At 41.7% G+C, this 81,321-nt stretch carries 76 protein-coding genes and 1 pseudogene; 15 read left to right on the top strand and 62 right to left on the bottom strand.

The genetic code is table 11. From position 1 onward, the window contains the following. The first annotated feature begins 41 nt into the window (after positions 1-41). From P1X15_RS29935 to P1X15_RS29920, 4 genes are read left to right on the top strand one after another with little or no spacing between them, the layout of a single operon-like run. Positions 42-3,422, top strand: a complete 3,381-nt coding sequence (locus tag P1X15_RS29935; RefSeq protein ID WP_277341808.1) for a hypothetical protein — start codon at positions 42-44, stop codon at positions 3,420-3,422. A gap of 4 nt (positions 3,423-3,426) precedes the next feature. After that, positions 3,427-4,947, top strand: a complete 1,521-nt coding sequence (locus tag P1X15_RS29930) for a leucine-rich repeat domain-containing protein (RefSeq protein ID WP_277341807.1) — start codon at positions 3,427-3,429, stop codon at positions 4,945-4,947. 29 nt (positions 4,948-4,976) lie between these two features. Next, on the top strand, positions 4,977-6,080 hold the full coding sequence (locus P1X15_RS29925) for a hypothetical protein (RefSeq protein ID WP_277341806.1): 1,104 nt from the start codon (positions 4,977-4,979) through the stop codon (positions 6,078-6,080). Between the two features lie 45 nt (positions 6,081-6,125). Next, positions 6,126-7,889 (top strand): hypothetical protein, encoded by a 1,764-nt coding sequence (locus P1X15_RS29920; protein ID WP_277341805.1) that lies wholly within the window; start codon positions 6,126-6,128, stop codon positions 7,887-7,889. Positions 7,890-8,008: 119 nt separating this feature from the next. Here the strand turns inward: P1X15_RS29920 and P1X15_RS29915 are convergent, their stop codons facing one another. From P1X15_RS29915 to P1X15_RS29845, 15 genes are all read right to left on the bottom strand, one after another. Then, positions 8,009-8,545, bottom strand: coding sequence for a recombinase family protein (locus P1X15_RS29915; protein WP_277341804.1), 537 nt, complete (start codon positions 8,543-8,545; stop codon positions 8,009-8,011). 144 nt (positions 8,546-8,689) lie between these two features. Next, positions 8,690-9,325, bottom strand: a complete 636-nt coding sequence (locus tag P1X15_RS29910; RefSeq protein ID WP_277341803.1) for a DUF3127 domain-containing protein — start codon at positions 9,323-9,325, stop codon at positions 8,690-8,692. Beyond that, the gene (locus P1X15_RS29905) at positions 9,282-9,815 is read right to left on the bottom strand and encodes a hypothetical protein (RefSeq protein ID WP_277341802.1); all 534 of its coding nucleotides are present in this window, start codon (positions 9,813-9,815) and stop codon (positions 9,282-9,284) included. The genes P1X15_RS29910 and P1X15_RS29905 overlap by 44 nt, the downstream gene beginning before the upstream one ends. Further along, positions 9,812-10,387 carry a conjugal transfer protein TraO gene (locus P1X15_RS29900; protein WP_277341801.1) on the bottom strand — a complete coding sequence of 192 codons (576 nt, stop codon included), beginning with the start codon at positions 10,385-10,387 and terminating at the stop codon, positions 9,812-9,814. Before P1X15_RS29900 ends, P1X15_RS29905 begins: the two co-directional genes overlap by 4 nt. Then, positions 10,384-11,307, bottom strand: a complete 924-nt coding sequence (traN, locus tag P1X15_RS29895) for a conjugative transposon protein TraN (RefSeq protein WP_277341800.1) — start codon at positions 11,305-11,307, stop codon at positions 10,384-10,386. The genes P1X15_RS29900 and traN overlap by 4 nt, the downstream gene beginning before the upstream one ends. After that, complete coding sequence (gene traM, locus P1X15_RS29890; protein ID WP_277341799.1) at positions 11,291-12,655, bottom strand: conjugative transposon protein TraM; 1,365 nt, start codon at positions 12,653-12,655, stop codon at positions 11,291-11,293. Before traM ends, traN begins: the two co-directional genes overlap by 17 nt. 169 nt (positions 12,656-12,824) lie before the next feature. Next, a complete protein-coding gene (traK, locus tag P1X15_RS29885; RefSeq protein ID WP_277341798.1) occupies positions 12,825-13,388 on the bottom strand; it encodes a conjugative transposon protein TraK in 564 nt (187 codons plus the stop codon). Positions 13,389-13,392: 4 nt separating this feature from the next. Next, a complete protein-coding gene (locus P1X15_RS29880) occupies positions 13,393-13,626 on the bottom strand; it encodes a hypothetical protein (protein ID WP_277341797.1) in 234 nt (77 codons plus the stop codon). After that, the gene (locus P1X15_RS29875; RefSeq protein ID WP_277341796.1) at positions 13,623-14,648 is read right to left on the bottom strand and encodes a type IV secretion system protein; all 1,026 of its coding nucleotides are present in this window, start codon (positions 14,646-14,648) and stop codon (positions 13,623-13,625) included. Before P1X15_RS29875 ends, P1X15_RS29880 begins: the two co-directional genes overlap by 4 nt. Before the next feature lie 4 nt (positions 14,649-14,652). After that, a complete protein-coding gene (locus tag P1X15_RS29870) occupies positions 14,653-15,771 on the bottom strand; it encodes a hypothetical protein (protein ID WP_277341795.1) in 1,119 nt (372 codons plus the stop codon). A 111-nt stretch (positions 15,772-15,882) separates the two neighbouring features. Beyond that, a complete protein-coding gene (locus P1X15_RS29865) occupies positions 15,883-18,378 on the bottom strand; it encodes a TraG family conjugative transposon ATPase (RefSeq protein WP_277341794.1) in 2,496 nt (831 codons plus the stop codon). Continuing rightward, on the bottom strand, positions 18,378-18,686 hold the full coding sequence (locus tag P1X15_RS29860) for a DUF4133 domain-containing protein (RefSeq protein ID WP_277341793.1): 309 nt from the start codon (positions 18,684-18,686) through the stop codon (positions 18,378-18,380). Before P1X15_RS29860 ends, P1X15_RS29865 begins: the two co-directional genes overlap by 1 nt. A gap of 5 nt (positions 18,687-18,691) precedes the next feature. Continuing rightward, positions 18,692-19,120, bottom strand: coding sequence for a DUF4134 family protein (locus tag P1X15_RS29855; protein WP_277341792.1), 429 nt, complete (start codon positions 19,118-19,120; stop codon positions 18,692-18,694). 4 nt (positions 19,121-19,124) lie between these two features. Next, positions 19,125-19,472: a DUF4134 family protein gene (locus P1X15_RS29850; RefSeq protein WP_277341791.1), complete on the bottom strand. Its 348-nt coding sequence runs from the start codon at positions 19,470-19,472 to the stop codon at positions 19,125-19,127. 55 nt (positions 19,473-19,527) lie between these two features. Then, positions 19,528-19,848: a DUF4134 family protein gene (locus P1X15_RS29845; protein ID WP_277341790.1), complete on the bottom strand. Its 321-nt coding sequence runs from the start codon at positions 19,846-19,848 to the stop codon at positions 19,528-19,530. Positions 19,849-19,961: 113 nt separating this feature from the next. On the opposite strand from P1X15_RS29845, the gene P1X15_RS29840 reads away from it, so the two are divergent. Genes P1X15_RS29840 through P1X15_RS29830 form a run of 3 tightly spaced genes read left to right on the top strand, consistent with a single transcriptional unit; the run spans position 19,962 to position 22,708 of the window. Then, positions 19,962-21,980, top strand: coding sequence for a type IV secretory system conjugative DNA transfer family protein (locus P1X15_RS29840; protein WP_277341789.1), 2,019 nt, complete (start codon positions 19,962-19,964; stop codon positions 21,978-21,980). Positions 21,981-22,039: 59 nt separating this feature from the next. Beyond that, positions 22,040-22,342: a type II toxin-antitoxin system HigB family toxin gene (locus tag P1X15_RS29835; protein WP_277341788.1), complete on the top strand. Its 303-nt coding sequence runs from the start codon at positions 22,040-22,042 to the stop codon at positions 22,340-22,342. A 9-nt stretch (positions 22,343-22,351) separates the two neighbouring features. Then, positions 22,352-22,708 carry a type II toxin-antitoxin system HigA family antitoxin gene (locus P1X15_RS29830; protein WP_277341787.1) on the top strand — a complete coding sequence of 119 codons (357 nt, stop codon included), beginning with the start codon at positions 22,352-22,354 and terminating at the stop codon, positions 22,706-22,708. A gap of 116 nt (positions 22,709-22,824) precedes the next feature. On the opposite strand, the gene P1X15_RS29825 is transcribed toward P1X15_RS29830, so the two are convergent. The 5 genes from P1X15_RS29825 to P1X15_RS29805 form a co-directional block, all read right to left on the bottom strand. Further along, entirely contained in the window at positions 22,825-23,121 is a 297-nt protein-coding gene (locus tag P1X15_RS29825; RefSeq protein WP_277341786.1) for a hypothetical protein, read from the bottom strand. A gap of 97 nt (positions 23,122-23,218) precedes the next feature. Beyond that, positions 23,219-23,761, bottom strand: a complete 543-nt coding sequence (locus P1X15_RS29820; RefSeq protein WP_277341785.1) for a M23 family metallopeptidase — start codon at positions 23,759-23,761, stop codon at positions 23,219-23,221. Continuing rightward, entirely contained in the window at positions 23,758-23,946 is a 189-nt protein-coding gene (locus P1X15_RS29815; protein WP_277341784.1) for a hypothetical protein, read from the bottom strand. Before P1X15_RS29815 ends, P1X15_RS29820 begins: the two co-directional genes overlap by 4 nt. Further along, complete coding sequence (locus P1X15_RS29810; RefSeq protein WP_277341783.1) at positions 23,943-24,959, bottom strand: relaxase/mobilization nuclease domain-containing protein; 1,017 nt, start codon at positions 24,957-24,959, stop codon at positions 23,943-23,945. Before P1X15_RS29810 ends, P1X15_RS29815 begins: the two co-directional genes overlap by 4 nt. Further along, positions 24,956-25,300, bottom strand: a complete 345-nt coding sequence (locus P1X15_RS29805) for a plasmid mobilization protein (protein ID WP_277341782.1) — start codon at positions 25,298-25,300, stop codon at positions 24,956-24,958. Before P1X15_RS29805 ends, P1X15_RS29810 begins: the two co-directional genes overlap by 4 nt. 319 nt (positions 25,301-25,619) lie before the next feature. Here P1X15_RS29805 and P1X15_RS29800 point away from each other — a divergent pair, with 319 nt between their 5' ends. The 3 genes from P1X15_RS29800 to P1X15_RS29790 all read left to right on the top strand — a co-directional run bounded on the left by P1X15_RS29800 (position 25,620) and on the right by P1X15_RS29790 (position 27,215). Next, positions 25,620-25,994 (top strand): hypothetical protein, encoded by a 375-nt coding sequence (locus P1X15_RS29800; protein WP_277341781.1) that lies wholly within the window; start codon positions 25,620-25,622, stop codon positions 25,992-25,994. A 92-nt stretch (positions 25,995-26,086) separates the two neighbouring features. Next, positions 26,087-26,818, top strand: a complete 732-nt coding sequence (locus P1X15_RS29795; RefSeq protein WP_277341780.1) for a hypothetical protein — start codon at positions 26,087-26,089, stop codon at positions 26,816-26,818. After that, a complete protein-coding gene (locus tag P1X15_RS29790; RefSeq protein ID WP_277341779.1) occupies positions 26,811-27,215 on the top strand; it encodes a hypothetical protein in 405 nt (134 codons plus the stop codon). Before P1X15_RS29795 ends, P1X15_RS29790 begins: the two co-directional genes overlap by 8 nt. A gap of 729 nt (positions 27,216-27,944) precedes the next feature. Here P1X15_RS29790 and P1X15_RS29785 read toward each other — a convergent pair. The 6 genes from P1X15_RS29785 to P1X15_RS29765 form a co-directional block, all read right to left on the bottom strand. Beyond that, a complete protein-coding gene (locus P1X15_RS29785) occupies positions 27,945-29,084 on the bottom strand; it encodes a hypothetical protein (protein ID WP_277341778.1) in 1,140 nt (379 codons plus the stop codon). A 14-nt stretch (positions 29,085-29,098) separates the two neighbouring features. Beyond that, the gene (locus tag P1X15_RS29780; RefSeq protein ID WP_277341777.1) at positions 29,099-30,283 is read right to left on the bottom strand and encodes a toprim domain-containing protein; all 1,185 of its coding nucleotides are present in this window, start codon (positions 30,281-30,283) and stop codon (positions 29,099-29,101) included. Between the two features lie 82 nt (positions 30,284-30,365). Next, positions 30,366-31,400, bottom strand: a complete 1,035-nt coding sequence (locus tag P1X15_RS29775) for a hypothetical protein (RefSeq protein ID WP_277341776.1) — start codon at positions 31,398-31,400, stop codon at positions 30,366-30,368. 15 nt (positions 31,401-31,415) lie between these two features. Next, the gene (locus P1X15_RS29770; RefSeq protein WP_277341775.1) at positions 31,416-32,360 is read right to left on the bottom strand and encodes a ParA family protein; all 945 of its coding nucleotides are present in this window, start codon (positions 32,358-32,360) and stop codon (positions 31,416-31,418) included. 474 nt (positions 32,361-32,834) lie between these two features. Beyond that, positions 32,835-32,984 (bottom strand): WG repeat-containing protein, encoded by a 150-nt coding sequence (locus P1X15_RS32660; RefSeq protein ID WP_409049718.1) that lies wholly within the window; start codon positions 32,982-32,984, stop codon positions 32,835-32,837. Between the two features lie 300 nt (positions 32,985-33,284). After that, a complete protein-coding gene (locus P1X15_RS29765; protein WP_277341774.1) occupies positions 33,285-34,568 on the bottom strand; it encodes a caspase family protein in 1,284 nt (427 codons plus the stop codon). A gap of 61 nt (positions 34,569-34,629) precedes the next feature. On the opposite strand from P1X15_RS29765, the gene P1X15_RS29760 reads away from it, so the two are divergent. Further along, complete coding sequence (locus P1X15_RS29760; protein ID WP_277341773.1) at positions 34,630-35,184, top strand: hypothetical protein; 555 nt, start codon at positions 34,630-34,632, stop codon at positions 35,182-35,184. Positions 35,185-35,205: 21 nt separating this feature from the next. Here the strand turns inward: P1X15_RS29760 and P1X15_RS29755 are convergent, their stop codons facing one another. From P1X15_RS29755 to P1X15_RS29735, 5 genes are all read right to left on the bottom strand, one after another. Further along, on the bottom strand, positions 35,206-35,784 hold the full coding sequence (locus P1X15_RS29755; RefSeq protein WP_277341772.1) for a hypothetical protein: 579 nt from the start codon (positions 35,782-35,784) through the stop codon (positions 35,206-35,208). A 23-nt stretch (positions 35,785-35,807) separates the two neighbouring features. Further along, positions 35,808-36,407, bottom strand: coding sequence for a caspase family protein (locus tag P1X15_RS29750; protein ID WP_277341771.1), 600 nt, complete (start codon positions 36,405-36,407; stop codon positions 35,808-35,810). Between the two features lie 137 nt (positions 36,408-36,544). Further along, positions 36,545-38,134 (bottom strand): SUMF1/EgtB/PvdO family nonheme iron enzyme, encoded by a 1,590-nt coding sequence (locus P1X15_RS29745; RefSeq protein WP_277341770.1) that lies wholly within the window; start codon positions 38,132-38,134, stop codon positions 36,545-36,547. A 128-nt stretch (positions 38,135-38,262) separates the two neighbouring features. Continuing rightward, on the bottom strand, positions 38,263-38,961 hold the full coding sequence (locus P1X15_RS29740; RefSeq protein WP_277341769.1) for an RDD family protein: 699 nt from the start codon (positions 38,959-38,961) through the stop codon (positions 38,263-38,265). Positions 38,962-38,966: 5 nt separating this feature from the next. After that, positions 38,967-39,734, bottom strand: a complete 768-nt coding sequence (locus P1X15_RS29735; protein WP_277341768.1) for a hypothetical protein — start codon at positions 39,732-39,734, stop codon at positions 38,967-38,969. Positions 39,735-39,986: 252 nt separating this feature from the next. On the opposite strand from P1X15_RS29735, the gene P1X15_RS29730 reads away from it, so the two are divergent. After that, on the top strand, positions 39,987-40,433 hold the full coding sequence (locus P1X15_RS29730) for a hypothetical protein (RefSeq protein WP_277341767.1): 447 nt from the start codon (positions 39,987-39,989) through the stop codon (positions 40,431-40,433). A 20-nt stretch (positions 40,434-40,453) separates the two neighbouring features. Here the strand turns inward: P1X15_RS29730 and P1X15_RS29725 are convergent, their stop codons facing one another. From P1X15_RS29725 to P1X15_RS29595, 26 genes and pseudogenes are all read right to left on the bottom strand, one after another. Then, on the bottom strand, positions 40,454-41,593 hold the full coding sequence (locus P1X15_RS29725) for an RtcB family protein (RefSeq protein WP_277341766.1): 1,140 nt from the start codon (positions 41,591-41,593) through the stop codon (positions 40,454-40,456). Between the two features lie 188 nt (positions 41,594-41,781). Then, positions 41,782-42,243, bottom strand: coding sequence for a hypothetical protein (locus tag P1X15_RS29720; protein ID WP_277341765.1), 462 nt, complete (start codon positions 42,241-42,243; stop codon positions 41,782-41,784). 185 nt (positions 42,244-42,428) lie between these two features. Next, entirely contained in the window at positions 42,429-44,087 is a 1,659-nt protein-coding gene (locus P1X15_RS29715; protein WP_277341764.1) for an SUMF1/EgtB/PvdO family nonheme iron enzyme, read from the bottom strand. Between the two features lie 254 nt (positions 44,088-44,341). Then, positions 44,342-45,916 (bottom strand): SUMF1/EgtB/PvdO family nonheme iron enzyme, encoded by a 1,575-nt coding sequence (locus P1X15_RS29710; protein WP_277341763.1) that lies wholly within the window; start codon positions 45,914-45,916, stop codon positions 44,342-44,344. A 210-nt stretch (positions 45,917-46,126) separates the two neighbouring features. After that, a complete protein-coding gene (locus P1X15_RS29705; protein WP_277341762.1) occupies positions 46,127-46,549 on the bottom strand; it encodes a hypothetical protein in 423 nt (140 codons plus the stop codon). Positions 46,550-46,814: 265 nt separating this feature from the next. After that, positions 46,815-47,411: an SUMF1/EgtB/PvdO family nonheme iron enzyme gene (locus P1X15_RS29700; RefSeq protein WP_277341761.1), complete on the bottom strand. Its 597-nt coding sequence runs from the start codon at positions 47,409-47,411 to the stop codon at positions 46,815-46,817. 193 nt (positions 47,412-47,604) lie between these two features. After that, positions 47,605-48,882 carry a caspase family protein gene (locus tag P1X15_RS32655; protein ID WP_409049717.1) on the bottom strand — a complete coding sequence of 426 codons (1,278 nt, stop codon included), beginning with the start codon at positions 48,880-48,882 and terminating at the stop codon, positions 47,605-47,607. 135 nt (positions 48,883-49,017) lie between these two features. Beyond that, positions 49,018-50,631 carry an SUMF1/EgtB/PvdO family nonheme iron enzyme gene (locus P1X15_RS29685; protein ID WP_277341760.1) on the bottom strand — a complete coding sequence of 538 codons (1,614 nt, stop codon included), beginning with the start codon at positions 50,629-50,631 and terminating at the stop codon, positions 49,018-49,020. 135 nt (positions 50,632-50,766) lie between these two features. Next, positions 50,767-51,507 (bottom strand): formylglycine-generating enzyme family protein, encoded by a 741-nt coding sequence (locus P1X15_RS29680; RefSeq protein WP_409049719.1) that lies wholly within the window; start codon positions 51,505-51,507, stop codon positions 50,767-50,769. Positions 51,508-51,600: 93 nt separating this feature from the next. Next, positions 51,601-52,344: pseudogene (locus P1X15_RS29675) on the bottom strand (caspase domain-containing protein); the annotation flags it as partial. 29 nt (positions 52,345-52,373) lie between these two features. Beyond that, positions 52,374-53,255: a hypothetical protein gene (locus P1X15_RS29670; protein ID WP_277341757.1), complete on the bottom strand. Its 882-nt coding sequence runs from the start codon at positions 53,253-53,255 to the stop codon at positions 52,374-52,376. A gap of 72 nt (positions 53,256-53,327) precedes the next feature. Next, positions 53,328-54,011, bottom strand: a complete 684-nt coding sequence (locus P1X15_RS29665) for an RNA polymerase sigma factor (protein WP_277341756.1) — start codon at positions 54,009-54,011, stop codon at positions 53,328-53,330. A 135-nt stretch (positions 54,012-54,146) separates the two neighbouring features. Further along, positions 54,147-55,736 (bottom strand): SUMF1/EgtB/PvdO family nonheme iron enzyme, encoded by a 1,590-nt coding sequence (locus P1X15_RS29660; RefSeq protein ID WP_277341755.1) that lies wholly within the window; start codon positions 55,734-55,736, stop codon positions 54,147-54,149. Between the two features lie 78 nt (positions 55,737-55,814). Beyond that, positions 55,815-57,302, bottom strand: a complete 1,488-nt coding sequence (locus P1X15_RS29655) for a tetratricopeptide repeat protein (protein ID WP_277341754.1) — start codon at positions 57,300-57,302, stop codon at positions 55,815-55,817. 122 nt (positions 57,303-57,424) lie between these two features. Then, complete coding sequence (locus tag P1X15_RS29650; RefSeq protein WP_277341753.1) at positions 57,425-58,930, bottom strand: DUF4384 domain-containing protein; 1,506 nt, start codon at positions 58,928-58,930, stop codon at positions 57,425-57,427. A 41-nt stretch (positions 58,931-58,971) separates the two neighbouring features. Beyond that, positions 58,972-60,099, bottom strand: a complete 1,128-nt coding sequence (locus tag P1X15_RS29645; protein ID WP_277341752.1) for a hypothetical protein — start codon at positions 60,097-60,099, stop codon at positions 58,972-58,974. Between the two features lie 161 nt (positions 60,100-60,260). After that, positions 60,261-61,085, bottom strand: coding sequence for a hypothetical protein (locus P1X15_RS29640; RefSeq protein ID WP_277341751.1), 825 nt, complete (start codon positions 61,083-61,085; stop codon positions 60,261-60,263). Between the two features lie 140 nt (positions 61,086-61,225). Then, on the bottom strand, positions 61,226-62,788 hold the full coding sequence (locus tag P1X15_RS29635; protein WP_277341750.1) for an SUMF1/EgtB/PvdO family nonheme iron enzyme: 1,563 nt from the start codon (positions 62,786-62,788) through the stop codon (positions 61,226-61,228). A 33-nt stretch (positions 62,789-62,821) separates the two neighbouring features. Continuing rightward, complete coding sequence (locus P1X15_RS29630; protein ID WP_277341749.1) at positions 62,822-64,354, bottom strand: caspase family protein; 1,533 nt, start codon at positions 64,352-64,354, stop codon at positions 62,822-62,824. Positions 64,355-64,392: 38 nt separating this feature from the next. After that, positions 64,393-65,865 carry a hypothetical protein gene (locus P1X15_RS29625; protein WP_277341748.1) on the bottom strand — a complete coding sequence of 491 codons (1,473 nt, stop codon included), beginning with the start codon at positions 65,863-65,865 and terminating at the stop codon, positions 64,393-64,395. Positions 65,866-65,911: 46 nt separating this feature from the next. Then, positions 65,912-66,487, bottom strand: a complete 576-nt coding sequence (locus P1X15_RS29620; protein ID WP_277341747.1) for a hypothetical protein — start codon at positions 66,485-66,487, stop codon at positions 65,912-65,914. 71 nt (positions 66,488-66,558) lie between these two features. Then, positions 66,559-67,716, bottom strand: coding sequence for a caspase family protein (locus P1X15_RS29615; protein WP_277341746.1), 1,158 nt, complete (start codon positions 67,714-67,716; stop codon positions 66,559-66,561). Positions 67,717-68,592: 876 nt separating this feature from the next. Beyond that, positions 68,593-70,629, bottom strand: coding sequence for a bifunctional serine/threonine-protein kinase/formylglycine-generating enzyme family protein (locus P1X15_RS29610; protein WP_277341745.1), 2,037 nt, complete (start codon positions 70,627-70,629; stop codon positions 68,593-68,595). 1,116 nt (positions 70,630-71,745) lie between these two features. Next, positions 71,746-72,063 carry a hypothetical protein gene (locus P1X15_RS29605; protein WP_277341744.1) on the bottom strand — a complete coding sequence of 106 codons (318 nt, stop codon included), beginning with the start codon at positions 72,061-72,063 and terminating at the stop codon, positions 71,746-71,748. Continuing rightward, a complete protein-coding gene (locus P1X15_RS29600; protein WP_277341743.1) occupies positions 72,006-72,311 on the bottom strand; it encodes a helix-turn-helix domain-containing protein in 306 nt (101 codons plus the stop codon). The genes P1X15_RS29605 and P1X15_RS29600 overlap by 58 nt, the downstream gene beginning before the upstream one ends. Before the next feature lie 313 nt (positions 72,312-72,624). Next, positions 72,625-72,918, bottom strand: a complete 294-nt coding sequence (locus P1X15_RS29595) for a hypothetical protein (RefSeq protein WP_277341742.1) — start codon at positions 72,916-72,918, stop codon at positions 72,625-72,627. Positions 72,919-73,115: 197 nt separating this feature from the next. Here P1X15_RS29595 and P1X15_RS29590 point away from each other — a divergent pair, with 197 nt between their 5' ends. The 3 genes from P1X15_RS29590 to P1X15_RS29580 are packed head-to-tail and all read left to right on the top strand — an operon-like array spanning position 73,116 to position 76,964. Continuing rightward, positions 73,116-75,113, top strand: a complete 1,998-nt coding sequence (locus P1X15_RS29590; RefSeq protein WP_277341741.1) for an SBBP repeat-containing protein — start codon at positions 73,116-73,118, stop codon at positions 75,111-75,113. 41 nt (positions 75,114-75,154) lie between these two features. Beyond that, the gene (locus P1X15_RS29585) at positions 75,155-75,889 is read left to right on the top strand and encodes a hypothetical protein (RefSeq protein ID WP_277341740.1); all 735 of its coding nucleotides are present in this window, start codon (positions 75,155-75,157) and stop codon (positions 75,887-75,889) included. A gap of 4 nt (positions 75,890-75,893) precedes the next feature. Continuing rightward, on the top strand, positions 75,894-76,964 hold the full coding sequence (locus P1X15_RS29580; protein WP_277341739.1) for a caspase family protein: 1,071 nt from the start codon (positions 75,894-75,896) through the stop codon (positions 76,962-76,964). A gap of 546 nt (positions 76,965-77,510) precedes the next feature. Here P1X15_RS29580 and P1X15_RS29575 read toward each other — a convergent pair. The 5 genes from P1X15_RS29575 to P1X15_RS29555 form a co-directional block, all read right to left on the bottom strand. Then, positions 77,511-77,738: a hypothetical protein gene (locus tag P1X15_RS29575; protein WP_277341738.1), complete on the bottom strand. Its 228-nt coding sequence runs from the start codon at positions 77,736-77,738 to the stop codon at positions 77,511-77,513. Further along, a complete protein-coding gene (locus P1X15_RS29570; RefSeq protein ID WP_277341737.1) occupies positions 77,735-78,361 on the bottom strand; it encodes a zeta toxin family protein in 627 nt (208 codons plus the stop codon). Before P1X15_RS29570 ends, P1X15_RS29575 begins: the two co-directional genes overlap by 4 nt. Continuing rightward, complete coding sequence (locus P1X15_RS29565) at positions 78,361-78,591, bottom strand: hypothetical protein (RefSeq protein WP_277341736.1); 231 nt, start codon at positions 78,589-78,591, stop codon at positions 78,361-78,363. Before P1X15_RS29565 ends, P1X15_RS29570 begins: the two co-directional genes overlap by 1 nt. A 449-nt stretch (positions 78,592-79,040) precedes the next feature. Further along, positions 79,041-79,949 carry an ArdC family protein gene (locus tag P1X15_RS29560; protein ID WP_277341735.1) on the bottom strand — a complete coding sequence of 303 codons (909 nt, stop codon included), beginning with the start codon at positions 79,947-79,949 and terminating at the stop codon, positions 79,041-79,043. Between the two features lie 104 nt (positions 79,950-80,053). Continuing rightward, on the bottom strand, positions 80,054-80,419 hold the full coding sequence (locus P1X15_RS29555) for a hypothetical protein (protein WP_277341734.1): 366 nt from the start codon (positions 80,417-80,419) through the stop codon (positions 80,054-80,056). Positions 80,420-81,321 lie beyond the last annotated feature (902 nt).

Below are 81,321 nucleotides of genomic sequence, written 5' to 3'. Positions count from 1 at the left end.
CACTATAGTTTATAAATAGACAAAAGTAAACAACAACTCTAATGATTAACAAATGGCTTTTTAGCTCCATACTCTGGTGGTGTGGAACAGGGGTACTTTGTGCCCAATCGGACTTCGTACCCAAGGTCATACCACAATCTCCCAACGCCGCTGCCATTGGTAAATACGGCGATGTACCTATCACTTTGAATACGGGTCAAATCAATCCTTCTATCCCTTTGTATGAAATCAAACTCAATGATTTCTCTTTCCCTATATCATTATCCTATGCTAGTTCGGGTCTCAAAACCAACGAAACCCCTAGCTGGACGGGCTTAGGTTGGACATTGTCGGCTACGGGAGTTATCAATCGACAGCTGCGAGGACTCCCGGACGAAACCACTCATGGATTCAATGGGCTACATCCTACGGCAAGTACGGTCAAATCAATCGCCAATGGAATGGGATATAACCCTACAGGAATGTACAGTGGACTAACATTTTTGCAGTTTCAAGCTAAGATTGCCGCTGATAATGAATATGATTCAGAGCCAGATATGTTTGTATTAAGTTGTGCTGGAATAGGTGGTAAGTTTTTCTTTGACCAGACCCAAGCTGGAACAAATCTCAAAAGTCCCGTCTGGATTCCGTATCAAGGTATAAAATTAGAAGCAGAATTTAATTTCAATGCCAGCGACCCTACCACGGTTTATAACTTAAACAATACCCAAGGTAGAATTGACACCATCAGAGTTGTAGATACCAAAGGCATCAAATATATCTTTGCCTACAAAGAACGTGGGTACGATGATGATGAAGCAAGTTTTGGCAAACGTCACGTAAATGCTTGGTATCTGACCAAAATCATAACCCCCAATGGTCATACTATAGATTTTACCTATAAAATAAGGCGCGTCGATATGCCTCCTACTCTTTCAGAGCAAAGATACAATATGCTTGCTGTCGCTACTGATGTAATTGTTTATAATCCTGGTCCTTCTTCGCCACAAGTATATAAAATCAACGAAGTGATTTTAGAAAAAATCACAATCAATAACGGAGAAGGTGGCGAGATTCTTTTTGTAGAAGAAACTAATGATAGGAGCGACTGGACGTTTGGGAGCGAAAAAGCCAAAGCTCTTTCAGAAGTAATTGTCAAAAACCAAAACGGCGATACTATCAAAAGTTTTAAATTTACCTACGCAGAGAGTGTAAATCGCTTGTTGCTACGTTCAGTACAAGAAAAAAACGGAACAGATGAACTTCCCCCTCATGAGTTTGAATATGTTCAAGAAGGCAGCATTCCTCCTTTACCCAATTTGAGTAGTAACTTGTCAGTATTATACAATCAAGACCATTGGGGGTATTACAATACTAACAATACCTCTTCTCTCTTGCCCACGGTCTCTTATATCAACAACTTGAGCGGAGGCACCGACATCGCAATCCTTGCCACCAATAGAGACCCCGATGCCTCAAAATCAGTAATAGGACAGCTTTCAAAAATTACGTATCCTACTCAAGGAATGGCTCAGTTTGAATGGGAGGGCAACACTTATCAAGAAGATGCCAATCTCCCTAAACGATACACTTCTTGTAGCGGTACCATGCAAGCTATTTCCACTCTTAGTTTAAGTGGTAGTGGAAGCAGTGTAGATCCTGTATCAGTAGCGGATACTTTTGTCGTAACTCAGTATAATTTCTGCTCTGAAATTTATCATTCGGTTCATTTCCAAAACAATGATGATGTTATCAATGCTGACATCATTTTGACAGATATATATGGAAATATTATGTATAAAAACACGTGGGAGCGAATCCGACCCACGACTTTACCAGAAGCGGGTGAAACCAAAACACAGACTAGCAAACTACTTTTACCAGCCGGAACCTATATTCTGAAAATAGTGATGACTGCCGAAGGTAGGTTCAACGCGGCAGGCCTCATAGCGGATGCAACGGTTGAATTTCGGAAAATTGTTCCCCCTTCAGGTAGTAATTTTATTACTAAAAATGCGGGAGGTGTGAGAATTGCGAAAATAAAAGATTGTGTCTCCTCATCGGGCTGCAACGTAAAAGAATACAAATACAATACACCTGACCAACCGACTCTTTCCAGCGGAGTGCTTGATACCTCTCCCATATACGATTATGCGATGCAAATATCACTTCCAATCACTGGGGGGGGCTGTGTTTTCAATATTCCTCATTTAGCCTTTACATCCCAAAGTCACTTACCTATATCGACCACTTTGGGTAACCACATGTCTTATCGGTATGTAAAAGTAATTGAAACGGACGAAACAAATCCGTCTTCTAACAACGGCTATACCATCAATACATACAATACAAGTAGCGAATTTTCTGACCTTGGAGATGAAGAATTTCCTTTTCCTCCTAAAACTTCATTAGAATGGAAAAGAGGTAATTTAGCCAAAAGTAAATCATATAATTCATCAAACTCTTCCGTCAAAGAAACCACCAACATATATGCCGCAGAGCTGGATTCATCTAATCATTATAGTGAATTTACAGGCCTCAAGTTTGGATTATCTCAATTGATTACTTGTTCTGTCAGTGGGAATACTAGAAGCTATTTATACGCTGCCTATGTGATGGCCTCAGGATTCAACTATTTAGCTTCTACAATCGATACGCTTAAATTTTCTGGAGGAGAGGTGGTAACCCGTACCAATTATGAGTATAGCAACTTGACTCATCTCCAACCCACCGCTACCGAAACGGTCGATAGTCAGCAAAAAACCATCAGAACCGAAATGAAGTATGCAGGAGACTTACTAACGGACTTAGATTTAGGAAGTTCGGCAACAGTTCTCAATGCAAAAAATATGATTTCAATTCCATTACATCAGACTACAAAAGTAGACAATTCCATTACCAAAATTCAAAAGACCTATTATTCGTCCTTTCCTTTAGTGAGTAAAATTGAGGTGTTTGAGGGGAACTCTACTAATCCTCAAACAATTTCATTGACAGATTATGACAACAGAGGTAACCTACTCTCTTTTAATCAGAATTTGGTGGGTCCTTATACTTCCTATCTTTGGGCTTATAAAAAGCTACTGCCAATTGCTGAAATAAAAAATGCTACTAAAAGTCAAGTGGAGTCCGCACTCTCAGCTATTTCAGTAGGCGGTGTAGCTATGGATTTTGATAAAGTAGGTGCCATTACAAACGAGGCTGACCTGTTGTATATTATTAATCAACTTAGGAGTCAGTTGCCCAACGCTCTTGTCACAGGTCTAACCTATACCCATCTAGTAGGGACAAAGAATTTGATTAGCCCAGCCAATCAAACCACTAAGTTTGAATATGATGCCTTGGGACGCCTCAAAACTACACATACCCAAAATGGTGCAAATGTTGTAACGGACATGCAACCTGTCCAACAATATCAATATCATTATAAAACCAATGAATAATCTTATGAAATTGTACATCACTAGTATTATTTTGGTACTGAGTTTTGGTGGTTTTCTAAAAGCCCAATTACCTCAGCAAGAAGGTCACTACACCGACCTCAAAACAGCCCTAAAACACCCCAAAGAAGTCAAAAAGTTGGTGTTGAATGAGGTAAAAGGGTTGGAGCGCAAACTCCATAAGTTCAAGAATTTGGAAGTGTTGCAAGTAGAAGGCACCTCCCTACAAAGCCTGCCCGCTAACATTGGCAAACTAAAAAAACTCAAGGAACTGCGCCTTGCCAATAATCAATTGACGGACTTACCGGCTACTTTGGCCAATCTTCCTCAATTGGAAGTACTAAACCTAGCCAATAACCGCCTCAAAGAAATTCCCCAAAATCTACAGCAACTTCCTACTCTCAAAAACCTCCAACTCAGGGGCAATGAGCTTAAAGGCATACTTTTACGACCAGAGGATTTGCAACATACCCCCCTCTATACTTCCCTTACGGAGGCATTGAAAGAACCCGAAAAAGTGTTGCGGTTATCGCTCAACAATCTTCAAGAACTCCCCGAATCAATCGGTCAATTCAAAAACTTGCAGTCTCTCAATCTCAACAATGGTTATTTGACCCAATTGCCCAAAAGCATCAATCAGCTAGGGCAGCTGCAAGAATTGAGTCTGGTCAACAATCGCCTCACGGAATTGCCATCATCACTGACCGATTTAAAAAACCTAAAATCCCTCAATCTCAGCGCCAATCCAATTGCCCAATTGCCTGAAAACCTAGGGAAGCTTACACAACTCAAACAACTGACCGCCCTGCAGTGTCGTCTCACGGATTTGCCGTCTTCTGTCGGGGATTTGAAAATGTTGGAGCAGTTGCATTTGTCTGGCAATCGCTTCCAATCCCTGCATGAATCGATTGGCTCTTTGTCAAACCTAAAATTGCTCGATTTATCCCAAAACCCGCTGCAATCTTTGCCCCAAACCTTGGGTAACTTAGGCAATCTCAAACAGCTCAATTTGTCCCAAAATCAGTTGCTGAAACTGCCCGAAAACATCGGTAGCTTGAAAGAATTAAAGCTGTTGAATCTTAATCAAAATCAGTTAGAGGCACTTCCAAAATCATTAGGGGATTTAAAATTATTAGAAAACTTGCAATTGAATGGCAACACACTCAAGACATTGCCTGAGTCGATTGGAAAATTAGCTAAACTCAAAAATCTAGACCTCAACTTTAACCACTTACAACAACTCCCCGCTGGCATTGGAGAATTGGGCAGCCTCAAAAACCTCCAGTTACTTGGCAATCAACTCAAAACGCTTCCTGCTCAAATCGGCCAATTAAAAAACCTTAGCTCGCTATCGCTAGACAAAAACCCCCTCCAATCGCTGCCAGATTTGTCTAATCTAAAGCAGTTAAGTCATCTCAGTTTTGATTTCAAACAATTGCCCGTAGCAGAAGTCGAAAAACTTAAAAATAGTCTATTACAAACCTCCGTTTCACCTTTACAGGTCAGACAATTGGATTTCCTTAAATGAAATGAAGGTATCAACTTAATGTAAGAATTATGAAAACCAGCATTTTACTTTTACTTTTAGGCTGCGGTTATTTATCGGCCATTGCCCAACGCTACCCCAGCGATTCCACGGTAGAAGTTCGGTTGTTGACCAGCGGAAGTGTTACTTTTGCGGGAGCCAATAGCGCCACCGCCGTCAAAGGAGCCCTCAGCAATCGCCAAAACAAAGCCGATTCACTCATCAAACGACGCAACGAAACGGCCAATAACAAGGTCACGGTCTTTACCAAAAAAGAAGATGAAGGCAAATCCCACGGCAATGTCACCTTGCCCGTTCCTCCCAATTACAAACTCAACTTCCTGACCTCAACCGGCGATGTTTCTTTGATTGATGTCAATGCCAACGTGATTGGAAGAGCCGAAAAAGGAAACCTCTCGGTCGTGCGTTCCTCAGGCAGAATGGAACTCAAAACCGACAATCACAACATCACCGTTACCGACTCGGAGGCCAGCGGTTTTGTGATGACCAAAACGGGCACCGTCACCCTGCAAGACGTGGGTGGAGGTTTGGTAGGGATCAGCCAAGAAGGCAAGGTCATTTACAAAACCACCACCAATTACTTCAAAACCCGCCGCTATGCCCCTTTTGACTTGAGTTTTGAGCAAGCTGAAGTAGAAGTAGCCAATGCCCCCGAGGGAGGTACCTTCACGGCTGTCAAAGGGAATATTGTCGTCAAAAATGCGGGAAAAAATGTGCACCTCAAAACCACTGAAGGAAGCCTCAACGTAGCTCCTGCTAGCATGGGCGTAAGGGCTCAAAATCGCCTAGGGGGTGTGGTGGTACAAATGGCCGTCAACTCCACCTCTCTCGAGCCCGTGGTGATTGAAGCCCAAGAAGGCAATGTCGATTTGTATGTACCGCTGAATTTTGCGGGGGATTTTGTGATTACTTTGGTTCAAAACAAAAACTTCAACATTCTCAATCGGGTCAATAGTTTTTTAGACCTTGGCTCCATAAAAGCCGAAGAAGTGGTCGATACCGAAAGCAAACGCCTCATGAGCCGCCACACGCAGATTTCAAGGGTGATTCGCAACGGCAAGCGTCCGGTCAGAATCAGGGTCGTCAATGGCAACGTCAATATCATTCGGATATAGATAAAGTATATACAGCATCGTTAGCTATTCAAAACTATTCAAATAATGAAAAAGATTATTTTTTACTTTCTTTTCCTGCTTCCTTTTCTGGGGTATTCCCAAACCTACTGGACGGGAGCCGTTGACACAGATTGGAACACGGCGGGCAATTGGAGTGCGGGCGTTCCCAACTCTTCTACGGCGGCCGTGGTAGCTAGTTGTAGTACCTGTCCTATCCTTACCTCCAATGTGGTCACGGGAGGTTTGACGGTGGAAGGAGGGGGCAATCTCGATATTGGGACTTATACCGTGACCGTTTACGGACTGTACTGGATGAACTGGGGCAATCTGACTTCCAACGGGGGGGTAATTGATGCGAGTCGCACGGGAAATGTGCAAAACAGTCAGTTTTATGGCAATCTCACCTTGCGTATCAATTCGGCGGGTACCAACAATTATCTCGGCGGTATGGGGGGCAACAATACCTACCACAACGATTTTACGCTAGAAGCCCACACCGGCGACTGGACTACTTTTGAGATAGGTCGGGGGTTTGTCGATACCTACAAAGGCAAAACAATCATCAGCAATGTAGGCAAAGGCTGGTTGGTAGTGGTCGATGCCAACAATTCCTACAATTCACCCACGGTTTTTGAGGATGATGTGGAGTTTCGCAATGTTCACGCCGACGAGGGGCACCTGCAAATCTGTCTCAATGGAGGCAAAATCCGGTGCCTTAAGAAGGCTCGTTTTTTTGACAACACCAACAGCTTCAATTCTTACATTTGGCTGGGCAATGCTCAATTTGATGACGAAACCGAAGTGGACACCCGCAAAGCACACATTTCGCTGGGAGGCTGTTTGTACAAAGAAGATTTTATTCTTAAAAACCGAGAGGGTGCTTTGGTAGAATTATCTTGGAGTAATTTTGAAGAAGCAGCCGATTTTGTCATTCCCCCATCGGTTCCTTTTTTATACGGGGATTTGCGGATGAGCTATTCATCGTTTTACGGCAGTGCCAGTACGGCTCCGCTCAATATTCAGCTAGGTTCAACTTCGAGCCCTACTTCTTATCGACCCAATACCTTGGTAAAACTAGCTTATATGTGGTCCATCAATCGAGAGCTTAACCTGCAAGCTGATTACATTCATTATCAAAATTCGACCTTCCATAAGGCCACGACCATGAAACGAATTGGTCTAACGGGCACCCCTCCGAGTGGTTATATTGGTGGAGGGGTATGTCCGGGTTTCTCTCGTTTTGAGGGAACAATCAAATTTCACAATGAATTTGGAGACCATTGGGTATTAGGAGGGTATGGGCCAGATGTTTTCAAATCAGATGCGGAGTTTATCCAAGGTAATAATCCATGGGGGGCGTTACGGGCTTCTTACTCTGGGTCGACTACTTACGAAGGCAACATCAGGATGTCGACGCATCCTGCTAGCTACAATGGGATTGTGTGGGGAGAAAATACGGGTTTTTCAACGCTGATATCGGGCAAAACAGTCTCAGTCGACCAATTTGGTTATGGTTTGTTGACCTTAGCGCGTTTCACGCAGCTAGGTGCCACGACTCCTCAGACAATCAATATGGGGACGGGGGCAGTACAGTTCTATGAATCTAACTTTGAAAGTCCGCTGCAAGTAACCACAAGTCGGATTGGAATCGGAAAATCTACTTTTTTTAATGCTAGTTTTACCAAAACAGGAAGTGGCGCGGATGGATGTGAGGGGCAAAATACTTTCAAAAAGAAAGTCCATATCAAAAATCAATCGACGGGTAGTATTGTTTTTTACAGTCAGAATAGCAAAGTAAACGCGCCTTAGATGGTGGTAAATGGGGGCTTTTTTTGAATATTTCTCTTTCTAATGTACGTCTCTGATGTGAATAACCTCAGAAACGTACATTTCCAATCACATAAAAAAACAGTCTTTCTCAAACAGCCTTACTGTGGTAGATTTTCAAACCGCTTGATAATCTTATACACGGTTCCTCTAGAGCCTATCCCAAAGTGGGTTCTTATCTCTTCAATTGTATGCTTTTTATCAAGATACATCTGGTATACCTGAGGAGCAATATCTTCATACTTATAGACTGCGCCTTTAGCGGGGCCAAACTTTGTACCTTTTTCTACTGCCTTTTTCCGACTTTTAGTGAGAGATTCTATTGTTTGTTCTGCTAAATGGGCAATTAATTCAACTTGCCGTTTACCCTCCACACTTGCAGAGTCTATCCCTTCTGCTAAACTTTTAAGGTGAATACCCTTCTCTATAATCAGTTGGACATTTTTATTGATTATAGCTATATTGTTCCCTAACTGAGATAGCTTGTAAACAACCAAACAGTCACCCACTTGCATAGTATGAAGAATACTTTCGAGGTCTTTGTATTCACCAATTAAAATATTTTCAGTTAGAGTTTTGATGGCACTCATTTCAGGTGATGACTCTCTAATTTCTTGGGTAAACCCTACTGTTTGCATGTAGTTTAGGGGTTGCAGAAAGAGAAAATTCTCTTTCTGCAAAAGAAGCAACTACAATTGACATACCCAAGACCCTCTTGAAAAATATACTAAATCAATAAAAAAAATACCTCTTCAATTATAGGCATTTTCTTGTTTAGCTTTTTACTTGTCACTTGCACCATATTTATGATAGATACGACCTAAAAGATATAATTTATCATCTGACACGTTACCTTTAATATCCATACCACCATGAATTACAATGTTACCAGATTCATCTAAACTAGTAGCATATTCTCTTTTAATAGCGGGATATTTCTCAACATCTTGGACAAGGTGTTGAGCGTGTAGCTGACCTTCATCTGTTTTAGTAAATACCCACTTATCCATAAATTTATGGGTATCTTTATTATACCATTCTCCTAAGAACAGTTCTTTATTTTTTGTCTGAGAACAACTAAAAAGTCCAAATAATAGTAGTAGACATAGGATTTTAAATTTCCACGCTTTTACATCGGTGTACCAGCGTCCATTGTTTTCTTGGCTTTCGAGGTTGATAGAGGCTTCTACCTCTTTTCCTATACAGGATTTTTCTTGGATAGCTAAATCTCCCCAAAGGGTTATACATACTTTGCGTGGGAACTTGTCACCATTTTCTATGATGACAAGTTGCTTTTTCCAAGTACCATTTTTGCCTTCTCCTTCTTGGGAAGGTAGTATATCAATGATTTTTCCAGCAAGTTCCATTTGATTATTAAAGTTTAAAGGTGATTGATGCTTTTTTTGAAAATTTTTCATCCCAAATCGTAAAGGTAAGCCCCTGATTCCCTTTTGTTTTGGTGATATACCGCCCTATTAAGCGGTAGTCTCTAAAAGTTTGGTAGGAGAAGAAAATCTTGTCTCCTGGCAATAACTGCTCAGTAGAGTTATCTCTCCTAAACTCAAAGTACCCAAACTGTTCTGATTCAAACTGTAGGTAGTACTTCGCTTGGCGATTGAAGTGAAGCTGACGCATGTACAGCTCTAGCGTGACGGACAGACTGCTATCTGGTAAAGTATCTAACTTAAAAGTAGTCGGAACAATGAGTAAATTAAACTCGGTGCTGCTTGTATCGGCCTTGACATATACTGTATCCGTGACTCTGATAGTGTCTTTTTTGATGACATATATAGTATCACGGGTAATGATTTTAACCGTGTCCGTTTTAGCTTTGGCGTCTACCTCAATAGGTGTATTACAAGAGCTAAGAGCGGCGATTAGAGCGAAAAAAACAAAGATGTATTTCATTGGAAAAAATGGATTTTAAGGCCCACATACGGATATGAGCCAAACTTTTGATAGTTACTAGTAAGGTGATAGGCTTGTCGATAACCGATAAAAAAGCTATGAATTTCAACCTCCAACCCTGCGGCAAGCCCTAACAATATATCAGAGCGTTTTTGCAGCGTATAAGAGCCATATTTGAGTTTATTGTTATTGAGACTTTCATAGCCTAGAAAGCCAGAAAAAGGAAGTTTCACCAAAAAGGTTTTTGTGGCGTTTTCAATGAGGTTAAGCTCATGCTGATACCCAACCGTGTACTGGTTAACCGGTATAAGCACCCCTATTTGATTGCCTTCATCATCGACAAGTGGCGTTGATTTGGTAGCATATCCTACAAAAAACATTCCGCCCCTTAGCTGTTTAGAGTAGGATCCTAGCCCTACTCTAAATTGGTAATTCATTTCCCCTTTTTGTAGGCTTGGTAAAACCTCGTCGTAGGCTCCTGCCTCTAGCTGAATGTAACGTTGCCCTCTCAGGTGGGTCTGGCCGTGAGCCAAACCCGAAAGAAGTAGTATAAAAAAAAGGATGATTCTCATAGCTGTTTTGCTTTTTGAATTAATTTATGGGAGATAGTAAAGCGTAAATGTCGCGCTCCTTTCTCTTCAAAGATTTCAAAATCCACCTGCTTAGAAGCAGATATAGCCTTGACTGGTACGACAAAAACATACATTTTATCCGTATTACTCGGAATGTTTTTATCCGTTGGCAGGTGGTATTTTACGGGTACTTCTTCCTCTTGCACCGCTACCCGTTTTATTTCCGAAATATCAGAGATAAAGACCTTGGCAAAATCGATTCGATAGTCAATTTCAGACCTGTTTTTGACCTCTACCTGATAATAGAGGTTATCGCCCTTGGTATAGATCCCCCTAAGAAGTGCCGTCACTTTCATGGTATATACACCTACGTTACTAATGTAGTTACGTTTGTCTAAGGCTCTTTCGCTGAGGTCTTGAATCTCGGTGAAACTTTCGTCGTTTTCATCTAATACCTTCTGATGATGAAAGTTGATACCAAGCTCCTTAGAAATACGTTCGTCGGCGGTTTGGTTATAGCCTATACTTAGGTTGATTACTTCGGGATTGTCTTGGTAATTGGCAAGGAAGCTGTAGAGTTTACCGTCCTTACAAATGACGGTTACGTTGGTTTCTTTGAAGGTTCCGCGCGCGTTGGCCTTCACCCGCAAAACGTTGTTAAAAGCCTCGGTGACTTGCACAATTACGTTTTGATTACCTACGTCAATCTCTTTTATTTCGGACGGGAATAAGACGTGTACGGTTTTTTGCTCGCTGACTCCTAAGGGATAGCTACCAATGACGGAGGCTTTATCAAGAGCCAAAAGGTATTGGTTGCGATTAGCAAATACTTCGTTAAACATTTGCTTGTTGGCATTTTCCACGGGTCTTTGTGCCTGTAAAAAAAAGGGCAATAAGAAAAGACTAATTAATTTCTTCATGGCTTGTGGGGGCATTGGAAGTGGTTGGGGTAAAATCAGATGATTTCAAAAGGATTTGGTAGTTAGGGCGAATGGTCACCTTGGGATTTTGGGCCTTGGTAGTGGCGTATTGACGGGCAGATTGCATCGTCTGTTGGGCAGCTTGCACGGCGACCTGCGTTCCTACTTGTTGCGCAATACCGCCTTGCCCCACAAAAAAACCTCCATTTAAAGGACCGGTAGCGGTTCGACTCAGGTTTTGAGCCAGCATATTTTTTTCCCGCAAATTGGGTACGTAGATGCCTAATTGCCCATCCATGTCAAAAGCCTGTACAGTCAGTGGGTAAATGGCATTTCCGATAACCATCGATGTAATGGAAATATAAACCCGTTCTTCTCCAATGCTGCATCGACCGTTTAGGATTGTTCCTTTTTCCAACAAAATAGGTTCACCTTTTACCCTAAAAATGATGTTCTGGAGGAGTCGAATTTTGGCCGTGGTTCCGTTTTGGATTTTGATGCCTCCGCTTCCGTTTCCATGTACGACCGCTAAAACAGCATCATTTGCCGAATAACTGTTTTTGTTTTTCATTGAAACATTATAGAAAAACCCAACCTTGGTAACGGGCATTCCTATGGTGTTTTTCTGAATTTCGGGCTGAATCTCAGTCAACGGGGATTCCTTTTTTTTAGGGGTTATATCCTTTTCTTCCTCGTCGTTTTTTTTCTTAACAGTGGTAGGAGCAGACTGAGGGGCTTGAACTTGGTTTTGATTTTTTTCTAAGTTGTCCAATACAAGTTGAGCCGTTCGTTGGTTGATTTCCCGGTCCTTGGCCTCTTGCCGCTCCTCTCTTAATTCTTCGGGAGATTTCTGATACAAAGCATAATTAGGATCCGCTAATCTAGCCTGTTCGCGTTGGATTGCTCGTTGCCTCGCAATGCTTTGTTGATAGATTTGCTGTTTTTTTCGGGTGGGGCTTTGCGGTTGGTAACTTTGTGCTCCTGCCGTTTCAACGGCCTGAAAGTCCTGTTCGGAAAGACCTTCATTGGTACTTGTTTGGTCGTTTTGCGGTGCTCCCACGACGTAACCAACCGCTAGGCTGTTATCAGACTTTGAAAAACGAGGGTCGTTTTTGTCTACGTGTTTGTATTTATCGTTTTCAAGCGGCTGATTTTTGGCCGCTGGTACACTAGCCAACGTTTCGGTCTTGTTTTCTTGGGTTGCAGGTGTTTCTTCAGATTTAAAAACGCCTAAACTCCAAAGCACCAAACCTAAACCAAAAATAGCACCGATGGCTAAAGCCACTAATTGATACTGTTTTTGGCTTAGTTTGCGGACGGTTTTTTGAGAATTATCTACTGTTTCCATGAGAGATAAATGGTTAAAAGACATGTAAGAAAAAGAATGATAAAGGCAACATTTCTAATCTTAGGATTCGCTCGTTGCCACGCTTTTATATCATCATCAAAGCGGTGTTGATAGACCGTCACCCGCTTGGAGAGATACAGGAGCAAAAGCTCCAAAAGGCTGTGATTCCTCATTTCCATATTTTTGAGTCCACAATCTTAAAGTGTCGGATAAATAGCCCGTTGGGGCTGCGGACGCTACGAGGGGTATCTTCCAATTGACAATGCGTAATTATCTTTTTCGTGGCGTTGGTAGTAGCTCTGGTCTGCTTAATAGTAGCGTAGGTAATGGCCTCATAGGGGTAGAGGGCTGAATTAATAGCTACGCTATCGATGTTGATTTTTTGAACCACGTTACCTTGAATAAGGTCAGAATAAAAATGCTGTTCTTTCAAATCATCGTAGAGTTTTTTGGCGGATTCATCCGCTAAAAAGAAGCTCTTTTTCGTGTTGCTTTCAATCTCTTCCGCGTCGGGAAGCAGGTTAAAAAACAGCTCATGAAACCTGCGGACGTGGTAACCGATTTCAACGGGTCTGTTCTCATTGACCGTTCCGGCAATGGCCTCAAACTGCGCATTTTTGTTGACGATATAGATGCGTTTTGAGAACTCTGCGGTGTTGCGGTAGGATAGAATCAACGAAACGATACAAACCAACGCCAAAGAAACAAGGGCTATGAGGGTTACAATTTTCACGCGATTAAAGTGTTTTTGCAGTTTTAGTAGTTCTTCCATTTTGTTGGGGGATAAAAACGTGAATGGATGCCCCGTTCGCGGAGAAGACGTAGGTATCACGGTTTGCTTTTTTGACTTTTTCATACGAGCTATTCACCACGTAAATCGTTACCAAAGTCATGAGAGCTACTGAGGCAATGCAGCCGCCGACGAATACTTTATAGTATTCAAGGAGGTTTTTTTGAAAGTATTGATTCATTTTTTGTTGCGGTTAAGCCTTTCGTTCATATAATTTTGAATGTTTCGGGAAGCGGTTTGGGTCGCATTACCCACCCCCGTAACCGCACGGTTAGGGGCTTGCAAAAGTTGCCCTACGCCGCCCACTGTAACCAGCATATTAGCCATTGAAGGGACCTGAATGTAGCCGATAAGGGAAAGGAATAGCAGGCTGATGAAGGCCATTCCTAAGTATTCAGGCTGTTGCATTTCGGCACCCATGCCTTGTACGGCCTCCTCTGGATTATAATAACTTAAGTAGGTTTCTACAAGTGCAAAACTGATGCGGCTGTACATCGCAGCGACGGCGGGAAGAATCGCAAAGTTCACGTAGCGACCTGCCCAATTGGCAAAGGCTTGGGTGAAGCCCGGGAAAATCGTTAAGGCTATGGTGATAGGGAAACCCATTCTAAGCACAAGGCGATAAGAAACACTAATGAGTAATAGACAAGACTCGGCGATGTACATCAAGGCAAGTAGAATGGTCTGTACCACCGATAGAATTTGAAACTTAATCGACTCCTCCGCTTTGGCAAATGAGATTTTGAAATCAACGACAAAATCCGTTTCTATTCCCATTATCTCAGAGTCATTAGCTTTAGAACTTCCAAACGCATCCTTATAGAGTTCTGGATTGGTTCTAATCTCATCCCATTTCTTATCGATTTTCTCCTGAATCTTTTGATTTAGGGTGGCGACGCGGTCGGCTATTTGTAGGTTGCCACTGTTGACTTGGTTTCTAACCACGGTCCCAAAACTGTCAATGGCGTTGCAAATAAGGGAAGAGGAGTTAATAAGTAAGAAAATGACAAAAGGGCGCAAGAGCGGAAAAACGTCAATGTCCTGATTATTGGCAATTTGCACAATCACCCTTCCAAAAATATAAATGAGTGCGCCAATGGCGGAAAACGCTCTGACGTATTTTTCGATAGTCTCCGCCATTGTGGTAGCCATTGGAAGCTGTTTCTCATACAGCTCATTGATAATGGTTATAAGGCTTTCCATAAGATTAATAGCCAAGGGTCATACACTCGTCCAACTTCCATTTGGTGCGTAATTGCTCCCTCACGGGACGCATCAGCTCTCTGGCCTTGATTCTGACCTGAACCATAAATTCCTCATTAGAAATTTCTTTCCCAGACGGGTCATAGAAATTGGATATCCCCTTTTCTATTTCTTCTTGTACGTTAACTTGGTTCTGACCATCTCCCGCTCCCCTGATTTCATCCACTTGGTTTAGGGCTTCTTTCGCTACTTGAAAGTTCCATGTAATCGCGTTAGTAAGGATTTTGCTTATTTTCTCCTTTTTCTCCTTGTAGGTGTATCCTTCATTAAGCAAAGCGTAAAAAGCGTCCTTGTCCATTTGTGCCTCTTTGAAGGCATATTCATCATAGTAGTTTGCTTGATTTTCGGCACATTGCGCCTGTTTTTCACGAAGTAATTTCGCGGCGGCATTGGTATAAGCCTTATCCAGAATACTTGTATCCGTGTCATCATAACCCATATCATAGGCAAGGTCCCGGGTATTTCGGTAGATTTCTCCCCCCGAACCTACGGAACCTACTTGCGAAGCCAAACGGTAGAGTTTCGCCGTATTTGCCATATCTATTTTGTTACCTGAGCGTTGAATACTCATGGCTCTAACCTTGGCAAAATAGCGGTCAATGGTTGCACTAAACTTTGAGACACGCTTGTAGGCGTTGTCCAAAAAATTAACGCGCTCGGCGTCGGTCATTTTCAAAACTCCCCCGGATTGAGTAGTAGCGGTTCTCATATCCTTAAAAATACTGGAACCCTCGGCGGCAAGGGCCTCAATGTCTTGGGTCATGGCCGCGAATTCAGAGGGGTAAATATGGCCGTCCCTAGAAACCGCAGCGGACAGCTTTTGCATCTTAGCCACGCAATTTTGAACAGCTTTGACGGTTTCCATACCTCGGTGAAATTGCCGAACGGCAGAAGCCACTTTTTGAAGCTGCTCGATATTTTTGACCATCGTTTTAAACGACGGGTCTTGAATCAGCTTAATCAAGGTCGTTACCCCCGTGTGCATTGGGTCACTGACTACAAATTGCGCCTGTACTCCGTAGGCGAGTAGAAAAGCGATTACAAAGGCGATTGCTTTTTTCATGATTGTGAGTTGATTATTTGTTGAATAATTTCTTTAGGAGGCGTAGAGAGTAGATAAAACACCCTACGCTTAAAGCGTACAATAAAATTTCCCAAATTTCCATGGTGGTAATTATTTGGCATCTGCCCATTCAAGGGCGGCTTGCATTTGAGAGATGCCCTTACGCGCGGCCAACTGTTTGATTTGTGCTACCTCGGACGGCTCCGTGGTGAAAATGGCGGCGCCGTACTTACTGACTTCTACCCCGTAAACTTTGCAAACATCCCCTAAAACCAAAGCCATTTCTTTGTAAGGACCTCGATTGGAGTGCTGCATACTGCGGTTAATGGAAAAAATTTGAGGGACGTTTGCGGAATTAATTTTAAAAAGCTTCAAGACCTCTTCGGCTTGTTGTAAGTACTTCCGAATGTCCATAATAATCTTGATGTCCGTGTTTTGCACAATAGCATCTTTGATAATTTCGGACTTCAAAAGGTCTTCTATTTCCTGCGTTACCACGCCAATAGAACCGAAGTGCTTTCTGGCTGTTTTGAAAGCCCACAACAAAAACGTAGCAAAAAATTCCGATGATACCGCCCGCCAAGCTTCCTCAATAATCAGGATTTTCAAGACTCCAGAGAGGTTAAAAAGCTTCGTTACATAGGTATTGGTAATCATCAACGTGATGACGGGAAGTAAAATCGGGTGGTCTTTGATGTTATCTAGTTCGTAAATCACAAACGGCTCTTCGGACAAATCTACATCGTCGGTTGCGTTTAACAGGTAGCCATATTGTCCGTCCTTATAGAAAGGACTTAGCACGAAATAGAATTTTTCTAAATCAAATTCACGTTCGGCACGGCCTCCCATTTTCCTGAACTTATCGGGATATACGTCTTTGGTGAATTCGTAAAACGTATCAAAACAAGCCCTGATGTTTTTGTGAGCATCGAGATAGTTATAATACTCCGTCACCATGTGAAAAATGGTCACTTCTTCGGCCTTGGTGATGATGTCTCCGTCCTTCTTAAAGAGTAGAAAAAGGATTTGACAAATTACCTGTTTGAATTCTTCCTTCAGCTCATTCGCATTTTGCCCCTTCATACTGTACTCATCCACCTTAAAATAAAAGGGGTTGAGCCTAATAGGGGCTTCATCCGAATGGGTAATGTAACGAGCACCCATGATTTCACCCAATCGTTTGTAAGAATGCCCAATATCTACAATCGTTACGTGCGCTTTACTTGACAGAAGATAATACACAAGGTTGTTCATGGTAAATGATTTGCCCGAACCCGAAGGGCCAATCACCGTAAAATTTCTATTGTTGATTAGGTTTTCCTTCAACGGATTGAAGAACACGTCAACGATGCGTGGGGAACCGAAGCGGTCAGTAAGCAAAATCCCCGCGTTTTGCCAAGGCAAATCATTGTAATTGGTTTCGTAGTTGAATAACGCAACGGCATTGTCAAGGCTTAGGGTAGAAAAATTATCATATCCAAGCTCTCCCGCGTTTCCTGGGATGCACGACCAAAAAAGCTGCTCCCCAAAGGTGGTAGCCACCTTTGAAATAAAGCCAGTAGATTGAATCGCTGAGGAAACAAGGTCTTTCTGTTCTTCTAGCTCTTCTTGTTTCGTATTGAAGGTTTGGATATTGAAGTGTCCCTTGACGGCAAGCATCCCGTCTTTCATGGAATCTATGAAAGAAGTTTTTTGCTCCATTGAAAAGGTATTATCCCGACTCCACGCCGAAAAACTAAAATGCCGTCTTACTTCTCCCGTTAGTTGCGTGACTAAATTTTGCTGAGAAGGTATATAAAGAATTTGATTATAAACGTGATTGACTCGAAGATTAAGGCCAAAGTTAAGTCCATACGAAGCAGGTACTTTGGTACGGTCCGTGCTGTAATCCTTGAAACTGACAATCGGCGGCAACTCCTGCGGATACTGATCCAACTCATTGACCACGAAAGTATAAGAAGCCTGATTTCCCACCCGAAACACCCCGTTTTCACTGGATATATCGTACAGGTTCTTATCCTCAAAGGCAAGCGTAAAATAGTTATCTAATAAGCCTGTATGCTGCTTATCTCCAACGATTTCAAGGCGGTTGAGTTTACGTATTTTAAAGAGCTTGCTTTGATTGACCGTAGAAGCAAACGCCTTGTTTTTCTCGATAAAACTAGCAATTGTTTTGGGCTTGGTGGCCTCTTTGCTTTGGTTAAACCGCTTAAAAAGCGACGAGCTGGTACTGTTTCTTTTTAAGGGGTCTTCGTTGGGCAAAATCACGTATAAAAACCCCCGATGATTCAAAAATGGGCGGTCTTTGAAGTTAAGCTCGTTCTGCTTCAACACAAAATCATTGTCCTGAATGTAGGAAAAATCAGGTATGTATTTGTCCTCAATAAAAAAATCCTGCTTATGGATCAGATAGCCTTCTCCTACATTTTTCAACGCCCCGTAAATAGCCTCTAAACAGGCGTGGTAATTGGCTTCGCTCTGAATGAATACCTCTGGGTATTCAATCTGATAAGCAAAACATAAATCGGCATTTTTGGTAACGATAAGTCCCCCTTCCTCAATGGAAAGCAAAGGGAAAATATCAGCGATGTTTTTGGGCTTTTTCATTAGTATGATTTAGCGATTAACTTGTGAAACGGCTTGTTGATAATCACATGCTGCGGCGGTGCATGTTGCTTATGGATATGCCCATATTTGCCATTTTTCTCCATATTGCCCTTGATGTAAGTAAGGGCAAAGGCACCGGCACCCACCGCCACAAAGAGTAGGATAAAACTGTTAATACCAGTGGTATACAGAAGAAACACGAGCGTCAAAAGCCCCAAAACACTACCTGCTAACTGATAGAAATAACGTCCCTTGAAGCCTTTAAACTCAATTTCATCATCAATGCCTTTCATGACTTTTGTATTCATATGGATTAATATTTAATGAGTGAAAACACAATCAATCCCATGACCGAAAGGAAAAGCAAAGCACCCACCCATTGATAAATGAGTGGGACAATGTCTTCTCCTTCGTTGTACTTGTAGTAAATCCTAATGACTGAAACGACCGAAACGACGATGCCAAAAAGCATCACCGCCTCGTAGATTTCGACCTTCAGTAAATCAATCCAACCCACGGCCAACCCCGCTTGGAGGCCGCCCCCGTAGATGTAAACATTGACCGCGTAAGTCAAGGCTCCCACCGATAAAAGCCCCACAATCCATGAAAAAATTTGGTGCGTCACAAATTCGCCCCGATTCCATTTCATGTAGATTTTGAACCCTGCAATGACACCCGCCGCCGCACTAGCGGTAACGACGACTTGTTTAATCGTTGCATATATACCGTCTGCTTCTCCCATGTGCTTAGAAATTGAGGTCAGGTTTATAGCGTAATTCGTAATCTTGGAAATAGAGCTTCAAAAAATACAGCAGGGCGGCTACGACAATCAACCCAAAGTACCACCGCGTAATCGAGGAAAAAACAGAGTCATCCCCCTCTTGCCAACGCACGTATATTTTAGCCGTAATGACAATCGCAACAATGGCAATAATAGCCATTGAGAATTTGTAGAAGAGGGGAATATAACCCGTCAGAGGGCCTGTAATATGGCTTCTGATTCCTGTATCACCTGCGCTGTCATCGTAATAGACCTGCGCAAAAGACGCCGAATAGACCCCTATAAAAAGGATACTTATGAATAGTTTTTTCATGGGATAAATCGAACAGATAGATTAAAAAGATAGGGGAAATTACCCCTACCTTTTTTTAGATAAACATGGCTCTCAATACGGTATTAGCAATTAGGAGAAAGAGACAAGCCCCTAACCAGCCAGTGGCAGACGCCATGACGTTTTCCTTGCCATTTTGCCAGTTGACATACACTTTTAGTGCGCCAACTAACCCAATGACCGCCGCAACTACGTACACTACCGTAGTCACTGGGTCTATATAACTTTGTAAGTCGCTCGTTAGGGCGGTTAGCGCACTGGCACCCTTTTGGATACCCCCTGCCTGTGCCATAGCGGCACTCACTGAAACGAAAACAAAGAAAGAAGCTTGCTTGAGAGATTGAATGATACGTTTCATCCTTTTTTTGGTTTTTGGTGAAAAAAAAATAATTTTGTACAAATATTTTTAATAACTTTCGTACAAATAAAATTTATTCAACAAAAACTTCAAAATTTTTTAACAACTATTTTATGGAGGCAACCGCAACGGCTAAAGAAAAAGAGCACGGCAAGGAGATTTACAACATCCTGCTGTATCTCCTTATCACATTACTCTGCGTGCAGAGCATGTACTGGTTTACGACGTATTTTTCCGACGTTTTTAGTCAGAAAAACGGCCTAAACACTATCATTTTCAAAGTAGGGAGTTGGATGGGAAAGAATAAACCCATCTACCAAAGCAATGTATTAATCTACATCGTCTTGGTATTGTGCGTCTTGTTGGCGATGGTATCATCGCCAAAAGCTAACCTAAAAGCTAGCAAAACAAGAGCCAATATGTTACTTTTTGTAGGGGTAAGTGTGCTACTACTAACTGCTTATCTCTTTGAAAAAGAGGGTAGGCAGCTTACTATTTTTACTGCTCTAATGACATTGCAGTCAATCGCTGTGATATTAATTATCAAAGGAGGGCTTGAGTTTTCATCAATGGTCTCGGTTCCTGAAATAGATGTTTTCAACGATGAAAACGAACAGTTCCCCCAAAATCAAAAACTTATCACCAATCCTTTTTCTGTCAACTACAAACTGCAATATCCTTATAATTCACAGTGGAATGAAGGCTATATCAATGTCATCAATCCACAACGGGCGGTCCTTGTATTAGGCTCCCAAGGCTCAGGAAAAACGTTTACCGTCCTCATTCCCGCGCTTTGGCAAAGTGTGTACAAAGGATACTCCGCTCTTGTCTATGACGTGAAGTATCCAGATTTGTCACTCGAAGCCTTTAATTCTTTTTATAAGGCCCTGCAAAATAATAAATACACTTTTGGAAAAACGGCTAATAATGAGCCTATTATCCCAAAATTTGGAGTGATTAATTTTGATGATGTTACACTCTCTATTCGCTCAAACCCTCTGGATGAAAAGTATATTTCGACCATTGAAGAGGCCAACGAAACGGCTAAGGTTTTGATGTTGAACCTCAACAGAACGTGGATTAAGAAAGAAGGAGATTTCTTTGCCGACTCTGCTATCAATTATCTTACTGTAACCATCTATTACCTGCGTCTCATGGAAAAAAAGTACGCAGATAGGTTGAAAGGAAGACCCATTTGTACACTACCTCATTGTATCGAACTCATTGCTCAAAATCCTAATGAGGTAATTGGTTGTATGGTAAAGTATGACGAGTTGGGGGCTTATACGGCCATGTTTCAGGTCGCAATGGCCAATAAAGCGGGGGAACAGTTGGCAGGTCAGGTAGCAAGTGCGCAAAACGCGCTTGCTCGGCTTTCATCACCCAAAATTTATTGGGTCATGTCTGGCAATGACATGGATTTAGACATTAATAACCCACAAGAACCAAAAATTCTATGCCTTGCCAATAACCCCGAAAAAATCAATATTTATTCCTCCGCGCTCTCGGTTTATACCGCTACCATCATGCGCCTTATTTATCAATTCAAAAAAAAGGGTATCAAATCAGCCTTTTTTATTGACGAGTTGCCTTCTATGTACCTTAGAGGTCTGGACAACTTCATCGCCACCGTGCGAAGCTATAACGTAGCTACGTGGTTGGGAATTCAGGACATGGAGCAACTTACCAAGGACTATGGAAAAGAACAGGCAAACGTCATTGTCAACACCTGCGGTACCATTTTCTCAGGATCCGTTAATAACCAAACGGCGGAAACCCTTTCAAAAATGTTTGGAAAAACCAATCAACAAAAGTTTTCTACCTCCTTTCAAAAAAGTGACTTGAATGTTACGGAATCAAAGAACATGGAACAACTCATTCCCGCCTCTAAGATTTCAACGCTTTCTCAGGGGCATTTTGTGGGCAAAGTTGCGGATAACTTTGGGGAAGAAATTGACCTCAAGCTTTTTAATGGCTATATCGCCGTAGAAATAGAAGAGCTAAAAAAAACGAAGAAAGAACTTCCCCGCAGAGAGATTACTGAACAGGAAGTACAGGACAATTTCACCCAAATTAAAGAAGATATTAAACTCCTAATCAAGTGGGAATTAGACGAGGATTTGGTGGATTGAACAAATAAAAGTCACCAATTTGGTAACTTTTGTTAATTTTGGAACGTTAATCTTTAACCATGCGAATTATAGCAAAAAGCACCCTACGCGAGTTTTGGCAAATTCATCCCGATGCGGAAATAGCACTAGTAGGGTGGTACGAAAAAATCTCAAAACGAGATTATAATACTCCCCAAGAAATCATTGCCGATTTTAAAGGAGCTGATTTTGTGGGAAATGATAGAATTGTTTTTAACATTGCCCGTAACAAATTTAGACTCATTGTTGCTTTTAACTACCATTTTAAAGCGGGTTGGGTCAAGTTTGTGGGTACCCACAAAGAATACGATAAAGTAGATGCAAAAACCGTTGATTTTAACTAGGCAAGTTGTATGTTCACTGTAAAACCCATTCACAACGAAGAAGATTATAAAGCGGCTTTTAAGGAGCTTGATAAGGTTTGGGACGCAAAGCCCAATACACCCGAAGGAGATACCCTTGAATTATTATTGTTGGTGATTGAAGCTTACGAAGCTAAACATCACCCCATGCCTGTGCTTGATCCCATTGATGCTATTAAATACAAAATGGAAGAAGAAGAACTCACTCAACAAGACTTGGTAAGGTATTTTGGCAGCAAACAACGGGTATCAGAAGTCTTAAACCGAAAAAGAAATCTCACCCTAAAAATGATAAAAAACCTGTATCACGGGTTGGGAATCCCTGCGAATGTTTTACTTTCGGTCTAAAAGTTTTTATTTATTCTGGCAGCCACTGATTGGCTGCCATTTTTTCTACGTAGGCATCAATTTGAGCTTTGAGTTCACTGGATGCCTTAGAAAAATCAGGCATACCATCCACGAGCTTAGGCAGCATTTGAACCTTTTTCTTTAAGGTCTCGCCCTGTTTCAATAGTTTTTTTCGGGTCAATGGTTTGGGGGTTGATTTTGTCTGCATAACGTCTATATTTTTTCTTCTTTAATGTTAGACGGATGAACCGATAGAGCCATTTTGATGCTATTATACCTCCCGTTAACTGCAGTGATAGACCTATTTTGATACCGTCTGTTGCATTTTCTTTTGTAAGAAAATTTCCTTCTAAATGGACTGTTGCTATCGTTACAATACAGCCTATCCCCAAAAAAAGGAAAGAATACTTCATCTTTTTCTTGCTCCCCTACAATAGACGATAGAAGAAGGAAAGAGTCACAAAAAGGCATAAAAAAAGGACTTCTCTTAGAAGCCCTTTCGTTGTTTTTTTAATTGTCTAGCCGCTTGCCAATAGCGTAATAAAGCAGTAGTAAATATTTGATAGGGTTTTCTAGCTGTCCATTGTAGCGTATTTCGTAATGAAGATGTACCCCTGTTGCCATGCCCGTTTTTCCTGCTACTCCAATTTTCTCACATAGTTCTACGACCTGCCCCTTCTCAACAAATACTTGGGACAAATGACCATAGGTAGTTTCATAACCATTACCATGTATGATCTTGATGTAATTACCTAGCCCCTTATCATATCCAGTTTTTGATACGACTCCTGTAGCTGCCGCTAGGATCGCTTGCCTCTTACAAGCGATGTCTAGCCCGTTATGGTGTTTAATTTTCGCCAATATTGGGTGTTTCCTATAAGCAAATAAGGAAGAGATTTGAGCCTCAGAAAATTGGTCGATAGGTATCACACAAGGCACTCTACTTGCTAAATGCCTATTACTTATCAACAACTCATTAAACTGCTCCTGATTGATAGGACTGTTATCATGTCCTATCAAAGCCGCCACTAACCAAACAAAAAGCGGTTTCATACTTCCATTCTTTTTTGGAATTCTTCATCACTCAACCCATTTTTTTCCTTTGGAAAAAAAGTATAACGGCTCGGCTCTGGCCGTGCTCCTGTTTTCTTACTACTCTTTTGGAATAGATTGACAGACAACAAATAGATACCTGTTACTACTACACAGGCAATTTTTACGAAAGTAAGTAAGGTCATAGTTTTAGCTGTTTTCGCGTGCTTAGTTTATTTATTTTTTGTTGGTAATCTGACACTCTTTTACGCTTTGTTTTTTTGGCTTTGCCTTCTTCAATTGAGGCATTATGTTTAGAAAACGAGCTTACTTTTTTCTCATTATTACTTTGCGCTGCTCCCTCCTCCAAAGAGGATAATTGTACAGTTTGCGGTGCGCTGCTCCCTATTCTTTCAAGTTTTTCGTCAGTCATCATTTTACCCTTTTCCTCTTTATCAGTAAGAGCCTCTACGCGATTTTGCCAAAACATAGTTTCCATGTCTGTCTTGCTATATTCTTTCTTATCCAATAGTACCTTATCGCCTCGCTGCTCAAACTGCTGTCCTTTAGACGCACTTAGTTTCTCTAAGTGATGAAAATTTCGCGCTTGTTGTAATAATTCATTTCCTGCTCGTAGCTCTTTGTAATCCTCCATTTGCATCCGCATCACCTTTACCCCTTTTTCCTCTGCTACTTTTTTCAACTCTCCTGGCAATCCTAATCCATACTTTTGGGATAAAACGATTCCTGCATACATAGCTCGTTTCTTCTCAAACGTAGCGTCAAAAATCTTCCCCTCGTTATTGACTCGATTAAACAATATATGAACGTGGGGATTTTGCGTATCTTTATGGGTAATGGCAACGTATTGGGTCTTGTCTATTCCTGCTAATTTAATGTATTCCTCTGTCATTGATTTCATGCTAACCTTCCCCTTCAAGTCGTTCAAATCGCGCTCTGTAAAGGAAAGAACGTGTTCCCCAATGTACCCTTTAGATTTGTCGTAATGCTTATAAGATTGAGACCGAGCAATAAAATCAGCCTTCATTCTTGTTATCCCTTTCTTATCAATATGACTATAAGGAACCCTCACATTATCGCTGTGGCTGATAACAGTTGCCTGTTTATTAGCTGCTTCCCGCTCCTCTAATTTTCCTTCAAACAGGTAGTTAATTTTACCAGAAAAACTCTTACCAGTACCTAACGCCTTCCCTATCATTTTTTGTACTTTTTTAAGAGTTCGTCTATTTCGTCCAAAATACCCTCAACCTGTTTGTGCATCGTTTTCATCCCGTTGATGTGTGCCAACTTCGCCAACTGATTCACATTATTAGACAAGCCAATAAGTTGGCGTTTGACCTCTTGCTGCTCGGGCGTGTCTATGTTTTTGACGTAGCCCTTTACAACTAGCTCCCGCAGGTAGTCCTGTATGCTGAGGTTGACGGCTGAGGCTTTAGCGGTCAACAGTTCGTATTCCCGCTTGCTAAAAAAAACGGTTACTTCCTGCGTTTTTTTTGACTCTCCTAAGGAGGGGCGCCCCCCTTTTTTGCGTTCTGACATTGCCTTTATATATCGTTTTTTAAGGGGGTCAAGGGGCTATCCCTTGCAAGATGACGGGGTCACCTAGACGCGCTTGCGCGGTTAGTTTTGCTGTTAGCAAAACTACATCTTGCTCCTCTTTACAAAAAAGAAAGCCTTATACCCATTGTTGCAAAATTAACCATTTCTTTAAATATTGTCTTAATATTGCTATAATATTGTCTTAATAACAAAACATTGCCTTAATATTGTATAAATATTGTACTAATATTGCATTATTGATTTTAAGCAGTACCTTTACCTATCTCAACTTTGTAAAACTCTTTTAAGCTCTAAAAAAATGATCTCTCTTGAAGAAATTAGAAAAAGAAAAATGGATGGTAAACGAAAATGGGGGTTTCCTCTGCTTGCCTATGTAATCCCTAAATTACAACAGGGATATACATATGATGCTGTAGCCGACTGGTTGCACAATGAACATGATATTCAGATAACCGCTAAACAACTTATTGAACTTAAAGCTCGAGCTTATAAGGAAAAAATAGCAGTTCAGAATAACCCTCAACCGATTGACAATACCAAGAATACAACTATATCACCTCCTAATCAGGATGTTGATTTTTATGCACAAATTCAAGAAGAAGTCAAAAGAAAAGAAGAGCAAAGAAGACTGGAAAAAAACGCCGATTTCTTCTCTAAGTTCGGAAAAAAATAGGGTACTTCCGGCCAGAAGCACCCTATCAAAATGACTAAGCATTTTATTATTCACTTTAAATATATACTACAATGGCTAAATCAGCAAAATCCATGAAACAATTACATTTCATCCTTCAGTCAAAAGGAGGTGTTGGTAAATCTTTCCTCGTTTGGCTTTTGGCAAATCAGCAGAAAGATAATCAAAGCGTTATCTTTATTGATCTGGATAATTCTACTCAAACTTCCAATGCTCGTTTGAACGGTTTGGTAGGCCCGAATCGGGTAAGTCATTATTCTATTCTGGATGAAAACAAGAAAATTGAACGTGAGGAGTTTTTGAACATGCTACAAGTCTTTGCTCAGGCCCCCGTCGAAAAAATCTACGTTGACTTTGGGGCTCCTGAAAGTGAAGAGTTTCTTAAATTTCTTCGCTATGAATTCTCGGCTGAAACCCTCAAAGAAGCGGCGGATATGTTAGAGGTGAGTATTTCGTTCAATGTAGTTATTGCGGGTAATGATACTGTTTCGGCCTGCCTTAATTATTCTCAAGCATTAACTTCGCTAACTCAGGACTTCTTTGCCGTCCACTGGTTTTACAATGTTGGACTTTCGGGAGGAATTGATTCAAGGGATACAACAAAAGCAATGCTCGAAATGATAATATCAACCAATGGATTGAAAACTCAATTAATTCCATTCGGAGATCTTGGCTTTAGTCAATCATCAAAAGACATCGTGAAGATGCTTGCTGACGGCTCTACGCCTGAAGCATTGTCTTTTGCCTCTAAGTTGAAGTTTAATCAAGTAATGAAAGAATTTCAAAATGCATTGAGCCATGTATAATCAAAAAATTCATGAGTTTGCCAAAAAATATGATATTCCTGAAAGTGCATTTGATGAAAGTATTATCCCTCTATTAGTGGCTATGGATAAAGTCATTGATTCAACAAATGGGCTTACAGAAAAAGTAAAAGGTTCTATTCACAATCACCAACATTTTTATGACAAAGGAAAACCGCTTGACATATTTTTTGCTCGTTGGGGATGGGGTGTATGGGTATTTATTGGTATGCTCATTATTGCCTTCCTACTGATGTATTTTTCGGAGAACAGAAGAAAATTAGAAAAACTAGAGTCTGTCATGCAATACAATGACTCAACTCGAACCTATTTTATTGACAGTAAATTTTATAAAGTAGTCAATAGAAATAACAAAAAAGGGGTTCTGATTAATCCCTAAAAACTCTCTTGAAGCGGATCTAAAGGTTAGGAATAACATTAAACAAGACCATAAACGAATTGGAACGCCCCCGATAGTTTCAAGCTTCAGGGGTTTTCTTTTTTCTAATGTTAGCGTGTTGAAAGGTATAAAACAGCTCTGATGTATCAACATAATTTAAGTTTCCAGTTGATGAAAAGATGTTACCAGACAAACATCGTATTGTTGAAATCACGACAGATAAAAAAGAGAGAAAAGCAGTGCCATTGGCTGTGCAAACGACGACCCCAAACTCTATTAATCTATGTAATCATCCATTATCTGTAAGGATTCAATTAAGTAATTTTACAGTTCAATACTTTCATCTTTTTATCGTTATTATTCCGTTTTAAAAACCATAGCTATAATTGTGTCTTAATATAGAAATATAATTTTTTTTCCCTTGCTACTATATATATAAATTTATAATACTATTATATATATGGTCGCAATCTTATAGTGGTCAAAGTTTTAAGTAGTTATTTATCAGGCACTTATAGAAAAGAAGGTGGTCGCAATCTTATAGTAGCTGATTAATTAGTCGTAATCTTATAGCGGTAAAGGGCTATTTAGTCGTAATCTTATAGCGGTCAGTCGCAATCTTATAGCGGTAAAGGGCTAATTAGTCGTAATCTTATAGCGGTCAGTCGCAATCTTATAGCGGTAAAAACACCCTTTGGTCGCAATCTTATAGTGGCAAATTGTATTTTTTCAAGATTCGCTTTGTTGTACTTCATTTAAATTCTTAATATACATTTCCATCAATGCCTGAAGGCTCAAATCTTCTGCTTTATCGTGACCAGCCATAAAACTTGCTTTGTAAACATCTCTGATAATTCGATCTTTCAAATCTTTATCGTAATCTCGATTGGTGAGCCATTTTTGGAACAACTCAAAATTGTCTATGTACTGAGGAAAGTGATCATCAAAAGCTTGGCGGAGGCGCTCATTCAATAATTTAAAAAATAGATTCTTCTTATTACCTTCCAATTGTAGCTGTGTCATGTCAAATGTAAGTCGAATACTGTAGGCTTGTTTTTGCCCCTTATCGACATAAAACTCAATTTGAAACTTTAAATCAGAGTTTTCTGCAATAATCCTCAAGTATTTATGGAGCGTGTATTTACGATGTTTAGGCAGTTGGTCTTCAATGTGAGCAATTTCACACAATGTATCAAAGTTAGGCGTTAAGATATGGGTATTATTGAATATCAATACATGCTGCATTCCAGCCAAATAGAGATACAAATTTTTGATACGCCCTCCATTTTTATTAGAAGCTACCTGAAGATAGTCTTTCAAACTTAGGGTAACATAAAAACTAATGAGATTTTCAACAAAGCCTCGTCCTAACTTAAAGGAGTAGAGACGTTTTTGAGATCGATTAATGTGATAATTTACCCGTATATCACTAATAATCTGAACAAAGGACACATTAAGCTCCTTCATACTGGGAACTTGAGTCTTTTCTACCCGCGAGAAAGGTATGTTGTTTGCAGCCAAACGGTATAGAGTATATTCAAAAACGCTTTTGAATTCATGCCCTAAAAGTGTAGGAGGTGTTAGCGCTCCAGACTCAAACAAAGGATGTATTTTCTGTAAATTAGGCGATTTATACTTCATTAATTTACAAAAATCATTGATACTGAAGTTGGTGTAACCAAACAAATCAGTCTTATAGGAGTGAGCAAGAAAGATAATAATATCCCTAGCGAGAGTAGCATCTTCTTTAAAACTACGTTGAATATCGGGCAAATTATAAAAGATATTCTTATCCAGACGGACACGATCTAACCACTCTTGTGTAGGGCTAGGGATGAAAGCAATGGATGATTCAGATTTAGGGTTCATAGAATTGGTGACTTTTAAAATGACATATATGGTAATGTAGTAGCCTCTTTAGCTCTTTTTTGCTGTAAGTCCTCATTAAAGTCTTTCAGATTCGGCTTATGGACTTTGAGCCAATCCCGTGGCGTCTTCTCCTCTAACAACAACTTTTCTAGCACCTCAAAATGAGCTGTAATATTATCCATATGCACATCAACCCAGCCTTCTTTAGTTGGAGCAATGAATTTTTTAGTAGTTTTAAAATAACGTTCTATCATCCTTTCTATTCTTTCTGTATCACTAGCTTCTTGCTCTGCATCAAATCGAAAAGAAAACATTACTTTTTGTCCCAAAAGCTGAATCTTAACTTTCAGTTGGCTGGTAGAAGAGGGATGTTCTAGGATACCCATCAATCTTACATTCTGAATCAGGCCCGCATTATCATTATCGTTGGCCAATAAGACGCACGCTGGTCGGTACAACTCAATCAAATACTGGATGTATTGTGGCTGTGTCTGGCTCAGATTGCCAGCAGTCGCTACATATAAGCGTCTCTCGTGAGCAATAGGCCCATGCAACTCATGGAATGAAAGCGCATCGATAGGGCTCTCGGTGATTACCATTGTAACTACGTGATGCTCAATTATATCAAAATTTGAAGTCCAGCAAGCATCTCCCCGTGCACGTTCAATCTTGTTATAGTGGGCATTTCGAATAATAGCAGCAACGACTCCCGTTTGATTTCTTAGAGGAAAGGCTGTGTTTACATAACGTACACCATTATGAGTAAACGTCTTATTGAAAATTTGGTCTTGAAAATAGTTTGATAAAATAGTTGCTGTACTTATACCTCTTTGATTTAGGTATGAAAAATCCTGCATCTTCAAAAGCTTAAAATCGTACTCAGGGTCATATTCCGCTTCTGGAGGTGGTACGGGTCTTAATACACTTTTATTTTTTCGAGGGAGACCTTTTTGTAATTCATTCAAAAATTCGTCCAGAGCGGCAAAAACAGAACGCCAATTTTTTTGACTCCGATTATACTCAAAATTCAAAACACTTCCACCATCTTTGGAATCTATAGGGTTAAAAAAAGCCTGATAACCAGTATTTTGATTTTGATACACCACAATAACATCCCCTTCCTTCTTCAAGACGACATAGTTACGAGATGTTTTCTGAGGGTTGATTATGTATCCCCGCCACTGGGCAAATTCTACCAAATCTATTTGGGATTTATAATACGCCCAATTGTGCTTTCCATATTGGTCTATTTTTTCCATGAAATAGTATACCGCTATAAGATTACGACTCCTGTGAAAACATTTTCTTTATTTCTGAGGCGCAAATGATGATTTCATCACAAATATTGACTGCACCAGTCTGTTGTAATTCCTTGGAGAGTGCGACTAGTTGAGTAATAAAAACATCCTTTTTTGTCGATGGTAGTGAAACTGCAGCCTCTTTAGAAGAAGTCCTTGGCTTGGCTGCAATTTCCTCAATCTCAGCCACCGTTGTCAAAGGCATAACCATAGATTCATCCTTTCCTATGCGCTGAATGATTGTTTTATTCACTTTTGTTTTCCCCAACAATATTTCAGATTTGAGAACTGGGTCGAGTTTTTCTATCCCGGAGGCAAATTCAGCATCTCTTTTAATTGTTTTCTCACTTACATTGAATTGTTTGCCCAATCTCTCGGCAGTGGAGGTTGCTTCATTATCATAAAGGACATTTTGTCCCTTATGCTCCTTCTTTTCTAAGCTTTCGCTAACGCTTTCTTCATAAAGGACATTTTGTCCCTTATGCTCCTTCTTTTTTAAACTTTCACTAATGCCCTCTTCATAAAGGACATTTTGTCCCTTATGAAGGGGACGTTCATACTTACCTTTTTCTTTTTTCTCAGTAAGGTATTTCATCCCTCGTAAATAAGAGGCTTGTTCAGGGGTAAGATTTCGCCTACCTAGCTGGTTATCAATCATAAACTGCCGTACATCATACAAGCTTTTAAAAGCAACCAAATGAATTTTAAAGTCTATGTTATGTCTTGTACATATATTATAACGATTGTGTCCGTCAACAAGGATATAACACTCCGAGGGCTTATCGGCCACACTAGGTTCAATGACGTCTTCAGTAGTTTGCCAAATCAGTAATGCTTCTCGACATCCTTCTTGGAGAATATTTCGCTCAAGTTGTTCTAATTCATTAGGCAATAATGGCGGAATGAGCTGTTCTAACTCTGGCAAAATCCGAATTTGTTTCTTAATCTCTTCAAACTTCAATAGCCCTTCGTCTTTGATAATCTTTTTTTCGCCGAGTGAGATTTGGTATTTTTTCATTTTAGATAGATAGTTTTATTGCCCAGAGAGTTCATACGCTAATTTAAGATAGTCTTGAGCTCCATTAGAATCAGAAGCGTAGTTAAAGATATCCTGTTGAGCGATTTGAGATTCTTTGAGTGCCACATTTTGACGAATGACCGTAGAAAATATTTTAAAGCTTGAGAGTGAATCTTTTATGTAATCAATCATGTCTCGATGCACTTTAAGACGCGCATCTACCATGGTCAATACAATACCTTCAATCATCAACTCATAATTGATACGGTCACGAACCTGAGTGATACGATCAAACAAATTATTAACACCCTTTAAAGCTGACGCCTCCGGCTGAAGAGTCACTAGACAACTAGTAGAAGCCACCAAAGCTGAATTAGTAAAGATGTTCAGCGCTGGGGGACAATCAATAAAAATATAATCATAACGGTTTCGGATAGGGGCAATGGCATTTTTAAGTTGGTTTACCCCCCCAACAGCCTGCACGAGCTCTAAATCTGCATAAGCCAATTCTAAATCACTAGGTGCCAAATCATAGTTTTCTATGATGTTATAAATAGGCAGAGATTCCCCTTTGAGCAGCGACTGCACTACCTGTTTCTCAGGGTTGTCATGCCCCAATGCTTGGGAAAGGTTACCTTGGGAATCCATATCTATCAATAAAACACGATAGCCAAGTTTTACCAAAGCTCTTCCCAAATTCAGCGTCGTAGTCGTTTTACCAACGCCTCCTTTGTGGTTAACTACTGAAATAATTTTGGCCTTTGAACTGGCAAACTCTTTGAATCCATATTTAATGAGAACAGGAGACAAACTCGCCAAATGCTTTGAATTCAGTTGTCGATCTCCTCCTATTGCCTTAGAAAGAGTACTGACGGGTAGTTGGGCTTCTTTCTCCAAGACGGACAATGAAAGTGCGGGATTTTGTTTCAAGAAGGAAACAGCTTTTTCGTTGGTGAGCATATTTTTACTGATATAAGCGCCTTTTATGTCTTAAAAATAAGACATAAATTTTTTTTTGCCAAAAAATATAGACAAAAACTTATCAGATAAACCTATAATCATCTTTCATTGATTATTTCAACGGAGCTATATAACTTGCCAGTCAAGTCAGATAAAAAACTGGACAGTCGCTAAGAGAAAATCTAACTTGTAATCGATATGGGTCAACATCGCAAAAGTTGGAATGAGACAGAAGTAGAAGTTCTTATTCACCACAGTCAGCAAAAATACGCCGCTTTAAGGTAGCACCTTGGATGGCTTTTAGGTAGTAATTCATAATTTATGGTTACTTACATACTAATCGAATCGATAGCTCTAACAATCCAATTACTGCCCTTAATGAGCTCTGGCAGGCTTTACATACTCCAAGGTCCAACAAAAAAGCAAAAATTTTCGAGCATTTATTATGAATGGATAACAGTTATCGGTTAGCACTTATTTTGAAATTATTAATTTGCAATTCTCTTCAAACACTGCCAATCCGTTTTCGTCAAAATCCCCACAATAATCATACTTACAGACGATTACTTCCTGAGCATAACTGTCGATAAAACTATATTTTTGATCTTTCCAAATACTTACCAATTCATGATTTGTTTCATAGCTGATTTACTGATATTGAGGTTGCGAAATCCAGTCACCTTTGTAATTAAGAAACCCCAAAGTCCCTCTTTAGATATGCCTATATTACCATAAAAATAGATAATAAATCCGTCGTTCCCTGTCTGTCAATTATGCCCCATAACCCCTCCCTTTCGGCTGCTACAAGGTCGGCGTTAAGTTGAATTCGATTCGTATAGGTTTCCATTTTTAGCGGTTTTATCAAAAAATGTTATTCATAGCTGTTTATTCACTTTTTTGATAAAATCTTAGCACCCGATTAATTCAAAACTCAAATTTTGTTAACAAAGTCCCAGCGGAATAAGGTTGTTGATTGTTGCTAGTCGTTTTGATCACATCAATGGTTACTTCACGCATTAGCTCTTCAATTTCAGCACCCTTTTTAAGGTGTTTGAGCAAAGAGCCAGTAAAAACACCATTACGTCCATTTCCATTATTGGCTACATCACCCGGTTGAGTGGCATAGTATACTTTTGTACTTTGGGATAGTCTACCTACTTGTACAAACCCTCTGCTGCCAACATCACGGTTCCATGAGCGGAAGGGATTGTTGCGGCAAGCATCTAAATAGACCAAGTTGACTTTGGTATTATACCGTTTCATCTCACTCAAAATCAGGTCAAGTGAAACAGCCTGTAGGCGAGCATCTTCTCGACTCTCAAGTGTGGCATCTATTGGTAACAAATAGTTGACTCCTTCAGATTCAATCCCATGCCCAGCATAAAAAAACAAAGCTACGTCGGCATCTTTGGCCTTTTTACTGAAATCACCCAACGTCTTTTCAATTTGGCCTTTAGTAGCATCCGTAAGAGTAGTTACATTAAATCCAAGTTGCTTCAGTCGTTCACTGATGTCTTTAGCATCATTAATGGGGCGGCTTTCCAGTCTGCTGCCGTGCTCGTAGGTAGAGTTGCCAATAATAAGAGCTACGCGCTCTTTTAGCAACACTTGTTCTGTTTTGGCTTGGCTTTTTTTGGGAATCGCCTCATTTTCTTGTTCCTGTTTTTTGTTGGAGACAATTGTGGGCTGCTCATTCGAGGTACTTATGTAGTTGGGGGTAGGATTTTTGCGAAAAGCTACGCTGACCATACGGTCGCTACTGTTCATGAATATAAAATCAACGCCAATATTATCATAATAATAGTATACATAGCCTTTACCATCATTTTGCTTTTCAGTAGGGTTCCCCAGCATATCAATGACCTGGATGCTTTTTAAGTTGAAGTTGAGGTTGAGAGGTAATTTATTTGTATATTTTTTAAAATAGCTGCTCGGTTCCACTCCCGAATGAAAAAAGACTTTTGTGATTCGACTGTCTTCAATACTACTTTGTACAGAAAGACCTACTCGATAAAATTCGTAAAGCATCTTTGTTGAACTGTAAGCTACTTGTCGCTCTGGGAGTCCCATTCTTTCTGTTACCTTTTCTTTAGCATTTCCAATTAATGCTGTAATTTCTTCAGCATCCGATACCTGAGCATTTACCGTCAGAGAAATGCAATGAATGATGTATCCCAAAAAACATAAAAAATGGCTTTTATTTCGCATATAATTAGTTTTTTCTTTTTTTTGTAAAACTGCAAATCAATCTTTTAAATAGAAATTTTATATGAAAATTTATTTACCTCTACTCTTCTTTTTATCATTTTCTTTATCTTCCTGTTATACATATAAACCTCTGCTACGTACACCTCCCACAAATCAAGAAACCGATACAGGCTTGCACAATGAAGCTATTAAAGTGTACCCTGAGTGGAACAGGAAAGCAACATTAACTCCTTCTTTAATAGGTACGGGTATTGGTTCAGCTGTAGTAATTTCAGGAATTGCGATACTAGCAGCAGCACCAGAACCTATGGACAAAATAGTACATTTTTTTGTTGGGTTTGTTGGAGGTTCTTCTCTAATTGCAGCCTCTTGGGGTACTATACCGAATAAGCTGGAAGAGAATGAATCGAAAGTTGTTAAAAAATTCAAATTGGTTGATAAAGAAATTTGGGTAAAAAAATATAATCGTACCAATGAAAAGGAATATGTTATTGTGGGAGAAGACATTGATGAAAAGACCGATAAACCATATCTGATTTTAGTACCCTCTATCCGCAAAGATCGGTATCTGTTGGAAGAAAATCGCCGCCGCGAGTCTCGAAACGGGCGTGAATAAATCATATTTCCGCCAGTTTAGTTAGATTTTAACATGGTCAGAATCAGCTCGCCCCCACCAAGCCTCGTCAAAAAGAGTTTGTAAGGCGTAGTTGGCGGTTTCGGAAATAACAAACGTATAATGGTAGTAATCAAATATATCAGAGTATAGCACGAAGTCTGACCACTTTATTCGAAAAGAGGGAGTTGGACCTCCGCCGGTCAGATACCCCCAAAATATGCATACTTCCGTATCTTCGATGGTATATTGTTGAGTAAGCTTCGTCAATATAGCCGGTAAATTGTCACGGTAACGCAACTCATTGTGGTCTAAATAAACCGCCTCCGGCACCTCTCTCCAATTGATGCCGTTGTACTGTGTGGGGAAATGTTTATCTACCCATCGCCAATAAAGGCCATGGCCAGCATATAGTTCGTAGTTTGTATTATCAGCCTCAAAGGGATGATTTCCCAAATAAAGTTGGTAATCTACCGCGTTTTGATTCAGTTTTTCAATTATGTAGTTGTAATTTTGTAATGTGTGATTCACCCAATGTTTAAGCTGTAACTGTCGTCTGCGTTCAATGAGCTCTTTACGATATTCGAGGGTTATATTCTTCATGATTGCATACAATTTTGTAATTTTTATGGTTTTCTTGCCCTCAAAATGGAAGTCTGAAAAGGGCATTGTGCATTATCGTACTTCATTGACTGTATCCTGAAAATATCATCAAAGCGCTGGCCGCGTTGTAGGAATTTGAGCAGTGCTGCGGTAAATACGCCATTGCCGTTCTGGACTACACTCCTCGGAGCGGTGGCATATTCGATTTTTTGGGCCGTTTTGGTATTAGCGTCAATCGGCACCAGATAGTTTTCCCCGTTGTGCTGCACGCCGTGGCCACTGTAATAAAACAAGCCTACATCGTACTGACGGAGGCGGTCGCCAAAATCATCAATATTACGCAAAAAGTCTGATTGAGTCAGGTTTTTACGAAGTATTACTTCAAAACCCAAGGTTTGCAAGGCAGCGGCCACGCCGTTGGCGTCGTTGAGAAGGTTTTGCAGCCGCGCATCGGCCCAGATGTAGTCTTTATTACCCACCACCAGCGCCAGCCATTGCTCCGTACCCGCTGGCATTTGGCTTTTGTCAATGGGTTTCATGCCTGTGGGTTGGGCAAATGCGGGAGTGCTTAGCAGTCCGAGGCTGAAAAGAAAAAAGAGGGAATAATAGAAAAAAGTGCGCATAAGGCTAGATATTGATTCTTTTTATTGCGATATAAATAGACCCCTTCGGGGTGGCAAAGAGCGAGAATAGACCCTTAACAGGGTGACAAAACTACGGGGAGACAAAACACGCCGCGTCAGACGGATTGCCTCTCTGTTTATTGAAGGGAAACTACCCGAAAGCCAAAGAGGAAGTTGCGAAGCGAGGGCGGGCGGTTGATGCGAATCGCCACGCGAATCCACTCGGGGGTCTCGTACCAGCTACCGCCGCGTAACACGCGAAGAGACCCACTAGCAGGGCCGGTAGGATTACTGTCAGCACTGCCAGTATAAGCACCGTACCAATCGTTGCACCACTCCCATACGTTGCCGCTCATGTCATAAAGCCCCAATTCGTTTGCTCCCTTTTGACCCACGGCACGTGTGCCACTATCATTGGTATTTTCAGTAAACCAGCCCACTTCTTCCAAACTGTTACTACCCGCATACATCCTACCCCGGCTTTGCTGACCACCACGTGCCGCGTATTCCCACTCAGCTTCCGTAGGCAAACGATACGTACGACCCGTCTTGTGGCTCAGCCACTGGCAATAGGCCACCGCATCATTCCAACTTACATGAATCACAGGATGATTGTATTCCGAGCGGGGGCGCAAGTTGCCACTTACATCACACTTCCAATTTACCCCTGCCTTCTTCTCATAATTTGGATAACAGGAACTCCAACCATTTTTCTCGGCATCGGTTTGATAGCCCGTCGCTTCCACAAATTTCTCAAATTCCTCCAGCGTCGTCTCATACTTAGCCATCCAAAAACTACTTAATGTGACGCGATGTATGGGTTTCGTAACGGTACTTTCATTGCTACCCATCATAAAACTCCCCCCCTCTACCCTTACCATTGCAATGGGTTCTAAATCTACTACGGGTTTGGCTGGCTCTTCGCGCTTGGCCGGCGTATCAGGAGTAGGGGTATCCGTAGGTTTGAAATAAAAATCATCCGTGATAAAGCCCGCTTGGTAGGGGGTTTGGCGCGTGTTTTTTCCAGTCACTGCGCGGGCTGTGTTTTTGAATATACTGATAAGTTCCAAATTTGGTTGGCGTAGTTGCTTTAGCAATTCTTGCGTAAAAAGCCCATTGCGCTGCCCTGCGTTTTCGCTGGCGGTTTGGCCGGGAGAAGCGGCAAAAAAGGCAATCGTGCCACTAGGGGCATTGACAGCCCCCAAACCCGAACCCGTATTACGATCCCAGCCTCGGAAAGGGTTGTTGCGGCAAGCATCTACGAGCATGATGTTGGTACGGCTATTGGCTTCTTTCATGCCATGCATCACGTCGTTGAGACACAGAGACTTCCGCTTGGCTAAGGTCTCATTCAAACCACTTCTTACTTCTATCGACATCAGATAGTTGAGGTTGTCGCTGGCTTCAAATCCATGCCCGGCAAAGTAAAACAAGCCTACGGCATAATTTTTAAGACGTTGGGTAAAATCCGATACCACATCTTCGAACTCGGTTTGGTTGAGATTCTGTTTGAGAATCACTTCAAAGCCCAACGAGCGGAGCATAGCAGCCATGTCGGTAGCGTCGTTGGCGGCATTGGGAAGGGCTTGTCCGAGGTAGGCTGAGTTGCCAACCACCAAGGCCAAACGACCTTTTTGCGTTTGGCTATCATTCCCTGTTGTCTTAAAGGCTCGCTGAGCGTGCAAGCACGAAAAGCTCCATAAAAAAAAGAAAAAGAAGTATTTCATAAAGTGGACATAGTAGAGATTCAAAACGTAAAAAATAACCTTTTCAAAAATAATTATTTAGGTCTATAAACAGCCAGAAAAGTTATCAATTGACCGCCCAAAATCATAGGTCTTCATTCTTTTTGTTGTTATAGTTCTCTCAAATACCACATTCCAGGAAATACAATGCCGGATGTGTTGATAGACACTTCCAAGATTTCACCTACTTGCAGAGAATAAGGTTTAGGGTCAGATTCTAGGACAAGCAGTCGAACATATATCAGGCTAGCATCCATCCAAACCCCTAAGCATTGGATTTTGTAGCGTCGCCCCGCTTCTCGGTATTCATAGATTTTTCCTTTCTCCACATAATCATCCCTGACCCTAAAATTAAAATGAGGGCTAGGAAGCTTGATGCGCTCTTGAGGACGAAATTCGCGGACTACCCACGTACGCGCTAGTCGGTCGCCGAGGCGCTGGTAGGGACGAGATTGTAGCATCGAAATTCCGGCAGCGATTCCTAACGTAATATAAAAATCGACCCAACCACCCAACCACCGCAAAAAGGCTTCTTTGAGGCCAAAGCCTCCATGTTGGCTTGAGACAACTCGAAGCCCCAAAAGATATTTACCGATGGTTTGGCCCCTACTGAGACTCTCGCTCAAAGGCGTATAAAGCAAGCAAAAAGGTACATAGCTCAGCAGCTCAAATACTCCTGCAAACAGCCGGTCGTAGGCCATGGGCTGGTCTTTGGTGAGCATGTATTCATAAAAGTGCCATCCTGCATAAAGCAAACCTATATCTACGAAGGAGGCTACTAGGCGACGAATCAGTACATTGAACCTCATGGGATTTATCTTGCCGTGATTTTGATGGTCACTCTTCCCTCTGAGACCTCAGGTCGCTGACCTTGGGAAGTAGGCACTACTGTAAGTTTGGAGAGTTGTTGTTTGTACCATTGGGCAATACTGGCCGATACCGATGTCTCAAGAATGGTCAAAGCCAGAATTTCACCTTCGGCGTTTACTTTGATGCGAAACACAATCCGGCCAGTTTCATCATAGGGATCTTGCGGCACGCTCATTTTGCCAAAGCGAAAACCAGCTAAATCCAACCCTATCCCTCCTTTTCCTTTGCTAGGGCCGTCATAGCCACCTGTGGGCTCGCCATTGGGAGCGCCACCGTGATTGGTGTTGGCTTTGGGGTCATTGCCACTGCCCCGATGTTCGGTTTTTTTGTAAAGACTACTAGGTTCGATTTTGGGCGTTTCGACGGGGGATTCGTTGGTTTGGGTCACTACGGGCTGAGCAGTACCTCTGATCTCTGAGGCACTTGGGCGAGCGGGTGTGGGCTTAGGTGCAAAGCGTGGCGCTGGTGCCGCACCGCTGCTAGTTGGGTGACTCACAGGTTGTGTTTTAGGACTCACTTCAATTCGCATCGGTACCCATGCAAGTAGCTCTACGGTATCTATCACCGCTTTGGTTTGATGAGTGATAGGGGTGGAAACGTGCAATTTTACTAACCACAGGGTGGCCAATAGGGCAGTGCTTAAAAATATACTTCCCGCTAAAGCACGGTTGCGAATCTGGCTATTGGACGAGGTGATGAGAGCAGCGTACATGTTTACTAAAAAGGTTTGTTTGTAACTTTATACATTAGTGCTACTAAACCTTATCAGTGGCTATGGATTTTTTATTACACTTATGGCTAACCAATTACGCCAAACACTAGACATAAGCTATCATAATTTTAATGCTAACAAACCAAAAAGTAGGGGTTTATTGTTATTTTGTATTTGCATAAAAAACCCCTATAATTACCAATAAACAATGCAAATCGCACTATATCCCTTCCTCTTTTAAAACTCCTTAAAATGAAACGCCCAGAAACTATACTTGCTGAAAGTCAAAATTATTGCTTAGGTGGTCATTATGAATGCGGTTATATGGTCGATAAAAGAAACGGACAAGACATTTACATTGGTGATTGCTATTGTGATGTCAAGCTTGGTGTTATTGATAAGGATGAAAATTGGGCTTTATTGTTTGGACACTATGACTTTTATTTATGGTTACCTACTCAGACTCAGGTAGAATCCTTGCATGATACGTTACCTAAATATGAAAGGTTATTTCAATCTACGTATGACATAAGACAAGTAAGTGATTTTGAAGTAGAGATTCTGGAAGATTTTCGATTAAACAAGAAGCCGGGTATTTATTCCTTTAACATAAAGACACGTGTCGTTAAAAGAGTAAGAAATTTTAAGAAATTAGATATTCGTTTTGCCCCTTATTACTATCCAAAAGTAGATTGGTAGCGTAAGATCATCTAGATTTCCTAAATCTCGGTGTATTTTATCGTTACAATTGGCTTTGTCTCCGTTACCTTTTTTAGGTAAGATTGGTAGTCAAAAATTTCGGAATGATCTTTATACGCAAAGTCAAATTCTTGAATATAACCACTGGAAAAGTTGCCAGAACGGTCCAGCATTTCAGAAAATTTTTCTTTGTAGGCTTTTCTGTCTTTTTCCTTTAAAGCACTTTTCCAGTATTTCAGCGTATCAAACCGCGAAAGCTTTCTTCCTGCTCCGTGTGCACAAGAATACAACGCCTCTTCGGCTAAAGGTGCATTTGGTTTTAGTTTTACCAGCAAACTACCTCGTGTCATCGATAATGGAATAACAACAATGGCGTCTTGAGTTAACTCTGTGCTACCTTTTCGATGGGTTATTTTCCCCGTTTCTGCTTCAAAACGAATATGATTATGGATCGAATCTTTCAGTTCATACTTTGTGCCATACATATTGCCTTCTTCTTCTGTTTTGGCAAAATCCAGACTCAAATAATTCTTGCTGATTGCATTTTTATCGCTTTTTATATAATTGGCATTCTGCAAAAAGATCAATGTTTTAAGGCAGAAATTCTTTCTTCGTTCATACCCAAACTGTAATGTTTCATTGTAATACTCATAAAACTTCTGGTCAATGAAAGAGGTATGAACAAAAGGGACTTTAGCGCCATACTCAAGTGAAAACTCCTCGACTAAACCGATACAATGTTGATAAAGACCAATGCCTCGATCTCTCGTACCTGTATGACAAATAATGTAGATGTAATCTTCATCTTCTTCCAATGACAAAAAGTGATTTCCGCCCCCTAGACCATCGTCGGTCATTTTGGTATGTGCCAAATTCAATGCTCTATAATGTTCCTGTTTGTTAAAGGGTTTTAGCCAATCTGCTTTGGATACTTTCAGAAACATCACCCCACAACCAATATCTTTCCCGGTAACAAGCGGATAAAAATAATCGGTAGATGAAAATGCTACGCCAACCGGTACCGCTTTCTCGTCGCAGAAATGAATATCAGTAAATGCGCAGACTTTTTCTATGTGTTGATTTTGGGCATACTGCTCCACTTGCTCAAGGGCATTGGTTTCTATTTTCTCTTTGTTGCAAAAATAAGTTACGGGTTTCATTGTCTAGTTTATTAAAATCAGGACTGAGGAAAACTGCTTTCTGAGTTACATTGATTTATCCTGATTTAAGAAAAAACCTTATCAGTAAGAGAAGATTTTTTACTACCAATTATGATTATTTGAGAAAACGAAGTAATGCCCTCTAGAGCGATAAAAACTCTATGGACTATATTGGAGTCTTGCAAGGCTCACTTAAGATGAAGGTGAAAGTGAGGCTGCTTGGTGCGAGTTTCGTCGTTGAGAAACAGTTCTTGATGCTTGTTGATCAACGTTTTAAGCGTCGAAAGTTCTTCTTTAGAGAAATGTTTTGTTTGAATATCGCGCGCAGTATTCAATAGGTGATTGGAAATATAATTGCCTTGGTTCATCTGCGACTGAATGACTGTTTCCATTCGCTTAATGACTTGCTCGTGAGTTTCCTTATTGTCTTTGCCCTGCTTAAAAGCGCCATAGATAGCATCTACCCAAGGCTTTTTATACGCTGCGTAGGAGGTAAGGTTATGAGCGTTTTGGTTGTATTTTGCCTCGCAATGATTATACATCGCTTTGGCTTGCGACAGCGGCGTTCGCGTGTTGCTAGTAATGACTAGTTCTTTTCCAAACTCTTCTTGGATTTCTTTAATAAGATTGTCAATCAATAGACCTGCCATACTAAAATAGGTTTTATAGGTAGAGTATTAATGTATATTTTTTGAAAACTGTCCGCTTGTAGAGACGCAAAACATTGCGTCTCTATGATAGTATTAAGGTGTATTTTTTGGGGAAATTTTCTTTTGTCCCCTCGCTTCAGAACCCTAGGGGAAAATACGAATAGCATAACAGACTGTTTTCTTGTTTATTGAGAAACAACCACCCGAAAGCCAATGTAGCTATTGCAGTATGAAGGGATACTACTGAGGCGAGACGCTACACGGCTATTCGCGATCAAAAACCAGTTACCGCCACGCAGTACGTGATTGGATCCTGGAGGACCACCTTTAGGATTGTTAGTAGAGCTATTGATATAGTAATTAGTGCTATACCAGTCACTACACCACTCCAGCACATTACCACTCATATCATATAAACCCAATTCATTTTGCGCTTTTTGACCCACCGCACGAGTACCACTTAACTGAGTATTTTCTCCAAACCAACCCACCTCATTCATATCATTGCTGCCAGCATAGGTATAACCTTTACTTTGCTGACCGCCTCGGGCAGCGTATTCCCACTCTGCTTCTGTAGGGAGGCGATACGTTTGACTCGTTTTTAAACTCAACCATTTGCAATACTCTACCGCATCGTTCCAACTGACATGAATCACAGGATGGTTGTACTCTGAACGGGGACGGATTTCACCGGCTGTATTGCAACGCCAACTTACGCCCGATTTCTTCTCCCATTTACCATTAACAAAAACAGTACTACCTTTCTCTTTCTCTGCTTGGGTTTGGTAGCCCGTATCCTCTACAAATTGCTCAAATTCGGCTACTGTTGTCTCGTACTTAGCCATGCGAAAGTTGCTCACTGTTACTCGGTGAATGGGTTTTTCGATGGCTTCGCCTTCATTACTGCCCATCATAAAGCTTCCACCGGGAATGCTTACCATTGTAATGGGTTCGAGGTCTACGGCTGGTTTAGCGGGTTCAGTGCGCACTGGCGGCGCAGAGGGTTCCCCCTTTGAGGGTTGGGAGGCGGTCTGCACAAATACAAAATCACCTTGGAGTTTGTCATATCGTCCCGGTGATTGAGCGCCGCTACTGCGTTTTTCTACTTCAATAGTAGTTTGATCCAAAATAGTACGGATGCCCCAATTGGGCTGGATGAGGTATTTCAACAAAGCGGCTGTAAACAATCCATTTCTTTCCTTCACATTATCGTCGGCAGTGCTGCCTTCCTCGGTGGCATAGACAATCATACTACCACGTGGATTGTTAGTAGGTTTGACCAAGCTATTGTTTACATTTATGTCCCTCTTTGTATTATCGCATACTTTTAGATTGGGAACGTTGCGGCAGGCATCCAGCAACACAAAACTGTTTTTAACTCCTTTAGCACTAATATCACTCAAAATACGATTGAGCGAAATGCCATATTCTTCGATATGATCCAGGCAACTGATATCAGCATCTGTAGGCATGAGATAATTCTTACCTCCATAACTCAAGCCATGACCCGAATAATAAAATAAGGCTACATCTGAATCACTCAAGCGGTCTTTGAAAAGATTGATGCTATTAAGAAATGTGCGATAATCTGCATTAGTAGTTTGAATGACCACGAAACCTAATTGCTCTAACGCTACTGCCATGTCATTGCCATCGTTAAGTGGATTGCGAAGAGGGTTCATCTTTTGGTAGTCTTTGTTGCCTATCACCAATGCCAGCCGCCGCTCTGTACCCGCAGGAGCGTTGCCACCCACGGGCTTCATGCCTTTGGGTTGGGCAAATGCGGGGGCGCTTAGCAGCCCAAGGCTGAAAAAAAAGAGGGAGTAATAGAAAAAAGTACGCATAAGGCTAGATTTTGATGCTGTTTTACGATATAAATAGACCCCTTCGGGGTGACAAAGAGCGAGAATAGACCCTTGATAGGGTCACAAATTTCAAAATTCGACCGCCGAAGGCGGTGACAAAACTCTCTCCGCTGTTCCGTCTGGGCGACCCCGTTCGTTACTCGGTCGTCCCTCCCTCCTACTCCCTCCACAGCTGCGTTCGTATCTTTTTTAAAAGGAGCAAACATGCCGCACCAGGCGGATTGTCTCCCTGTTTACTGAAGGGACACTACCCGAAAGCCAACGCTGCTGTTGCGAAGCGAGGGCGTGTAGTCGTAGCGAAACGCCACGCGGTTATTCGCGGGGCCGGTGAACCAGCTCCCACCGCGAAGCACGCGATTAGACCCTCTAGTAGGGCCTGTAGGATTAATACTACCACTACTACTATAGGCACCGTACCAGTCACTACACCACTCCAACACATTGCCTGTCATGTCGTATAACCCCAATCCATTAGGCCGAAAACTGCCCACTTTCAACGTCTTCTTACGATCTTCCCCCACTGTAGAATACGATGCCTTGGAAGCAGCACGCGCATCAAAATTCGCCTCCCCAGCATCCAATACATCCCGACCATTCCCAAAACGCGTACGGGTGCCACTACCGCCGCCCGCCGCGTACTCCCACTCTGCTTCCGTGGGTAAGCGATACTTACCCCCCGTACGGGCATTTAGCTTCTTTAAAAACTCCTGAATATCCTCCCAACTGACATTTTCTACGGGACAATCAGCGCAATCTTTAAAGGAACTCGGATTGCTCCCCATCACAGACTCCCACTGTCGCTGCGTAATCTCGTACTTACTCATATAAAAACTACTCAACGTCACACTATGCACTGGCTTTTCGCTGGAGTCTCCCTCCTCATCACCCATCTGAAACGTACCGCCTTCCACATACGCCATCTCCGCAAAGGGCAAATCCATAAACGTCTTAGTCTTTGCTTTGGCGGGTTCAACCCGCACGGGCTCCTCTCGCTTGGGCGGCGTGTAGGGCTCTGGATCAGTGGTGTTGGAAGAGGGTCGCGATTGGGGCAAAAAGTAAAAATCATCCAGCAATTGACCCGTTAGTGAGGGTACTTGACTGCCGCTACGCTTATAAACCGCTCGGCTCGTATTTTTAAGGATTTGAACCAATTCTAAGTTCGGTGTTTTGAGTTGAGTCAGCAATTCTTCCGTAAACAACCCATTTTTGCCTCCACGGTTGTCGTCGGCTTGCTGACCAGGTGAAGCTGCAAAAAATACGACCGTTCCTAAGGGTGGATTCACGCTACCTAACCCTTTAGCCCCGTCTCGGCTCCAAGAGCGGAAGGGATTGTTGCGGCAAGCATCGACCAACAGCAGATTGGTCTTGGCATTGGCCTCCCGCATACTTTCTATCACCACATCAAGGCTCAGGCTTTTGTCTTTGGCCAGCACCTCATTCAGGTCGGAGGTTACATCCGTACTCATTAGATAGTTGACCTTTTCTTTGGATTCAAAACCATGGCCAGCAAAATAAAACAAGCCCACACTGTAGCTCTTTAGGGCCGCAACAAACTTCAACAAAGCCGTTTCCTGACCCGCTTTGCTGAGGTTTTCATAGTAGTGTACCTCAAAACCAAGCTCTTGCAAAGTTGTTCGCATAGCACGGGCGTCGTTGAGCGGATTGGTCAGCGCCTGACCCGTATAGGCGGCATTCCCAATTACGAGTGCCAGTCGTTTTTCGGACTCCGAAGCAGTCGTTTTGAAGCCCCGCTGGGCTTGTAAAGAAGAAATACAAAAACAAAAAATGAGTAAAAGAGCCTGTTTCATAAGTTGGTATTGGAGAGTCTTTTAGACAAAAAACGCTAAAATTCAAAAATAAGGAATTTAGATAGACAACCCAGTCGAAAAATTATCGAATAATAAAGGAAATATGGTTTATTGAGCTACATCGAAGCGTTAGAAGATTTGTAATAGCACCAAGTCGCAAAGAAAAACCTTTGCGGCTTGGTGGTTGCATTGCTCAAAACCAGTCTGATGTTATAAATTATAAGCATTTACTTGCTGGGCACTTTCGATGAGGCGTTTTCGATAGGCCAGTGCGTCATATTTATTTTCGAATACTTTATAATAAGAATTATAGCCAGAAGAATAGCTATTTCGGTAATTGGGAAAGTCCCCAAATACTTGTTCGTTAAAGTACTTTTTGGCGGGTGTCAATTCACTTTCTTCTAAATAAATCACGTTACTAATGACCAAGTGGCTGATTTTACCATGGTAAGTATTCACATTTACCCCACCGATATACACCACATATTGGCTTTCTAGTAGGGAATGGTTGCTTTGGGAAGCCCTTGTAAATGCCATTGTAAACAAGGCCAACATCACTACCCATGCTATACCTTTGGCGGTGAGACCAGCAGTACCTTTTTTGTTGTTATTAAAAAGAGTTTGTGTTTTCATTGAAGTTTGTGAATGAGATGGAAGTTTTCTTGTTTGTATATTCCCAAACTGCCCACAACCTTATCACTTACACTTCACAAACTTGTATTTTTTTTCTGAGCCATCTTCAGTCGGCGCGACTCTCTTCGCTGTTCCGTCTGGGCGACCCCGTTCGTTACTCGGTCTGGGCGACTCCGTCGTCCCTCCCTCCTACTCCCTCCACAGCTGCGTTCGTATCTTTTTTAAAAGGAGCAAACACGCTGCGTCAGGCGGAATGCCTCCCTGTTTAGGGAAGGGACACTACCCGAAAGCCAACGTCGCGGGAGCGATACGAGGGCATGCCGTCGTTGCGATACGCCACGCGGCTATACGCAGGGGGGTTGCTCCAGCCCCCACCGCGAAGCACGCGATCAGACCCTGTAGTAGGGCCTGTAGGATTGCTACTAGCACTGCTACTATAGGCACCGTACCAGTCACTACACCACTCCCATACATTCCCGCTCAGGTCATACAAGCCCAGTTCATTGGCCCCTTTTAGACCCACTGACTCCGTGCCTTTCCCTTGCGTATTAGTCATATACCACCCCACTTCATCCAAACTATTACTGCCAGAATAGCTCGTGCCGCGACTCTGCTGACCGCCACGTGCCGCGTATTCCCACTCCGATTCTGTAGGTAAACGATACGTCTTCCACTCGCAATAGGCCACCGCATCGTTCCAACTTACATGGATCACCGAGTGGTTGTATTCCGAGCGAGGACGAAGTTCCCTAGCCGTGTTACAGCGCCAATTTACCCCCACTTTTTCCTCAAACTTACTATTGACATACACATAGCTGTCATTGCCTTTCTTCGCTTCGGTTTGGTAACCCGTGGCTTCCACACATCGCTCTCTGCCACCGTCGTCTCATACGTGCCATCCGGAATCCCTTCACCGTTACTTTTCGTCGGCTTCGCCATCGCTGCTGCTCATTTCAAAACTGCCACAGGCTACGTAGCGCATGGCCACAGGCTCTAAGTCCAGCTCACTCCCCCAATTAGAATTATATTTACTCATTGACTTGCTTTCCTCTTCACTACTTTGGCTTGCTTTCCTCTTTCACTACTTTCATTACCCCGTTCATCAGTCGCCAGTGGCCTGGGAAGGTACAGATGTAGGGGTAATTGCCTGGCTCAGTGGGCGCCATGAAAGTAAGACGGAAAGATTGGTTGGGATTGACCAAGGGCGTATAAGCAATCACATGCGGCAAATTAGGCACGTAGTTTTTCTCGGCAGCATCTTTTTGCGTAATCATTTTATCAGCCGCGTTGCCAACAATATCCATTGCTTTGGGCTTCACAATCACGAGGTTGTGGTGCATGGCATCGGGATTATCAAAAATCAACTCAACGGGCTTACCCGCAATCACCGTAAACTCTTTCAGGTCAAACTTTATGGCTTCTTTGATAGATTTAATTCTGATAACCTGCATGTTAGGCTCCAATGGGGGTGTTTTGACCTCCGTCGCTGCGGGGAGCGGCTTAGATGGCGTATCGCCCGAGAGCACAAAGTAAAAATCGCCGTAAATTTTATCATAACGGGCGGGGGTTTGGCGGCCACCGCTTTTATCATCCACTTCCAGCGAGGCTTGGTCTAAGATGTTTTTGATGGTCAGGTTGGGGCGGGTGAGGTATTTGAGCAACGCGCCCGTAAAGAGCCCGTTGCGTCCCGTGGCGTTGTCGTCAGCCGTGGTGCCTTCTTCGGTGGCGTAGATCACCATGCTGCCACGCGGATTGTTGGTGGGCTTTACGTAACCGTTGGTGGTGATGTCCTTTTTGCTGTTGTCGCACAGGCGCAGTTTAGGAATATTGCGGCAGGCATCCAGCACCACAAAACTGTTCTTTACGCCTTTGGAAGCAATATCGCCCAAGATGCGATTCAGCGATAATCCCTGATCTTCAATTTGTTCGAGGCAATCGGCGTTGAGGTCGGTGGGCAGCAGGTAGTTTTTACCACCGTAGCTTGCTCCGTGGCCAGAATAGTAAAAAAAGGCCACATCCGACTGCGTCAAGCCTTCCTTGAAGCGAGTCAGGGCATTGGTCAAGGCGCGGTAATCGGCATTGGTGACGGTGATGACCTCGAAGCCAAGGCGTTTGAGTGCCGCTTCCATGTCGTTGGCGTCGTTGAGTGGGTTACGCAGCGGGTTGAGGTAGGGGTAATCTTTGTTGCCTACCACCAAAGCCAATCGCCGTTCAGTGCCGGCGGGAGCGTTACCACCCACGGGTTTCATCCCTTTGGGTTGGGCAAATGCGGGGGTGCTTAGCAGTCCGAGGCTGAAAAGAAAAAAGAGGGAGTAATAGAAAAAAGTACGCATAAGGCTAGATATTGATGCTGTTTTACGATATAAATAGACCCCTTCGGGGTGACAAAGAGCGAGAATAGACCCTTAACAGGGTCACAAAACTACGGGGTGACAAAACACGCCGCACTAGGCCGATTACCTCCCTGTTTACTGAAGGGACACTACCCGAAAGCCAACGTAGCTGTCGCGATCCGAGGGCGTGTAGCCGTTGCGATACGCCACGCGGCTATTCGCGGGGTTGTCGCCCCAGCTTCCACCGCGAAGCACGCGATAAGACCCTGTAGTAGGGCCTGTAGGATTAATACTAGCACTACTACTATAGTCACCGTACCAGTCACTACACCACTCCAACACATTGCCTGTCATGTCGTATAACCCCAATCCATTAGGCCGAAAACTGCCCACTTTTATGGTCTTAGTCCGATAATCGCCTACTACCGAATAAGGTTCTTTGGCATCAGCCTTGGAATAAAAATTTGCCTCCGTAGCATCCAATACATCCCGACCATTGCCAAAACGCGTACGGGTGCCACTACCTCCGCCCGCCGCGTATTCCCATTCCGCTTCCGTAGGCAGGCGATAGCTACCCCCCGTACGGGCGTTCAATCTCTTTAAAAACTCCTGCACATCTTCCCAACTTACTTTTTCTACGGGGCAATCACCACAGTCCTTAAAATAACTCGGATTGCTCCCCATCACAGACTCCCACTGTCGCTGCGTAATCTCGTATTTACTCATGTAAAAACTGCTCACTGTCACACTATGTACGGGCTTTTCGTCAGCCCCTCCCTCTCCCCGCGTATCGCCCATCTGAAACGTACCGCCTTCCACATAAGCCATCTCTGCAAAGGGTAAATCCATGAAGATCTTAGCTTTAGGTTTGGCAGGTTCAACTCGCGTAGGCTCCTCGCGCTTAGGCGGCGTGTAAGGTTCAGTCTTGGCGATGGGGGAGGCTGTCTGTACAAACACAAAATTTCCACGTAACTCGTCGTAGCGACCGGGGACTTGGCGGCCTCCGCTGCGGGTTTCTACACCGTCAATAGTGCGGTCGAGAATGTCGCGTAAACCCAGATTGGGCGTTCGTAAGTGTTTCAACAACTCGCTTGTAAAAAGCCCATTGCTCTCACTCACATTGTCGTCGGCGGTGCTGCCTTCCCGGGTCGCAAAGGCCACCATACTACCTCGGGGGTTGTTGGGAATCACCAAGCCATTGCCACCCGTACTACGACTCCAACTACGTTTGAAAGGGTTGTTGCGGCAGGCATCAAGCAATACCAAACTTACTTTGGCTTGGGCACCCTCCATGCCGTCGAGGATACGTCTCAAAGACACACATTGTGAGCGGGCTTGGTTTTCAAAACTCAAGTTGGCATCTGTGGGCAGCAAATAGTTTTCACCCTGAAAAGCCATCCCGTGGCCTGAAAAGTAAAATAGCCCCACATCATAGCTAGTGAGTTTGGCAGCAAAATCATCAATGGCCGTTTCCAGTCCAGCGCGGTCGAGATTGGTACGTTTGATGACCTCAAAACCAAGCTGCTGGAGCGTGGCCGTTACGTCGTTGGCATCGTTGAGAGGGTTTTGTAGGCGTGCCTCTGGGCGGGTATAGTCTTTGTTGCCAATCACCAGCGCTAGCCGCCGCTCTGTACCCGCTGGCATTTGGCTTTTGTCAATGGGTTTCATCCCTTTGGGTTGGGCAAATGCGGGGGTGCTTAGCAGCCCAAGGCTGAAAAAAAACAGGGAGTAATAGAAAAAAGTACGCATAAGGCTAGATTTTGATGCTGTTTTACGATATAAATAGACCCCTTCGGGGTGACAAAGAGCGAGAATAGACCCTTAACAGGGTCACAAAACTACGGGGTGACAAAACACGCCGCACTAGGCCGATTACCTCCCTGTTTACTGAAGGGACACTACCCGAAAGCCAACGTTGAAGATGCGAAGCGAGGGCGTGTTGTAGCTGCGAGCCGCCACGCGGCCACTCGCGGGGCTGTCGAGCCAGCCACCACCGCGAAGCACGCGATAAGACCCTGTAGCAGCACCCCTAGGATTGGTCTGTGAATCACTGCTGTAATCTCCATACCAATCACTACACCACTCCCATACATTCCCGCTCATATCATATAACCCCAATTCATTTGACCCTTTTTGACCCACCGACTGCGTACCTTTGTCTTGCGTATTAGTCGTACACCAGCCCACTTCATCCAAACTATTACTGCCCGCATAGATCGTGCCGCGACTCTGCTGACCGCCACGTGCCGCGTATTCCCACTCCGCCTCAGTAGGCAAACGATAAACCTGACCCGTCTTGCGGCTCAGCCATTCGCAATAGGCCACTGCATCGTTCCAACTCACATGAATCACTGGGTGATTGTATTCAGAACGGGGACGTGGCTCGCCCGCCGTGTTACAACGCCAATTCACTCCAGATTTCTGCTCATATTTTGTACCCGTCCAAACATAACTGCCATTCCCTTTCTCGGCTTCTGTCTGATAGCCCGTCGCTTCTACAAACTTCTCAAACTCCCCCACCGTCGTCTCATAAGTGGCCATCCGAAAACTGCTTACCATTACGCGGTGTACGGGTTTCTCGCTGTCATACTTATTGCTCCCCATCTCAAAACTGCCCCCCTCCATGTAGCGCATCGCTACGGGTTCTAAGTCAACAACGGGCTTGGCAGGCTCCTCGGGGTGAGTAGGGGCAGGAGAGTGATTGAAGTAAAACACATCCGACAAATCACCTACCCGATAGGGGTGTTGAGCGGCGTTTTGGCTCTTAACGGCATTGGTGGTCTTACGTATTAGCTCATCAAAGCTCAAATTGGGTATTTTGAGTTGAGACAGTAATTCTTGGGTAAAAAGGCCATTGCGTTGTCCTGGGTTTTCGGAAGCTTCTTCGTTAGGAGAGGCCGCAAAAAAGGCGATCATCCCATCGGGAGCATTCATCGTTCCCAATCCTTTTTGAGTGGTTCACCCCCACGAGCGGAAGGGGTTGTTACGGCAGGCATCCACTATTAAGATTTTGGTAGGGGTATTTTCAACTTCGTCCATACTGCCCATTACATCCTCTAGGGCTATAGAGTGGCTTTTAGCAAAAGTTTCGGTCATCCCTCTATGCACACCCGTAGACATAAGATAGTTGTCTTTTTGGGTACTTAAGAAACCATGCCCAGCAAAATAAAAAAGTCCTACTTTATAGTTGCTAAGTTGTTTTACAAAAGCACTGATTTCCTCCTCCATTTGGTTTTTGGTGAGGTTTTCTTTGAGAATAACCTCAAACCCCAAAAGACTAAGTGTTTTGGCCATATCTTGTGCGTCGTTGGCGGCATTAGGAAGGGCCTGTCCGAGGTATGCTGAATTGCCAATCACCAAAGCTAATCGACCTTTTTTGGGTTGGATTGGCTTAAAAGCCCGTTGTGCTTCCAAAGAGCCAAGTACCCATAACCATAAAAAAATTAAAAGCCCATTTCTCATAATCTAAATTGTTGCCTTATATAATTAGATTACTTCTTATCTATTTTTGCTAAGAGATTTTTTGCTTTTGTTTGATAGAAGTGTTGTTCGCTGGTACTAATGGTTCGGAGACGTTCGCGCGTTTGGCCATATTCGCTTTGCCATAAAAGCGCCAGAGCTACATACCATTCGCCATGCTGACGAAGTTCCTCAAAACGGCTTTTTTCTACTTTTTGAAACTCTACTAATGCCGACCGCCCACGTCCTGCATCTAGCAAACGTATGCCTTCATGTAGGGCTGCGGTATCAGCTTGCCATCTAGCCACCATAGTGGGGTTTACACCTAGTTTTTCGGTCGAAAAAGGCGAACCAATGGACGGGGTACGGCTAAAGTTTTGGGCAAAAAGAGCTTTGTAATCTGGGGTGATGGTTTTTGGAGTAGCAGGAGTAGAAGAAGGCTTCGGCGAAGCAGGTTCTGGAGTTTCTTGGTTTGCGCGCGGAATCGTTGTAGTATCCGAAGGAGCAGTAGTATCTGGATGACTAGCTAGGTGGGGAGTAGTATCTTGTAATGTATAAATGTACCATCCTACACCCGCCACTATGATTACACTTGCGGCTGCTGCCCAGTATCGCCATAGTGGACGTGGTTGGCTGAGAGGTTTGACAGGCACTTCGGGTACTTCCGTTGGCGATGCAACGACCTCCCAAGTGGGGAGTGCGCCTTCTGACTCAAGTTGAGCGTGTATTTCCGCAAAACGCTGCTTGTGCTTATTAGCTTTCAAGCCCGATTTTATGCGTTGTTGGGCTGTTACTTCCTCGGCTAGTTGGGGGTCTTGTATGATTCGTTGCTCAAACTCCATACGCTCTTCCTCTGTACCTTCGCCTCGCAAATACGCATGGATTTGCTCAAATGTTTTTTCGTTTAGTTCCATATTTGGGGGATGATTTGAAAAATGTCAATAATGGGATTACATCAGTTAATACTGATTTTATGAAGTTCCTTATCAAGCAAGTCTAAACTTCTCTTTCAGATACTTAGCACATCTAAAACGCTTTACCGTTGCCGACTCTTCGGTGATGTTAAGTGCTTGGGCAATGTTTTTCAAAGACCAATCTTCGATATAAAACCACGTCAATACTTCCTGACAATCCTCTGACAGAAGTTTCATAGCACGCTGAAGTTTCCGAAAAATCCACGACCGCTCGCTATCATCATAGTCAGCGAGGTCTATCATATCGGGTAGCGAAATGTCTTCTTGGTGTCCGTCCTCATCTTGGAGTGTTACTCTAAAAGGTGTACTTGAAATACTTTCTTTAAAAGTCTCTTCTGCGTCGTCCTGAGGGGATTCGTACTGGGTCTGAAGGCGTACCTCTGCTCGTTTGGTTTTGTGTTCAAAGGCTTTTTTCCACTGATTGATGTAGATACTATAGAAGTAGGTAGTGATTTTGGTATCGGCACGAAAGGCATAAGTACCATTGCGGATTTTCTCCACAAAAATCGCTAAACACTCTTGAAGCAAGTCTTTGGCTTCATCTTGGCTGCTACCTTTGGAAAGAGCAAAAGGTAGGCATTTTTGATAGGTTTGTAAGTATAAGTGATTGAACGCCTCTGGGCGTTCGGCTTGTAAATCCTCGTAAAATTGTGCTTCATTAGGATAATTGTGCTGATTAGAATTGGGGAGAGGCATAGACAGAAAGATAAGGTTGAGTTTTTATAAAATAGGGTTGAGCGATATGGGTGGATAAATTTCACGAATAAACCCCTAAATCACAATCAAAACAATTTACAAAATGAAAAAATGTATGATGGAAGGTCTCCCTGTTTACTGAAGGGACACTACCCGAAAGCCAACGTTGTCGTAGCAAAACGAGGGCGCGGAGTAGGAGCGAAGCGCCACGCGGCCAAACGCGGGGTCGGAGTACCAGCTCCCACCGCGAAGCACGCGACCAGACCCAGTAGTAGGCCCCGTAGGATTGCTGCTAGTACCGCTGTTAGCATAGTAATCAGATCCGTACCAATCACTGCACCATTCACTTACATTGCCTGTCATATCGTGCAAACCAAACTCATTGGCTTTATAGCTCCCAACGGGTGCCGTGTAAGTATAGCCGTCTGCATATCCTGAGAAAACAGTCCTACCCGTAAAGGTCTTCTTGGCGGTTTCATCCGCTACATTTCCACTCACCCCTTCCGTAGCAGAATTACCCCAACTGTACTTACTATGCGTGCTGCCATTGCCTGCGGCATATTCCCACTCGGCTTCCGTGGGCAGACGGTAGGTTTTGCCCGTCTTGCGGCTTAACCACTCACAATAAGCTACAGCGTCGTTGTGGCTTACATTAATCACGGGATGTTGCCGGTTGCTTTGGATACTGCCATCCGCGCCGTGCCGCCAATTGATGCCGTTGCGCTTTTCCCATTCTTTGCCGTTCCATACGTAGCTAAAGCCTTCTTTCTCGGCGTCAGTTTTATAATCGCTCGCTTCCACAAACTTCTCAAACTCCCCCACCGTCGTTTCGTAGGTAGCCATTCTGAACCCCTTCACCGTCGCACGGTGTACGGGCTTCTCATCAGCTTTGCCGTCGCTGCTGCCCATCTCAAAGCTACCCCCTGTGATGTAACGCATCGCTACGGGTTCTAAGTCAACTACGGGCTTGGCGGGTTCGGTACGAACGGGGGGGGTGTAGGGACCTGGCGTATCTGTAGGTTTAAAATAAAAATCAGCCTCTAAGGAGCTGTTCTTAAACGGCACTTGTTTACCTCCACTACGCCGGCGCACTGTGGCATTTACTTCGTTGAAAATCTGGTCGATAGTACGATTAGCCCGCGCGATAGCTCCCAAAATAGCCTCGGTATAAAGACCATTGTCGCCATCCCCATCAGAAGATTTGTGTCCTGGACTAGCCGCAAATCCAATAAACGTACCACTAGGGGCTGTCATGGAGCTTAGGCCACCATCCACACTCGTCGTACGAAAAAGTGAGCGAAAAGGATTGTCGCGACATGCATCAAGCAGTACGATGTTGGTTTGGGTATGGGCTATTTCCATCCATCCTAGTACCAATTCTATCGGCAGGGTTTCATAAGCGACCTGCTTGATATTTCGGGGATTGGCATCGGTAGGGCATAGATAGTTGACACCCTCTACCTCTACCGCATGACCCGCATAGTAAAACAACGCCACATCGCCCGCACGCAGTTGTTCGCCCCATTTGTCGATAACCTGGCGGAGGCTTTGGCGTGAGGTGTTGGTGACAGGTGTCACCTCAAAGCCCAATAACTTCAATGCAGTGGTCATTTTGCTTACATCATTGAGAGGATTTCGCAAAGGTGAAATATGGGTATAAGCAGCATTGCCTATCACAAGGGCTACCCGACGCCCACCGTCGGGAGTAGTGGTAACCGTACGCATACCTCGGGTATTTTGCGCTGATATACTCACGATAAACAACAAACAGTTTAGCAGGAAGCAAGAGAATATTTTCATACGTTAAAATTTAAACTCGTCTAATATAGCTCCAAAAAGAGTTGGTTTTTGGTTTTGGTTGGTTTTCTGGTACACCGTACGGGTTAGGTTTCTTACAAAATCCATTACTTCTACGCCCGCCCTGAGATTTTGCTGGATGGCATCGGCAAACACGCCTGTGTTGAGGGCACGATGACGCGGTTCGGCAGCATACATTACGAGAGTGCTGCCGGGAGTAGATTCGATGGTTTTGAACCCTCGATAATCATCCACGGGGCGATGGGCAGCTTGGCGGTCGGCAAAAGGGTCGTCGCGACAAGCATCTAGAAGTACCAAGTTGATTTTGGCTTTGCATTTGGCAAGTTGCCCCACCAAAAAATCAAGTCTAACGGCCTCTATTTCAGCATGCTCTGGTTCTCTAAGGCGTACCCCCAATGGAAGTAGATAATTCACTCCTCCCATCTCTATTCCGTGCCCTGCATAGTAAGAGACCACCATATCGGCATTGGCAGCTTTACGGATAAAATCAGCAATAGCAAACTCCATATTGGCTTTCAGGGCCGTTTCGTTGACTTCTACTACCGTAAAGCCTAGTATTTCTAGCGTAGTTTTAACTTTACGGGCATCGGTAGCAGGCTGACTACCCAGCGATTTGGTGTGTTGATAGCCAGAGTTACTTATCACTAAGGCGTAGCGTCGGGAAAGCGTAGGAGTCGGTGACGTTGAGCCACAGCGCTGCTGAGCAGTAGTTTTGTCTGATTGATGGTAAGTGAGGGTATTATCTAGCGATTCTCCTTTCCTAAAAGCCTCCATAGCCTCGCAGTGACGGTTGAGGTTGACCAGGCAACTCCCTTTGTTAAGGTAGGCTTTGGCATCATTTGGATTGAGAGCTATGGCATTGTCATAGTCTTTTATTGCTTCGTGATAACGTCCTAATTTATAGTTTTCTAGTCCCTTGTTATAGTACGTGAATGCATCTTGTGGCGCTGGTTTTTCTATTACTTTGCTATGGCTCCCTACCGCTTCTGTATAACATTTTATAATTTCCTTATTTATGCCAAGATTTGCTGAAGGAACCCATGTACGACGATGCTTATATGTTTTTAATTTCTTTTTAGCTATTTCTTTATTATTATGAGCAAGTACATAATTTGGGTTAATCCTAAGAGCCTGGTCAAAATCTTCTATAGCGTTAGAAAATTTAAAATATCCATCTTTGGATACGCCACGATTATTATAAGCAATGGTATAATTTGGGTTGATTCGGATAACTTTGTCAAAATCTTTAATTGATTCGTTAAAATTCCCAAAAATACCTCTCGCTATTCCTCGATTGTTGTAAGCCTCAATATAGTTGGAATCTAGTTCTATGGCTTTTGAATAATAATAAATTTTGTCTTTGTAATTTGTGGCAGCATAGCCTTTATCAAACCATTCTTCAGCGGTAGTTTGGGCCAGAGAAAAATGGCTCAAAGCCCAAAAAGTGAACAATAAAAAAGAAAATGGCTTCATAATCGTTTGCGTTTAGGATATACTGATTTTAAAAGATAGGAGCAGTTGGTAGCACAAAGCCGCCTTGATTTCTTCATCAAGCACGGCTTTGTATCTCCTCCCCTCTGTCTTACAATTCAACTTTATTTGTGTACAATCCGCACCAACATCGGTACAATGCTTCCTTTTGGATTGCCTTTTACTTCAAATGCCACCTTGGTAGGTTGATATGTGATATCCGAACTTGGAGTCATGTCGGTTTTAATAGCATCTAGTACTTTTTTGACAAAATTGCCAGAGCCATTTTTGATAGCTGAAGAGAGTGCTTCAATGTTAAGCTCCTTCTCCGAAACCAAGACCAAGAAATAGTCGGTTCCTGTAACAGTATCCATCGTGAACGATTGGTCGGCAGCAGGAAGTAATACGCTCGAATTGGGCGGAACGATTGCGCTCACATTTTGGCTCAATTCTCCTTGATAAGGAAACAACTTAGTCACGCGGTTGACATCATCTGAGGCGATGATATAAACATAGGCTTGGCGACTGTTGTTCATGGCCATTTTGAAACGCGTACCTGAGCTGTAAGGCGATGTCATTTGATACGTAATGAGGTCCGTGTTAGCGTTATCGTTTGTAACATCTATGCCTCGACTCGTAGGAACCAATACCACAGGCATCTCTGCGTTGGTACCTGACAATTGGAAACTCATGTCAGATTTTAAAGAAACAGCAGGACTGGGGCCTGGGCCTGGAGGAACAGGCACCACAGAAGCCGCTGGAAAAACCTGAAACGCATAGCGAGTAAAGCGGGCTACGTCTTCGTATCGTCCCCAAGTGTAACCGTTGTTTCCCCAACCTGCGCCCCAGCTATTGGCAATCAAAAAAGCACCCCCATAGCGAGTATCATCATAGCCGATGATTGCCATAGCATGGCCTCCAAGGGCATTTTCGGGGCTTTCGCCGGGAGCAGAGCGCCATTCGTCAGTAGCGGAGAAAAACGAACGAGGCAACAACATCCCGATAGGTACAGCTTGCTCACCTTCTGCCAAAGCCTCTTTGATTTTGAGAATTTTGGTTTCTGTTGGAAGTTGAAGCACATCAAACAAAGCAGTAAAATCTTCAATCTTGTACTGTGCAGCTTCCGCGTCGCATTTGGTATAGTTGGCATCGCAAGCATTAGGCATACAACTCAACAAGGCCGCTCCTTTGTTTTTCAATAAGTAAAGTGCATCAGGAATTGTAGCACCGTCTTGGCAGTCATAATCGTTTTTGCCTTTGATTTGCTCATAGATATAATAAGGCGAAAAGCGGTAAGGGTCAATACTAGCAGTGGTAGTAAGGCGGCGTTTTTGAGCTTCCATAATCGTACGCACGAGTCCTACAGATTGCCCTACGCAGCTACCTGTTTCGCCTTGGTCAAAAATCGTAGGCATGAACTGCGTGAGGGTCTTGCGAGAGGGCAAAACACCCCTGTATTTTATATTTTGAGACTTTTTGGGAGATTGAAGATATTTGTTATCATCAATTTTCATACCCATTCTTTTAGTATAATCTTTAGTTTGCGGTCTATTTTGCGCTACTACCGCAAGACAGCTTGTCCATAGTACGAAGGCCAAGAGAAGGCGAGGGAAGGAAGTGGAGAAATTCATTGTTGAATTAAGATTAATACGTGAATGTAAGTTTAAGCTAATCATTGTTCGTTTATGGTGAGTTCGATGATTTTCCAGTACTCACGGGCTGGAATATCGCCTTTTACAGGCATTCTGGGAGCAATACTTGACGCCCCTATAGGAATTCCATTTTCAAAGCGGGTAGCGTTAGCGATTGTAGTCAGGCGACAAAAATAACTATCGCGAGAGTTGGCTCTGAATTGGTCAAACTTGGCAAAAGTTCCTTTTACTATTTCATATTCTGCTTTGGTTTTGGCTGCTCTCGTCAAAAATGCCTTGCGAGCCATGTGTAATGATTGACCGTCTTTGGTTTTGACCGTTACAAAACCACTTTCATCAAAGAGGACTTCCAAATCTTTTTTCATACGTTCTAGCTCAGCTTCCGAAGCTCCCTTGGCTGCTTTAGTAGCATACTCAATCACCGTAGCCTGTTTTTTGGCAGGAAGCCAATTGATGATGTCCATACTATTAGGGTCGTTTTTAGGGTCTTCCTTTTTGGGTTCCTCTTTTTTTGGCTCTACTGGAGGTACTTCTCCAGGAATAGGAGGGATGCTTTTGCCATCTTGGTACTGAATCGCCTGAATCTTAGCGTATTTAATAGAGCGTTTGGAATCAATGTAGAGTAGCACAAATAAGTCTACATCTTTTTTGAAATCTACGACTACTTGCCCATTTACTTTGCCTTTGGTCTGGACAGGGATACTCAAACGGTATTGGTACACAAAGCGTTTTTCATCGTCAGAGTCAGTTAAAGGTTGAATCACTAGCTCATCGCGATCCATACTGTATTCAAAATTACTTTTGTAGAGGCCAGCAGCTAATTTTAAGAAGTCAGTTACTTTTAGCGTCGGTTTGTCTGCTAAGACCTCTAGGTCTTTTGGAGGCTTGATATTGTCAGGGGTTATATGATTAACTACCAGTGCAGAGTCGGTTAAAAAATAGAGTTGTCCAAACTCTTTTCCTACTTCCGACTTAGGGTTTTTGGCAAGCTCTGGCACTAGGAGGTTGAGTTCTTTCTCGTAGCTTTTTAAGAGTTTGGAGAGTGCCCGCTCATGAGAGTTTGGGACATCGCTCGAAAACCCATAAAATATTGGCAAGAGAAAGACCAAAGTCATAAACCGCCATTTTACATTTTTAAGGATTTGCATTCGTCTGAAAATTAATTGTGAAACATCTATTTTAGTTGAAACCTTTTCGATTTGCTTACATTTTACTAATTCCTCTTTTCTACCAAAACCTTATCACTTTGAGAAAAAAATCTTTAGTATTTTGGGAAAAAGTTAAATAATGAAGTGGTAATCAGTATTATCTATTTCGTTTTATCTTGTTTCCAAAGCCCTGTTATAAGCCATCCCGAGTTTTCGGACTCGCGCACAAAATCATTCAATTGTATCTTCCAGCCGCGTTGAGTATCAATCCATATTGTAGGGGGAAGCATAGCCAACAAGGTGAGTTTTTGTTGACACAGTAGTGTTTCTAGTTGAAGTAATTCAGACTGACTTTGTCCTAAATCTGGGGTCAATCTCGCTATGGTTAGGCTATCGATCATGAGCTGTCGAAGTGGTAAAAACGCCACCTCGTGCGCATTGGGTGGTAGATAAAGTCGTTTGGTGGCTCTATCCGGTGAGGTGAGTTGTTTGGGGAGTTTAAAACCCTTTGAGAAGCGTACTCGTTCTACTTCCCAATACGCAACCGAGTCAGCACGGTAGCGTTTTTGGAGGCTTACCGTAATTGTATCTTTCTGTGGATTGGTTGTTTGTACAAGTATCGGAACCATTGCAGTCAGTGCTGGCTGGTGGGATATGAGTAGGGGTTTGCTACTACAACTTTCTTCAATAAAGTCGTTGACCAACATCTTATAGGATGCACTGCCGTTTTTTTGCAAACGTGGGTCTAGGGCATTAAACAACCAACGGATGTACTGCTCACGTGGATAGAGCAGTCGCGACGAATCAGTAAAAGCGGTACCATCTGGCAGACGTTCATGATTATAACGATCTATCCATTGGCTGACATGCTTTACTTGCCACACCATCCAGTTTTCGGGTGCACGGTGGATGATTTTGATACTGCTATCGGCTTGCTGTGCTTTTAGCCAGAGAGGAAACATGAGGCTTATTAAAAGGTATTTCATTGTTGTATTGATTAAAAGAATAGCAAGCAGGTCATTGGCTTTTTTAATTGTTAAATAAACTATGACACATAACTTCTGCAGTCATTAAGCAATGCATCTTAATAAACAACGTTAGCTGTTTGTAGCATCTTCATGCAGGGCTAAAGAGAGGTGGCCACTACGCGGAAACCGATATCTACATTATTACTTTTTTCATATTTATAAGCCTCATTGTTGTAATAACGATCACTCAAACGTAAATCATGACAGTACCATGAACCCCCACGTAGCGAATGCATGCTCCATTCGAATACTTTTTCAGTATTGACAGGATTTTTTTTATGGTACTGCAAGTGAAACCTAGGCCATAAAGAATAATACCAATCGCTACACCACTCTCTTGCATTGCCACTCATATCGTACAACCCCAATTCGTTCGGTCGCTTTTTGCCTACAGGATGGGCTTTGCTTTGGCTATTATTTTTATACCAACCCACATCATCCAAGGCAGAGCTACCGGCATATTGCGTATTTAAACTTTTTTTACCTCCCCGAGCAGCATATTCCCATTCCGCTTCGGTAGGTAAGCGGTGTTTAAGTCCCGTTTTACGAGTGAGCCATTCGCAGTAACCCATGGCATCATCCCAACTTACATTTATAACTGGATGATCATCACTCGACCAATCTGGCTGCTGTGGCATTGTACGAGAAGATTCTTCACAATAACGTCTAAATTGAGCTACCGTAGTTTCATGAGCGGAGATTCTAAAACTGCTTAATCGTATTTTAGTGACTGGCTTTTCTGCATCCAAGCCATTGTTATCGCCCATCATAAAACTCCCGCCTTCTACGTAAACCATTTGGTGAAGTTCCATATCCGCTGATTGGGATTTGGGGGCTGGTTCTTCACGCTTAGGCGTAGGAACAGGTTCGGGCATATTATTGGTGATAGCTGTATGTGTAAAATAAAAGTCATCTAAGAGTGTTCCGGTAATAGCAGGAAGTTGGTTGCCGCTACGTCTATATACAGCACGGCCAGTATTTTTCAGCACTTGGGTAAGTTCAAGATTGGGTGTTTCTAATTGTTGGAGAAACTCTTCGGTAAAGAGTCCATTTTTTCCCCCTCGATTGTCATCTGCCGTTTGGCCTGGCGAACTCGCAAAAAATACTACAGTACCCGCCGGAGGGCTTACCGTCGCCAAACCCTGCGTACCATCACGATTCCATGCTCTGAAAGGATTGTTTCGGCAAGCGTCAATAACCAGCAGATTGGTGTGAGAGTTGGCGATACGCATACTTTCTATCACTGCATCCAAGTTAAGGCTTTTTTCTTTGGCCAATACCTCGTTGGTACTAGAAGTGATATCAGTACTCATGAGGTAATTTACCTTGTCTTTTGATTCAAATCCATGGCCTGCAAAGTAAAACAGTCCTACGTTGTGGCGATTCAAATCTTTCGTAAACTGTATGAGGGCTTCCTCCATGTTGGTTTTACCTACGTTTTCGTAGTATTGTACCGTAAAGCCCAGCCGTCTGAGGGCGTCACGTACGGCCCGGGCATCGTTGATGGGATTGGCAAGAGCATTGCCCGAATAAGCGGCATTGCCAATCACCAATGCCAAGCGGCGTTCATTATTGGGAGTTTCAAGGGTTTTGAAAGCACGCTGTGCGCAGCAAGCATACACAGATATGCAATAGAATAAAGCAAGATAAATGAGTCTCATGCACTTTAAAATTAAAGAAAGGAAAAGGATTTTTTAAAACTCAAACTTTTCAAATAAAGTCCCTGCTGCAAAAGGCAACTGATTACCGTTGGTGTTTTTGTTAACTTCATTGGTCACTTGACGCATTAAATCTTCGATTTCAACGCCTTTTTTTAAATGCCGTAATAGAGCAGTAGTAAACATCCCATTTCTTCCGGCCCCATTCTGCGCTACATCGCCTGGCTGCGTGGCATAATAGACTTTGGTACTTTGAGCCAAACGACCTACTTGCACAAAGCCCCGATTGCCTGTGTCGCGGTTCCACGACCGGAAGGGATTGTTGCGACAAGCATCCAAATACACCAGATTGATTTTAGTTTTGAATCGCTTCATTTCATCTAAAACCATATTGAGAGATATACTTTCAAAACGGGCATCGGCGGGAGCGTCCAATCGAGCATCAATTGGTACTAAATAATTGATTCCCTCCGCTTCTATGCCGTGCCCAGCATAAAAAAATAAGGCTACATCGGCCTCAGTGGCGCTTTTGCTAAATTGTCGAAAAGCATCCATGAGTTTGTTTTGAGTACCATTGGTGACGGTGGTAACTTTAAATCCAAGTTCGCGTAAGCGGTTTGCCATATCTTGAGCATCATTTACGGGTAAGTTATTGAGCTGACTTCCGTGCGTATAGGCGGAGTTGCCAATAACCAAGGCCACGCGGTTTTGGCCTACGCTCGTGGTAGGCTGATTATAAGTCGATGGTGCTGTTTGAGGCGGTGGATTATAAGCAGGCGTAGAACTTTTTTGGGAATAAGTAGACGTTTTATTCTGGGTATTGGAGGGAAAAATGGGCTTTATTCCTTTTTGATTAAATTGCTCAATTACAGAAGAAAGTGACGACAAAACATTGGTCAGGTCATCTTCTTCCTTGATTTTGGAAGCACGATCGAAATAAGGTTTAGCGGCTAAAAACAGGCCATAAACTTGAGATTCCACCCCTCTACCATTGGCATTGTAGGTTTTCATATCCATGTTATCCACCTTCTTTTTTAGCTCAACGGCCTCATTAAAATAGATCACCCCGAGGTTGAAAAGAGCTTCATAATGGTTCGGATCTATAGTAAGTGCTTGGTTGTAGGCTTCGCGGGCTTCTTCCTGTGCTGCATTGAATTTAGAGGTTAGTACAGCTACTCTTGTTTTGTGGTCTTCAGTTCGGTAAGCGGTAGCACCATTCAGCTTATCTTTAATTTGTTGTGTTTCAGCCTTACTTTCACGGAGTTTCGTTTCTGCCTCCTTCTTTTGTCGTTTTATCTCTGTATTTTGAGGCTGCTTAGTGAGTACATTACCTAAGCGTTTTATTTCATCTGAATACGTCTTTTCTATCTCTTCTGCATTTTTTAATTGCTGTTGATACAGATCGACATTTTTGTCTGTTTCTCCAAGTTCTTTGAGTTCTTTTAAATAATTAGATGCCTCATTATCACGTAAAATTCCGATATTGACCCAATCAGTAGCGGAAGTTTGTGCATAAATATTGAAACTTAGACAAGCTGTCAGAAAAGTAAGTATTAATATTTTCATCATTTTTTTAATGTTCATTTACCCTTCACAATACTTTTAGATTATTTCCTCCTCGTCCTTGTTGTTATCTGCAACTGTTGCTCTACGACCGAACCTTTATTTTTGAAGGCTCTTGAGGTGGACAGCCTTTTGACTTCTTCTAAAGGGTTGTCTATAATGATATAACCGTCTTCTTCATGCGTTTTGAGACTTTCAAATACATCAGTAGAAGCATAGGCAATCAAAAACTCCGCGCCAAAGGGTGAAGAACATTCGAAGATGTCTCTAATGTCAACCCACTTATTAAGTTCGTATTCGTTAATCTTGAAATCACGATTTCGAAGTAAGGCCAATTTCCCATTTGCCATGCGATAGACCAGTCGCACATAACACGCCTTATTAGCTTTTACGGCCAATAGCATGGTATCTTGCTCTTCATAAATGAGGCTGTTTATCCCGCGATTGGTGGTTATTCCAAACTTTAAGGCTTCGATATTAGGGAGAGGCTCTTTAATCTTGTTGAGATCTTGCTTTACTTGCTTTACCTCTGGTATTACGGGAGGTGCTAATACAGGAATAACTGTGGAATTAGGATCTAAATTTTTGGGGAGTAGTCGGTCAATAGCAAGTTTACTGAGTGGCTTTTGGGTATCATCTTCTAATTGAGCCACAAACTCCACATAGTTTCCTTTATGTTGATAACCTCCCTTGATTTTAATTTCATCTTGCCAACTACGCGAAGGAGAGGTAATTTCTAAAGAAGGATTGAGCTTGGCTAATTCTTGTCGAAAAGCCGTTGTGGTTTTGAGTGCAAAATCATCGACTACGCCTTGCTGCTCATATGTAAACGTAGTGAGCTGAATCTTTTTCAATCCTTTTTGCTTAATCTCAGCATTGACCTGCTCAGCTATGGTACTCAAAGTCTCGTTAAGGGTCTTATAATCATAGGGAGTCGTACCATCTTCTAGGGAAAATGTATTATTTTGGCCGCTAAGATCATGGTCAATAAAACCTATTTTGCAGCCTCCGCTGCTGTTGCCCAAGGCATTCAGATAGACTCCTATGCGACAGGGTTTATTACTTAATTCGACCTGTTCTCCATTTCGACGAGTACCATATATACTTTTTTGTGCGTATACATCTATCAAAAGTCCTTGTGAGGTAGTCCGAAAAGTTTTGCTAAAAGTGGCTTTTTTAAGCTCAATTTCAAACAATAACCCATCTGGAAATTCTAAAGGGATTCTTCTAAAATATTCGTTCCAGTCCAGTACGTTAGAGCCCCGCAATAAGTCGTTGACGGATATACGACAATTAGATGCTACATAATCATTGACTACTCCTATATTGCGACGACGTTGTACATTATCTTGCTCTTTAGGGGCACTCCCAAACAACGACCCCAATGAGGACTGAAAATCATTAATAGCTTCTTTGGCACTCAATGCTGCCTGTCTTTTTTGAGCTTCACTTTGGGCTTGAATTGTATTTACAGTTAATAATAAATAAACAACCAAAAAAAATCTTAGCGTTTTCATTTCAACAAATTGGGGTTTTAATAACTAAGGTATCAGCAGAAAAAAATTACTGTCCATTGAGTGGTATGGTCTCCCGCACAACTATATCTCCAAAAAATATCTTGAGATCATCTTTCTTCATGTCTTTGTTACCTGTTTTACCACTTACCGCTATATCTTTCCGATCTTGAGAACCGTACAATAATTTTCCATTACTATCAAAACCTTTAAATTGTTGAAAATAGGTGGCTGTGGCGTGGTAGTCTCCGTCAGGCCCTTTTTCAAACTTTGATACGGCTGCTACAGCATAAGAAGTGATTTCAATCTTGGTGTATTTGTCTAAACCGCTTAATCTGTTCAAATAACCACGAATAGGCTGAGGGGGGCGAGGTTTACCATCACGACCTGATACTTGCATTTTTGCCCCTTCAATAAACAAATCCATCGTCAAGTCTATCGCCTCCTTTTTTTGCTCGGGAGAGGCTTTTTTATCGGCTATAATAGAAAGGTACTGTTGGAAGTCAGCAACGCGGTGCTCGGTAAGCTTACGAAATTCCTCCAAACGTTCTTGCGAGATGTCGTTTTGTCCTTTAGCAAAAGGCATATATCCAAAAAAAACAATCAATAATAAAACAGTTCTCATTAGGTTGGTTGGGGTGTTTTATGGTTGATACTATTCGCCTATAAAAGATTATCAGCTTCTTATTTTTTTTCTTATCTGACCTCTTGTACTGTCAGTACCTGATACTTTCCATTGTCAGCAGAGATAGAGTGCCGTTCTATTACATTGACTTGCTTAACTTGTTGTGCGTTGTTTACTAAACGACTCAAAAATCTGGTCAATGATTGGGTTTCTACCGGTTTTTCGGGGTTATTGATAAATATCTGGATTTCAGCCTCTGGTACAAAAAAGATATTTCTTTTGCTTTCTCTAATAGCTGCTCTTGTTTCGTATAAGGGATATTGGTTTTCGTCAGCTAATTGATTCAAAAAATCATTTAAATCAACAAAACTGACAAGAGGCTTAGGCTGGGGATCAGGGGTGGGAGAAGGCGCTATCCCTCCATAATTAATACGCCAATGTGGTGTTTGACGGGGCTTTTCGTGTGGACTCAACATGAAAGTCATATTGATAAAAGTATTCAGTCTCAACTTACTATCAAGTAGTAAGTTTTCCCAAGTCACTTGTGTGTTACTTCCAATAGCAAAATCTAAGGCTTCTAACCAAGAACGCGTATAAAAGCCCCCATAGGTAGGCCATGACCCTGCTAACTCGCCCGATTGAGTGCTGCATATTATCACATCACCATTGGTTTGGATAAAGAGCTTTGATAAAATATCTATATCTTTGGATACATCAATTCCTCGAAAAATACAACGCATAGACGGAGGAATTTTCTCTGGGAATAACTGTGAGCAACAGTCTCCAAGCGTAATACATAAACGAGGGTGTTTGTTTTTGAGTGCAAGATGTAGGTCATCTAGTCCCCATCCATTATTATCTTTTAGTAAGAGTAAAGGAAAGATATTGGGTCGTCCATTGACGGTATATCCATGCCCCGCATACATACAAAACAGTATATCTTTTGGTGTACATGGCAAAGTACTTAGTACAGAATCAATCGCTGCTCTACCAAAGTTTTGCTCACTTATAATGATAGGATGATAAATATAACCGATAGCTTTGGCGACTTCTCCCATTTTTGAGTTCATCGCAATCAGGTCGGTTTCACAACTCGTACCAATCTTTGTATCACGTGTGTCAGCGATAAGAAGAGCATGGAACGTTTGTCCCAAGCTTGCTTGACTACAAGCAAGTAGTAGTACTACTACTTTACAAAAAAAAGGTTTTATTATTACTTGTTTAAACATTTTTTGAATTTGATTTAGGTGTGTTATATATGCCCCCAATTTGGTAAACCTTATCGTTTGTATTAACTATTTTTTTACTCAAACACAGTTTATGCAGGTCTATTGAAAAGTAGACTTTTCAGCATTAGAATGTTTCCTTTTGTTTTACCTCCCATACACAATCATCATCTGAAGTTGACTTACTAGAAATCAACACTCAATTTTTCTTTGGGAAGTCTAGATAAAACTTGTAAGTGTATGGTAACTCAATGAAGTTGAAGTATAAGCAAATGTTTCATAATGTAGGTAAAGTTCAATGGGTAAAGCGAATTTTCATAGGATGATTTTTTGAGCAAAGTAAATTAGGGTATAAGTTTTGACTTTTTGTACATTTAAGCAAATAATACTTCAAAAAGTTATCCTATGATATGTACGAGTTTTGAAACAGTGCGCCGTACATATCTTTGAAGTTCATTGAGATTTTGGGGAAAAGTGCAGCGGTTTAAGTCAATTTTTAAGTCCGCAGAAGTAATTTCTATTAGCTTCTCTAATTAATCTTTAATTGTTTTTGGCCAATAATGCGCTCTAACTCCGCATTAGGTTTTCATAAAGCCTTCGTTTTTAGGGCTTCTGATTCCATTTCAACCACTAATTTTGTCGTTTTTTGATTCTATAATAGAATATTGTTGTCACCATTGGCATACGCTTATAGCAGACACTTCATATAGTCTGACAATATCGGAAATAGTCAGTAGATTGGCATCTAATTGAGCAACCACTTGTCTCTTAAATTCAATACTAGAATGCCGAACAACTTTTGATACCTTCTATTTATACATGGTTAACACCTTTTTTGGGGTCAACCTATGCTAGGACAAGACACAGCTAAAATTATCATCAATCAGTTTTTACTATCCGGAATCCTGTTTCATAATTCTGATACCCGACAGCCGTGTTCCTCTTAACGGCAGGTCTTAAATAAACAGAATCATCGTTCCAAGTACCGCCTCGGATCGCCCCTTCGGCGCACCATTCTCCTGCATTGCCGCTCATGTCGTACAATCCCAATTCATTGGCTTTTTTTTGTCGTACGGGTTTGACTCCTTTTTCCTGCGTATTGACATTGTACCACCCAACTTCATTGAGCTCATTACTGCCTGCATAGAGATAGTCTTTCGTTTGTTTTCCGCCTCGGGCCGCATATTCCCATTCGACTTCGGTGGGCAGTCGGTAAGTATCTCCCGTTTGCTTACTCACCCAAAGGCAGTAATCGTTTGCTTGCTGCCAAGTGACGTTGACCACGGGATCATTGTCTTTCCATCCCCAAGGCGGAGTTTGGGGCATTGTATGACCGGTAAGACGACAATAGCGACGGTACTCTTTGACAGTCACTTCAGCCGGGGCGATCCAAAAATTTTGTACGGATGCTACCCGTATCGTTTTTTCATTTCCGGCTCGCTGCCCGCCGCCTATGTCAAATCGGCCACCCGCCACTGGTATCAATATCGGCTTTTCCCAAACTTCTTTTTTAGGAGCAGGTTGGGGCACTATAGGAACGACAATGACCGGAGAGATCGCAGGTTTTTCAGTTGGGTCGGTATGGGCAGTATCAGTCTTAGAGGGAAGGGGATCCGGAACAATAAAACTATATGGGACGGTCTTCTGCGGCTCATCTTCAGGGTAGGCCAGAAGGTCTTTCATATACCAAGCCATCATTCCGATAAGCCCCAATACCCCAATGATCGCTCCGATGCGTGTAAGCCAGCGATAATCTGTTTTTCGAGCCGTTTTCTTTTTGGGCGGCGGCTCGGTTCTCTCCTCTTTTTCTGCTTTTTGAAACGGAACTACCCCCAAAGCTACCATGTCTAAGGGATTGGGCATGATGCCCGTTTGTTCAACCAAGGAAGATATTGGCTTGGGAGAACTCTCATAGCTTTCGGCTAAGTCACCTGTTTCTTCCGAGATTAATCGGGGTGGGTTGATTGGTTGCTTTTTTCTTTCTGCCGGGTTATTTTTAAAGGAGTAAGGCGGCTTATTTCTGCTTTCAACAGGGGTTGCGACAGGAGGCAGCTCACTCGCCAGTAGGGAAGGCAATACCAACTCATCCACACTTTTGGCCCGTTGGTGAGGATCTACCACCAAACATTGACGAATCAACGCAAAATACTTTTCAGGGATTTGTTCAACGATGGGTGCCCAGTCTAAGGTCAATATCCGACGACGGTACTCCAACTGCCCCGAGTCGGTTTGTAGGTTAAGACCTTCGTTTCTGAAAGGCAGGCAACCGTCCAGCCAAATATAGCTCATCAAAATCCCCAAACTCCACAAGTCGGCCGTGGGGCGTAGTGCGCCCTTTTCTGCCTGTTCGGGAGCGGCAAAGTGCAGCGAACCCACTATGGTGGTAGAGGTTACGTGTGATATATCTGACGCCTTGGCCTGACGGCTGATGCCAAAATCTGTAATTAAGGGAATATAAGTGTTATTCTGGGCAATAATCAATACGTTTGATGGCTTCAGATCCCGATGAATGATTACCGGAAGGCAGCGGTGCAGGTAGCCAATCCCCGCCATAAGCCCTTCAATAAGCCGATGCTTTTGGACGACAGAGAGGGTTTTCTTTGTTAATAATTGCCCTAAATGTCCATCCTCGTAGTATTTCATGACAGCTACTTCGTGCATTCCCTGTCGGGGAAACAGCAGTTGGTAGCATTCTGAATAATGAGCGATGTTGAGGTGCTTCAGTTTTTGGGCCAATTCAAACTCCCTCAATAAACTGAAATGCTCCTGCTCAGGGCGAAAGCGAACGATCTTTAAAGCGACCGTCTCGTATCGCCATTGGTCATGGGCTTTATAGACAACCCCAAATCCTCCCTCACCCAGCCGGTCTGCATCGGGGTCATATTCAAAACGATCGAGGAAGTCCTGATAATTCATTGGTTAAGCTTATTTTCTTCCATTTCTGACGATGAGCCGGTTACATTTGCACAAACTGCCTGCTATTTACTTTTTTACTACCCATTTTAATTAAAAAACAGAGATAATACTCTCATAAACAGATTAGTAACTAAATCTTCCTGAATGTATCTATAACGCGAAGCAATACCAAATATTTTTCAGAAAAAGTTATCAGTCAGTAAGCCAATAGTTCGCTACGATTTTTATAATTATTCCCATTTGGGTAATCGATATTAAATTTGTTTAACCAGGCTTTCAATATGTTCTAGTATGTTGATTATTTGGTGTTTATTAAATATTTTTTGATTCGTTAGTTCTTTGATATGCTGTTCAAAAATTTGTAAAGAGGCTTTACAATCGGCATGATGTGTATGATATGTATTGTGTATTCCACCGCAGCGGCGACCACTAAATTAAGTTTAGGAGAATAAGGTGTGTTGTTAGACATAGAGATATAATTGCGATTTAAGACATTAAGTTTTGTTTATTGACATAACGGTTAAATTTTGGATTCTATCCTTTTTAAGGTTTTAGGCGACGAAAGATTTGATGATATTGTTTTGAGCACAAACATCCCATGTGCACTTTCCTGCATCAAATTTAATTTCTACCGTTTGATACCTGTATTTGCTTCTCACAGACACTTTTTGGTCAAAATGGGAAATTTGCCCACTTTTAGACACACTTCGAGCATAGAGTTTCTTGGCAAGAAACTCATATACCAGTTTTTAATCGAAATCATTTACATCAAGTTTCCAGTTCAGGAAAAACCTGCAAACGAGTTTGATATTTGAGTCGGGAAACAGAAAATTCAGCTCTGTGAAAAGTGGCCTCTGTCTCCAAACGTATTTGTAAACTTTGGATTTTATGCATTTCAGCCCATTTCGCCGATGTGTCCTGCATACACTCTACTTTAGCATTGGCTTGCGGACATCTTAGAATATTGAATATCATATCAATATCATTAGCGATAAGCCACAGTGTCAAAGCAGATGTGATACCAGCTGGAGGACAACCAAGTGGCTCGACATCATCCACTTGCATGGCTCCGCTTCGGCAGTCCAACGCATTTGCCCCATCTCAGGAAAACGCTAATCAGTTTTTGTCGTAGTCCCTCAAGAGGTACTTAACAAATACGTCCATAGGAAAAAAACGAGCGAAGTCAGCACCGCTTCGTTCGCCTGTGATAGTCAAATAAGATGCTTTTTGTCCATCTACTAATGTTAGGCTCTCTTTAGCATCTACCGCACGACGGCCCCGTTGCCAAATATTATGGACTGCGGTTGATTTACCTATCGACTCCCGTTGATTGTGGCTGCGGGATTTATGTAAACCTACGACCTTGTACCAACGGTCTATGGTGCGTATAGTTCTGCCTCTCGTAACTTGGTAGGGATGCGAGGCATACGCCATAGCGGGTGTAAGTGTTTGAGCCAAAGAGAGGCTCTATATATCAAGTTAGTACGACTTACAGGTTCTTTGCCACAATTATTATAATGAGTTACAAGACCTGATTCACCTTGCTTTTTGTAGAGTTGACAAATGGCGCGAGCTGTCGAAAAACTCATACTTAATGATTGACTTATCGACCCATAATCATACCCTTCTTTGCGTAATGCTATTATTTCCTGACGTTGAAGGTAGCTTGTAGCTTTTCCCATTCTCTTGATTTTTAACCGTTTGCCAATCAACAACTCTATGTCGTTTTTGGTACATAACTCTAAATCTAACAACAGATTTGCCGGGACTAGCCTGAAAAACACGTCCCACTTTTATTTCTTTCGAACCATAATCGGTAAACAGAAAAGAGCCGTCGACCATAGCATATACTTGCTGGTCGGCTTGCGCTTGTAAGTCAATTAATTCTGATGAAGGCAGGGATATTGTATTGTTTGACTAACTTTTTGCACCACTCTATAGGTTTGACTTTCGCTCACTTGAATACATAAAAGTGATTCTACCAAATTAGAGACTTTAGCAAAAATTTGGTTCGTTGCTAATAAAGTTAATTTCTCTTGCAAAAGTGGATTCACTAAAACTATGTGTTTTATCGATGTCTATTTTTCCATACCGAGTTCGAACAATGTTTTTTTGAGGGTTTTTAGGGACATTACTAATATTTTTTTCTAATGATTGTTCACCAAACTCATCCCAAATACCTTCAAACTCTTTTTTATAGGCATAAAAGTCGTTAATTTGATTGAAATTTTGCAGTTTTTCGTATTTTCCGCTGGCTAAAGCCATAAATTCTTTCTTTGTTATGACCATTTTGTGCTTATTAAGGTTTGTTGAATAAATAATTAAGTAAAAATATAAACTAAACTAAACTAAAAAAATGATTATTTTTTTTAAACAAATAGTTTTGAATTACACCCCTTTAGTTATAAGTTTGTTGTCTATAAAATACAGTTCCTTACCTTCTTTATAAGAAAATCCTCATAATACCTTTTAACCTCTACATTGATATGGCCATTTCTAATAAAAAATTTATTTTAATAGGTTCTATTTTGTCTTTTATAATTGTGTTGAATGGGTGTGAATGGGCTGATCCATTACAAAAAAGTTTAAAAACATGTGTCGCTCCTACTGCCATTATGGGGACACTCGTTAATGGAACTACGTATTCTTATACTCTTACAGTGAGTACTCCTTCAGATATAAAATCAGTAGTTTGGAAAATTGCCAGTGGAAGTGCCACCATTATGCAAACACAAAAAAATGATGTTAGTGCTTTTTCTTACACTTATGTATCTGCGGGTACTTATACAATTAGTGCAGAAATAGAAACGGTATGTGGTACTAAATCAATTCAGAGTACCACTATTGTCATCAATATAAAAACTTGTAATTTACCAACAGCTATTAATACATTGAGTATTAGTAACAACACTTACTCTTATGGTCTTGTGACTACAAGTCCTGGAGATGTAAAAAGTGTATTATGGAAAGTAATATCAGGAACTGCTATGATAGCTCAAGAGTCACGGACTGATGCCAACATTTTTAACTATACTTTTTCTACTTCTGGTAATTATACAATTAGCGCTGATATAGAAACTACTTGTGGAGAAAAGGTTACTCGAACCCTTGCTTCCACAATCACTATTCGGGGAATTTCCTCCAATGCAAATTTTAAGACATGGAAAGTAGGAGGGGCTGGCAATGATATTGGACAAAAAGTAGTTTTAGATGCCTCAGGGAATGTTTATATCTCTGGGACTTATTCCTCTAGTATTGTATTTGGTATTTCTTCAATAGGTGTTGCGGGTGGTAAAGATGTATTTATCTCAAAATTCAATAGTAATGGGGACTTAGCATGGGTTCAACGGATTACTGGAGATGGGGATGAAGAATCAGGAGATATGGTAATAGATGTAAATGGGGATATTTATATAACTGGGCAAGTAAGTACCAATGCCGGTTTTTTTAACACACCTGCTGATGTAAGTAGCGGAAATGTAGCAAGAAAAACAATCAATGGCATTACTGATGCCTTTGTGGCCAAGTATAACCGAGACGGGGTTTTACAATGGAGTAAAACCTATGGAGCCAATAGTCCAGAAGGAGGTACAGCACTAGCTCTTCATAATTCGGGTATTTATTTAACAGGAGTTTTTGGAGCTACATCTACCAAAATAGGGGACATTACCTTACAAGCATTAGGAACCCTAGGCAAGAGTGATATCTTCATTGCTAAACTCAATTATAACGGTGATGCTACTTGGGCAGTGTCTGCTGGTGGTTTTGAGAATGATTTTCCAAGCAATTTAGCCGTTGATAGTGAGGGTAATGCTTACATTACTGGTAATTTTTCCTCTCCAGCTACATTTCGTTCCTATTCAGGAGCATCAACAACTTATACCTCTAATACAACTCCTGATATTTTTGTTGTAAAATACAATGCCAATGGTAATTTAATGGCCTTTCATAGTGCTAATTCTGGAACACCTGTATATGGTAGTGACATAAAAATTAGCGGCGGAGGTTTGTACATTACCGGTAATATTGGAGGGACTCAATATGGTAACAATGCCATCGATTATCGTGGCGGTGGAGGAGACATATTCCTTGCAAAGTACAATATCAATACTTTAAACTTAGAGTGGATCAAAACAGCAGGAGGCAGTGGATTTGATGGCGCAAATGAAATGATTATAGATAATATTGGGAATATTTATGTATCAGGATTATTTAGTGATAATTGTCTGTTTGAGACCAGCACCGCTAGAACTTTAGGAGATACGGATGCATTTATTGCACAATATGACGCAAATGGCAATTTTAAATTTGTGAGAAGCTTAGGTAGTTCGGGAAGCGATGGTGTTAGGTCTATTACTATTAACACTGCTGGGACGCAGTTATTTTTAACAGGTTTTTACAGTGCTACCCTTTTCTCTAATGGAACTACTTTATTGCCGCATTCTGGTGGGTATGATATATTCATTGCCAAATACCCCGACTGATATAGTTCTCATATTTTTTAATTTATAAATTCATGAATAAAATGCGTTTAATTCTAACAATTTTCGGCTTGCTAAATTTGTTTAACGGTAGGGCTCAGGAGATTATAAAGGCCGACAATTTGCGACAATCTGACGGCAAAATATTTATAGAATATCAAGTTAAGGAACCCATAGTTTGTTTGAATATTAAGTTTGTAAAAGTGATAGTAAAGTCTAGAAACGAGGCATTAAATGCAACAACAATTAGTGGAGATATTAGCGAAGTAAAAACTGAAAAAAAACAAATTGTTTGGGATTATAAAGCAGATAATTTTTTTATTGAGGGTGAAGTAGACATACTACTTTACAGTGAGAACTGTAATAAGTACGCAAAAGATATTATTAAAAAAGAAAACATAACTTCTCCCATAATTTATCCTCATTCTTTAAGGCTTAAACTAGGAGTAGCAGGTATTGGTATTGGCGCTGGTGCTGCCGCTTTCCTAGTTAGAAATAACTTCATGGCAAAAAAAAGCAAACTTAATGCCCTACAAAATACACTTCCGCAAATTGATGGGCAATTGTTATCCCAAAATGACAAGGATACATGGGACACAGCATATCAAGAGGTATTGGCGGCTAAAAAACCGACTCTTTTCAATACCCTCGTAGGGATTGCAGTAGCTGCTGCTGGATTAGAAACATATTTATTACTAACTAAACGAAAAAAAACTAAGGCTTTGAGCTTTATGCCTTCTACCAAAGGCGTTGAAATAAGTTTAACTTACAATTTTTGATGACATGAGAACTTATTTTACACTTAATAGATATTTTATTTGGATGATTATTTGGATAAACACATTATCCAATACCAATGCTCAACTCTATGTCAACACAATTAATTTGGAGAAAATAACGTGGGAGTTACCAGTCATTACTGGTGAGAATATCGTCGAAAATGATAGGCAAGATGTGAGAATAGTGGTCTTGGCTCATTGCGATGCCCCACTAGAAAAGAAAGACTTTAAAGTATGGGTAGATGGCAATATTGTGTTGATAGACGAAGCGAGTTGTGATAAAAACCGTTTTGAAACAAATTTAAAAATAGATAATAACAGCGACCATACCTTATATGTCACTGTTACAAAAGGCTCTACGACTAAACAAACTTCTACTCTTACACTAACTTCTTTTTCAAAAAAAAGAATAGCACTTGTAGTTGGCAATTCTGAGTATCAAAACAGTACATCTCTACAGCAACGACCAGTCAACGATGCTTTGGATATTTCAAAAAAACTAAAAAGTCTTAATTTTGAAGTCATTACAGTTGTGAATGTTACAAAGCCTCAAATAGAACACGCCATCAGAGAATTTAGTAAAAAAGGGCAATCATGTGAGACTGCGCTCTTTTTTTATGCAGGACATGGCATAGAAAGCGAAGGTATCAACTATTTGCTTCCCATTGAAGCTAAACTAGATGCTCCAGAGGATGCACGATTTGAAGCTATTTCACTTGATTTTCTTCTTTCAGAAATGCGCCGTTTCAAAACCAAAATCAATCTGGTTTATTTGGATGCTTGCCGCAATAATCCCTTTCGAAGTTGGAGCCGAGATATTGCAGCACGTGGATTTAGGGCCGTAGAGCGTACTCCTCCTACTATGAAAGTTTACTACGCAACACAGCCCGGTGACATAGCCTCAAATGGAACAGGCCGTAACGGAGTATTTACTCAGGCAATACTTGAAAACCTAAGGGCTGGAGTAGATATCGAAGTATTAATGAGAGAAGTTACAAAAACGGTTTATCGACTTACAAACGGTACTCAAACACCTTGGTCGGCGGGTAGTTTAATCCAAGAGTTTAAGTTTTAATAACAGAGCAGTGACATCTAAAGGATTTTGTATCATTAAGGCTTAGTCTGAAAAAACTTCCTAAGGCTAAATAAACGACAAAATCATAAATTCTGATTTCGACCAATTTGTACCATGTCTTTAGTTTAAATAATTGATATTCATTATATTATTTTAAAGGATTATTTTTTATGGAATGATTCTAAGAAAGAATACTAGCCCTTTTACATGCATTTTCAACCTAGCAAGTATTCTCGTTATGTTTTTGTTTGTGAATACCTTGTGTAGAATTAAGTCTGTGAACTTTCTGAATTGTCAGTCAGTTTTGATACAAAAACTAAAGGCGCTATTAACTTTAAACAAATCGAAGAATTAGAAAGGTTAGTAGCCAATTCTAATTTGATTATTAATGGCAAAGGGATTTCCAATATTGCATTGATGAGCATCATCCAAAGAGCAAATGGGGGTAGCCTCACTTTGATTCCTATAAAATGAAAATCTATTGATGCATTAGAAGAAATCAGAAAAGCAGGAGGAAAAATGTCGTTTTTAATACCCGCTAAATCACTATGTATATTCCTCCCTCTCCTCATAGGTGCTCATAAGATGGCTAAATTTTTGCAGGAAATTATTAAGCTTCTCGACTTCATCAGGTCGAAAATCCCCCCCTTTTCCTACGCAAACGCTTTTTATGCGTCGTGGCTTTAAGCCCACGACTCTTTCTAGACCAATCCAATTGAGGGACTCTCTAATTTCAGGAAGATTTAAAAAAGCTTTAAGTTGTTGAGCGTTCATAACTTAAATTTAATTTTATCGTTTTCGTCGGGTTTTACCCCTAGTTTTTCTTGTATTTTCAGAGGTACTTCAAACTCTTTTTTGACCCATTCGGCAAGATTAGGTTTTTTCTCAACAAGCATACCTTCTTTAAAAGATAGGTTTACCTGCGGAGCCTTGGCAGAGTTGTCAATGATCATCGTTACATCAGCGACACCGAGGTTTGATTTTATGTTGGAAAATCCCTTTTCTCGACGGTCTCTAATCGTATCAGAATCAACATCATGCCCTTCATTTTTCCGAACACGATTGTCTACCCTATCTCTTTGTGTTTCGACCTTATCAACTCCTAGAAACAAAACCTGTGTTTCATAACCTTTTGTTTTTAAAGCCTTTAGCCTATCAAACATTGAATTCGAGTGTAAGTTATGCTCAAAGACGATGTTCTTTTTTTCAGCAACTGCTTTTTCTAATCTCCCAGCGACCTCCTGAGAGAGCGAAAAAGCATCTTTAAAGCGCATTTCCTGATTAATGCGATCAGGTAGGATTTTTTCGTAATCCTTAAAGGCCTCGTTACGGTCGATAAAGGAAGTTTTCCCGGTACCGTTTCCTCCCGCGACCAATACAAATTTGGGGTTTTCCATTACTCTAGCACTTCACTGATCAGCGTTTTATAATCAATACCTAGCTTTTGTGCGACTTTCTCAGTAAGAAGAATGTAGACTTTTTCCGTATGCGGCCATACCTCAACGGCATGGCCTTGGCTACTCATATAGAGCGGTTCTTTGTTTTGTTTAGCTTCTTCGTATATCGATTGCGCCATATTGTCAAGTGCAGCTTGCACCTGATGAGTCTGATTAATAACTGTTTCCATGTTTTTTTTATTTTAAAAATCAAATTTACTTAAAAAGGCGCAATTGCTCCATGTTTCGGTGAGATTTGGAGTCTATGGCAAAAAGGATAAGCACTCAAACTTTTTGAAGAAAAAAATTTAGGTTTATATTTGAAGCATCATAGTGGTTAATGTGAATGATTACTCATTATGATTTAGCCCTGCGACAAGTCGCAGGGCTTTTTTTATGCGTTCGTAAGCGGTTGAAAAAGCTAAAAAACCGACCTATTGAACTCTTCATAGAAAAGGATGGGACAAAATCAAGCTTTCTAGGCTTACAGGTGGTATTTTAGGTGATTAAATAAGATTTCGAGGGAGGAGCAAAAAATAGAAAACAAAAAGGGGGGGGTTAAGGGGGATCACCCCCTTACGAAAATGTGCGCAAGCAGCCCCCTGCTAAAAGGGGCTACAAGGCACTATTTTTTTAGTGTTTAGAAAGTACCTAAAATGTACTCTACGGCTTTTGTAGCCTTGCTACAAGCTTCAAAGAAGAACTTTTTATCCTCCTTTAAAGGCTTTAACCACCCCTTTATGTAAGCTGCGGAGTTGGTTAACATTTCGGGGGTATCAATCCCAGCCATTTTCTCTAAAAAAGCGGCTCCAAGCTCTGCAATTAGCTCCTCTTTAGAATAGGATGCAGAGCCAAACCCTTTAAACTCTTCAATTCCTTCACGGTTTAAGCGGCTACGGTGGCCTGTGCTATGTATCATTTCGTGAAAAAGTACATGATAGTATTCAGAGCCTTTTTTAAATCGAGTGAAGGCAGGAATAGCTATTTTGTCCGAAATAGGGAAATAACACATATCGGTTTCAGTAGTGACTATTTTAGGAGGATTTACATAACTTTTGATAATATCCTCACACGCTTGAATTCTAACCGCTTCTTTTTTAGGCTTTGCGTCCTCTCTAACGATGTATTTCTCATAGTCAAGGGTAGTATCCTCGACGTTAAAAACTTTGTGATATTTGAGAAAAAAACGGCTTTTTTCCTTCTCTTTTCCGTCCTCCCCTATTTCGGTAAAAGTCTCTTTGTTCCAAAATACAACGATATACCCTTTGGCTCCTTTTTTTACACTTGCTTTCAAAGCTTGCACCTGATTAAAGGTTAAAAACATGGGTATTGTATGCGGAGTACAAGAAAGAAGGAAGGTATTAATGCCTTCATAGGGGCGTTTTGTAACAAAATTACAAGGACGATTAAAGGTTGTACCGTCCTCAAAACGAACCGTTAAAACGGGCTTTTTCCAAGGAGGTGTACCTGTCTCTATTTGGTTAATAATAGCATCTGATACCACCTGATAGATGTCAAAATTTACGGGATTTTTTACTGACGTGTTCATAATGAAAAAGTGGTTATTTGTGAATGATTACGTAGTAAAAATAATCAAAAAAATAGATAATTCCAAATTTGGAACTATCTATTTTTAAACACTTTATGTTTTTTTTAAATAAATCTCACATGGAAATATTTTAATTCTTCGATAGGTATTGTAGGAGTTGTAATACTGCCTTCTTGGTCAATACCTACAAATAAAGTTTTACCCGCAATTTGTTTCATAAGGACTTGATAATTTTCTTCTTCGTCTTTAATAAGGTCAATCCATGTAAAATAAGTTTGGTTTTCTACATAAAGCCCTTCATCATCAATAACTAAATCATTTTCACCAACATTGACAAAGTCAATCAATTGACAATCTAATACCTTATAAATTTCATCAAGCTTATTTTTTTTAGGTAGAGCTACCATCGTTATTGTTTTTTCGATGGGGTTAATTAAGTAAACATCTACTGTTTTTACGGACGTGTTCATAATAAGTTGGTTTTTTGTGAATGATTACATGGTAAAAATAATCAAAAAATTAATTAATTCCAAATATGGAACCAATTTATTATCAAACACTTATGCAATATTTTTTTCTTTCAGCGACAAAAAAGCTCCCTATCCACAAAGTATCTTAGGGCGAAAAGAGTAGATACACCTTTCCCCCAATAATATTTTTTTTCTTTTCTTTCACGCTTTTTCCTTAAAATCCCTCGCAATGCCGGACAAGGTTTGCAAGCAAAAAATACTACCCTTTAGGGTGGAGATTTTTTGTGCAGCCACCCGAAGGGCTTGACCTTGGCAGGTATGAAGATGGATTTTATTTTTGCTGTGAAAGAAAAGAAAAAAGACGGGGTCGCCCAGACACTAGTCCTTATTAAAATCAATGGGTGGGGTGCGGCTGCAAAAGTAGGCCGTAGGTGAGCAAAAGAGGCCAAGGAGTGTAAAGGTATATTCTATGCCTGTGTGCGTGACAAGGATTGAGTCCGACCAACGGAAAGGACTTTATCCTTGTCAATAGGTAGTGTTTAGCTAAACAGGCTTTGAATAGTGGGCAGGGAGCGTAAGGTCTTTTGCTTACCTACAGGGATTACTGTGTGTTTGGGGGTGGGCTACACAAAGTCCTTATTTAAGTCAATGGGTGACGAATATCTAAAAGCTTACCGAAATACGCTACGGTTTAAATCGGTACACCTCCCGCAAAATCAGCCTGAAAAAGCTGTATCACCCTGAAATAGCTTGACAGATTTAGGATTCATTTTTAGTCACTGAAATAGTTTCTAAAATTGTACTTTTTGCTTTTTCTCACGTTTTGATGCTCTCCATCTTTTAGTTAATGGTCCCTTCATTTGATGAGCCTGCTCAGGCGTTAGATAATCACAACTGCCATG

This window comes from Runella sp. MFBS21 (genome assembly GCF_029433105.1).
In the GTDB taxonomy this organism is placed as follows: domain Bacteria; phylum Bacteroidota; class Bacteroidia; order Cytophagales; family Spirosomataceae; genus Runella.
Note: the sequence above shows the minus strand (reverse complement) of the source record. Positions and strands in the feature narration are given on the sequence as shown.

What these genes read in the sequence shown, in the direction of transcription:
- P1X15_RS29825 (WP_277341786.1), bottom strand. Translation starts at nt 23,121, where the DNA reads ATGAAGTATTCTTTCCTTTTTTTGGGGATAGGCTGTATTGTAACGATA.
- P1X15_RS29560 (WP_277341735.1), bottom strand. Translation starts at nt 79,949, where the DNA reads ATGAACACGTCAGTAAAAAATCCCGTAAATTTTGACATCTATCAGGTG.
- P1X15_RS29850 (WP_277341791.1), bottom strand. Translation starts at nt 19,472, where the DNA reads ATGAAAAAACTATTCATAAGTATCCTTTTTATAGGGGTCTATTCGGCG.
- P1X15_RS29620 (WP_277341747.1), bottom strand. Translation starts at nt 66,487, where the DNA reads ATGAGAACTGTTTTATTATTGATTGTTTTTTTTGGATATATGCCTTTT.
- P1X15_RS29730 (WP_277341767.1), top strand. Translation starts at nt 39,987, where the DNA reads ATGAAACGCCCAGAAACTATACTTGCTGAAAGTCAAAATTATTGCTTA.
- P1X15_RS29795 (WP_277341780.1), top strand. Translation starts at nt 26,087, where the DNA reads ATGAAACAATTACATTTCATCCTTCAGTCAAAAGGAGGTGTTGGTAAA.
- P1X15_RS29840 (WP_277341789.1), top strand. Translation starts at nt 19,962, where the DNA reads ATGGAGGCAACCGCAACGGCTAAAGAAAAAGAGCACGGCAAGGAGATT.
- P1X15_RS29660 (WP_277341755.1), bottom strand. Translation starts at nt 55,736, where the DNA reads ATGCGTACGGTTACCACTACTCCCGACGGTGGGCGTCGGGTAGCCCTT.
- P1X15_RS29645 (WP_277341752.1), bottom strand. Translation starts at nt 60,099, where the DNA reads ATGCAAATCCTTAAAAATGTAAAATGGCGGTTTATGACTTTGGTCTTT.
- P1X15_RS29640 (WP_277341751.1), bottom strand. Translation starts at nt 61,085, where the DNA reads ATGAAATACCTTTTAATAAGCCTCATGTTTCCTCTCTGGCTAAAAGCA.
- P1X15_RS29855 (WP_277341792.1), bottom strand. Translation starts at nt 19,120, where the DNA reads ATGGGAGAAGCAGACGGTATATATGCAACGATTAAACAAGTCGTCGTT.
- P1X15_RS29920 (WP_277341805.1), top strand. Translation starts at nt 6,126, where the DNA reads ATGAAAAAGATTATTTTTTACTTTCTTTTCCTGCTTCCTTTTCTGGGG.
- P1X15_RS29935 (WP_277341808.1), top strand. Translation starts at nt 42, where the DNA reads ATGATTAACAAATGGCTTTTTAGCTCCATACTCTGGTGGTGTGGAACA.
- P1X15_RS29915 (WP_277341804.1), bottom strand. Translation starts at nt 8,545, where the DNA reads ATGCAAACAGTAGGGTTTACCCAAGAAATTAGAGAGTCATCACCTGAA.
- P1X15_RS29740 (WP_277341769.1), bottom strand. Translation starts at nt 38,961, where the DNA reads ATGAGGTTCAATGTACTGATTCGTCGCCTAGTAGCCTCCTTCGTAGAT.
- P1X15_RS29905 (WP_277341802.1), bottom strand. Translation starts at nt 9,815, where the DNA reads ATGAAATACATCTTTGTTTTTTTCGCTCTAATCGCCGCTCTTAGCTCT.
- P1X15_RS29630 (WP_277341749.1), bottom strand. Translation starts at nt 64,354, where the DNA reads ATGATGAAAATATTAATACTTACTTTTCTGACAGCTTGTCTAAGTTTC.
- P1X15_RS29715 (WP_277341764.1), bottom strand. Translation starts at nt 44,087, where the DNA reads ATGCGTACTTTTTTCTATTACTCCCTCTTTTTTTTCAGCCTTGGGCTG.
- P1X15_RS29600 (WP_277341743.1), bottom strand. Translation starts at nt 72,311, where the DNA reads ATGGGAAAAGCTACAAGCTACCTTCAACGTCAGGAAATAATAGCATTA.
- P1X15_RS29735 (WP_277341768.1), bottom strand. Translation starts at nt 39,734, where the DNA reads ATGTACGCTGCTCTCATCACCTCGTCCAATAGCCAGATTCGCAACCGT.
- P1X15_RS29565 (WP_277341736.1), bottom strand. Translation starts at nt 78,591, where the DNA reads ATGGAAACAGTTATTAATCAGACTCATCAGGTGCAAGCTGCACTTGAC.
- traM (WP_277341799.1), bottom strand. Translation starts at nt 12,655, where the DNA reads ATGGAAACAGTAGATAATTCTCAAAAAACCGTCCGCAAACTAAGCCAA.
- P1X15_RS29910 (WP_277341803.1), bottom strand. Translation starts at nt 9,325, where the DNA reads ATGAAAAATTTTCAAAAAAAGCATCAATCACCTTTAAACTTTAATAAT.
- P1X15_RS29785 (WP_277341778.1), bottom strand. Translation starts at nt 29,084, where the DNA reads ATGAACCCTAAATCTGAATCATCCATTGCTTTCATCCCTAGCCCTACA.
- P1X15_RS29590 (WP_277341741.1), top strand. Translation starts at nt 73,116, where the DNA reads ATGGCCATTTCTAATAAAAAATTTATTTTAATAGGTTCTATTTTGTCT.
- P1X15_RS29615 (WP_277341746.1), bottom strand. Translation starts at nt 67,716, where the DNA reads ATGTTTAAACAAGTAATAATAAAACCTTTTTTTTGTAAAGTAGTAGTA.
- P1X15_RS29800 (WP_277341781.1), top strand. Translation starts at nt 25,620, where the DNA reads ATGATCTCTCTTGAAGAAATTAGAAAAAGAAAAATGGATGGTAAACGA.
- P1X15_RS29865 (WP_277341794.1), bottom strand. Translation starts at nt 18,378, where the DNA reads ATGAAAAAGCCCAAAAACATCGCTGATATTTTCCCTTTGCTTTCCATT.
- P1X15_RS29815 (WP_277341784.1), bottom strand. Translation starts at nt 23,946, where the DNA reads ATGACCTTACTTACTTTCGTAAAAATTGCCTGTGTAGTAGTAACAGGT.
- P1X15_RS29830 (WP_277341787.1), top strand. Translation starts at nt 22,352, where the DNA reads ATGTTCACTGTAAAACCCATTCACAACGAAGAAGATTATAAAGCGGCT.
- P1X15_RS29770 (WP_277341775.1), bottom strand. Translation starts at nt 32,360, where the DNA reads ATGCTCACCAACGAAAAAGCTGTTTCCTTCTTGAAACAAAATCCCGCA.
- P1X15_RS29765 (WP_277341774.1), bottom strand. Translation starts at nt 34,568, where the DNA reads ATGCGAAATAAAAGCCATTTTTTATGTTTTTTGGGATACATCATTCAT.
- P1X15_RS29595 (WP_277341742.1), bottom strand. Translation starts at nt 72,918, where the DNA reads ATGGTCATAACAAAGAAAGAATTTATGGCTTTAGCCAGCGGAAAATAC.
- P1X15_RS29575 (WP_277341738.1), bottom strand. Translation starts at nt 77,738, where the DNA reads ATGAACGCTCAACAACTTAAAGCTTTTTTAAATCTTCCTGAAATTAGA.
- P1X15_RS29670 (WP_277341757.1), bottom strand. Translation starts at nt 53,255, where the DNA reads ATGGAACTAAACGAAAAAACATTTGAGCAAATCCATGCGTATTTGCGA.
- P1X15_RS29605 (WP_277341744.1), bottom strand. Translation starts at nt 72,063, where the DNA reads ATGGCGTATGCCTCGCATCCCTACCAAGTTACGAGAGGCAGAACTATA.
- P1X15_RS29685 (WP_277341760.1), bottom strand. Translation starts at nt 50,631, where the DNA reads ATGCGTACTTTTTTCTATTACTCCCTGTTTTTTTTCAGCCTTGGGCTG.
- P1X15_RS29635 (WP_277341750.1), bottom strand. Translation starts at nt 62,788, where the DNA reads ATGAGACTCATTTATCTTGCTTTATTCTATTGCATATCTGTGTATGCT.
- P1X15_RS29925 (WP_277341806.1), top strand. Translation starts at nt 4,977, where the DNA reads ATGAAAACCAGCATTTTACTTTTACTTTTAGGCTGCGGTTATTTATCG.
- P1X15_RS29750 (WP_277341771.1), bottom strand. Translation starts at nt 36,407, where the DNA reads ATGCGCACTTTTTTCTATTATTCCCTCTTTTTTCTTTTCAGCCTCGGA.
- P1X15_RS29930 (WP_277341807.1), top strand. Translation starts at nt 3,427, where the DNA reads ATGAAATTGTACATCACTAGTATTATTTTGGTACTGAGTTTTGGTGGT.
- P1X15_RS29725 (WP_277341766.1), bottom strand. Translation starts at nt 41,593, where the DNA reads ATGAAACCCGTAACTTATTTTTGCAACAAAGAGAAAATAGAAACCAAT.
- P1X15_RS29760 (WP_277341773.1), top strand. Translation starts at nt 34,630, where the DNA reads ATGAAAATTTATTTACCTCTACTCTTCTTTTTATCATTTTCTTTATCT.
- P1X15_RS29870 (WP_277341795.1), bottom strand. Translation starts at nt 15,771, where the DNA reads ATGAAAAAAGCAATCGCCTTTGTAATCGCTTTTCTACTCGCCTACGGA.
- P1X15_RS29705 (WP_277341762.1), bottom strand. Translation starts at nt 46,549, where the DNA reads ATGAAAACACAAACTCTTTTTAATAACAACAAAAAAGGTACTGCTGGT.
- P1X15_RS29555 (WP_277341734.1), bottom strand. Translation starts at nt 80,419, where the DNA reads ATGAACACGTCCGTAAAAACAGTAGATGTTTACTTAATTAACCCCATC.
- P1X15_RS29880 (WP_277341797.1), bottom strand. Translation starts at nt 13,626, where the DNA reads ATGAATCAATACTTTCAAAAAAACCTCCTTGAATACTATAAAGTATTC.
- P1X15_RS29805 (WP_277341782.1), bottom strand. Translation starts at nt 25,300, where the DNA reads ATGTCAGAACGCAAAAAAGGGGGGCGCCCCTCCTTAGGAGAGTCAAAA.
- P1X15_RS29580 (WP_277341739.1), top strand. Translation starts at nt 75,894, where the DNA reads ATGAGAACTTATTTTACACTTAATAGATATTTTATTTGGATGATTATT.
- P1X15_RS29655 (WP_277341754.1), bottom strand. Translation starts at nt 57,302, where the DNA reads ATGAAGCCATTTTCTTTTTTATTGTTCACTTTTTGGGCTTTGAGCCAT.
- P1X15_RS29610 (WP_277341745.1), bottom strand. Translation starts at nt 70,629, where the DNA reads ATGAATTATCAGGACTTCCTCGATCGTTTTGAATATGACCCCGATGCA.
- P1X15_RS29790 (WP_277341779.1), top strand. Translation starts at nt 26,811, where the DNA reads ATGTATAATCAAAAAATTCATGAGTTTGCCAAAAAATATGATATTCCT.
- P1X15_RS29755 (WP_277341772.1), bottom strand. Translation starts at nt 35,784, where the DNA reads ATGAAGAATATAACCCTCGAATATCGTAAAGAGCTCATTGAACGCAGA.
- P1X15_RS29665 (WP_277341756.1), bottom strand. Translation starts at nt 54,011, where the DNA reads ATGCCTCTCCCCAATTCTAATCAGCACAATTATCCTAATGAAGCACAA.
- P1X15_RS29720 (WP_277341765.1), bottom strand. Translation starts at nt 42,243, where the DNA reads ATGGCAGGTCTATTGATTGACAATCTTATTAAAGAAATCCAAGAAGAG.
- P1X15_RS29900 (WP_277341801.1), bottom strand. Translation starts at nt 10,387, where the DNA reads ATGAGAATCATCCTTTTTTTTATACTACTTCTTTCGGGTTTGGCTCAC.
- P1X15_RS29680 (WP_409049719.1), bottom strand. Translation starts at nt 51,507, where the DNA reads ATGGAGGGGGGCAGTTTTGAGATGGGGAGCAATAAGTATGACAGCGAG.
- P1X15_RS29570 (WP_277341737.1), bottom strand. Translation starts at nt 78,361, where the DNA reads ATGGAAAACCCCAAATTTGTATTGGTCGCGGGAGGAAACGGTACCGGG.
- P1X15_RS29585 (WP_277341740.1), top strand. Translation starts at nt 75,155, where the DNA reads ATGCGTTTAATTCTAACAATTTTCGGCTTGCTAAATTTGTTTAACGGT.
- P1X15_RS29775 (WP_277341776.1), bottom strand. Translation starts at nt 31,400, where the DNA reads ATGAAAAAATACCAAATCTCACTCGGCGAAAAAAAGATTATCAAAGAC.
- P1X15_RS29845 (WP_277341790.1), bottom strand. Translation starts at nt 19,848, where the DNA reads ATGAAACGTATCATTCAATCTCTCAAGCAAGCTTCTTTCTTTGTTTTC.
- P1X15_RS29625 (WP_277341748.1), bottom strand. Translation starts at nt 65,865, where the DNA reads ATGAAAACGCTAAGATTTTTTTTGGTTGTTTATTTATTATTAACTGTA.
- P1X15_RS29810 (WP_277341783.1), bottom strand. Translation starts at nt 24,959, where the DNA reads ATGATAGGGAAGGCGTTAGGTACTGGTAAGAGTTTTTCTGGTAAAATT.
- P1X15_RS29820 (WP_277341785.1), bottom strand. Translation starts at nt 23,761, where the DNA reads ATGAAACCGCTTTTTGTTTGGTTAGTGGCGGCTTTGATAGGACATGAT.
- P1X15_RS29860 (WP_277341793.1), bottom strand. Translation starts at nt 18,686, where the DNA reads ATGAATACAAAAGTCATGAAAGGCATTGATGATGAAATTGAGTTTAAA.
- P1X15_RS29650 (WP_277341753.1), bottom strand. Translation starts at nt 58,930, where the DNA reads ATGAATTTCTCCACTTCCTTCCCTCGCCTTCTCTTGGCCTTCGTACTA.
- P1X15_RS32655 (WP_409049717.1), bottom strand. Translation starts at nt 48,882, where the DNA reads ATGCGTACTTTTTTCTATTACTCCCTCTTTTTTCTTTTCAGCCTCGGA.
- P1X15_RS29875 (WP_277341796.1), bottom strand. Translation starts at nt 14,648, where the DNA reads ATGGAAAGCCTTATAACCATTATCAATGAGCTGTATGAGAAACAGCTT.
- P1X15_RS29745 (WP_277341770.1), bottom strand. Translation starts at nt 38,134, where the DNA reads ATGAAATACTTCTTTTTCTTTTTTTTATGGAGCTTTTCGTGCTTGCAC.
- traN (WP_277341800.1), bottom strand. Translation starts at nt 11,307, where the DNA reads ATGAAGAAATTAATTAGTCTTTTCTTATTGCCCTTTTTTTTACAGGCA.
- P1X15_RS29710 (WP_277341763.1), bottom strand. Translation starts at nt 45,916, where the DNA reads ATGAAACAGGCTCTTTTACTCATTTTTTGTTTTTGTATTTCTTCTTTA.
- P1X15_RS29835 (WP_277341788.1), top strand. Translation starts at nt 22,040, where the DNA reads ATGCGAATTATAGCAAAAAGCACCCTACGCGAGTTTTGGCAAATTCAT.